Below are 112909 nucleotides of genomic sequence, written 5' to 3' on the forward strand. Positions count from 1 at the left end.
GAGCGCGGCGGGCGGGTGCTCGAGCACTGCCGCGTCGCCGACCTCGCCCCCGGGCGGGTGGTCCTCGAGAACGGCCGCAGCGTCACAGCACGACACGTCATCCGGGCCACCGACGCGTGGACGGCGCGCCTGCCCGGCCAGCGCCGGGTGGTGGCGCCCGTCTACTCGCTCATGGTGGCGACCGAACCGCTGGGCCCCGAGGCCTGGGACACGATCGGTCTCGCCGGGCACGAGGTCTTCAGCGACCACCGGCACGTCATCGTCTACGGGCAGCGCACCGTCGACGACCGGATCGCGTTCGGTGGCAGAGGGGCCCCGTACCACTTCGGTTCCCGCATCCGGCCCGGGTACGACCACGAGGAGCGGGTGTTCGCCGACCTGCGCGCCACCCTCACCGCGATGCTGCCCCAGCTCGAAGGCGTGCGCTTCACCCACGCCTGGGGCGGCCCGCTGGGCATCGCGCGCGACTGGCACCCCTCCGTCGGCCACGACCCCTCGACGGGCCTCGGGTGGGCCGGCGGCTACGTCGGGGACGGTGTCGCCGCCACCAACCTCGCCGGGCGCACCCTGGCCGACCTCGTGCTGGGGCACCGGACCCCGCTGACCGAGCTGCCGTGGGTCGGGCACCGCAGCCGCCGCTGGGAGCCCGAACCGCTGCGCTGGCTCGGTGTCAACGCTGGGCTCCGACTCGCCTCCGCCGCGGACGCCGAGGAGGCGCGCACCGGCCGGCCGGCGCGCCTGGGGCGGGCGCTGTCAGCGCTGACCGGGCACTAGGACACACTGACCGCGTGGCCCTCGACCCCGCAGCCCTGTCCCCCGCCGCGCTCGACTTCCTCACCGAGCGCCACCTGGCGACGCTGACGACGCTGCGCCCCGACGGCTCGCCCCACGTCGTGCCGGTCGGCTTCACCTGGGACGACGAGCGCCGGCTCGTCCGCGTCATCACCAGCGGCGAGTCGCGCAAGGCGCGCAACGCCGCGCTCGGCGGCCGGGCCGTCGTGTGCCAGGTCGAGGGTCGCCACTGGATCGCGCTGGAGGGAGTGGCGACGGTGCGCACCGACGCCGAGTCCGTGGCGGACGCCGTGCAGCGGTACGCCGCCCGCTACCGGACGCCCCGCGAGAACCCGGCCCGCGTCGTGGTCGAGATCGCGGTCGACCGCATCCTCGGCAACGTCTGAGCCCTCGGCCCGGCACCCGCCCTAGAGTCGCCCCATGGAGCCGGAGGAGATCGAGACCCTCACCGACCTCGAGTCGGCCCTCGACTCCGGCGCACCGCTGGCCGGGCTGCGCCTGCAGGACCTCGACCTCACGGCATACGAGGACCGGCTGCTGGCGCGCACGGACGTCGCCGGGCTCGTGGTCCTCGGCGGCCGCCTGTCCCCTGCGCTCAACGCGCACCTCGGCAAGCACCACGCCCTCGTCTTCCCCAGCGACCCCAGGGCGCCCGTCGACCCCTACCGTTCCCGGCTCTACAGCCCGCAGGAGCTGTATGCCGGGCTCGACGACGGCGGGTACGACGCGACCCCGGACGCCCGCGCCTACCGGTGGACCCGGCGCGGGTCGGTGCGCCACGACGCGTTCGTGACGCTGCTGCGCGCGATCCACGACGACTCGATCACCGACGCGCTCACCGAGTTCATCGCCGGTCGGCCGGTCGTCGGCGTCATGGGCGGTCACGCGCTGGGGCGGAGGTCCACCTCCTACGCCCGGGCAGCCGCGTGCGGGCACGCGCTGGCCGCCGCCGGCGTCATGGTCGCCACCGGCGGCGGCCCCGGCGCGATGGAGGCCGCGAACCTCGGCGCCCTGGCCGCGGACTCCGCCGCCCTGCAGGACGCCCTCGACCGGCTCGCGGCCGTCCCGTCCTTCCGTCCCTCGATCACCGACTGGGCCCGGCTGGCGCTGCAGGTGCGTGACGGCCTGCCCCGCCGGGAGACCCCCGCCAGCATCGGCATCCCCACGTGGTTCTACGGCCACGAGCCGCCGAACGTGTTCTGCGACGCCGTCGCCAAGTACTTCTCCAACGCGATCCGCGAGGACGGCCTGCTGGCCCGGTGCACCGCGGGGCTCGTGGTCCTCGAGGGCGCGGCCGGCACGGTGCAGGAGGTCTTCCAGGCCGTGACGCCGCTCTACTACGCGACCGGCGAGGCCGTCCTGCCGCGGCTCGTGCTCGTCGGCCACGAGTACTGGACCGAGACCGTCCCCGTCTGGTCGGCCGTGCAGGCGCTCGGCCGTGGCCGCGGGCTCGGGGCCGCCGTCCACCTCGTCGACACCGTCGAGGAGGCGGCCACCGTCATCCTCGACGGCCTCCCCGGTTCGCTGTATTCGCCCGCCACCACGTGACGGCCGAACACGTCGAACCCGCTGCTGGCGTCGTCGTCGTCAGTCGAACCATCTCGACTGACTCCTCGGCCCTCCGGTCCTCGCTCGCTGGCGCTCGCTGCGATCCTCGGGCTGTCGTCGTCAGTCGAAGACGATCGTGCGGCGGCCCCTCAGCACCACCCGGTGCTCGGCGTGCCAGCGCAGGGCGCGGGCGAACGCCATCGCCTCCAGCTCCTGCCCGACCGACGCCAGCTCGGCCGGGGTCATCCGGTGGTCGACCCGCCGGAAGTCCTGCTCGATGATCGGGCCCTCGTCGAGGTCCTCGGTGACGTAGTGCGCGGTCGCGCCGATCACCTTCACCCCCCGGTCGTGCGCCTGCGTGTAGGGCTTGGCGCCCTTGAAGCTCGGCAGGAGCGAGTGGTGGATGTTGATGATCCGCCCCGGGAAGTCCGCGCACAGCTGCGGCGACAGCACCTGCATGTACCGCGCCAGCGCGATGGTGTCGGCGTCGTGCTCGCGCACGAGGCGGCGCAGCTCCTCCTCGGCCGCCGGCTTGGTCGCGGGCGTGACCGGCACGTGGTGGAACGGCACCCCGTGCCACGCGGCGAGCTCGCGGAAGTCCTCGTGGTTGGACACGATCGCTGGCACCTCGATCGGCAGGGAACCGGTCTGGACGCGGAAGAGCACGTCGTTGAGGCAGTGCCCCTGCCGGCTCACCAGGACCAGCACCCGCGGGCGCCGGGCGAGGTCATGGACCGCGGCCGTCATCGCGAACCGCTCCGCCAGCGGCGCCACGGCCGCCTCCACCTCGGCGACGTCGACGGGCTCCCCCTCGCGGGCGAGGTGCATCCGCAGGTGGAACTCCCCCGACGAGGCGTCGGCGAACTGCTGGCTGTCGACGATCGTCATCGCCAGGTCGAGTGCCACCCCAGTGACGGCGTGGACGATGCCGCGCTGGTCGGGGCAGGAGACCGTGAGGACGAACTCGCGGCCGACGGCGGGACCTGCAGGGACTGGGTGGTGCTGCACGGCCACAGCGTAGGGCGCGCCACCGCCTGGTTGGCCGGGCCGTCCACGCCCGGGGAGGGCTCCCCATTGCCGCCCGTGCGCCACGGTGCGAGGGTTCCCCCAGGCACTCGCAGGGGAGGAGCGGTTCATGCGTACCAACGACGGACACGGCTCGGGTGGGCCCACCGAGCGCTTCCGGGTCGAGCCGGAGGTCGTGCGGGCCATGGGGTCGAAGCTGGTGGACTACGGGACGCAGTGCGGCGAGGCGAGGTCGTATGCCGCCGCCAACCTCAGGCTCGAGGGCGACGGGGGCGCGGTGATGACCAGCTTCATCGGCTGGATCTACGACCTCGACGGCGCCCTGTCGGAGTTCTTCACCGACCTCGAGCGCGTGGTCGGCGACTCCGGGACGGGTCTGCGCCAGGCGGCCAAGCTGTACCAGCAGCTCGACCACGACGCCGCCGTCCGGCTCGACCGCGCGTACTGGAGCCACTGACATGAGGGCGGCCCTCGACGGAGGCGGCGGCGGGTACCCCGCGGCGAACCTCATCACCCCCTACCCCTCGCAGCCCATCGGCAAGGAGTGGGACGCCATCACCGGCTTCGTCGGCAAGATCCCCTCGCTCGGCCACTTCGGCTGGAAGGCGTTCGAGCTCGTGAGCGGGGAGGACATCCCCGCGTACTGGGCGGACAAGCTGGCCGGCAACTGGGACGAGGTGGCGACCTGCGCGGCCGCGGCCCGCAACCTCGGCGACTTCTGCGGCTCGCTGGCCACCGGGATCAGCGGACAGGTCCAGGTCGCGCGCCAGGACTGGACCGGTGAGGCGGCCGAGGCCATGGAGGTCTACTTCGCCGGCCTGACCGCCCAGCTCGACACGATGAAGGACAACCTGCAGTCCCTCGCCGACGACTGCGACACCACGGCCTTCGGCATCCGCCACTGCTACACCGCCGTCGAGAACATCGTCGAGTCGCTCATGGACGCCCTCATCGGCATCTGCATCGCCCTGGCGGCCGCGGCCGCCGGCAGCTGGACCGGCATCGGCGGCCTGCTCGGTGCGGCAGGCGTCGGCGCCGGCGTCACCTTCGCCATCTCGCTCGTCAACGACGCGATCGGGGCGATGGAGACCGCCTTCCAGCTCGCCGACGGCATCATGGCCGTCTTCCCCGCGACGCTGGGCCTGGTCAAGTCGACCCAGGTGGTGCAGATCGCCTCGCGCGGCTACATCAACAACCTGGTGGACGGATGAGCACCGACGACACCACGGACGGCACCGCCGACGGTCCTCCGCCGGTGCTGCCGCACGCCGGGGCGGCCAACCCGGCCCTCGACCGGCTGGTGCGCGAGAACCTTCGCAGGCTCTCTGAGGTCACCGAGGACCCCGGCCTGCGGCGGCGCATGCGCGAGGTCGTCGACGGACGTGCCTCCCTGCGCGAGCTCGCGTTCAGCGGCGACTTCCAGGCCTTCCTTGAACCCCTCGTGGAGTCGGGACTGGAGCACTGGCAGCGGCTGCCCGAGGCCGAGCGGGAGGCGTATGCCGAGCAGGGACTGCACGGGAACCTGCCCGTGATGGACGACGGAACCGCCGGCGACCACGGCGACCGCACGGGCCGTGACGACCGGACCGGTGACGGCCGGACCGGTGACGGCCGGACCGGTGACGGCGTCGGCCGGGACGGCGAGGACCGGGGCGCCCGCGGGCCGGCCGGGACCTGGTGAGGCCGGTCTAGGCGGTCGCCGCCGCGAGTTGGCCGCAGGCCCCGTCGATGTCCTGTCCCCGCGTGTCCCGGATCGTCGTCGGGACGCCGTGGGCGCGCAGCCGCTCGACGAACTGCTGCTCCACCCCGGGGCGGGACGCCGTCCACTTCGACCCGGGCGTCGGGTTGAGCGGGATCGGGTTGACGTGCACCCAGCCGCGGCCGCGCGCGGCGAGCTTCTCGCCGAGCAGGTCGGCGCGCCACGCCTGGTCGTTGATGTCGCGGATCAGCGCGTACTCGATGCTGACGCGGCGGCCGGTCGTCTCGTAGTAGCGGTGGGCGGCGTCGAGGGCCTCGTCGACCTTCCACCGGGTGTTGATCGGCACCAGCTCGTTGCGCAGCTCGTCGTCAGGGGCGTGCAGCGACAGGGCCAGCGTGACGGGGATGCCCTCGCCGGCCAGCTTGTCGATGGCCGGCACGAGCCCCACGGTCGACATCGTGATCCCGCGAGCCGACATGCCCAGCCCCTCCGGGGCCGGGTCGGTCATGCGGCGGATCGCGCCGATCGCGGCCTTGTAGTTGGCCAGCGCCTCACCCATGCCCATGAACACGACGTTCGAGATCCGGGTGGGGCCGGCGACCTCGGCCGGACCGTCCTCGTCGCCCAGCTCGGCCCCCTCGGAGGTGCCCACGCTGGGAGCCAGGTCGCCGCGGCGCAGCTGCCGCGCGGCATACACGACCTGCTCGACGATCTCCGCGACCGACATGTTGCGCGTGAGGCCGGCCTGTCCGGTGGCGCAGAACGGGCAGTTCATGCCGCACCCGGCCTGGCTGGAGATGCAGATGGTGACCCGGCGCGGGTAGCGCATGAGCACCGACTCGACGATCGCGCCGTCGTGCAGACGCCACGCCGACTTGATGGTGGCGCCGTCGTCGGCCGTGCGCTGGACCAGCGGGGTGAGCAGGGGCGGCAGCAGGTCGCGGACGAGGTCGTCGCGGATCGCCTTGGGCAGGTCGGTCATCTCCTCGGGCGACTCCACGAGCCGCTCGAAGTAGTGGGTCGACAGCTGCTTGGCGCGGAAGCCCTTGTGGCCGAGGGCCTCGACGGCCTCCTTGCGCTCGGCCGGCGTGAGGTCGGCCAGGTGGCGCGGCGGCTTGCCCCGGCGGGGCGCCGAGAAGGTCAGCTGACCCGGGCGCGGGCGCTCGGTCGTGGGCTCGGGCAGGTCGGTGGTCACGGGACCGCCACCACGAGGACGGCCCACGCGAGCGGCGCGACGAGCAGGAGGGAGTCGAGGCGGTCCATGATGCCGCCGTGGCCGGGGAGGATGTTGCTCATGTCCTTGATGCCGAGGTCTCGCTTGATGGTGGACTCCGTGAGGTCGCCGACGGTGGCGGCGACGGCGGCGGCGGCCCCCAGCGCAGCACCGGCCCACCAGGGCCCGTCGAGCAGGAGGACGACGGCCACGGCGCCGCCGACCACGCAGGTGAGCACCGAGCCGGCGAAGCCCTCCCACGACTTCTTGGGACTCACCGACGGTGCCATCGGGTGCCGGCCGAAGAGGACGCCGAACGCGTACCCGCCGACGTCGCTCAGCACCGTCACCAGGATGAACACGACGACCCGCTGCGCCCCCTTGTCGGCGGCCAGCAGCAGCCCGGCGAAGCCGGCGAGGAAGCCCGGGTAGACCGCCACCAGGAAGCCGCCCGCGATGTCGCGCACGGCGCCCTGCACGCCGTCGGCGACCCGCCACAGCAGGATGCCGACGCAGGTGAGGCCCAGGGTGACCACGAGCGCCTGGCCGCCGCCGATGTAGGCGGACAGCACCATGCTCACGCCACCCACGAGGGTGGGCACCAGCGGCACGTGGATCGCCGCGCGCGTCAGCGCCCGGCGCAGCTCCCACACGCCCACCGCGATGGCCCCCGCGATGATGACGAGCATCAGCTCCTTGCGGATGACCAGCGACGCGATGATCACCGCGCCCAGACCGACGCCCACCCCGATGGCCGCGGGGAGGTTGCGCCCGGCCCGGGAGGGCCCGGGCGACTTCTCCGAGCGCGATGACCCGGCCGAGCGCGACGACGCGCGGCGCCCCGGCTCGGGCGCCGGCGCGGGGTCGGGACCCCGGCCCGCGTCGCGGCGGGCGCTGCGGGACTCGGGGGTGGTCACGGTCGGCTCCACGTCGGGCGGGTGAGCTCCTCAGACCTCGAGGAGCTCGGCCTCCTTGCCCTTGAGCAGCTCGTCCACGGTGTCGACGTACTTCTTGGTCGTGGCGTCGAGCTCCTTCTCACCGCGGGCGCCGTCGTCCTCACCCACCTCGCCGTCCTTGACGAGCTTGTCGAGCTCGTCCTTGGCCTTGCGGCGGATGTTGCGGATGGAGACCTTGGCCTCCTCGCCCTTGTGGCGCGCCAGCTTGATGTAGTCCCTGCGGCGCTCCTCGGTGAGCTGGGGCAGCACGCAGCGGATGACGTTGCCGTCGTTGCTCGGGTTCACGCCGAGGTCGGAGTCCCGGAGGGTCTTCTCGATCTCGTGCATCGCCGACTTGTCGAACGGCGAGATGAGGATCGTGCGCGCCTCGGGCGTCTGGAACGACGCGAGCTGCTGCAGCGGGGTCGGGGCGCCGTAGTAGTCGACGGTGAGCTTGTTGAACATGCCGGGGGTGGCCCGGCCGGTGCGGATGCCGGCGAAGTCCTCCTTGGCGACCTCGACGGCCTTCTCCATCTTCTCCTCGGCCTCGAGAAGGGTTTCCTCGATCATGTTCCTGCTCCTTGTCGGGTACCGCGCTGGTGGGCGGCGCCTGGATGTGGTCGGTGTGCCAGGGGGCGGGCTCGGCACGTCACCCGGGGGTGACCAGCGTTCCGATCTTCTCACCACGCAGCGCCCGCACGACGTTGCCCTCACCCTCCATGCCGAACACCACCATGGGCAGCTTGTTGTCCATGCAGAGGCTGAAGGCCGCGGCGTCCACGACGCGCAGGCCCCGCTGCAAGGCCTCCTCGTACGTGATCTCGTCGTACTTGGTGGCCTCGGGGTTGGTGCGGGGGTCGGAGTCGTAGACACCGTCGACGCCGTTCTTGCTCATGAGCACGGCGTCGCACTTGATCTCCAGCGCGCGCTGGGCGGAGACGGTGTCGGTGGAGAAGTACGGCATGCCGGCACCGGCACCGAAGATGACCACGCGGCCCTTCTCGAGGTGGCGGATCGCCCGGCGCGGGATGTACGGCTCGGCGACCTGGCCCATCGTGATCGCGGTCTGGACCCGGGTCTCGATGCCCTCCTTCTCGAGGAAGTCCTGCAGGGCCAGACAGTTCATCACCGTGCCGAGCATGCCCATGTAGTCGGCGCGGGTGCGGTCCAGCCCCTGCTGCTGCAGCTCGGCGCCGCGGAAGAAGTTGCCGCCGCCGATGACGACGGCGACCTCGATGCCCTCGCGCACGGACTGGGCGATCTGGCGGGCGACGGCGCGGACGACGTCGGGGGCCAGGCCGATCTTGCCGCCTCCGAACACCTCACCCGAGAGCTTGAGGAGCACCCGGCGGGAGTGCCCCGAGTGCGCGGCGGGTGTGGTCTGCTCGGGCGCAGCGGTCACGGCAGCTCCTTGGGAGTCGTCGGGCGGTCACCGCATGATTCCACACTCGACCGGCCTCAGCCGAACAGCGGGAACCGGGCGGCATCCGCCCCCAGCAGGGCACGCTCCCCCGCGTCGAGCGCCGTGCGCCCCGTGCCCTTGCGCGCGTACGTCGCGTCGTCCCAGCCGACGGGGACCGGGTGGCCGAGGAGCCCGTCGAGGACCTCCCGCAGGCACCGCAGCGGCGCCGAGGGCGCGGGCGGCGCCTCCGGCAGCCGGGCGGCGAGGTCGAGCCGGTGGACCGCGGCCTCCACGACGAGCGTGTGGACGAAGTCGGGCACCGGCAGCACGTGCCCCTGGGTGGCCACGTGCGCGGCAGGGTCGGCGTGCCGCACAGCCGCCAGCGCCCCCTCCACGGTGTCGGCCCAGTGCCGCAGGAGCCCGGCAGGGGTCGCGTACGCCGCCGCGGCCCGCCGCACGTACGCCGCGTGCTCGTCGGCGCCGGGCAGGCCCCGCTGCTGGCCGGCCCAGTAGGTCACCCGGTCGGTGTCGGCAGGCCCCGTCCGGGGGTCCGCTAGGGCGACCAGGGCCCGCTGCGCGTCGAGCATGAGGTGGAAGGACAGGTCGAGGACGTTCCACCCGGGCAGGTCGGTGGGGGTCGCCAGGGCGGCGGCGTCCAGGCTCCCGACCAGGTCGAGCGTCTCCGGCCACGCCTGCGCCAGCACGTCCCCCACGTCCTCCACCCGCGCGAGTCTGGCAGAGTGGCAGCCCACCCACCTGCGAAGGAGCCCTTGGATGAGGTCTGGAATCCTGCCCGGTCACCGCGACGAGTCCGTCCGCCCCCAGGACGACCTGTTCCGGCACGCCAACGGCACCTGGGTCGCCCAGACCGAGATCCCCGGCGACCGCGGCCGGTACGGCACCTTCGACATGCTCCGCGAGCAGTCCGACGAGCGCGTGCGCCGGCTCATCGAGCGTGCGGCAGCCGACACGACCGCCGAGCCGGGCTCGGCGACCCGCAAGGTGGGCGACCTCTACAACTCCTTCATGGACGAGGCCCGCGTCGAGGAGCTCGGCCTCGAGCCGGTCCGCGAGCACCTCGAGCTGATCGGCAAGACCACCGGGACGGACGAGCTGTTCCGCACCATGGGCCGCCTGCAGCGGATCGGCGTCCCCGGCCTGCTCAACATGGGTGTCGCCCCCGACGCCAAGAACCCGGACGAGTACATCGTCTACCTCGGCCAGGGCGGTCTCGGGCTGCCCGACGAGTCGTACTACCGCGAGGAGCGGCACGCGGCCGTCCGCGAGGCGTACCTGCCGTTCGTCGCCAAGCTCCTGTCGATGGCGGGCATCGGCGACGGCTCCACGGGCGAGGGGTCCCCCGCCGCCGCGGTGGTCGCGCTGGAGACCAAGATCGCCAAGCACCACTGGGACAACGTGGCGACCCGTGACGCGGTCAAGACGTACAACCCGTACAACTTCTACGACCTCGAGGAGCTCGCGCCCGACGTCATGTGGGTCGACTGGGCGCGTGGCCTGAGGGCCCGCGACGCCGTCGAGGACGTCATCGTCGGCGAGCCCAGCTTCCTCGAGGGCGTCTCCGTCCTGCTGGACGAGGAGCTGATCGACCACTGGGCGTGGTGGCAGAGCTTCCACCTGCTGCGCTGGGCCGCTCCCCTGCTGAGCAAGGAGTGGGTCGACACCGAGTTCGACTTCACCGGCCGGGTCATCTCCGGGCTGCCGCAGAACCGCGAGCGGTGGAAGCGCGGCGTGTCCCTCGTCGAGGGCGCGATCGGCGAGGCCGTGGGCCAGCTGTATGCCGCGGAGTTCTTCCCGCCGGCCGCCAAGGAGCGGATGCTCGAGCTCGTCGGCAACCTCGTCGAGGCGTTCCGGCGCTCCTTCGAGGGGCTGGACTGGATGGGCCCCGAGACCCGGGCGCAGGCGCTGGAGAAGCTCGCGGCCTTCACCCCGAAGGTGGGCTACCCCGACCGCTGGCGGGACTACTCCTCGCTCGTCATCGACGACGACCTGTTCGGGAACGTGCTCCGGGCGGCGGAGTTCGAGTTCCAGCGCCAGCTCGACAAGCTCGGCGGTCCCATCGACCGCGACGAGTGGCTGATGCTGCCCCAGACGGTCAACGCGTACTACCACCCGCTCATGAACGAGATCGTCTTCCCCGCCGGCATCCTGCAGCCGCCGTTCTTCGACCTCGAGGCCGACGACGCTGTCAACTACGGCGGCATCGGCGCGGTCATCGGGCACGAGATCGGCCACGGCTTCGACGACCAGGGCTCGCGCTACGACGCCAAGGGCGCCCTGCGCGACTGGTGGACCGAGGAGGACCGCAAGCGGTTCGACGAGCGCACCCAGGCGCTCATCGCCCAGTTCGACGAGCTGTCCCCGCTGGCCGCCCCGGACGAGAAGGTCAACGGCGCCCTCACCGTCGGCGAGAACATCGGCGACCTCGGGGGCCTCGCGATCGGCTACGCGGCATACCGCATCGCCACCGAGGGCCAGGACGTGCCGGAGCTCGACGGGTACAACGGGCCCCAGCGGTTCTTCCTCGGCTGGGCACAGGTCTGGTCCGGCAAGGCGCGCCCGGAGGAGGCGAAGCGGCTGCTCGCGGTCGACCCGCACTCCCCCACCGAGGTGCGGGCCAACGCCGTGCGCAACTGCGACGAGTTCCACGAGGCGTTCGGCGTCACCGAGGGCGACGGGATGTGGCTGGCGCCCCAGGACCGGGTGCACATCTTCTGAGGACGGGAGCGCAGCCATGAGCGAGGAGCGCGAGATCCTCACCTGGGAGCTGTTCGGCACGGCGGTCCGCGAGCTGGCGACGGTGGTCGCGGCGGACTACCGGCCGGACATGGTCCTGTCGATCGCCCGCGGCGGCCTCCTCATCGGAGGCGGCCTCGGCTACGCCCTCGGGGTGAAGAACACCTACACGATGAACGTCGAGTTCTACACGGGGGTCGACGAGCGGCTCGAGGTGCCCCGCATCCTGCCGCCGGCGCCCGACTTCGTCGACCTGCACGACGCCCGGATCCTCATCGCCGACGACGTCGCCGACACCGGGCACACGCTCCGGTCCGTGCAGGAGTTCTGCGCCGGCAAGGTGGGCGAGGTGCGCACCGCGGTGATCTACGAGAAGCCGCACTCGGTCGTGAAGTGCGACTACGTCTGGCGGCGGACCGACCGCTGGATCAACTTCCCGTGGAGCGACAAGCCGCCCGTGACCCAGGACGCCGGCGCGGTCCTCGACGCCTGAGTCGGGACGCCGCCCGGGTCAGGACAACGCCCGGCTCAGGACGACGCCGCGGTCACAACCCGGCGTTGCGGAGCATGAACTCCGTCTCGGTGTCACGCCCGCCCTGCGGGTCCGGGGCGTCCGAGGCGGGCTGGGTCGTCACCAGCGCCTCCGGCGGCACCCGGTCGGGCAGCTTCGTGAAGTCCGGCAGCTCGCGGCGCCTGGGCGCCGGCGCGGCCGCCGCGGTGCGTGCGCGCTTCCCCATGACGTGAGTATGCCGCGTGCGCGCCGGTCCCGTGCCGGTCCCGCGGCACACCGGCATACGCAGCGGGGCCCCTCACCGCGGACGGTGAGGGGCCCCGCTGGGGTGTCGCTGTGCGGCGTCAGTTGTTGCCGACGCGGTAGCGCGCGAAGGACGACACGGACGCGCCGGCCTCCTCGAGCACCTTGGCGACGGTCTTCTTGGCGTCCTTGGCGAACGCCTGCTCGAGCAGGACGTTCTCCTTGAAGAAGCCGTTGACGCGACCCTCGACGATCTTCGGGAGGGCGGCCTCGGGCTTGCCCTCCTCCTTCGCGGTGGCCTCGGCGACGCGACGCTCGTTCTCGACCGTCTCGGCCGGGACCTCGTCACGGGTCAGCACGGTGGGGCTGAACGCGGCGATGTGCATCGCGACGTCGCGGATGACGGCCTCGTCACCCTCGCCACCGACCAGGACGCCGATCTGCGCGGGCAGGTCGGGGCTGGTCTTGTGCAGGTAGGACACGACGACCGGGGCCTCGACGCGGGCAACGCGCTTGACCTCGATCTTCTCGCCGATGGTGGCGTTGGCGCCGTCGAGCAGGTCCTGGACGGTCGAGCCGTCCTCGAGGGTGCTCTTGAGCAGCGCGTCGGCGTCGGCCGCGCCAGAGGCGACGGCCTGGGCGAGGACCTGGTCGGCGAGGGCGATGAACTTCTCGCCCTTGGCGACGAAGTCGGTCTCGCACAGGACCTCGACGAGGGTGCCCGCGCCGCCCTCGGCCTTGGCGGTGACCAGGCCGTTGGACGTGGTGCGCCCCTCGCGCTTGGTGACGCCCTTGAGGCCCTTGACGCGCAGGATCTCGGTGGCCTTGTCGCGGTCGCCGTCGGCCTCGTCGAGCGCCTTCTTGACGTCGAGCATGCCGGCGCCGGTGGACTCGCGCAGGGCCTTGATGTCAGCGGCGGTGTAGTTCGCCATGGATGTACTCAGCTCTTTTCGTTCGCTGCGGACGGGTGGGCTCAGGCGTTGGCGGAGTCCGCGTCGGCCGCGGGGGCCTCGGCGGCAGCAGCCTCGGGCGCGTCGGCGGCGGCGGTCTCGCCGGCCTCCGGGGCGACCGTCTCGGCAGCCTGGGCGGCGTCGCCACCGAGGAGCTCGCGCTCCCACTCGGCCAGCGGCTCGTCGCCACCCACGTTGCCGTCGCCCTCACCGGCCGCGGCGGACTTGCCGCCCTGGCTGCGGGCGATGAGCCCGTCGGCGACGGCGTCGGCGATCACACGGGTCAGCAGGGTGACCGAGCGGATGGCGTCGTCGTTGCCGGGGATCTTGTAGTCGACCTCGTCGGGGTCGCAGTTGGTGTCGAGGATCGCGATGACCGGCAGGCCGAGCTTGCGGGCCTCGTCGACGGCCAGGTGCTCCTTCTTGGTGTCCACGATCCACACGGCCGAGGGGACCTTGGCCATGTCGCGGATGCCGCCGAGGGTCTTCTCGAGCTTGTCCTTCTCCCGCTTGAGGATGAGGAGCTCCTTCTTCGTGCGGCCCGAGCCGGCCACGTCGTCGAAGTTGATCTCCTCGAGCTCCTTGAGGCGGGTCAGCCGCTTGGAGATCGTCTGGAAGTTGGTGAGCATGCCACCGAGCCAGCGGTGGTTGACGTACGGCATGCCGACGCGGGTCGCCTGCTCGGCGATCGGCTCCTGCGCCTGCTTCTTGGTGCCGACGAACAGGATCGAGCCACCGTGCGCGACGGTCTCGCGGACGAACTCGTACGCGTTGTTGATGTACGTCAGCGACTGCTGCAGGTCGATGATGTAGATGCCGTTGCGCTCGGTCATGATGAAGCGCTTCATCTTCGGGTTCCAGCGACGGGTCTGGTGCCCGAAGTGGACGCCGCTCTCGAGGAGCTGGCGCATGGTGACGACGGCCATGCCGTGTTCTCCCTTGTGTCGTTGTCAGTTGCGTCGGCGGCCGAGGTCCGGCCACCTGCCTGGCGCCTGCACGCACCCCGCCGGCCTGCTCGGCCGGACTGCCGTGGTGCGCCCCTGATCGGAGGAGACCTCGTCACAGGTGGGAAGACGCGCGAATTCGACCGGCTCACACCGGTCGTGCGTCCATCGTACGGCCTGCGCACCCGCACCTGGAAATCGCGTGCCCGAGCACGGGCCGCGCGGGTAGGGTCGCGTGCTTGTGACCGCCCTGCCCCGCCTCCTCCACCGCGCCACGGAGTGGGCGGTCCCGGCGCGGATGGGGACGGCGTTCCGGTGGAACCTCGCCTCGTCGTGGGTGGGCCAGCTCGGGGACGGCATCGCCCTGGCCGCCGGTCCCCTGCTCGTCGCCTCCCTCACCCGCGACCCCACGCTGATCGCCGCGGCCGCGATGGTCCAGAACGTGCCGACCCTCCTGCTGGGCCTGTATGCCGGTGCCGTCGCCGACCGGGTCGACCGCCGTCGCCTCGTGCTCGGGGCCAACCTCGTGCGCGTCGCCGTCCTCGCGGTGCTCGTGGTCACCATCGTCACGGGGACGGTGTCGATCGGGCTGCTGCTCGGGACGCTGTTCGCGGTCGGTGTGGCCGAGCTGTTCGCCGACACCGGCTGGCGCGCGGTGCTGCCGATGATCGTGCCCAAGGACGACCTCGGCATCGGCAACGCCCGGCAGATGTCCGGGTTCCTCGTGGCCAACCAGTTCGTGGGGCCGGCGGTCGGGGCGAGCCTGTTCGCGCTCGGTTCGGCGGTGCCGTTCGGGGTGCAGGGGGCGGCGCTGCTGCTGGCGGCGGCGCTGTTCGCCAAGGTGCGCCTGCCGCGGGCAGAGGACACCGAGCGGCCGGAGCAGCACATCGGCCACGACATCCTCGACGGCCTGCGGTGGATCGCGGGCAACGCGCCGATCCGCACCCTCACCCTGGTGATCTTCATCTTCAACGTCACCTGGGGAGCCCCGTGGGGCGTGCTTGTCTACTGGGCCCAGGAGCGGCTGCACGTCGGGGCGGTCGGGTTCGGGCTGCTCACGACGTGCTCTGCCATCGGCGGCGTGACCTCGGTGCTGCTCTACGACCGGCTCGAGCGGCGCGTCCCCCTGGCCCGGCTGATGCGGATCTGCCTGTCGCTGGAGGTGCTGACCCACCTGGCGCTCGCGCTCACCACGGTGCCGTGGGTGGCGATGGCGATCATGGTGGTGTTCGGCGGCTACGCGTTCGTGTGGGGGTCGCTGTCGTCGGCGGTGCGGCAGCGGGCGACGCCGAACGAGTACCAGGGGCGGGTCGGGAGCGTCTACTGGGTCGGCCTGATCGTGGGGCTGCTGGTGGGCCAGTTCCTCGGGGGGCAGATCGCCGACCGGTTCGGGGCGGCGGCGCCGTTCTGGTTCGCGTTCGCCGGGGCCGGCCTGACCCTGGTGGTGGTCTGGCGCCAGCTCGACCACATCGCCCACGCCGACGCGGCATAGGCAGTCCGGAAGTCCGTCCCGGAGCCGGCTGCCGCCGGGCACCCGCGGTTGAGCAGTTCCCACCCCTTTCCCACTTCGGGCCACTGAGCCCCCGAGCTCCGCCCCGGGACCGCGGTCAGGTGGCCCCAAGTCGGAAAGGGTCTGCACTTCGGGCCACTGAGCCCCCGAGCTCGGCCCCGGGACCGCGGCTCGGTGGCCCGAAGTCGGGCAAGCAGTGGCACCACGAGGTCCGGGGGGTCACCCTGCGGCAGCGTCGACGGCGGCCTGGACCTCGGGGGCGAGGTGCCCGGCATACCGGCGCTGGAGCTCGGGGATCCGCCAGTCCTCGCCGGTGACCATCTGGCGGCACCGGTAGGTCTCGCAGTGGCACCGCACGAGCATCCCGGGGTCCGTCGTCGTCGTCGCGTAGTCGACGGTCAGCTCCTCCCCCGCAGCCACGTCGCGGAAGGCGACCAGCCGACCGCCGGCCCAGGTGAGCGTGGGGTCGCACGAGTGGTTGAGCAGGTCTGGGTCCACCTCGAGGGCCGCCCCGGCCGGCAGCGGCTGCGTCGTGAACAGCCCACGGCCGGCGATGGCGGACGCACGGCGCTCGACGGGCATGGCGCGAAGCGTACGGGCCGGGAGCCGGTACCGGTCAGAGCCGCTCGAACAGCTCGACGTACTGCACCAGGTGGCGGTCGCCGAGGAAGAGGTCACGCACGCGCTCACGCGCCCCGGTGCCCAGCCGGCGCGCGTACTCCTCGTCGACGAGCAGGTCCCGCACCGCGGCCGCGAAGGCGTCGAGGTCCGTCGGGTCGCGGACGAGCAGGCCGCTGCGCCCGTGCACGACCTGGTCGTTGATGCCGCCGACGGCCGAGGCCACGACCGGGCGCGCCTTCCACATGGGCTCGGTGACGGTGAGCCCGAAGCCCTCCACGAGGCTCTTCTGCACGACGACGGCGGCCCGGCGCTGGAGGGCGTTGACGAGGTGCGCGTTCTCGTCGACGTCGTCCATCGGCAGGCAGACGAGGTGCGCCCGGCGCCGCGCCTCGACGGGCAGGCAGGCCCACGCGGCCCGGCACTCGGCGAGCACCTGCGCGCCCTCGGGGTCGTCCCCCACGCCCGTGACGTCGGGACCGGCGAGCACGAGGTGGGTGTCCAGCGGCAGGTCCTGGAGGTGGTCGGTGAACGATCGCAGCACGCCACCCATGTCCTTGAGGCGGTCCCACCGGCTGACCTGCAGCACGACGCGCGACGCCGCGTCGACCGGGCCCGTGTCGAGGGTCAGGTGGCGGTGCGGGCGCACCGCCCCCCAGGAGCCGTCACGGCGACGGAACCGCAGCGAGCCGTGGTCCTTCGGCGCGAGCACCAGGGCGGCCTGGCGCAGGGTCGCGTCGACGTCGGCCGGCGAGAGCTCCTCGTTCTTGGCGGTGAAGGGGTCGAGCGAGGGCGGGATCACGGTGAGCCGTTCGTCGGGCGCCCAGTCAGGGGCGTACTGGCGCCGGGAGAAGACGAGCGCGTCGACGTCCACGAGGTGGGGACGGAGGAACTCCCAACCGCTGCGGGTCAGGTCGTCCTGGTCGTCCCGGCCGATGTGGCAGCGCCAGACGACGCAGGCGGCCCCTGCCTCTCGCGTGGCGGGCACGAGACCAGCGGTCTGGGGGTCGTGGAGCAGGACGAAGTCGCCCGGCTGCACGAGGGCGCGCAGGCTCTCGGCGTTGGGCGCCAACGCGTCGCGGTAGTGGGCGGCCTCGGCCGGCCCGAGGGGTCCGCCGTCGCCGGGGCTGCCGTGCAGGACGTTGTGCAGCCGCTTGGTGATGGCGAAGAAGTCCGGGTCACCGTCGAGGACGAGCCACCGCGCATCGACCCCGGCCCCGCGGCTGTAGGCGAGCAGGGCGAGCAGCATCTCCGCGACGCCGCCACCGGTCGCCGTGGCGTTGACGTTCCAGAGCGTGTGGCCGGCGAACAGCGACCGGGCGCGCTCGGCCGCCCCCGCAAGCCGTTGTGCCCGCTGGGGGTCGAGCAACGCGCCGAGCCGGTCCAGCGGCACCGGCGCGATCGCCACCTCGCGCACACCTCATGCTGGCACGGCGGCGCCGTGGCGGGAACCGCCAGACGTCCGGGGTGACGAGACCGGCGCGGCGGGAACCCGCGGGCCTCCGGCGTGGCGGGAACCGGCAGGCCTCCGGCGTGACGGGAACCGGCGCGCCCGCAGGGGTGACGGCTAGCCTGCGCAGATGGGTAGTCCGCTGGTCGCGCGCATGCAGGGGTTCGGCTCGACCATCTTCGCGGAGATGACCGCGCTGGCGACGGAGCGCGGTGCGGTGAACCTCGGCCAGGGCTTCCCCGACACCGACGGTCCGCGCGCGATGCTCGACGCCGCCAAGGCCGCGATCGACGCCGGCCGCAACCAGTACCCGCCCGGCCCCGGCGTGCCCGAGCTGCTGGAAGCCGTTGCGGCACACCAGAAACGCTTCTACGGCATGGACCTCGACCCGCGCCGCGAGGTGCTCGTCACCGTCGGCGCGACCGAGGCGATCGCCGCGACGATCCTCGCCCTGTGCGAACCGGGCGACGAGGTCGTGACGTTCGAGCCCTACTACGACTCGTATGCCGCGTCGATCGCCCTCGCGGGCGCGGTGCGGCGGACGTCGGTGCTGCGCTTTCCCGACTTCGCCGTCGACGAGGCGTCGCTGCGCGCGGCCTTCTCCTCGCGGACCCGGCTGGTGCTGCTCAACACGCCGCACAACCCGACCGGCAAGGTGTTCAGCCGCGAGGAGCTCGAGCTCGTCTGTGCCCTCGCGCGCGAGCACGACGCGTGGGTCGTCACCGACGAGGTGTACGAGCACCTCGTGTTCGACGGGGTCGAGCACGTGCCGGTCGCGACGCTGCCGGGCATGTGGGACCGGACGCTGACCATCTCCTCGGCCGGCAAGACGTTCTCGGCGACCGGCTGGAAGGTGGGCTGGGTCAGCGGGCCGGCCGAGGCGGTGGCTGCGGTGCGGGCCGTGAAGCAGTTCCTCACGTTCGTCGGCTCGGGACCGTTCCAGCCGGCCGTCGCCGTGGCGCTGGGCCTCGGCGACGACGTGTATGCCGGGCTGGCCTCGTCGCTGCAGGCCAAGCGGGACCTGCTCGTGGCCGGGCTGCGCGGGGCCGGGTTGGAGGTCTCGGTGCCGGCGGGGACGTACTTCGTCGTGGCCGACGCGGCGCCGCTGGGGGCGGTGGACGCCCTGGAGTTCTGCCGCGAGCTGCCGGGCCGGGCGGGTGTCGTGGGCGTGCCGGTGTCGGTGTTCCACGACGACGTCGACGCCGCGCGGACCTTGGTGCGCTTCGCGTTCTGCAAGCGCGACGAGGTGCTGCAGGAGGCGGTGGGCCGCCTGGGCACCCTGAGGACCTCGGCCGGCTGACCGGTCCGGTTGCGTCCACAGGGTCGTCCCTGCGGCGACGCCGTCCACAGGGTCGTCCCTGCGGCGACGCCGTCCACAGCCTCGGGCGGCGGTCGTGGGACTGCCGGTCCCCACCCACCACGCTGGCCGGATGAACCTCGCGAGCAGCATCGTCCCGGTCGTGGCCTCGGCCCTCGTGGCCGGGGCGGCCGTGACCGGCGCCCGGTCCACGTCTGCACCGTCTCCGGTCGCAGGAGTGCAGGGTTCCGTTGTCGCACCCGGTGCGGTGGCGCCCGCCGCTGGGCCCGCCCCGGTGGAATCGTCCACCTCCACTGGAGCCGTCGGAGGTCCGCGTGCCGCCGCGGCTCCGCGTGGCCGGTGGCAGTGGCCGTTGACCCCACGACCTCCGGTCGCTCGTCCCTACCTCGCGCCCCGGTCGACGTGGGGCGCCGGACACCGTGGTGTGGACCTGGCAGCGGCGAGAGGACAGCCGGTCCATGCCGTCGCGGCCGGAACGGTCACCCATGTCGGCGTCATCGCCGGCCGGCCGACCGTGACGGTGACCCATCCCGGCGGCCTGAGGTCGACCTACGAACCGGTGGACGCCGCAGTCCGACCGGGAGACGCGGTCCGCGCCGGACAGGTCCTCGGGACGCTCGTGGTCGCCGGTTCGCACTGCTCCCCCACCGCGTGCCTCCACCTCGGCGCGCTGCGGGGACGCGAGTACCTCGACCCGATGACGCTGCTCGGGCCCGTCCGGGTCAGGCTGCTGCCGCTCTGGCGCGCCGGGCCCTGACGGACGCACACCGGGCTGGCGGGTTGCCTCGCTGCCGTGCCTGCTGCAAGCCGGCTCAGGCGCCCGTCGGGTAGGGCCAGGGCTTGCAGCCGCCGAGCGAGAGCGTCTGCTGGACCATGACGGGCGCGCGCTCGCCCCGGGCCGGGCAGCTGCGGTGCTGGTGGCCCAACCCGTGACCGACCTCGTGGTTCACCTGGTACACCCGGTAGCGGGCGACGTCGCTGCCGTAGCTGTCGTCGCCGAGTGCCCAGCGCCGGAAGTTCAGGACAGAGCGCTGGCCGTTCCAGCAGGAGACCTGCGAGAGCGTGCGCATGGGGGCGCAGAGCTTGTCGGTGAGGCCCGGGCTGGCGAGCGTGACCCGGATGTCGACGCGGGCGCCGGCAGCAGCCTGTGCGGGGGTGACGTTGACGAAGCGGATGCCGTCGACCTTCTGCCAGCCACGGGGGTCGAGCAGCACGGACTGGACGGTGCGGGCGACGTCGGCCTCCTCGACGTCCAGGCCACCCTCGATCTCGACGGTGTACCGCACCGTGCGGCCAGCGACGTCGTTGGCCACGGCAGGCACTGCGACCACGCGGATCTTCCCGGTGCCGTTCTGGGGAACCCCTGCCGGTCCGCTGGACGTGGCCTGGGTGCTGGGCTCGCCGTCGTCGTTGCCGGGGGCCACGGTGGGCGCAGGCGTGGTGCCGCGCGTCGTGGGGCTGCTGGCCGATGAGGACGGCGCCGCCGTGGGGACCTCCGCCTCGCCTCGACCCACGAGACGCACCGTCACCACCGTGAGCAGGGCGAGGACCAGGGCGCCGGCGAGCGTGCGGCGCAGCCTGACGCGCCGACTCGGGCCACGCCTGCGACGCCGGACGGGGGGCTGCTGCGACTGGTCACCCACGCCGCGTCACCCCTCCCTGCGTCCCGGCGCGCGACGCCCTCCATCGCGCGGCCCGGCGCCATTGTGCTCCGAGCGTGCCACGTGTCGCCTCAGGCGCGCGGGTGGGCCTGGCGGTAGGACTGCTTCAACCGGTCGACCGAGACGTGCGTGTAGATCTGCGTCGTGGCGAGCGAGGCGTGGCCGAGCAGCTCCTGGACGAGGCGCAGGTCCGCACCACCCTCGAGCAGGTGGGTGGCCGCGCTGTGCCGCAGTCCGTGCGGTCCGAGGTCCGGGGCGTCCGGGACGTGGCGCAGCAGCTCGTGCAGCGCCTCGCGCACCTGCCTCGGGTCGGCCCGGCGACCACGCCGGCCCAGGAGCAGAGCGGGACCGCTGGCGGGGGTCACCACCTGCGGCCGTCCGCGGACCAGCCACGCCTCGACGGCCTCCCGCGCGGGGGCGCCGAACGGCACGGTGCGCTCCTTGCCGCCCTTGCCCATGACCCGCGCCACTCCCGCGGCGAGGTCGACGTCGTCGATGTCCAGGGCTGCGAGCTCCCCCACGCGGATCCCGCTCGCGTACAAGAGCTCGAGGGCCGCCCGGTTGCGCAGGTGCATGGGGTCCTCGTCGTCGCTCGCCACGGCGGCGACGTCGAGCAGGGCCGTGGCCTGGGACGGCTTCAGGACCTCCGGGAGGCGCGAGCTGCGGGAGGGCGAGGCCAGCCGCAGGGACGGGTCCGCCGGGATCCGACCGGTACGGGTCGCCCACCCCAGGAAACCCCTGGCCGACGCCGCCCGCCTCGCCACCGTCGAGCGCGCCGCCCCGGACTGCGCCTGGCGAGCCAGCCAGGACCGCAGATCCGTCAGCCGGATCTCGTCCAGGGAGCTGACACCGCGTTCCTCCTCAAGGAACTGCACGAGGTGGCGAAGGTCGCCCAGGTAGGCGCGGATCGTGTGCTCGGACCGGCCCCGCTCGCTGCGCAGGTGCCGCTCGTACGCCGTCACCGCCTCGGCGCTGTGCCCGTCCACCGGCCCACCGTCGCAGGACCGTCGTCCCGGGACAAGCCGCCGCACCGCGGGGCAGCGCCTACTCGGGCGCGGTCGTCGGTGCCTTCCGCCACCCACCGCGCTGTCGCTGGCACAGCCCCTCGAGCTCCAGCACGCCGAGCGCCGCGAGCGCCTGCGCGGCACTGAGCCCGGCCCGCGCCGCGAGCGCGTCGACCCCGAGGGCGCCACGGTGCGGCAGCGCCTCGAGTGCCCGCCGGTGCACCGGGTCGAGCAGGTCGGCGGGGTCGACCGCACCGCGCTTCACCGGGGCCAGCTCACCGACCCGGCCCGCGAGCTCGACCACCTCGCCGACGTCGGTCACCAGCTCGGCACCGTCGCGGATCAGCACGTGGCAGCCGGCCGACGCCGCAGAGGTCACGGGTCCCGGCACGGCGCCGACGACCCGGCGCGCCTCCCGCGCGTGCCGGGCGGTGTTGCCCGACCCCGACCGCAGCCCTGCCTCCACGACCACCGTGCCGCGCGCGAGTGTCGCGATGAGCCGGTTGCGGCTCAGGAAGCGCCAGCGCGTGGGCGCGCTCCCCGGCGGCACCTCGCTCACCACAGCGCCGTCACGGGCGATGCGGTCGAGCAGGCCGGCGTGACCGGCCGGGTAGGCGCGGTCGATGCCACCCGCGAGCACCGCGACCGTGACCCCTCGCGCGACGAGCGCACCCTCGTGGGCCGCCGCATCGATGCCGTACGCCGCGCCGGACACCACGGCGAAGCCGCGCTCGGCCAGGCCCGCCCCGAGCTCGCGGGCCATGTGCAACCCGTAGCCGGTCGCGGCGCGGGCCCCCACCAGGGCGACACTGCGCTCGCCCACGGCCGGAAGGTCGGCCGGCCCGCGCACCCACAGGCACAGGGGCGGCCGGAGGTCCTCGACCCCCGTCGGCCACTCGTCGTCCCCCGGCACGACGACCCGCGCTGAGAGCGCCTCGAGGATCCTCGGCTCGCTGGACAGGTCGAGCTCGGCCAGCCGCGGGTGGAGCCGGCGGGCCAGCTCGCCCTCCGGGTCGAGGCCGTGCAAGGCGCCGAGGGCACCGCCGCCCGCCACGAGCTGGGCGACCACCGGGTCCTCCGGCTCGGACAGGCGCGCCCACGCGACCCGGGCCGTGCGCTCGTCGTCGACCTGTCGCAGGACGCGCTCGAGGTCCCGGCGCACCTCGGCGGGCGAGGAACCGGACCTCGACGCCCCGGCCTGCGTGGGGCGCTGCGCACTCATGCGGCCACCGCGCCCTGGCTGCGGAACGTCAGCGCCTGTCCGAGGTCGTCGCGCCCCGGCCGGGAACGGCCGGCCAGGTCGGCCATCGTCCAGCCGACGCGGAGCACCCGGTCGTACCCGCGCAGGGTGAGGGCGCCACGGTCCAGGGCGCGGTCGATGTCGACGGTCGCCGAGCTCGGGAGCCGCCACGGCGTCCGGCGCAGCCGTGCACCGGGGACGTGGCTGTTGAGCCGCCACGGTGTCGCCGCCCACCTCTCCGCCTGCGCCGCCCGCGCCCGGGCCACACGTTCGGCCACGGCGGCGCTCGGCTCTCCCCCGCCGGTCACCATCGAGGACCGGGTGACGGCCGGCACCTCGACCTGCAGGTCGACACGGTCGAGGAGCGGCCCCGACAGCCGGGCGAGGTAGCCGCGCTTGGCCTTCGGGGAGCAGGAGCAGCCGACGCCCTTGCCGAAGCCGAGCCCGCAGGGGCAGGGGTTGGCCGCCATCACGAGCTGGAAGCGCGCCGGGAACCGGACGGCGGACCGGGCCCTGGCCACGACGACGTGACCGGACTCCAGCGGCTGGCGCAGCGCCTGCAGCGCGCCGACCTTGAACTCGGGCGCCTCGTCGAGGAAGAGCACACCGTGGTGGGCCTGGCTGATCGCGCCGGGGCGCACCACGCCGCTGCCGCCGCCGATCACGGCCGCCTGCGTGGCGCTGTGGTGCGGCGCGACGAACGGCGGCACCCCGGCCAGGTCCAGCTCGGCCGCCGTCACGCCCAGCAGCGAGCGCACGGCCAGGACGTCGATCGACTGCTCGCGCGTCAGCCTCGGCATGATCGTGACGAGCCGCTCGGCGAGCATCGTCTTGCCCGACCCGGGAGGTCCCAGCAGGAACAGGTGGTGACCGCCGGCCGCCGCCAGCTCGAGGGCGCGCCGCGGTTCCTCCTGCCCGACGACGTCGGCGAGGTCCGGCGGGGCCACGGGGCCGCCCGCCTCCTGCGCGGCCGGGACCGCCACACCCACCCGGAGCGGGTCGCCCGGCGAGCACGCGGCATACGCGGCGATGAGGTCGGCGAGGTGTCGTACCGCGTGGACGCGCACGTCGGGCACCAGGGCGGCCTCGGCGGCGTTCGCGACCGGCACGACGACGTCGGTGCAGCCCGCCCGCGCGGCGGCCAGCACCGCCGGCAGCACGCCCCGGACGGTCCGCACGGACCCGTCGAGGCCGAGCTCGCCCAGGTGGACCACGGGCCGCACCACCTCGGCGGGGACCAGGTCCAGCGCCGCCGCGACACTGACCGCGATGGGCAGGTCGAACCCGCTGCCGTTCTTGGGGATGGACGCCGGGGACAGGTTGACGGTGATGCGGTCCTGCTGCAGCGACCGCCCGATGCTCGCCGCGGCCGCCTTGACCCGGCTCGGCGCCTGCGAGCACGCGGTGTCGGGCAGCCCGCTCAGCAGGAACGCCGGCAGGCCGCCGGACAGGTGCGCCTCCACCTCGACCACGGCACCGGTCAGGCCCTCCAGCGTCACCGAGCGGGTGGACCCGAACGTCACGACCCCACCCCCTGCAGGTGGCGCACCCGCGCGGGTCCGGTCGCCGGGCGCAGGATCCCGATGACGTCGATGCGCACCCGGTCGGCGTGCTCGTCGTGAGCCTGCAGCCAAGCCGCCGCGAGTCGCCGCAAGCGCGCGGCCTTGCGGCGGTCCACCGCCTCCACCGGTGCGCCGAAACGCTGGGACCGTCGGGTCTTGACCTCGCAGAACACGAGGCAGTCGCCGTCCCGCGCCACGAGGTCGATCTCACCGTGCGCGCACCGCCAGTTGCGGTCGAGCACGGTCAGGCCGTGCTCCCCCAGGTATCGCGCCGCCAGCTGCTCGCCGTACCTGCCGAGCGCTCGTCGCGGGTCATCCGCTCCGTCCGTCATGCCGCCAGCGTCCTGCCGGCGGAGGACGCGCCGACAGCCCGACCTGAACGCCCTGTGGACGACGCCGACGGTGTCGCCGGCCTGTGGACGAAGGGCCGCGGACGAGCCGCGGAGGAGCTAGAAGCCCTCGCCCTTGGGGAGTTCGAGGTCGGACTTGGCGAGCTCCTCGACGTTGACGTCCTTGAACGTCACGACCCGCACCTGCTTGGCGAACCGGGCCGGACGGTAGATGTCCCACACCCAGGCGTCCTGCATGGTGACGTCGAAGTAGACCTCACCCCCGTCGGAACGGACCTTCACGTCGACGGAGTTGCACAGGTAGAACCGGCGCTCGGTCTCCACGACGTGGCTGAACAGCCCCACGACGTCCCGGTACTCGCGGTAGAGCTGCAGCTCCATCTCGGACTCGTACTTCTCGAGGTCCTCGGCACTCATCTCGCGATCATCTCCGCGCTCGTCTCGGGGGTCGCCCCTGCGGCCGTCCCCGCACCCGTCTCGTCGTCGTCCACCGGCAGTCCAGCCGGGGCCGCACCCTCATTCTCGCCCGCCACCCCGGGCAGTCGCCACGACCGCCGGTGCAGGTCGGTGGCGCCGTACGCCTCGAGCGCCGCGAGGTGCTCCGGCGCGGCATACCCCTTGTTCTCCTCCCACCCGTATGCCGGGTGCTCGGGGGCGGCGGCCACCATCAGGGCGTCGCGCTCCACCTTGGCCAGCACGGAGGCGGCGGCCACGGAGGAGCACTTGAGGTCGGCCTTGATCATCGTGGTCACCGGCGGGGTGACCGGTCCCGACTCGTCGGCGAAGGCGAACAGCCCCACCTCGTCGGGCGCGGTGAGCCAGTCGTGGTTGCCGTCGAGGATGACGAGGTCCGGCACGGTGCCGACGGCCGCGAGGGCGCGCATCCCGGCGAGCCGCAGCGCGGCGATGATCCCGATCTCGTCGATCTCGGCGGGTGAGGCGTGGCCGACCGCGAAGTCGAGGGCCCAGCGCCGGATCTTCGGGACCATCGCGACCCGGGCGGCGGGCGTGAGCAGCTTGGAGTCCTTGACGCCGGTGGGGGCGCTGCGGGACGTCTCGTCGATGAGCACCACGCCCACCGTCACCGGCCCGGCGAGGGCGCCGCGGCCGACCTCGTCCATCCCGGCCAGCACGCGGTGGCCGTCCCGCTGGAGCTGGCGCTCGACGCGCAGGCTGGGCTTGCGGCTGGTGGCGGCCTTGCGGGTCGCCGGCCGGCGTGTGGTGGCCACGTCAGCCACCCGCCCCGCCGTCCACCGTCCCGCCTCCGGTGGTGGGGGCCTCGGTGTCCGTGCCCCCGGTGCCGCCCGAACCCGGGTCGCCGGAGCCGCTGGAGTCGGTCGTCGGGGACGGCACCTTGCGGAAGGTCGAGGAGGGGTTGGACAGCCAGGTCATGTGGTCCAGCGGCCAGACGAGTGCCACCGCCCGGCCCACGATCAGCCGCTCGTCGACCGAGCCGAGGCTGCCGTCGTCGGAGGGGGCGTCGTGGAACCGCGAGTCCGACGAGCCGGAGCGGTTGTCGCCCATGACCCAGACACGCCCCCGCGGGACGGTGATGTCGAAGTTCTGGTCGCTCGGTGCCACGCCCGGCTTGAGGTACGGCTCCTTGACCGGCTGGCCGTTGATCGTCAGGCGGCCGCCCGCGTCGCAGCAGACCACGTGGTCCCCGGGCAGGCCGATGACCCGCTTGATGAGGTGGTTCTCGGCGTCGTCGGGCAGCAGGCCGATGAACATCATGGTGTCCCTGACGAGGGTCACGACCTTGCCGTGCTGCTGCTCGACCGGCGCCTCGACCCAGTTGCCCGGGTCGCCGAACACGATGATGTCGCCCCGGCGCAGGTCGAACGGTCCCGGCGTCAGCTTGCTGACGATGACGCGGTCGTTGACCTGCAGGGTGTTCTCCATCGAGCCCGAGGGGATGTAGAACGCCTGCAGCAGCCAGGTCTTGACCACGAAGGACAGGACGAGCGCCATCCCCACGACGATGGCGAACTCCTTGACCGCCGCCCCCAGCACGGCGAGGCCTCCGGCGGGCGCGTCGGCGTCCTCGTCGTCCCCGTGCCGGCGGTGTCGCCGCGAAGGGGCCGTGGACGCCTCGGCGTCGTCGTGCGCCGGGGTCCCGGCGGCCGGGTCGGTGTCGGCGACCCGGACCGGCTGGGTGTGGGCAGCGGGCAGCACCTCGGTCGCCGGCGGTGGCGTCCACCGCCGCGCGGACTGGCCTGCCGCAGGCACGGACCGGCCGAGGTGACCCGGTTCGGACGGCTGGCCGCCGGCCATCGCGGGCGGCACGGCGGTGTCGGGCGCCGCGTCGCGAGCGGCAGCGTCGTCCGGGACGGTGAGCTCGGGCGCCAGCCACGGCGAGGACCCGTCACGCCCGCTGCCGGCCTGGTCGGGCCGGTCGGTGCGCAGGTCGTGCCGCAGCCACGGCCCGGTCGTCTCGTCGGCCTGGTCCTGGGTACTCGGGTCCGCGTCCGTCGGCCCGGTGCCGCGCTCCCAGCCCAGCCAGCCGTCGCCCTCGCTGCGGCCACCGTGGCGTCCCTCGTCGCGCCCCGCGTCCCGTCCGTCGTTCCGCGCGCCGTCCCCGGCGCTCACCGGGTGCTCCCGCGGGGAACCCGTGCCAGCGAGGAGGGCGCCGGGAAGGTACCCAGTCGCGACAGCGGCCAGTAGGTCGCCACCGCACGGCCGATGACGTCGTCCGTGCTCACGGTGCCACCGCCGGGGTCGCCGAGGTGGGCCCGGGAGTCCGCGCTGTCGCCACGGTGGTCGCCCATGACCCACAGCCGCCCCCGGGGCACGGTGACGTCGAAGGTGAGCTCACTGGGCTTGTCGCCGGGGTAGAGGTACGGCTCCGTCACGGCGACGCCGTTGACCGTGAGCCGCCCGTTGTCGTCGCAGCAGACGACCCTGTCGCCGGGCAGGCCCACGACCCGCTTGACGAAGTCCTGCTCGCCCACGTCGACACCGACGAGCCGGGCGGCGGAGGCGAGGGTGCGACCGATGAGGCCGTCGTCCTGGTGCGGGGTCCGGTCGGCGGCCGCGAAGGTGCTCGTGCCGTCGAAGACGACGACGTCGCCGCGCTGCAGGGAGCTGCCGCCGACGAGCTTGTTGACCAGGATCCGGTCACCGGGCTCGATGGTGGGCTCCATCGACCCCGACGGCACGAAGAAGGACTGGACGAGGAACCCTCGCACCAGCACCATCACGACCAGGGCGATGCCGACGAGCAGCAGCCAGGAGGGGCCACGGGCGGCGCGGCCGGACGACGCCGCCGCGTCAGACGGGGCTGACGCGGCGGCCGGGTCCTGCTGGAGTGGTTCCGGTTCCGGGTTCATCGCAACCGGAGCCTAACCCCCGACTCTGTGCCCACGGAGGGCGGACACGAGGCGGGGAGGGAGTGGGAGATCGCAGCGCCTTACTTGGCGGGCGTGGTCTCGCGCTTCTCCTTGATCTTGGCGGCCTTGCCGCGCAGGTCGCGCAGGTAGTACAGCTTGGCGCGACGGACGTCACCGCGGGTCACGACCTCGATCTTGTCGATGATCGGGGTGTGCAGCGGGAAGGTGCGCTCGACGCCGACGCCGAAGGACACCTTGCGGACGGTGAAGGTCTCGCCCACGCCGCCGCCGTGGCGACGGATGACGACACCCTGGAACACCTGGATGCGGGAGCGGGTGCCCTCGACGACCTTCACGTGCACCTTGACGGTGTCACCGGCGCGGAAGGCGGGGACGTCCTCGCGGAGGGAGGCCTTGTCGAGCTCGTCGAAACGCTGCATGGCGGATTCGCTTTCTTCTCGGCGCCACAGGTCGCCCAGGGTGGTCGGTGGTGCGTGGTGTACGGAGTGCGTCCGGCGTGCGGGAACGGCCACGTGCCGAGTGGTCGGCACTCCCCCTGTGGCAGGGGCCGTGGGTTCCGCGGACGCGAGGAGCCATTCTGCCACGGGCCGGGCCCCCGCCAGAAATCGGCGAGGACCCGGCCCGTGCGCCGGCGCCACGACGCGGTTCCCTCAGCGGGCGCCGGCGGCTCGGCGGGTCAGCCGCAGACGGGGTCGAGGCGGTCCGCCCAGCGGCGCTCGACCGACGCGGCCGCCCGCAGGGTCGCGGCGACCGACCGGCGGACGGGCCGGGCGGCGGCCACGGGGGCCGGGTGCCAGCCGTCGTCGACGACGGGTGCGCCCGGCAGGGCCGAGGTCGCCTCGGACCCGTTGAGGCGGATGGTGGTGAGGGCGAGGTAGTCGCTCATGAGGGGTCTCCTTCCGGGAGGTGGGGGTCAGGGAGTGGCGGGTCCGGTGCTGGACCGCACCACGAGCTCGGTGTCGAGCACCAGGCGGCGCTCGCTGAACGTGGGGTCGAGGAGCATCCGCCCGAGCAGGCGGCCCTTCTCGGCGATGGGCTGGCGGACGGTGGTGAGGCCCACCTGGGCCGCGGCGGGCACGTCGTCGAAGCCGGTGACCGACAGGTCCCGCCCGATGACCAGCCCACGCTGGGTGGCGGCCTCGATGGCGCCGAAGGCCATGACGTCGCTCACCGCCGCGATGGCGGTCGGGCGCTCGCGCCGGTCGAGCAGGAACGCGGCCGACCGCACCCCGGCGTCGTGGGAGTTGTGGCCCGCGTAGACGGCCGTGACGACGGCGTCGTCGCCGAGGGCGTCACGGATGCCACGCAGCCGCGGGCGGCTGTCGACGTACAGGTCGCCCTCGTCCTCGGGCCGCACGACCTCGGGACGCTCGGTGTGGTGCCGGCTGTCGACGATGATGCCGACGCGGCGGTGCCCCAGGTCGGCCAGGTGGCGTCCGACGGCGTACGCCGCGCCGTACTCGTCGATGAGGACGAACCCGTGGCGCTCGTCCCCCGGCCCGATGTCGATCGTCGACACCATCGGCAGCCCGCGCTCGATCGCCACGGTCCGGGCGGGGTGGTCCTCGTCGACGCAGTAGGCGACGACCCCGTCGACGACGGCCTGGCGCATGGTGTCGGCGGCCAGGCGGGCCTCCTCCTCGTCCTGCGGGTCGGCCAGCGACGGCAGCGGGATGAGCAGGAGCCCCGTGCGGTGCTCCTCGGCGACCTCCGCCAGGCCGGCGAGCATGCCGACCGAGTACGGGTCGGAGAAGGCGTAGGACAGCCGCTCGGTGAGCAGCAGCCCGATCGCGCCGGCCCGCTGCGAGCGCAGGCTGCGGGCGGCCGGGTCCGGCCCGGCGTAGCCCAGCCGCTTCGCGGTGTCCAGGACGCGGGTGCGCACCTCGGCGGAGAGCTGGTCGGGCTTGTTGTACGCGTTGGAGACGGTCGAGACGGACACGCCCGCCTCCTGCGCCACCGTCCTCAGGGTCACCCGTCCCATCGCACTCCGCCTCCTGGTCTCTGCATCGTTCTACTAAATCGTTCAAGTAGAACGATACAGAGATCTAATCCCGTGATCAAGCGAGCGACCTCCTCGCGCCTGCCCGAGGCCGTCGGCGCACCCGGCATACGGTGACCCGGTGACCATCAACCCCGGGTGGCCCGTCGCGCTCGCCCTCGTGCTCCTGCTCGCGGTGACCCTCGCCGCCCACCGGGTCAGCAGCTACCAGCTCGAGCGCCCCGTCGTCGTGGCCGCGCTGCGGGCGGTGGCGCAGCTCGCGGTGGCGGCCCTCGTCATCGCGGCGGTCGTGCGCAGCCTCGCCCTGTCGGTGCTGCTGCTCGTCGTCATGTTCGCGATCGGCGTCCTGACCACGACGCGCCGGGTCGGCGCGCCGCAGGCGTGGCCGTGGGCGGCGGCCGCCATGGCCGCCGGTGTGCTGCCCGTGCTCGCGGTGGTCCTCGCCACCGGCACGATCCCGCCCCAGGGCATCGCGGTCATCCCCGTCGGCGGGATCGTCGTCGGCAACGCGATGACGGCGCACACGCTCCTCGGGCGCCGGGCGTTCGCGGCCCTGGAGGAGGAGCACCAGCAGTACGAGGCGTGCCTGAGCCTGGGGCTGCTGCCCGCGCAGGCCATCGAGGAGATCGTCCACCGACGCGCTCCCGAGGCCCTGCTCCCCGGGCTCGACCAGGTCAAGACGACCGGCGTGGTGACGCTGCCGGGCGCCTTCATCGGCGTCATGCTCGGTGGCGGCTCACCGGTGCAGGCGGCGACGGCGCAGGTGCTCGTGCTCTTCGGGATCATGGCGGCGCAGACGGTGACCGTGGGCGTGGGCGAGCGCCTCATCGCCGGCCGCCGCCTCCTGCCACCCGTGCTGGTCGAACGGCTGGTGGACTGAGGTGCCGATGCACGACGACGAGGTCCCCGCCGACGAGGGCACCGTCCGCACGCTCCTCGAGGAGCAGTTCCCGCAGTGGTCGGCCCTGCCGCTGCGCCCCGTGCCCTCCGACGGCACCGTCAACCGCCTCCTGCGCCTCGGCGACGACCTCGTCGTGCGGCTCCCCCTCCAGGCGGGTGACCCGGCCGCCAAGCGCGCGTGGCTCGAGGCGGAGGCGCAGGCGGCCCGCTGGCTCGTCGGGCGCCTTCCGGTCGACACCCCCGAGCCGGTCGCCCTGGGCGAGCCGTCGACGGCCTACCCCCTCCCCTGGGCGGTCTACCGATGGCTGCCGGGGACCGTCGCCACCGCCGTCGACGTCGGCGGCTCGGTTGAGCTCGCGCGCGACCTCGCCGCCGTCGTGGCCGTCCTCTGGGCGACGGACACCGACGGCCGGGTCTTCACCGGCTCGGGACGCGGTGGCGCCCTGTCGGACCACGACGCGTACGTCGCCCGGTCGCTCGAGCACAGCCGCGGACTGGTCGACACCGAGGCGCTGCGGCGCCTGTGGTCCGACCTGCGCAGCACGCCACGCAGCGACGCCGACGCCTGGACGCACGGTGACCTCATGCCCGGCAACCTGCTGGTCCGGGACGGCCGCCTCGGCGCCCTCATCGACGTCGGCGGCGTGGGTCCGGCCGACCCGGCGCTGGACCTGCAGCCGGCGTGGAACCTGCTGACCGGCGAGGCGCGGCGGGCGTTCCGCGAGGCGCTCGCGGTCGGCGACGAGCGCTGGCGCCGCGGCATGGGCTGGGCCCTGGCGCAGGCGGTGGGCTGCCTCTGGTACTACCGAGAGACCAACCCGCCGATGTCGCGGCTCGCCCACCACACGCTCACCGAGCTGCTGGCCGACGGGGCGTCCTGACCGGACGCTGCCGCGCACGAGCCTGCGGGCGCACCCGGGCACACGCAGGATCGACCGTGCGGGTCAGCGCGGCGCACCCCCGCAGGCGGGGTCAGCGGCGGCGCTTGGTGAGGTCGACCGTCCCCGGGAAGGAGCCCTCACCGGGCCGCACCCGGTAGCCCGCCTTGCGGTAGATGCGCAGGTTGCGGTCGCTGCCCGCCCCCGTGTTGAGCCAGTATGCCGTCGCGCCGGCCGGCGCCTGCGCCTCGGCGAAGGCGAGCAGCTCGCGGCCCAGGCCGCGGTGCTGCAGGTCCGGCGCCACCATGAGTCGGCCGATCTGCCAGGTGGTGGGGTCCTGCGGGTCGAGCCGGCCACGGACCGAGGCCACCAGGCGACCGCCCGAGCGGAAGACCCACGTGCGCCAGTGGCCGAGGTCGTCGGCGACCTGCTCCACCGACTCCTCCCCGGCCCCGAACATGCCGTACCGCGCGATCTCGCCGACCCAGCAGGCCCGGGTCAGGACCATGAGCTCGGGGGCGTCCGCCGGGGTCGCGACAGCAAGGTCGAGCTCGGCGAGAGCGCCGGCGGGCTGCGAGGCGTGGAGCAGGTCGGGCCGGCGGGCGGCCGTGCGCTCGAGCCGCTGCTGGTGGCGCCACTGCGCGATAGCCCGGTGGTCGCCTGAGAGCAGCACCGCCGGGACGTCACGGGTGGTGCCCGGGGCGGACTCCCAGGACGCCGGCTTGGTGTAGACGGGGTACTCCAGCAGTCCGTCCTCGTGCGACTCCTCGACCAGGGACTCGGCGTTGCCGATCACCCCCGGCAGCAGCCGCGCCACGGCCTCGGTGACGGCCATGACCGCCACCTCTCCCCCGTTGAGGACGTAGTCGCCGAGGGAGACGACGTCGACCCGCAGCCCGAGGTCCTGCGCCGCGTGCTCGTACACGCGCTCGTCGATGCCCTCGTACCGGCCGCAGGCGAAGGCGAGCCACGGCTCCTGCGCCAGCTCCCGCGCCATCGCCTGGGTGAACGGCGTCCCGCCGGGTCCGGGGACGAGGAGCCGGGGGCGGGCGCCGTCGGGCCGGTCGGCGCCCGACCGCACCACGGCGTCCAGGGCCTCGGCCCACGGCTGGGGCTTCATGACCATGCCGGCGCCACCGCCGTACGGGGTGTCGTCGACGGTGCGGTGCCGGTCGTGCGCGAACTCGCGCAGGTCGTGCACGCGCACGTCGAGCAGCCCGTCGCGCCGCGCCCTGCCGATCAGCGACAGGTCGAGCGGGGCGAGGTACTCGGGGAAGATCGAGACGACGTCGATGCGCATGCCGTCGCGCCGCTCAGCCGTTGAGCTCGAGCAGGCCCGGCGGCGGGTCGAGCACGAGCCGGCCGCCCTCGACGTCGACCTCGGGCACGATCGCCTCGACGAAGGGCACGAGCGCCTCCCCGCCACCGGCGAGCTCGATGACCAGCAGGTCCTGCGCCGGGCCGGTCTCGAGCCCGCTCACCCGCCCGATCGGGGCGCCGTCGGTGCCGACCGCCTCGAGCCCGACCAGGTCCTCCTCGTACCAGGCGTCCTCCTCGTCCTCGGGCTCCTGCTCGTCGATGAGGTCCTGCGCCGCGAGGAACAGCCGGGTGCCACGCAGGCCCTCGGCACCCGTGCGGTCCGGGATCTCCTCGAACCCGAGCAGCCAGATGTCGCGGTGGAGGCGGGAGCTGCGCAACGTGAGCTGGCGGGGCACGCCGGAGCCGGGTGCGGCCTCGGTGAGGAACGTCGTGCCCGGCACGAACCGGCGCTCGGGGTCGTCGGTGTGCACCTGCACGGTGGACTCACCGCGCAGGCCGTGGGGCTTGCCGATGCGGGCGACGAGCAGGGCGTCGGACGGGACGGGCATGTCGGGATCCTCTCAGGGCGCAGGGGCCGGGGACGCGGCGAGGGCCGCCGGGAGCGAGCTCCCGACGGCCCTCGCCGTGGTGGTGCGACCGGTCAGCGCACGCGGTCGGTGTCGACGATGTCGACCCGGACGCCGCGGCCACCCGCAAGGGCGCCCACGACGGTGCGCAGCGCGCTGGCGGTGCGGCCGGACCGGCCGATGACGCGACCGAGGTCGTCGGGGTGCACGCGCACCTCGAGGATCTCGCCACGACGCAGCTCCTTGCGCCGGACGACGACGTCGTCCTTGTGGTCGACGATCCCCTTGACGAGGTGCTCGAGCGCCTCCTCCAGCACGGTCAGGCCTTGTCCGCGTCGGCGTCGGTGCTGTCCGCGGCAGCGGCACCGGAGTCGGTGTCGGCAGCCGGGGCGGCCTCGTCAGCCTTGGCCTCGTCAGCCTGCGGCTCGTCGGCCTTCTTGGCGGCGCGCTTCTTCGGGGTGGTGGCCCCGGACGCGTCGTCCGAGGTCTTGCCCGCAGCGGCGATGGCGGCCTCGTACAGCTCCTTCTTGGAGGGCTTGGCCGGCTTGGTCTTGACGTTGCCCTCCTTGGAGAGCTTGAGCAGGGCGGCGACGGCCTCGGTGGGCTGGGCGCCCTGGCTCAGCCAGTAGTCGGCCCGCTCCATGTCGATCTCGATGACCGAGGGCTCCTCGGTCGGGTGGTACTTGCCGATCTCCTCGATCGCACGACCGTCGCGCTTGGTGCGCGAGTCCATGACGACGACGCGGTAGAACGGGGCGCGGATCTTGCCCATCCGCTTGAGACGAATCTTGACGGCCACGAGTGTGGACCTCTCACTTTCTCGTTGTGAGCACGGCGAGACCGGGTGGGGAACACGCGGGGGGCCGAGGCTCGGGGTAGGCGCGCGGTCGGGGTAGAGGGCCCGAACCGCACGGGTACAGCCGCCCATTCTGCCAGACGGGAGGGGGTGCTCCGGACCACGCGGGCCTGGGAGACCGGGGCGCCCGGGCGCAGAGGTCAGCCTGAGGCGAGCTCCACCACCCGCGACAGCGTCCGTGGCCGAGGGAGGTAGGACCGCAGCGAGAGGTCGACGTCGGCCTCCGCGAGCGCGAGCCCCTCGTCGCCCGTGCGAGGGTCGAGGGCCGCCCGTGCCTGCCGCTCGACGAAGTTCAGCTCGGTGCACAGGACGAGCGCGAGCTCATCGTGGCCCCTGACCTGCCCCGGCCCACCTGCGCTGCGGTATGCCGCGACCGTCGTCCGCACCGCCGCCTCGTCCACCAGGTCGCCGTCGACGTGCCACTGCACGAGCACCTTGGCGAGCTCCCGGCCGGGGTCGACCGGGCCGGCGTCCTCCCAGTCGAGGGCGCGCAGCGACCCGTCTGGTGCCACCAGGACGTTGTCGGGGTGCAGGTCGCGGTGGCCCACCAGCCACGGGCCTGCGCTCGTGCCGGCCCGCGCGACCAGCGCCGCGAGAACCTCCAGGTCCTCGAGGCGGGACGCGAGCACCGGCCCCCACGGGCGGTCCGACGCGCGGGAGGCGAGCTCTGCGAACACCCCCACGTCGGGCGCCGTCGTCCACCACCTGCCCGGTGGCGAGGACGCAGGCGGCGCCGCGCGGTGCAGCGCGGCGAGCAGCGCCCCCACGGCGGCGGGCTCGGACGGCGCCGACGTGGCCCGCACGCCCTCGACCCACCGGGCGACCCGGACGGTGCCCCCGCCGAGCGCGGTGGGCAGCCGCACGGCATACGCACCGGTCGTGGCCCGCAGGTGCACCGGCACCTCGACGCCCCGCGCCGCGAGGTGGTCGAGGAGGGCGGCCTCGGCGCGTACGTCGTCCTCGTCGACCGCCTCGTCCGGCTGCTTGAGGGCGTGTGCCGCGTCGCCGACCGCGAGCCGCGACACCAGGCCGCGGGCGCCGCGAGCCACCGGTTCGCGGTGCAGCGGCCCGGCGCCGAGCGCGTAGGCCTCGCGCACCCACTCCCCCAGCCGGTCCACCGCTGTCTCGCTCACCAGGGGCTGGGCTCGTAGTCCTTGACGAAGCAGCCGTAGAGGTCCTCGCCGGCCTCACCGCGCACGATGGGGTCGTAGACGCGGGCGGCGCCGTCGACCAGGTCGAGGGGCGCGTGCCAGCCCTCGGCGGCGATCCGCAGCTTCTCGTGGTGCGGCCGCTCGTCGGTGATCCAGCCGGTGTCGACGGCGGTCATGAGGATGCGGTCCTTCTCGAACATCTCCCCGGCGCTGGTGCGGGTGAGCATGTTGAGGGCGGCCTTGGCCATGTTGGTGTGCGGGTGGCCCGCCCCCTTGTAGCGGCGGGAGAACTGGCCCTCCATCGCGGACACGTTGACCACGTAGGCCCGGCGCGCCCCGGCCTGGACCGCGGCGCGCATCGCCGGCCGCAGCCGTGACACGAGGATGAAGGGCGCCGTCGCGTTGCACAGCTGCACCTCGAGCAGCTCGAGCGGGTCGACCTCGTCGACGGTGTGCGTCCACGAGTTGGTGCGCTGGGTGTCGGGCAGCAGGCCGCCGGCGTCGACGGCCGTGCCGGCGAGGTGGGCGTCGAGGCTCGCGTGCCCGGCGGTGAGCGCCATCGACGTCATCTGGGCTGCGGAGCGGGCGGCGAGCTCCTGCGCGGCGTGCTCGGTGGACTCCCCCTCGTGGTGGGCGACCTGGTGGTGGCCCAGGGTCCGGACGAGGTTGGCCGGGTGCGCCTCGCTGACCCGGTCGAACGTCACAATCTCGGGCAGCCGGGTGCCGCGCGGCAGGGGCACCTCCTCGTTCTCGACGAGGTGGGAGTACGAGCCGGGGCTGCGGCGCACGGTCTGGGCGGCGTTGTTGACGAGGATGTCGAGCGGCCCGTCGGAGGCGACCTCGTCCGCGAGCGCGACGACCTGGGTGGGGTCGCGCAGGTCGATGCCGACGACCTTGAGCCGGTCGATCCAGTCGGCTGAGTCCTCCTGCGCCGCGAAGCGTCTCGCCGCGTCCCTGGGGAAGCGGGTGGTGATGGTGAGGTGGGCGCCGTCGCGCAGCAGCATGAGCGCGATGTACATGCCGATCTTGGCCCGGCCGCCGGTGAGCAGCGCGCGCTTGCCGGTGAGGTCGGCCCGCTGGTTGCGCTTGGCGTGGCTCATGGCGGCACAGGGCGGGCAGAGCCAGTGGTAGAACGCGTCGACCGTCGTGTAGTCGGCCTTGCAGATGTAGCAGCCGCGCGGCTTCATCAGCTCGCCGACCGTGGTGCCGACGGGCGGGACGGTGAGCAGGATCCCCTTGGTCTCGTCGTCGATGCGCATCGGCGAACCCGTCGCGGTGCGCGCGAGCAGCGCCTCGTCGTGGTCGACCTGTGGCTGCCTGGCCTCGCGGCGACGGGCCTTGCGGATCTGCTTGTACATGCGCCCCGTGGCGCGCTTGACCGTCTGGATGTCCGGGTCGTCGGCGTCGAGCGTCGGCAGCTGGGCCAGGACCCGCAGGGCGGTCGCGAGGTCGTCGGGGTCGATCCGGCCCGCGGTCGAGCCGACGGCCTCTTCGTCCCCGGGCGGGGCCGACCGGTCGTGCGTCGAGGTGGTCATCGGCTCACCCACGCGTCCGGGTCGGCGGCCAGGGCCCGCACGTGCTCGGGCAGCTCGCCGGACAGCACGTCGGCGAGCGAGGTCTCGTCGAGGACCGTGCGCAGGCTCGCGCGGACCGCGACCCACACCGTGGGCAGGTGCTCGGCGACGCCGTCGTACGCCGTCTCGTGCGGCCGCAGCCCGCGCACCTCCGCGAGCGGGCCGTCGACGGCGCGGAACACGTCACCCAGGCAGATGTCACGCGGCTCGCGGGTCAGCGAGTAGCCGCCGCGGGCACCGCGGGTGCTGCGGACCAGGCCTGCCGCCCGCAGGTCGGCCACGATGGCCTCGAGGAACTTGCGCGGGAGCGTCTGCCGGTAGGCCAGCGTCTCGACGCTCACGGGGCCGGCCGCGGTCGTCGCGGCCTCGGCGAGGATGAGCATCGCGCGCACTGCGTACTCCGTGCGCGCCGAGATGTCCACGGGCGCCATTGTGGCGCACCGTGACGGCCGCACCGACCACCGGCCGCACCGCCGGGGCGCGCGCACCCGGCATACCAGCATGCAAGACATAACACGTCGTTACTTGACCCATAAGCGAAAGCGCATTGAAACTCCTACTCGGAAGACCGGATTTCACCTCTCCCCGACAGGACCCCACCGCATGCGCAAGCTCGTCCTCCTCGCCCTCGTCGGCCTCGGCGCCCAGCTCGTCGACGGCAGCCTCGGCATGGCCTACGGGGTCACCTCGACGACGCTCCTGCTCGCCATCGGCACGAACCCCGCCGCCGCCTCTGCCACCGTCCACCTCGCCGAGATCGGCACGACGCTGGCGTCGGGCGCCTCGCACTGGAAGTTCGGCAACGTCAACTGGGGCGTCGTGGCGAAGATCGGCATCCCGGGCGCGGTCGGCGCGTTCGCCGGCGCGACCTTCCTGTCCAGCCTCGACACCTCGGTCGCCGCCCCGGTGATGTCGCTGGTTCTGCTCGCCCTCGGCCTGTACGTGCTCGTGCGGTTCACCGTGCGCGGGCTGCGGACCGACCGGCTCGGGCACCCGCTGCGCAAGCGCTTCCTGGCCCCGCTCGGCCTGTTCGCCGGCTTCGTCGACGCCACTGGCGGCGGCGGCTGGGGGCCGGTCGGCACGCCGGCGATCCTCGCGAGCGGCCGGCTCGAGCCGCGCAAGGTGATCGGCTCCATCGACACCAGCGAGTTCCTCGTCTCCGTGGCGGCGAGCCTGGGCTTCCTGCTGGCCCTCGGGTCCCAGGGCATCAACCTCGGCTGGGTCCTGGCCCTGCTCGCCGGCGGTCTCGTCGCGGCCCCGATCGCCGCCTGGCTGGTGCGGCACATCCCGCCGCGCGTCCTCGGCTCCGCGGTCGGCGGCATCATCGTCATCACGAACTCGCGGACCCTGCTGCGGTCCGACTGGGTGGACGCCTCGGCCGGCACCCGCTGGCTGGCGTATGCCGTGGTCTATGGCGTGTGGGCGGCCGCCGTCGCGTGGTCGGTCCGGCAGCACCGCGCCGAGCGCGACCTCACGGCGCACCGCGCCGCGGACACCGAGCGCGCGCTGGCAGCCGACCCCGCCTGATCGCGGACGCCGCGGTGGCCGCGGTGGCCGCGGTGGCCGCGGTGGCCGCGGTGGCCGCGGTGGCCGCGGACGGCGGACGCCGCGGACGGCCGCTCCGCGAACGGTCAGACGGTGACGCCGCGCAGGACGATGTGCTCGGGGGCCGCGAGCGCGCCGATCTCGACCCGGGGGTCGGCGGCGTAGACGACGAGGTCGGCGTCGGCGCCCTCCTCGAGCCCGGGGCGCCCGAGCCACTCGCGGGCGCCCCACGACACGGCCCACAGCGCCTCCTCCGGGCTGAAGCCGGCCCGCGTGAGCTCGGCAGCCTCCTGCGCGACCAGGCCGTGGCGCAGGGAGCCGCCGGCGTCGGTGCCCACGTAGACCGGGATGCCGGCGTCGCGCGCGGCACCGACCGTGGCGTACCGCCGCTCGTGCAGGGCGAGCATCCGGCGGTGGTAGTCGGGGAACTTCTCCCGCGCGGGCTCGGCGATCTGGGGGAAGGTCGCGATGTTGACGAGGGTCGGCACGATCGCGATGCCCTGGGCGGCGAACTGCGCGATCGTCTCGTCCTCCAGGCCCGTGGCGTGCTCGATGCAGTCGGTCCCGGCCGCGGCGAAGTCGTACAGGGACGCCTCGCCGAAGCAGTGCGCCGTGACGCGGGCACCCTCGTCGTGGGCGGCGGCGATGGCGTCGGTGAGCACGTCCACCGGCCAGCACGGGGTCAGGTCGCCGGCGTCACGGTCGATCCAGTCCCCCACGAGCTTGACCCAGCCGTCGCCGGCCTTGGCCTCGAGCCGGACGCGGTCGACCAGCTCGTCGGGCTCGACCTCCCAGGCGTAGTTGCGGATGTACCGGCGGGTGCGGGCGATGTGACGTCCGGCGCGGATGACCTTGGGCAGGTCGGGACGGTCGTCGATCCAGCGAGTGTCGGCCGGTGAGCCGGCGTCGCGGATGAGCAGGGTCCCGGCGTCGCGGTCCGCGATCGCCTGCGCCTCGGAGGTCTCGTCGTCCACCGCACCGTGGGCGTCGAGCCCCACGTGGCAGTGGGCGTCGACGAGGCCGGGCAGCACCCAGCCGCGCACCGTCTCGACATCGGCACCTGCGGCACCCGGCCGGTCGAACGTCAGGCGTCCCCCGACCACCCAGGCCTCCGGTCGCACCTCCTGCGGCCCGACGAGGATCTCTCCCTGCAGGTGCAGCACCGGTGCGCTCATGCGCCGACCCTAGCGAGCGCCCTCCGCCACGGGCGCGACGAACCGGCGCAGGGCCTCGGTGACGACCTCGGGCGCGTCGGTGTGGACCCAGTGGGAGGCCCCCTTGACCGTCAGCTGCCGCACCCGAGGGAACAGTGCGCGCATCGCCTCGGAGTCCTCCGGCTTCACGTACCCCGACTCCGCGCCCGCGATCCACAGGACCGGCCCTTCGTATGCCGGGACGTCACCGGGTGCGAGCGGCCAGCCCGCGATGCGTGAGCGCGTGCCGGTGTCGGCGTCCGCGGCCACCAGGTCGAGGTTGGCCTGCCAGCGCCAGGAGTCGCCGTGCCGCCGCAGGTTCTGCAGCAGGAACGCCTTGACGCCCGGGTCGGGCTCGCTGAACCGCGCCTCCGCGTCGGCCCGGCTGGTCAGCTCGGCGAGCGGCAGCGACTGCATCTCGCGGATGTAGCCCTCGAACCGCTCCAGCGAGCCGTAGGACTTCGGCGCGATGTCGACGACGACGAGCCGCTCGACGAGGTCGGGGTGGTGCAGGGCGAGCGCCATCGCGGTCTTGCCCCCGAGGGAGTGGCCCACGACCACCCACCGCTCCCCCGGTGCGGTGGCACGCAGGGTCTCGGCGACAGCGGCGGCATACGCCTCGAGGGAGAACTCGCGCGACCACGGCGAACGGCCGTGGTCGGGCAGGTCGACGAGGGTGCACCGGGCGGCGGTGCCGTCCGGGCCGGACAGGGCCTTGGCGATCTGCTGCCAGTTGCGCCCCTGCCCGAACAGGCCGTGCAGGAACGCGACCCGCGGGCCGGCGGTGCCGACCGACAGGGTGTGCAGCGGCGCGGCCGCGCCGCTCACCGGCCGAGGAACTTCTCGAAGCCTGCGGGCAGGTTCGCGGGGTCGAGGTCGGGGGCACCGTTGCCGGCGCCCTGGCCGCCGCCGAACGAGGCGCCGGTCGGGGCCGTCTTCGGGGCGTTGGCCCGCTCGGCCGCCGCGCGTTCCTCGGCGGCCCGCTTGGCGGGGTTGCCGGACTTGGACTTCTTGCGCTGCGGCTGCTGCTTGCCGCGCTTGCCGGGGCCGCCGCCCATGCCCGGCATACCGGGGATGCCGCCGCCACGGGCGAGCTGCTTCATCATCTTCTGCGCCTCGGTGAACCGCTCGAGCAGCGCGTTGACCTCGGAGACCTCGACGCCGGAGCCCTTGGCGATGCGGGCGCGGCGCGAGCCGTTGATCTGCTTGGAGTGGGTGCGCTCGAACGGCGTCATCGAACGGACCATGGCCTCGACCCGGTCGAACTCCTTGGGGTCGAGGTTGTCGAGCTGGGCTTTCATCTGGCCCATGCCCGGCATCATGCCGAGCATCGACTTCAGGCCGCCCATCTTCTTCAGCGCGGCCATCTGGTTGAGGAAGTCGTCGAAGGTGAAGTCCTCCTCGGCGAGGAACTTGCGCTGCATCTCCTCGGCCTGGCTGCGGTCGAACGCCCGCTCCGCCTGCTCGATGAGGGTCAGCACGTCGCCCATGTCGAGGATGCGCGAGGCCATGCGGTCGGGGTGGAAGACCTCGAAGTCCTTCACCTGCTCACCGGTGGAGGCGAACATGATCGGCCGCCCGGTGACGCTGGCCACCGACAGGGCCGCACCACCGCGGGCGTCGCCGTCGAGCTTGGAGAGCACGACACCGGTGAAGTCGACGCCGTCCTGGAACGCCAAGGCGGTCTCGACGGCCGCCTGGCCGATCATCGCGTCGATGACGAAGAGGACCTCGTCGGGCGAGATCGCGGCGCGGATGTCCGCGGCCTGCTGCATGAGGTCGGCGTCGACGGCGAGGCGGCCGGCGGTGTCGACGATGACGACGTCGTGCTGGGCGCGCTTCGCCTGCTCGATGCCGGCACGGGAGACGGCGACCGGGTCGCCGAAGCTGCGGGTGCCCTCGCCGGTCGGGCCGACGGCGTCGTGGCCGCCGACGTTGCCGCGCTCGGGCGCGTAGACCGGGACGCCGGCCCGCTGGCCGACGACCTCGAGCTGGGTCACGGCGTTGGGCCGCTGGAGGTCCGCGGCGACGAGCATCGGGGTGTGGCCCTGGTCCTTGAGCCAGTACGCCAACTTGCCGGCGAGCGTGGTCTTGCCGGCACCCTGCAGGCCCGCGAGCATGATCACGGTGGGCGGGTTCTTGGCGAACCGGATCGTGCGGGTCTGGCCGCCGAGGATCTCGACGAGCTCCTCGTTGACGATCTTGACGACCTGCTGCCCCGGGTTGAGCGCGGCGGAGACCTCGGCGCCGAGGGCGCGCTCACGGACGGCGTGCGTGAACTTCTTGACGACCGGCAGCGAGACGTCGGCGTCGAGCAGCGCGAGGCGGATGTCGCGGATCGTGCTGTTGACGTCGGACTCGGACAGCCGCCCCTTGCCCCGGAGGTTCTTGAAGGTGGCGGTCAGGCGGTCGGACAGGCTGGTGAACACGCGCCCCAGACTAATCGAGCCGCGGGAACCGGCAGACCAACCGGGTCTTTGAGCGATCGCGGCGGCCAGGACCGCCGCGATCGCTCAAAGACTCCTGAACAGCTCGGACGCGGACGGGCCGGGTATGCCGGTGTGCCGGGGATGCGCGTGTGCCGGGATGCGGGTGTGCCGGGTCAGGCGGGGGCGGTGCCGTCGCAGGTGTCGATGATCATGGCCACGGTCCGCGCCACGGTGGCGGGCGCGAGCAGGCGACCACCGAACTCGGTGACGTAGAAGGTGTCCAGGGTCTGGCCGGCATACGTGGCGATGTGGGCCGAGCGCACGGACAGGCCGGCCTTGGCGAACCCGATCCCGAGGTCGTGCAGCAGCCCCGGCCGGTCCTGGGCGCGCACCTCGATCACGGTGGCGTCCTCGGAGGCGTGCGGCACCACCAGGGCGCGCGCCTGCCCTGGCGAGCCGGTCCCCGACTCCCCACTGGGTCGCGCCGCGAACTGGCGGCGACGCTCGAGCAACCCGAGGGGCGCGCGGTCACCGGTGGCCAGCCGTTCGAGGCCGCGCGCGATGCGCTCGGCCTGCGGCGCCTCGCCGCTGGGGCTCTCGACGTGCCACTCGTTCGCCGCGACGCCGTCGACGGTGCGCAGGATCGCGGTCCGGACGACCAGCCCGTGCGCCGCGAGCAGCCCGGCGGTGTCGGCGAACAGCCCCAGCCGGTCGCGGTCGAACACGTCGATGCGGTACGACCCGCCCTGCGGCCGGACGACGACCCGGGGCTCGCCTGCCGCGACCGCCTCGAGGTCGGACGCGTCGACGGTCACGGTCTGCGCCGGTGGCGGCACGCTCCCCTCCTCCCAGCCGCTGCGGGCGGCCTCGGCGAGCTGGCGCAGCAGGGTCGCCCGCCAGTCGGTCCACGCCTGCGGGCCGGCCGCGCTGGCGTCGGCCTCCGTGAGCGCGACGAGCAGGTCGAACACGTCGCGCGACCCGCCCACCGCCGCCCGGGCCGCGGTCACCGTGCCGGGGTCCTGGTGGTCGCGCCGGGTCGCCAGGTCGATGAGCGTCAGGTGCTCACGCACGAGGGTCTCCACGACCTCGACGTCGGATGCCGGGTAGCCCAGGCGCGTCGCCACGGCCCGGGCGATCGGTGCCCCGGTGGCGGAGTGGTCGTGCGCGCCGGGCAGCTTGCCGATGTCGTGCAGCAGCGCGGCGAGCAGCAGCAGGTCGGCGCGACCCACCTGCCGGACCAGGCCGCCCGCGAGGACCACCGTCTCGACCAAGTGGCGGTCGACGGTGTGCCGGTGGACGGCGTTGCGCTGCGGGCGCGAGCGGACGGCCGCCCACTCGGGGATCCAGCGGTCGACGATGCCGGCCTGGTCGAGCCCCTCCCAGACCGCGATGAGGCCCGGGCCGGTCGCCAGCAGGTCGGCGAAGAGGTCCCGGGCGATCTCGGGCCACGGCTCGGGCAGCGTCGGCGCCTGGCCGGCGAGGTTGCCCAGGGTGGTCGGTGCGATGGGGAGGTTGTTGCGGGCGGCGACGACGGCAGCACGCAGGGGCAGCAGCGGCTCGGTCGACAGCGAGCTGCGCGGCCCGAGCACGACCTCGCCGTCGTGCTCGAACATGCCGAACCCGAGCGGGTTGAGCTGCGGCCGGCGCGGCCCGACCCGAAGGGTGCGCGCGCGCTGGGACTGCCCCGCCCGCCGCACGGTGCCGTCGAGGGCGTATGCCACGGTGCGGCCGGCGTTGGCGACGGCCGTGAGCAAGTCGTCGGCGTCGGCGTGGCCGAGGAGGGCGGCGACGGCGTCGTGGTCCTCGCGCCCGAGCCGGTCCCGGCCCCGGCCGGTCACGACGTGGACGGCGTCGCGCACGTCGAGGAGCACCCGGTGCGCCTCGTCCACCCCCTCGTGCGGGCGGTCGGTCAGCCACGCCGCGACCAGGGCACCGAGGACGGTCATGTCGCGCAGGCCGCCGTGGGCCTCCTTGAGGTCCGGCTCGATGCTCTGCGCGAGGTCGCCGTGCCGGGCGTGCCGGGCCCGCAGCGCGTCGAGCAGCTGGGGCAGCCGGCGCCGGGCGTTCGCCCGCCAGTCGTGGGCGACGGTGGAGCGCGCGGCTGCGACGACCTCGGGGTCGCCCGCGACGCAGGTCAGGTCGAGCAGTCCGACGGCCGCGGTGAGGTCGCCCGAGGCGACGGTGCGGCACTGGTTCACCGTGCGGACCGAGTGGTCCAGCTTCACGCCGGCGTCCCACACCGGGTACCAGACGCGGTCGGCGAGGCCGCGCAGGTCCTCCCCGCTGAGGGAGCGCCCGTAGTGCAGGAGCACGAGGTCGAGGTCGCTGAGGGGACCCGCGTCCCCGCGGGCCAGGCTGCCCACGGCCGCGAGGGCGATCCCCTCGGTGGAGCGCCCGTCGAGGGCCTGGGCCCACACCGTTGCGAGCCACTCACGCGTCATGGTGGCGATCGCCTCGCGCCGGGCCGTGCCCGCCCCCAGCGCGTCGAAACCCCGCGCGCCGGCCAGGTCGAGGCGGCGGGCCGCCAGGTCGATCTGCTCCACGCTCATGCTCCTACGGTGCCGTGCCGACGTTTCCGGTTGCCTGCACTGGTGTTACGTCCGTGTTAGGTCGTCCGCCGGTTCGCACACGACACGGGGAGGCGCCCGGGGCTCTCGGGCTCCGGGCACCTCCCCTGCTCGTGGCGGTCCTGCTTCTCCTGGGCGCTACAGGGCGTCGGGGCCCCGCTCGCCGGTGCGGACCCGGATGACGTCGTCGACCGGGACGATCCAGATCTTGCCGTCGCCGATCCGGCCGGTCTGGGCGGCCTTGAGGACCACGTCGGCGACCGAGCCCGCGTCCATGTCGTCGACGAGCACCTCGACCCGCACCTTCGGCACGAAGTCCACGGTGTACTCGGCGCCGCGGTAGACCTCGCTGTGGCCGCGCTGGCGGCCGTAGCCGGACGCCTCGCTGACGGTCATGCCCGAGATGCCGTAGGCCTCCAGGGCCTCCTTCACCTCGTCGAGCTGGTGCGGCTTGATGATGGCGGTGACGAGCTTCATGCGGATGCCCCCTCGTGGGTCTTGGACGTGGCCGGCTGGGAACCGATGGTGGTCCCGCTCCCGAACCTGCCACCAGAGTGCCCGGTGATGTCGTATGCCGACTCGGCGTGCTCGCTGAGGTCGACACCCGAGACCTCGTCGGCCTCGTCGACCCGGAAGCCCATCGTCTTGTGGATGGCCAGGCCGATGACGTAGGTGACCACGAAGGAGAACACGAGCACCGTCGCCGCGCCGAGGAACTGGGCCCACAGCTGGGAGAACCCGCCGCCGTAGAACAGGCCCTCGTTGACGTCGAGGCCGGCCGCACCGGTCGGGCTGCCCTTGGTGGCGAGGAGGCCGATCAGCAGGGTGCCGATGAGGCCGCCGACGAGGTGGACGCCGACGACGTCGAGGCTGTCGTCGAAGCCGAGCTTGAACTTGAGGCCGACCGCGAGGGCGCAGCCGACACCGGCGACGAGCCCGACGACCAGCGCACCGACCGGCGAGACGGTGGCGCAGGCCGGGGTGATCGCGACCAGGCCGGCGACGACACCGGACGCAGCACCGAGGGAGGTCGCGTGGCCGTCGCGGAACTTCTCCGTGACCAGCCAGCCCAGCATGGCGGTGCAGGTGGCGGCGAGGGTGTTGACCCAGACGCCGGCGGCCTGCGTGCCGGCACCGAGCGCCGAGCCCGCGTTGAACCCGAACCAGCCGAACCAGAGGATGCCCGCGCCGATCATGACCAGGGTGAGGTTGTGCGGGCGCATAGGGTCCTTGGCGAAGCCGATCCGCTTGCCGAGGACGATCGCGAGCGCGAGGCCCGCCGCACCGGCGTTGATGTGGATCGCGGTGCCACCGGCGAAGTCGTACGCGGCGGCGCCGCCGAACAACAGGCCGTCCGCCTTGTTGGCGATCCAGCCGCCGGTCTCTGCGGCATACCCGCTGAAGGCGAACACCCAGTGGGCGGCCGGGAAGTAGACCAGGGTCGCCCACACCACGGTGAAGACGGTCCAGGCGGTGAACTTGGCCCGGTCGGCGATCGCACCCGAGACCAGGGCGACCGCGATGATCGCGAACACCACCTGGAAGGCGACGAACGCCGGGGCCGGGATGCCGCCCGCGGCGGCCACGCCCTTGGCGGCGTCGGCGGGGACGAAGCCGTAGATCTGGTCGAGGACGCCCTTGAGGCCGAAGTGGGTGAAGGGGTTGCCCAGCAGGCCCCCGCCCAGGTCCGGCCCGAACGTCTCGCTGTAGCCCCACAGGACCCAGACCGTGCCGACCGTCCCCATCGTGATGAAGCTCATCATCATCATGTTGAGGACGCTCTTGGTCCGGACCATGCCTCCGTAGAAGAGGGCGAGGCCGGGAGTCATGAACAGCACGAGGGCCGCCGCGGCGAGGACCCACGCGGTGTTCCCGCTGTCGGTGAACGGCGTGTCGGCCGCCACGAAGGTAATTGCGCTCATGGCAGGAAACTGTGACCGCCCGCGGTTTCGTGTCGTGCCGGGGTTTGTTACGGCTGTGTTAGCGAAGGGTCACCGGCGTAAGAAGTACGTTTCGCGGCTGGTATGCCGCGGGTCAAGGACTGGTCAGAACGCCGAGACCGGGCCCTGCGAACGCTGCGGCCGGCTCAGCGCGCGCACCACCGCCGTGGCGCCGTGCCGGTCGGCCGCGACCGCCGCGAGCAGGCCCACGACGGGCACCACCGCCCCCTCGGGGAACTGCGGCGTCTGCACCCCGACGCTCGCGGCGAGGTCGTCGGCGTGGACGAGCATCTCCATCATCCGGGTCGTCAGGAAGTCGTCGGTGGTGAGCGACCAGCCCTGCCACGGGATGAAGATCGTGTCCGGGTCCCGCGGCGCGGCGAGCAGCTCGGCCAGCCCGTCGGTGTGGCCGGCCACGGTGGCGAGGACCGCGTCGGGGCCGGCGGTGGCCGCCTCGTCGTCGCGCACGTTCTGCTCGGGGTCGACCTGCCCGGCGCGGGACGCGGCCACCCAGGGCGCCCGGCGGTAGTGCTCGAGGACGGGGATGACCTCGCCGCTGGGCTCGGCAGACAGGCCCCGGGCGACGGTCACGCCCTGGTTGAGCAGGTGGTGCGCCAGCCCTCCCACGCTCATCCCGGCGCAGGCGCTCTCGTGCGCCCAGGCGTCGCGGACGGCTGCCGAGCCGGCGAGCTCGCGGGCGATGGCCACGGACTCCAGGAAGGCGGTGCGGTGCTCGGTGAGGCTCATGCGGCGACCCTACCCACGGGTGCCGACGGCCGACCGCGGCCCACGGCGGCTCGGCGGCTCACCACGGGCCACGGCGCCTCGCCCGGGCGGGCGCGGGCGCCTCGCGTGCTCGGGCCTCAGGAACCGCCCTCGGGTGCGAGCGCCAGGTAGCGCTCCCCCATGGAGGCCAGCTCGTCGTCCTCCACCATCCGGGCGAATCCCACCAGGGCCTGGGCCGGCTCCCGCAGGCCCTCGAACCGGCCGGACTCGACCAGGATGTCGCACAGCAGGATCCGCAGGTCCGGGGGCACCGGCCGTCCGGTGCGCTCGGCGGCGCCGATGGCCTCCTGCAGCAGGACCGTGGCGGTCTCCGGGTCGCCGCCGCGCCACAGCACGAGTGCCTCGAGCTCGGCCAGCGAGATCCGCAGCTCCACGGTCGGGTGCGCGTCGACGAGGGCTCGCGCCCGGGCGAGCGTGTCGTCGGTGCGCGGGTCGTCGACGGCCACCATCGCGCGGACGGCGAGCGTCGCGGCCTCCGCCGCCCAGCCCCCGTCCCCGTCCTGCTCGTAGAAGTGGGACGCCCGCAGCAGCAGGGTCGGCGCCATCTCCTCGGGGGCGACGTGCGCCAGCCCCATCAGCCCGCCGGCGGCGTGCCCGGGCTCGTCCATCGCGAGCAGCTGCTCGACGTACCCCAGCCCGCGCTGCAGGGCCTGCTCGTCACCCACCCCGAGCTCCACGGGCACGAACGCCATCCGGCTGCGGATCTCCTCCAGCATGTCCCCGGCCGCTGCGGCCGCCTCGATGGACTCGGCCAGCACCTGGCCGGCGGCGGGGTGGCCGGCGCCCAGCAGCACCTGCCCGAGCCGGCGGTCCAGCACCGCCCACTGCGACAGCTCCTCGGGCCCCTCGGGCCGCAGGACGCCGCGCGCCTGGGACCACCCGAAGACCAGGTGGTCCATCCGGATGACGTCGTGCGCCTGCGCCGCCTCCAGGAGCGCCCGGTGGTATGCCGTGACGCTGTCGGGCAGGGGCGCCTGCGCCTCCGCGAGCACCGCGGAGGGAAGCTCCTCCGCGCCCGAGGCGTGTCGTGGCGACGCTGCCCCGCCCGCGTGGTCCGCCTCGTCGCGCCCCAGCGCGTCCCGGTCCGGCGCCGTCACGAGCGCTCCCCCACGAGTCGTGCGGGCAGCCGCCCGCGCCAGCGGCCGCCGACCCGGGCCCGCAGCGAGGCGGCATACCGCTCCAGCGGCAGGAAGGCCAGCATCATCACCAGGTGCGGCCAGAACGCGATGGTGATCGCGGCATACGTCATGGCGTGGAAGACGAACCACGCGGCCACCACGCGCCGGCGCCACCGCTCGGACAGCAGGAAGATCACCGGCGAGGTGAGCTCGGCCGTGAAGAGCACCCACTGGAACCAGTGCAGCGTCCACGGCACCTCGAGCAGCCACTGCGCCATGGGGGTCCCGCGGCGCACGACGGCCCGCACCATCGTCGCGGAGTTGACCCACTCCCAGCCGCCGAACCGGACCTTGGCCCACGCGGAGAGGAAGTAGGTGGCGACGGCGGCCAGCTGCACCGCCCGCAGCGCGAAGCCGGCGGCCTCGGAGCGGCGGCGGTCCGACAGGTGCGCCAGGCCCACGGTGGGCAGCAGCGCCAGCGCGACGACGAAGTCGGCCCGGTCGTGGTCGACCTTGCCGTAGGAGAAGGCGACGTACTGGTACCAGGTCCACGCGACCGCCACGGTCCACCCGAGCAGGCGCGGAGCCCTCCCGGTCATCGCCGCGAGCGCGGCCGCCACACAACCCCACTTGAGCACCTGCACGAGCAGCACCGTCGCGGCGGGGAGGTGGAGCGCCTGCCCGACCAGCAGGGGCTCGTACCAGACCGGGTCGGCCCAGCCGTGGTACCAGCCGGAGGTGTGCAGGAGCAGGACGTCGACCACGACGAAGGCGAAGACGAGCAGCCGGAGCACGGCCACCCGTGCCACGGGCATCGGCTCGAACAGCCAGCCCTGCAGCCGGCGCACGGCGCTCACCGCGCGCTCCACTGCGCCAGCACCTCGGTCCGGACCTCGCCGGTGGGCTTGCGGTCGACGACGACGATGAGGCGGCGGACGACACGCAGGGCCGTCCAGGTCGGGGCGTCGGGCCGCAGTCGCGCGTGGCTGGCGGCGAGCGTGCCGAGCCGCGCGGGGTCGGACGTGATCTGCGGGATGCGGCCCTCGACCTCGGCCCGGTTCAGGCCGGTGTTCTCCGGGGTGAGCGGGGCCGGACGCCACTGCCCGGGTTCGGCGGCGGTCTGCACCTCGATGCCGGTCGACCAGACCGACCCCGACGGGGCCTGCGAGGTCGAGAACATCCGCCACGGGGAGAACGGCCACCAGTCGTCGTCGCCGACGAGGGAGCCGGCGCAGAACCCGGCGGCCAGGACCAGGACGACCGCGGTCCGCCACGCCTTCGCGGCGCCGCCCAGCCGCTGCACGGGCTCCTGCTCCCGCACCTCGACCCGCTCGTCCACCCCGGTCGCCACGCGGTCAGGGTAGGCCATGATGGAGGGATGGTCCCGGACCGGAACACCGTGCGGTCACCCCGCTCGAGGGCGGGCTGAGCGCGGCGCGCCATGGACTGGTTCGCCGCCGAGGGCTACCGGGTCTCGCGCCTGCTGTTCCAGCGCGGGCTGGGCGGGCTCTACCTCGTGGCCTTCCTCGCCGCGGCCCTGCAGTTCCGGGCGCTGCTGGGCAGCCGCGGCCTGCTGCCGGTCCCTGCCTTCGTCGCGCGGGTGCCGTTCCGCCGGTCCCCCAGCCTGTTCCACTGGCGGTACTCCGACAGCCTCTTCGCCGGGGTCGCGTGGACCGGCGTGGGGCTCGCCGCGCTGACGGTCGTGGGCGTCACCGAGCGGCTGCCCCTGCCTCTGTCGATGGTGGTGTGGCTCGTCCTGTGGGCGCTGTACCTCTCGATCGTCAACGTGGGCCAGCGCTGGTACGGGTTCGGCTGGGAGTCGCTGCTGCTCGAGATGGGGTTCCTCGCCGTCTTCCTGGGCACCGCGGACACGGCGCCTCCCCTGCCGGTCCTGGTCGCCCTGCGGTGGGTGCTGTTCCGGCTCGAGTTCGGGGCGGGGTTGATCAAGCTGCGCGGCGACCCCTGCTGGCGGGACCTGACCTGCCTGTACTACCACCACGAGACCCAGCCGATGCCCGGGCCGCTGTCGTGGTGGTTCCACCACCTGCCCGCGCCGCTGCACCGGGTCGAGGTGTCGGCGAACCACGTCACCCAGCTCGTCCTGCCGTTCGGGCTGTTCCTGCCGCAGCCCGTCGCAGGCTGGTGCGCCGTCGTGATGGTCGTGACCCAGCTGTGGCTGGTGCTCAGCGGCAACTTCGCCTGGCTCAACTGGAGCGCCATCGTCCTGGGCCTCGCGGTCGTCCCCGACTCGTTCTGGGGGCACGTGCTGCCCCTGCGGCCCGACCCCGGGGCGACGGGCACGCCGGTGTGGTGGGTGGTCGCCTGCCTCGCGCTCGTGGCCCTCGTGGCCGTCCTCAGCCGGCGGCCGGCGCGCAACCTCGTCTCCTCCGAGCAGGCGATGAACGCCTCGTTCGACGTGCTGCACCTGGTCAACACCTACGGCGCGTTCGGGAGCGTGACCCGCACCCGGTACGAGGTCGTCGTCGAGGGCTCAACCGCCCTGGCCGGCTCGCCGTGGCTGGAGTACGAGTTCAAGGGCAAGCCGGGCGCCGTCAGCCGGCTGCCCCGGCAGTGGGCGCCGTACCACCTGCGGCTGGACTGGCTGCTGTGGTTCGCCGCGCTCTCGCCGAGGTATGCCGAGCCGTGGTTCCCCCGGCTGCTCCAGCGGCTGCTCGAGGGCGACCGGGCGACGCTGCGGCTGCTGCGGCACAACCCGTTCCCCGACCAGGCACCGGCCGCCGTCCGGGCCACGCTCTACCGCTACCGCTTCACGACCTGGTCCGAGCGGCGCGGGACCGGTGCCTGGTGGCACCGCGAGGTCGTGAGCCAGTTCGCACCCCCACAGGGCCTCGGCGACCGCCCCCTGCCCTGACCCGCTGGCCCGCACCGGGGTCGGCGGTGACGGCGGCGTCGGCGACGCGGTCAGCGTCGTGGGCGCGGTCAGGGTCGTCGGCGGCGTACCGCCACGACGCCGCCTGCTGCGAGCAGGACGGCCACGAGCGCGGCGGTCGCTGCCGCCACCGTGCCGCGCGACGGTGTCGACGGGACCGCACGCCCCTCCGCGTCCGCCCGACGCGAGGACGGCGCGGTCGCCGTCGGGGACGTCGGTGCGGACGACGGTGCAGACGTCGGTGGGGCCGTCGATGGCGCCGCGCCGGACCCCACCGGGACGTCGACGCGCTGCACCAGGGAGCTGCGTCCCTCCGAGCCGGCGAGCAGTCCGGGCCCGTCCGGGTCCAGCGCGAGGGTCTCGCCCTGTGGCTGCAGCGGCAGCAGGGCCGATGTCCGGACCGCCCAGGTCTGGGGGTCGAGGAGCACCAGCTGTGTGTAGGTCCGCACCGCGAGGGCGGACCCGTCCGCCAGCCAGACCGCGTCGGTCGCGACGGCCGGCCCGGCGCCGACGCGCACCAGCCGGTTCACCCGGGTCCGGCTCGGCTCCTGCGGCAGTGCGTATGCCGTGCCGAATCCCGACTTCGTGACCACGACGACGCGGCCAGTGCGGGGGTCGACGGCCAGCGCCTCGGCGTCGTGCGGGCCGTCGGGGTAGACGAGGTCCCAGGACGACCAGCCCCCGCGGGTGTCCCCGAGGCCGGGCTCGTCGAACCAGTACACCGTCACGTGCCGGCGGGTCCCGCTGTTGTCGCCGATGTCGCCCACCAGCACGCGTCCCTGCGGCGTCACGGCGAGCGCCTCGACGTCCCGCACGGGGGCGCCGAAGGTGTGGACGCCGACGGTTCGCCCGGTCCGGGTGTCGATGGCGAAGATCCGGCCGCTGTCGCCGGAGTCGTTCGCGGTCCAGACCACGTGCGGGTGCCGCACGCTGCGCGCCAGCCCGGAGGACTCGGTCACGCGTGGGTCCTCGATGCGGAAGTCGCGCGCCACCGCCGGCCCGGCGGCATACGCGGCTCCCGTGCCGAGCACCGGCGGCCCACCGGCAGACGCGGTCCCCGCCACGAGCGGGCCCCAGGCCAGCGTGGTCGCCGCAGCGGCGGCCACGCACCGGGGCATCGTCAGCCGACGATGGCGTCGACGAAGGCCTCGGGGTCGAACGGAGCGAGGTCGTCCGGGCCCTCGCCGAGGCCCACGAGCTTCACCGGCACCCCGAGCTTGCGCTGCACCGACACGACGATGCCGCCCTTGGCCGTGCCGTCGAGCTTGGTCAGGACGATGCCGGTCACGTCGACGACCTGAGCGAACACCTCGGCCTGGCGCAGCCCGTTCTGGCCGGTGGTGGCGTCGAGGACGAGCAGGACCTCGTCGATGGGGCTCTGCTTCTCGATGACGCGCTTGACCTTGCCGAGCTCGTCCATGAGCCCGACCTTGTTGTGCAGCCGCCCGGCCGTGTCGACGAGCACGACGTCGGCCTCCATCTCGGTGCCCGCCCTGACCGCGTCGAAGGCGACCGCAGCGGGGTCGGCGCCCTCACGGTCCGAGCGCACGGTCGGCACGCCGACGCGGCTGCCCCAGGTCTCGAGCTGGTCCGCGGCCGCCGCGCGGAAGGTGTCGGCAGCACCGAGGACGACGTCCTTGTCCTCGGCGACGAGGACGCGGGCGAGCTTGCCCACGGTCGTGGTCTTGCCGGTGCCGTTGACGCCCACGACGAGGACGACGGCCGGCCGCTCGGCGACGCGGGAGCTGGCGACGCTGCGGTCCATGGTGGGGTCGACCAGGCGCAGCAGGTCCTCGCGCAGCCAGGCGCGCACGGTGGCCTCGTCGGTGGTGCCCTCGACCTTGACCCGCGAGCGCAGGCGGTCGACGAGCTCGGTGGTCGCCTCGACGCCGAGGTCGGAGCCGATGAGGGTGTCCTCGACCTCCTCCCAGGCCTCCTCGTCGAGGCGGCCGCGGGACAGCAGGGCGAGCAGGCCCTGGCCGAGCGCACTGTTGGAGCGGGCCAGGCGTGCCCTGAGCCGGGTCAGGCGGCCGGCGACCTCGGCCGGGCGCTCGACCGTGGGGGCCGGCGGCGGCTCGACGAGGGTGTCCTCGGGCACCGGGAGGGTGTCGACCGACCCGGCGTCCTGCACGGACCTCTTCGGCGCGTCCCGCGGCGGCTCCGCGTCGTCCCCGACGCCCGGCAGCACGTCGCCCGACGGCTGCGTGCCGCGCGGCGCCTCCTTGCTGCGCCCGCCCCGCCCGCGGGTGAGGCCGACGACACCCCCGACGAGGACGACGAGCAGTACGACCGCGACAGCGATCCATTCCCAGAGCTGATCGATCACGCGCGCCATCCTCTCATCGACGGGCGACCCCGTCCGACGGCCGCCCGGCACGCGCACCGCCCCCGGTCGCTGCTGCGGCCGGGGGCGGTGCGGTCAGTGCTGGACGGGACTGCTCACGGGAGCGGGATGCTCCACATGCCCCGGCCGTGCGTGGCGGCGTACAGGTCGCCGTCGGGTGCCACCTCGAGGTCCATGACCACGGTGGTGGGCAGCCCGGTGCCGAGCACCTGCCAGGACGTCGCACCGGGAGCCCGGTAGAACGTCGTCAGGTCGGTGCCCAGGACGAGCCCGCCGTTGGACAGCCGCTTGACCGAGCTGGCCGGCACGTCGGGCAGGTTGCCGCTGATGTCGGTCCAGTGCTCACCGCCGTCGGTCGTCTCGTAGACGTGGCCGACACCGGCGCCCGGGCCCTCGGTGAACCGGCGCGAGAAGCCGTTGATCGCGGCGTACGCGTGGTTGCCGTTGGCCGGGTCCACGGCCAGGCCCTGGACGAAGCGGTTCGGGAACGAGGAGTCCAGCGTCAGCTGGTGCCACGTGCCGCCGGCGTTGGTGGCGATGCCGCGGGCGAAGCCGGCGTTGTTGCACGGGCCGCACCAGGAGACGTATGCGGCGCCGTTGACCATGGCGACCGCCGTGGCCGAGTGGCCCGCACCCAGGTCGAACTGCTTCTTCATGACGCTGGAGTCACGGGCCTTCCACACGTTCGAGGCCGTCCAGACGTACTCGCCACCGAAGATGGCGTTGTCCGGGTTGGCCCCGTCCAGGCCCATCGGGGCGATGAAGCGCGGGTTCGGGTCGCCCGGGTCGAGCGACCACGACGTCGCCGTGGCAGTGCTCGTGGCACCCGGGTTCTGCGCGCAGTTGTTGGTCACGTAGACCGACAGGTAGACGTACTCCTGCAGCTGGTTGCAGCCGTTGCGCGGGTCGGCCGCGCCGTCACCACCGTCACCACCGAAGTTGGAACCCATCTCCGTGTCGCCGTTGGTGCCGTCGGGGGCCACCTTGCGCAGGTTGGACACGCCGTTGTCCTGCAGGCCGCCGGAGACCACCATGCCCGTGCCGGACGGGTCCTTGCCCACGGACGAGGAGTAGTACTGCAGCGCGCCCAGGGTGCCGTCGCGGGAGACGGAGACCAGGTCGGTGGCGTTGCCGTTGGCGTTGACGGCGCCGTTGACCGGACGCCGGTAGACGCCGCCGTCGTTGCCGAAGAAGACGACGGGCTTGCCGCCGGCCGACCCGACGGTCACCGAGTGCTGGTCAGGGTGACCGGCGAGCGGGCACGTGTTGCTCGCGTCATTGATGCTCCAGCACGGGAACGTGAAGTTCCAGTACGGGGAGACAGCCGACCAGTGCGAACCGGCGTCCTTGGTCTCGAAGACCTCCTCGAGCCCGGCCCAGACGTGGTTGGAGTTCGCGGGGTCGACCTGGAGGAACTGGTTGTACCAGGCCTGCACGCCGACGGCGTAGCCCTTGCGGTCCAGCGCCGAGCCGCTGTTGTGCAGCTGGGCGGAGTCCGCGATCTTGTTCCACGGACCGTTCGGCGAGCCCGTCTTGGAGACGAAGATGCCGGCCAGCGAGGAGGACGAGGCGATCTTGCTCGGCTGCTGCACCATCGCGTAAAGGCGGTCGCCGGTCTTGCTGAAGGCGAACGTCGTGTAGCCCACGTCGTTGGTGTTCGTGATGCCGCCGAGGGTCACCGAGAGCTTGTGCCAGCTCGACGGGCCCTGGGTGAAGTCGTTGGTCTCGTAGAACCCGTTGTAGGTGTCACCCGAGCGCCAGCCGATGGCCGCGACGACGTGCTTGGGGTTCTTCGGGTCGACCGCGATGTCGTTGACGATGTTCTTGTACGCGGCGTTGGTCGCGCCGGACGAGGTGTCGCCCGACCAGTTCGACCCGGCCGGCACGAGCACCTTGCCCGCGTCGTCCTTGATCTCCGGCATCCACGACATGTTGGGCGCGAAGCCGAAGTTCCAGTCCCCTGCTGCCGTGCCGGCCGCGTGGTACCAGATGCCGCGGTTGGTCGCGGCGAAGACGGTCGAGCCGCCAGAGCGGACACGCCCGATCGTGGTCGACTCCAGCTCCTTGCCGCCGACCCGGTCGGACGGGCTGAAGGTGCCCGTGGCCGGGTTGGCCAGCCGGTAGACGCCGGCCCCGACGTAGGACGTGCCGCCGGTGTTCGCCTCGCCCGTGGCGAACCACAGCGAGCCGTCGCTGGTCGCGAGCTGCAGGTCGCCACCGCTCAGGGAGGGCAGCGCGTCGGCGATCCGCGTCCAGGCGCCGCCACCTGTGGACGAGCGCCAGACGCCGCCGTCGGCGCCGGCGGCATACACATGGTTGGCGTTGTCGGCGGCCAGGCCGGTGACGCGGCCCGTGGCGTAGCCGGCACCGCCGGAGGAGTTCGAGTACCAGTCGCGGTAGCGCGGGTCGTCCTCGTTGTAGGGCACCTTGGTGACCTCGTGCCAGGTGCCGCTGGTGCGGGGCATGGACGACAGCTGCGCGAACGCGTTGCCGTAGGCCCCGGGCGCGACGATGCCGGGAGCGGTCCGCGCCTGCGCGAACTGCTCCTCGATGGTCACGGCCTCCTTGGACTCGTTCTGGGCCTCGGTGGGGTTGCCCCCGGCGATCATGAGCGCCTTCTCCATGACGGCGCCGTTGTAGTGGCGGTCGCGCCACTGGTACTTCAGCCAGGCCTCGTTGAGCTCGTGCCGGCCGGCGTAGCCGGCGGTACCGGCTGCGACGACGGCGGCTGCGGCCGCTCCGGCGAGGACCCTGCGCGTTCGGGGTGACAGAGACGTCATCCAAACTCCTCCGGGTGATGATGGGTGGCCCCGGTTCGGGCCTGCCCAAGCATCAGGGCTCATCAGCCGAACGGCCCATGACAAATGTCATGGGCCACGGACGAGATCGCCCCCTCACCAGCGGCGTTTGTCCGCAGAGGTGGCAGTTGGGTGCCAGCGGCTGTGCGCGGGCACCCTCGACTGGCACGATCCGGTCACCGTGCGCCGGGAGGACGGCGGAGCGAGGAGTCGCTGCCGCGGGCCTCAGCCGGCGCGGTGGCGCCCGGTGTCCTCGGGCGTTCCGCTGCTGCCGATGGACCCGACCGAGTCGGTGACCTTGTCCTTGGCGGTGCTGAGCGCGTCGCCGGTCTTCTCCAGGGCGCTCTCGGTCTTCTCCCGGGCCTTGTCCTTGGCCGCGGAGATCAGCTCCTCGCCCTGGGGCGTGAGCAGGTCGCGGCCCTCGCGTCGCGCGGGGATGGCCACCACGGCGACCACGGCAACCGCGAGCGCGACGCAGACGAGCATGCCGATGATGAGGGCGACCATGCCTCAAGAGTGCCCCTGCGCACGGCATACCTCAAATCCACCCGTCCCGGACGGCGTGGCGCGCCCCGTCAGGCGCTCTGGGCAGCCACGTCCCTGATGCGCTGCGACACCACAGTGGTCACACCGTCCCCACGCATCGACACACCGTAGAGGGCGTCGGCGACCTCCATGGTGCGCTTCTGGTGGGTGATGACGATCAGCTGGCTGGAGTCGCGCAGCTCCTCGAACAGGGTGATGAGGCGGCCCAGGTTGGCGTCGTCGAGGGCGGCCTCGACCTCGTCCATGATGTAGAAGGGGCTGGGCCGGGCCTTGAAGATCGAGACGAGCAGCGCCACGGCGACGAGCGAGCGCTCGCCACCGGAGAGCAGCGAGAGCCGCTTGATCTTCTTGCCCGGAGGTCGCGCCTCGACCTCGATGCCGGTCGTGAGCATGTTGGACGGGTCGGTGAGCGTGAGCCGCCCCTCACCGCCGGGGAACAGACGCCCGAAGACCTGCTCGAACTGCGCCGCCGTGTCGTGGTACGCCTCGGTGAAGACCCGCTCCACCCGCTCGTCGACCTCGCGGACGATGTCGAGCAGGTCGCGCTTGGACTTCTTGAGGTCCTCGAGCTGCTCGGTGAGGAACTTGTGCCGCTCCTCCAGCGCCGCGAACTCCTCCAGCGCCAGCGGGTTGACCCGCCCGAGGGCGTTCAGCGCCCGCTCGGCCTTGCGCAGCCGCTTCTCCTGCACGTCACGGACGAACGGCGCCGGCTCGGGCAGGGCGTCCGGGTCGTCGTCGGGGCCGGGCACGTGGGGCACCATCTGGTGCGGGCCGAAGTCCTCCATGAGCACCTCGGGGTCGATCCCGAGCTCCTCGACGGCCTTGGCCTGCATCGCCTCGATCCGCAGCCGCTGCTGGGTGCGGGCCACCTCGTCGCGGTGGACGGTGTCGGTGAGATCGCGCAGCTCGTCCTGCAGGGCGGCGACGGCGCGGCGGACCTCGGCGAGGGCGGAGTCGCGCTCGGTGCGCTCCTGCTCGGCGCGGGTCCGCCGCTCGGCCGCGGTCTCGAGGGCAGTCGTGACGAGCGTGACCGCGTATGCCGCCCCACCCCGGACCGCCTCGGCCACCGTGGCCTCGCGCTTGCGCCGCTCCTGCCGGGCTGCCAGCCGCTGGCGGGCGGCGAGCTCGTTGCGGGCAGCACCCTCGAGGGAGTCGGCGCGGCCCTTGAGGGCCCGGGCCCGCTCCTCCTTGGTGCGCAGCGTCAACCGCAGCTCGGTCTCACCGGTGCGAGCCCGGCTCGCCTCGAGCTCGAGGCGGTCGCGCTCGTCGGTGCTGGGGTCGTCGGCCTCGGTGGGCTCGGCGCCGGCCTCCTCGAGCCGCTCGGTGAGGGCGGCGAGCTCGGCACGGTCGGCCTCGAGGGTCGCCTCCACGTCGGCGATCGCGCGCTCGGTGCGCTCGGACTCCGCGCGGGCGGACCGGACGGTCGCGCCGAGGTGGCCGAGCCGCTCGGCGACCGCCGCCATCTTGGCGTCGGACTCGTGCAGCGCCTCCAGCGCGGCCTCGACCTCCTCGGTCGCGGCCCGGTGGCGCTCCTGCGCGGCCGTGAGGGCGAACCGCGCCTGCTCGCCCCGACGCGTCGCCTCGGCCACGCGGTCGCGGGTCTCGTCGACGGCCGACTGGATCTCGATCAGGCTGGGCGCACTCGAGGAACCGCCGCGGACGAAGCCCGGCGCGAAGACGTCGCCCTCGGCGGTCACGGCGGTGACGCCCTGACCGCGGGAGACGAGCGCGGTGGCCTGGGCCGCGTCGGCCACGAGGGCGACCCGGTCGAGCAGCTGCTCGACCGCCGGACGGACCGTGGCAGGCGCGTCGACGACCTCGCGGGCCCAGACGGCGCCGTCCTCGAGGGCCGGCCAGCTCGACGGGTCGGAGGCGGCGGCGGTCTGCCCGACGAGGAACGCCGCGCGTCCGGCGTCGTCCTGGCGAAGCGTCTGGAGGGCGGCTGCCGCGTTGTCCACGGACTCGACCGCGAGCGCGTCGCCGGCCCAGCCGAGGGCTGCGGCGACGGCGGCTTCGTGGCCACCGCGCACCTGGAGCAGGGAGGCCACGGAGCCGACGATGCCGTGCCGGGAGTCGGCGGCGGCGAGCAGCGTGGCCGCGCCGTCCTTGCGCGAGAGGCTGAGCTCGAGGGCCTCGAGCCGTGCGCTGGCGGTGGTGCGGTCGCGCTCGGCGGTGCGCTCGGCCTCACGCAGCCGCTCGACCTCGGCCTCGACCTCCTCCAGGGCCGCGGCGGCGGTCTCGTAGGTCGAGTCCAGGCCCTCCTCGCCCTCCTCCTCGACGGCGATCGAGGCCTCGAGGGTGGAGAACTCCTTCTCGGCGGCGCGGGCCCGCTCCTGCGACTGCTCGACGACGCCGCGCAGCCGGCCGATCTCGGCCTCCCCGGCCTCGATGCGGCTCTTGCGCGCGCCGACCTGGCCGGCGAGCTTGGCCAGCCCCTCGCGGCGGTCCGCGGCCGCGCGGGCGAGGCGCTGCAGGCGCTGCTGCTCCGCGGCATACGCCCGCTCCAGCTCCTCGCGGGCGGACACGGCGGACTGGAGCGCGTCCTTGGCCTCGCGCACCTCGGCGAGCAGCGACTCCTCCTGGCGGCGGGCCTCGGCGGCCTGCGCGCGCAGCTCCTCGGGGTCGCGGCCGGTGGTCTGCTCGTCGGCGGTGTCCTGGCTGAGCAGGCGCACACGCTCGGCGGCGAGCGACTCGGTCGAGGTGAGCTTGTCGCGCAGCTGCTGCAGGGCGAACCAGCGCTCCTGGGCGCGGGACAGCTCGGGGGCGGCGTCGGCGGCCTGCTGCTCGAGCGTGGCGAGGCGGCTGCGCTGCTCGGCCAGGCCCTCCTCGACCTCCGTGCGCTTGGCGATCAGGGCGGTCTCGTCGGCGACCTCCTGCTCGAGCGTCGAGGTCAGCTGGACGAGGTCGTCGGCCAGCAGGCGCAGGCGGGCGTCGCGGGCATCGGCCTGGATGACCGCGGCCCGGCGGGCTGCCTCGGCCTGGCGGCCCAGCGGCCCGAGCTGACGGCGGATCTCGCCCGTGAGGTCGCTGACCCGGGTGAGGTTGGCCTCCATCGCCTCGAGCTTGCGCAGCGCCTTCTCCTTGCGCTTGCGGTGCTTGAGGACCCCCGCGGCCTCCTCGATGAAGCCGCGTCGCTCCTCGGGCGTCGCGCGCAGGACGGTGTCGAGCTGGCCCTGGCCGACGATGACGTGCATCTCGCGGCCGATGCCGCTGTCGGACAGCAGCTCCTGGACGTCGAGCAGCCGGCAGGAGGTGCCGTTGATGGCGTACTCCGAGCCACCGTTGCGGAACATCGTCCGGCTGATGGTGACCTCGGTGTAGTCGATCGGCAGCGCGCCGTCGGTGTTGTCGATGGTCAGGGCGACCTCGGCGCGGCCCAGCGGCGCGCGGCCGGCGGTCCCGGCGAAGATGACGTCCTCCATCTTGCCGCCGCGCAGGCTCTTGGCTCCCTGCTCCCCCATCACCCACGCGAGCGCGTCGACGACGTTGGACTTGCCGGAGCCGTTGGGGCCGACGATGCAGGTGATGCCCGGCTCGAGCCGCATCGAGGTCGCCGAGGCGAAGGACTTGAAGCCCTTGAGGGTGAGGCTCTTGACGTACACGAGCGGCGTGGCTCCCGGGGAAGGCTGCGGGTGGTCGGACGGGGTCGGATCGGGGGCCACCCTACCCGCGGGCACGACGAGGGCCGTGGACCTTCCGTCGACCTGCGTTGCCTGTGCCTGCTGTGACGCAATTGACGCCGCGTCGGCGCGTTGCGTCCGCCGAAGTCCCAGACCTCGGTTCTCCGGGCCCTGGGATGACCCGAAGTCCCGGACTTCGGAGCGGCAGACCCCGTGGGTGCCGAAGTCCCAGACCTCTGGGACCTCTGGGCGGGACGCAGGTTAGTCGGAGGCGGCGATGGCCTCGTGGTGGTGGATCACCTCGGCGATGACGAAGTTGAGGAACTTCTCGGCGAAGGTCGGGTCGAGTCCCGCCTCGTCGGCCAGGGCGCGCAGCCGCGCGATCTGGCGCTCCTCGCGCGAGGGGTCGGCCGGCGGCATACCGGTGCGCGCCTTGTACTCACCCACCTGCTGGGTGCACTTGAAGCGCTCGGCGAGCAGGTGCACGAGGGCGGCGTCGATGTTGTCGATGCTGGCGCGCAGCCGCACCAGCTCGGCGGGTGTCTCCGGGTCGGTCGGGACGGGTGAGGTCACCCGGCAATCGTAGGCACGGCAGCGCCCACGACGTCCGGCTGTCTCACGTCCTCACGGACGCGGTCGCCCTCACGCACGCGGTCGTTGTCGCGCAGGCGGTCGTTGTCGCGCTGCAACGCCTCGACGAGGTGCTCGAGGTCGCGGACCCTGCGACGCAGCTCGATGGTCTCGAGCACCAGCCGTGGCTCGTTCGCCACGCGGTAGCCCACGAGGGCCTTGGCCATGGTCGACTCCTTCTCCGCAGGCGGCGGGGGTTCGCGAGCTGCGGCCCGGCCCGAGCGGCCCACCCCCCACGGGGCGACCGGGGCCATCTCTCAGGGTGGCAGGCAGTCCGGTGCGGGTCAATGGCGTCCGGTGTGCCCTTTTTGCCCGTGCGTCACTCCTCCACCACACCCGGACCCACGGGGGCCCCCGCGCCGGGGTCACTTCTCGACGAAGCCCTCGACCCCGTCGCGCGCGGCGCCCCAGGTGCACACGCAGGTGTGGACGTCGCCGGGGCGCAGCGCCTGGGACGGCTTCTCCTCCAGCAGGGTCACGAGCTCGCGGATCTTGGGCGGCGGCCCCTGCGCGACGATCTCCACCCGGCCGTCGCCGGCGTTGCGGGCGTGCCCGACCAGTCCCAGCTCCAGCGCGCGCGCCCGGGTCCACCACCGGAAGCCGACGCCCTGGACCCGTCCGTGCACCCAGATGACCGCCCGCGCCGGCTCGTTGTCGTCCATGACTCCAGTTGTACCTCCGCCGGAACCGGCTGTCAGGTGGAAGCCGCCCGGCCCCGGCCGGCCCTCGGCGAGCCACCCTGCGCGGCCCTTACGGCACCTGCCCGACCACCCCTGCCGGGGGCCGCGCGACGGGGCCGCGGCTGGCAGCGCGGGCAGGAGAAGGACGAGCGGTTCATGAACGCCTCGCGCCGGATGGGGGTGCCGCACCGGTCGCACGGCCGCCCCTCCTGGCCGTACGCGTGCAGCGACCGGTCGAAGTAGCCCGAGGCGCCGTTGACGTTGACGTACAGCGCGTCGAAGCTCGTGCCGCCCTGCAGCAGCGCCGCGGCCATGACGTCGCGGGCGTGGTCGAGGATCCCCGACAGGACCGGCTTGCTGAGCGACGAGCAGAGCCGCTCGCCGTGCACCTGGGCGCGCCAGAGGGCCTCGTCGGCGTAGATGTTGCCGATCCCGGCGACGAGGGTCTGGTCGAGCAGGGCGCGCTTGACCGCCACGTCCTTGGCCTTCATCCGGCGCACGACGGCCGCCTGGTCCCAGGCGGGCTCGAAGGGGTCGGGGGCGATGTGCGCGATCGTCTCCGGGACCAGGTCGCCGGTCAGCTCGGCCAGCGCCATGCCGCCGAAGGTCCGCTGGTCGACGAACCGCAGCTCGGGCCCGCCGTCGGTGAAGCGGAAGCGCGCGTGCAGGTGCTTCTCGTCGGGCGCGCCGGGGTCCTCGACCAGGAGCTGACCGCTCATCCCGAGGTGGGCGAGCAGCGCCTGCCGCTCCCCCTCCTGCGTCCGCAGGACGAGCCAGAGGTACTTGCCGCGGCGGCGGGCCGACTCGACGGTGTTGCCCGCGAGCCGCTCGCCGAGGTCGACGGGGCCGGCGAGGTGCCGGCGCGCGACGCGGGTGCCATGGAACGCAGCGGTCTCGATCGTGCGGCCGGCCACGTGGTCGGCCAGGCCACGACGGACCACCTCGACCTCGGGCAGCTCGGGCACGGCGGGAGTATGCCGGGTGCTCGCCTACGTGGGCGAGCCCACCGCGGCGTCGTCCTCGGCCGTGGCGTCACCGTCGCCGGTGTCACGCCTCTTGCCGGTCTCGCGACCGGCGGCGGCGCCGCCGGTGTCAGCGTCGCCGAGGTGGCCGGCGCGCGCGGACAGGGCACGCCAGGCGAGCTCGGCGGCCTTCTGCTCGGCCTCCTTCTTCGAGCGGCCGGTGCCCTCGCCGAGCACCTCGTCACCGACGACGGCGCGGGCGTGGAAGGTCTTCTCGTGGTCCGGGCCCTCCTCCTCGACGCGGTACTCGGGCACCCCGAGCGTCGAGGCGGCAGCCAGCTCCTGCAGGGACGTCTTCCAGTCCAGGCCGGCGCCGAGCGTGGCGGACTGCGCCATGAGCGGGTCGAGCAGGTGGTGCACGAGCGTGGCCGCGGCCTGCATCCCCGAGGACAGGTAGACGGTGCCGATGACGGCCTCCATCGTGTCGGCGAGGATCGAGGCCTTGTCGCGACCGCCGGTCGCCTCCTCGCCACGGCCGAGCAGGACGTGGTCGCCGAGGCCGAGGGTGCGGGCCACGTCGGCGAGCGCCCGCATGTTCACGACCGCCGCGCGCAGCTTGGCCAGCTGGCCCTCCGGCAGGTCGGGGTGCGTGGCGTAGAGCGTGTCCGTGACGACGAGGCCGAGGACCGAGTCACCGAGGAACTCGAGCCGCTCGTTGTTGGGCAGGCCCCCGTTCTCGTACGCGTAGGAGCGGTGCGTGAGGGCACGCAGAAGCAGCGACTCGTCGACGGGGCCGCCGCACACCTCGGCGAGGTGTGTGGCGAAGTCGTCGACGGGCCGCTGCGTCGCGTCGGTCCGCGGCGGTGCCGCCGCGGACCGTGGGGACCTCGCGTTCGTCAGGGAGCTCAGCCCTGGTGCTCGGTGCGCTCGGCCGGCGTGTAGTGACGACCCTTGTAGTAGCCGCAGGACGGGCACGCCTGGTGGGGCTGGGCCGGCGACTTGCACTGGGGGCACGTGGTGAGCGTGGTCGCCGTCGCCTTCCAGTTCGCACGACGCGAACGGGTGTTGGAGCGCGACATCTTCCGCTTCGGGACAGCCACGTCAGTTCCTCTTCTCTTCGGTGTCGGCGGACAGCGCCTGGAGCGCGGACCACCTCGGGTCGATCACTTCGTGGTGGTGGTCCGGGTCGTCCGCCAGGCGTGCTCCGCACTCGGAGCACAGACCCGGACAGTCCTCCCGGCACACCGGCTGGAACGGCAGCGAGGGCACCACTGCGTCCCGGAGCACCGGCTCGAGGTCGAACAGGTCTCCCTCGAGCGTGTACTCCTCGGTCTCGTCGTCGCCGGCCCCCACCTCACGGTGGTGGGCCGCACGGTCGGCGTAGGCGAACAGCTCCTGGAACCGCACGTCCACCGGGACGGCGACGGGGTCCAGGCACCGCACGCAGGCGCCGGTCGCGGTGGCGGTCGCCGAGCCGGTGACCAGCACGCCCTCCACGACGGACTCGAGCCGCAGGTCCAGCTCGACCGGGTCGCCCTGGGGCACCCCGATGACGTCCGTGCCGAGGTCGGCAGGTGCCTCGGCCGTACGCTGGACGAGCTCCATCGAACCGGGTCGCCGACCCAGGCTCTTGGTGTCGAAGACCAAGGGCGAGCGCGGGTCGAGGTGGTTCATGGCTCCAGCAGACGTCGAGGGCTCGGCTCACGCTCCGGACGAGACGCAGACCGACGCACGAGGTTACCGGAGCCCTGCCTGCTCGCCCAAATGCGCCTCGAGGGCACGACCGAGCACGCCCGCCATCGTGCGCACGTAGGTCGCCGTGAGGTGGTCCCCGGCCCGGTGGACGGTGACGTGCCCGATGGCCACGGGACAGCGCTGCGCCGGGCAGATCCAGTCGGTGAGGTCGAGCAGCTCGACCCCCGACGCCGCCGCCGCGGCGCGCTGCACCGGCAGCCCGCTGCCCTCGACCGCAGGCGCCCGGTCGAACGAGCACAGGCTCAGCCGGTGCGGGTGGCGGGCGGTGCAGACGTCGAGGTCGTCCGGGGACAGCGGGCTGTCGCCGAGGACGGCGAGCGGGACGCCGAGGTCGCGCACCTCCGACCAGCGGGCCGCGAGCCCGTCGACGAGCGCGTCGCGGCTGGGGCGCCTGCCGTCCCAGGCGGTGGTGGCGTAGCTCGACGTGAGCAGCAGGTCGGGTGGGTCGGCCCGGAGGCGCTGCATCACCCTGGCGTTCCAGGCGTCGCACTCCTCGTACGGCTCCCCCGCCTGCTGGGCGTTCCCGCGTGCGAACGCGCACGAGGACTTGCCGTAGGTCACGACGTGCCAGCCGTGGCGCGAGGCGAGCACCTGCACGGCCGGCAGCCACTGCATCGCCTTGGAGTCCCCGACGAGGGCGACCGTGCGGGCGCCTGCCGGGTCGCCGAAGTCGCACCGCACGGGCTCGCGGGCCAGGCGGTCGACCTGGCAGTGGTCGACGTCGGCCGCCGGCCGGTCCTTGCCGGCCAGTTGCGGGTCGGGGGTCAGCCACCCCCAGTCGTCGACGGCGAACCGGCTGGGGTCGCTCGTCGGCTCGGCTCCGAGGACCCCGGCACCGAGGGACTCGGGAGCGGGCACGGGTCCGGCCACCGGGGCGGTCCGGAAGGGCGACTGCACCCGCAGGAGCGGCACGGCCGCCAGTGCCCCGGTCAGCGAGAGCGCCAGGCCCAGGACCAGGACGGGACGCGTGCGGGTGGCCAGCACCCTGCTGTGGTGCACGGGCGCCTCGAGGAAGCGGTGGCCTGCCCACGCCGGGAGGAGCGAGGCGGCCACGACCGCGACCCGCACCCGCGGGTCGAGCCCGTCGGCCGCCCAGTCGGCGAGCACCACGGCGGGCCAGTGCCACAGGTAGATCGAGTACGACAGGCCGCCGACCCGGACCATCGGCGCGAGGCCGAGCACACGGACCGGCCCGGCGGGCACGCCCGCCCACCCGGCATACAGGACCGCGGCCGTGCCCAGCGTCGGCACCAGCGTCCACGGGCCGGGGGTGACCGCGTGCGGAGGGAGCCAGAACGCGCTGCCCAGGACGGCGACGAGTCCGACCCAGCCGATGGCGGCCGTCGTGCGCGCACCGGTGGGGGCGACTGGGCTCGCGGCCGGGTCTGCGCCCGGCTCTGCGTCCGGGGCCGGCAGCGTGGCCGGGCCCGGGTCCCGGTCGGCGCGCGCGTGCAGCCAGACCGCGAGGGCGGCACCGACCCCGAGCTCCCAGGCGCGGGTGGTGGTCACGAAGTACGCGCGTGACGGGTCCACTGCCCCGAGCCACACGGCATACGCGAAGGACGGCACCGCGATCGCGGCGAGCAGGCCGCCGACGGCAGCCGGCGAGGGCGCCCGCGGTGAGCGGCGCAGCCGGCGCACCGACCACGCGAGGGCGATGAGCGCGAGCGGCCAGACCACGTAGAACTGCTCCTCGACCGCCAGCGACCAGAAGTGCTGCACGGGCGAGGGCGTGCTGTCGGCGGCGAGGTAGTCGACGGCGCGGTGCGCGAGCACCCAGTTGACGACGTAGAGCGCGGCGCCCGCGACGTCGGTGCCGACCTCGCGGCGCCGCAGCCCGGGGACGACGAGGTATGCCACGGCGGCCGTGACCACGAGCACCAGGATCGCGGCGGGCAGCAGGCGACGGATGCGTCGGCCGACGAACCGGGCCCACGAGATGGTGCCGGTCGAGCCGAGCTCGCGGACGAGGATCCCGGTGATCAGGAAGCCGGAGATGACGAAGAAGACGTCGACGCCGAGGAAGCCGTTCGGGACCGGCAGGCCCGCGTGGTAGGCGAGGACGAGCAGGACGGCGACGGCCCGCAGCCCCTCGATGTCGGGCCGGAAGCCGTGCCCCCGTCGGGGTGCGGCGGTCAGGGCTCGCGCCTGCGCAGCCGGTCGACGAGGGCGTCGCGGACGGGGTCGGGCACCAGGCCGCTGACGTCGCCGCCGTAGCGGACGACCTCCTTGACCAGCGAGCTCGAGACGTGGCCGAACGCCGGGTCGCCGGGCAGGAAGACCGTCTCGACACCGGTGAGGTGCTTGTTCATCAGCGCCATCGGCAGCTCGTAGGCGAAGTCGGTGTCCCCGCGCAGCCCCTTGACGATGGTGGCGGCGTCGACGTCACGGCAGACGTCGACGAGCAGCCGGTCGGCGAAGACCTCGACGCGCACACCCGGGAGGTCGGCGCACGCGTCCGCGAGCAGCTCGCGCCGCTCGTCGGGGGTGAAGACCCCCTGCTTGGCGGGGTTGTGCAGCACGGCGACGACGACCTCGTCCCACAGCGCAGCCGCACGACGGATGACGTCGAGGTGGCCGGCGGTGACGGGGTCGTACGAGCCGGGGCAGACGCACCGGCGCGGGCTGGGGCTGGTCACACCGGAACGCTAGCAGCGGCGGCCGGTCTGGCCGGCCGCCGCTGCGTCGTCGCGGACCCGGCGGCACGCGCTCGCCGGGTCACTCGGTCGTCCTCGCCGAGGCGGTCAGTCGTCCTCGTCGTCCTCGTCGTCGGCGGGCAGCAGCCCCTCGTCGTGGGCGCGCTCGACGATCCGGCGGACGTTGGCCTCGCTGCCGCAGTCCTCGTCGAGGAGCTCGTTGCGGCGCTGGGCCCAGGCGACGCCGAGCTCCTGGCGCACGGTCTCGGACACGTCGGTGCGGGCGGGGTTGAGGATGGTCTGCTCCTCCTCGCCGATGTGGTGGTTGAGCGCGGTGGCCAGGTCCTCGACCGCGTCGTCGAACTTCTGCGTGTCGGTGCCCTTGCACTCCAGCAGCGCGAGCAGCACCTCGTTGCCCTCGGCGTGCTCCTCCTCGCCGTGCTCCGCCTCGTGCTCGTCGATCGCGTCCTTGCGGCGCAGGGTCGTGTAGACCTTCTCCTCCTCGGCCTCGCCGTGGGCGATGAGCACCGCGGACAGGGCGGCCCGGGCGGCCTCGCGGTCGGCGGTGGCGTCGCGCAGCTCGCGCAGCAGGCTCTCGAACAGCCGGTGGTCGTCGAGGATCAGCTCCACCACGTCACCCTCGATCGGGCGCGGGATCTCATATCGCGTCATGGGCCAACCCTCTCCCACCTGCGTCTTCGCCGCCCGCCGGGGACGACCTCCCGCTGGCGTCCCACCCAGCGGACGCCCGGTTTGTCCCCTCGGCCGGGCTGCGACACGGTGGAGAGGTCCTGACCTCCATCGCAAGGAGAGCTCATGCTCACCCTGACCGAGAACGCCAGCACGATCGTCAAGACCCTCGTCGAGCAGAACCTCCCCACCGACGAGGCCGGCCTGCGCTTCAGCCACGAGGGTGCCAACTCCGGCGCGCTGACCGTCACCACCGCCGAGGCCGCCGAGCCCGGTGACGCCGTCGTCGAGCGCGACGGTGCCAAGGTCTTCCTCGACGAGACGGCCGCGGTCGCCCTCGGCGACCAGGTGCTCGACGCCACCGTCGACGAGGCCGGGAGCGTGCAGTTCAGCATCGCCCCCGCCGACGGAGCGGCCCCGCCGACGGTCTGAGCCGCCACCTCTCGCGCACAGAAGGGGCCCGACCGCTGCTGCGGTGGGGCCCCTTCGTCGTGCCTGCGCCAGAGGTGCGTCAGGCGGGGCCACGGTCAGGCGACGCCCTCGGGGTGCCGCGGGCCGGCGAACCAGACCTTGGTCTCGCCGTAACGCCGCTCCCCCTCGGGCTCCCAGTCCGCGGGCCAGCGCGGCTCGGGCGAGCGGGACGAGCGCTCGACGACGACCAGGGCGTCGGGCGCGAGCCAGCCGTGCTCGGCGAGGAGGGCGAGGTCACCGGCCAGCGCCTCCTCGGGAAGGTCGTACGGCGGGTCGCTGAAGACCAGGGTGCAGGGGGTGGACGGCGGCGCCGCCAGCGTGCGGGCCACCGTGGCGTGGCGGACCGACGTGCCCGGTATGCCGAGTGCCGCCACATTGCGCCGTGCGACCGCCGCAGCGGCGCGGTCCGACTCGACGAGGAGCACCGACGCGGCCCCACGGCTGGCCGCCTCGAGGCCGAGGGCACCGGACCCGGCATACAGGTCGAGCACGTGGGCTCCACGCAGGACGTCGAGGTGCTCGAGGCGGGAGAACAGCGCCTCGCGCACCCGGTCGCTCGTGGGGCGGGTGCCCTGGCCCGGCGGGGTGGCGATCCGCTGGCCGCCGGCCCGGCCGCTGATGATGCGCGTCACGGCGGCACCGTAGCGCGCCGGCTGCCCCCGGTCTTCGAGCGATCGCGGCGGTGGGAGCCGCCGCGACCGCTCACGGACCTGGGGCTCAGGACGTGCGCACCTCGCTCTGGCGCTCGAGGGCCTCGAGGAGCATGGCCGCGACCTCGTCCGGGCGCTCGAGCGAGGGCAGGTGGCCGGCCCAGGGCAGCTCGACGTGCTCGGCACCGGGCACCTGCGTGGCCAGGACGGTGGCGACCTCGCCGAAGTGGGCGAGGTCCAGCGCCCCCGAGACGACGAGGGTGGGGGCAGCCAGTCGTGACGGGTCGACCTCCACCCGCTCCGGCTGCGGGCCCGGCTCGAGCGCGTCGGCGGCGAGCTGCACCGCGAAGGACCTGCGCTGCATCTGCGCCACGCGGTCCGCGGTCGCCTCGTCGGCGTCCGGCCCGAGGAAGGTGCGGACGTTGAGCTGCACCGCCCCCTCGACGTCACCGGCCTCGAGCAGCCGGTCCTCCTCGGCGCCGAAGGCCTGCAGCTCCTCGTCGGGGTCCACGCCGCGGTATGCCGGGCAGAGCAGGACGAGGGAGGACACGCGGCCGGGGTGCCGGGTGGCGAGCTCCATGGCGACCCGGCCGCCGTAGGACGACCCCACGACCGCAGCCTCGGCGACGCCGAGCGAGTCGAGCAGCGCGGCGAGGTCGTCGGCGTCGGCATACACCTCACCCGGCAGGGGGCTGTCCCCGAAGCCGCGCAGGTCGGGCCGCACCACCCGGTGGGCGCGGGTCAGCGCGGGCAGGAGTGGCTGCCACATCCGGCGGTCGCAGACCCCGGAGTGCAGCAGGAGGACGGCCGGGCCGTCACCGTCGACGTCATGGGCGAGGATCACGGCGGGGAGCCTAGGCCCGCGGGCGCTGGTCCCACGAACCCATTTCCGCGCGCTCCAGCTCCAGGCACCCAGGTCTGCGCACAGACGAGCGTGTGAGTGCGCAGAGAGCAGATCCGTGCGTAGTGGGACGGAGGTCTGTGCGCCGACGAGCGTGCATGGCCGGGGGGCCGGCTGGGAAGGGGCCGGGTCAGCCGCGCTCGAGGAAGGCGGCCTGCTGCTCGTCCACCTGCTCGGCGACGGCGGCCGCGAGGTCGGGGTGGGCGGCCAGCTCGGGGTCCGCGGCGACGAGCGCGGTGGCGTCCTCGCGGGCCTGGTCGACCAGCGCCTCGTCGCGCAGGATCGACAGCCACTCCAGCGAGTTGCGCCCGCCGGACTGCCGGGCACCGAGCACGTCGCCCTCGCGCCGCTGCTCGAGGTCGAGCCGGGCGAGCTCGAACCCGTCGGTCGTCCCGGCCACCGCCTGCAGGCGGACGAGGGCCGACTCGGCGTCGGTGCTCGTGAACAGCAGGCACAGGCCGGCGTGCTGCCCGCGGCCCACGCGTCCGCGCAGCTGGTGCAGCTGGGAGACCCCGAACCGGTCGGCGTCCATGACCACCATGACCGTGGCGTTGGGCACGTCGACGCCGACCTCGATCACCGTGGTCGAGACGAGCAGGTCGACCTCGCCGCGGTTGAACCGCGCCATCACGGCGTCCTTGGCCTCCGGCGGCATCCGCCCGTGCAGGACCTCGATGGTGAGGCCGGCGAGCGCCGGTGTCTCGCGCAGGGTGGCCTCCACGGCATACACGCTCGCGAGCTCGCGCGGGGCCTCGACGGGGTTGCCCTCCTCGTCGACCTCCTGCGGCAGGAAGGGCTCGTCCTCGACGCCCTTGTCGTCGCCGCCGATCCGCGGGCAGACGACGTAGGCCTGCCGGCCGGCCCGCACCTCTTCGGCGATGCGCTCCCAGGTGCGCTCGACCCAGCGGGCGTTGTCGCCGGGCACGACGTGCGTCGCGATCGGCGAACGGCCGCGCGGGAGCTCGCTCAGGGTCGAGGTCTCGAGGTCGCCGAACACGGTCATGGCGACGGTGCGCGGGATCGGCGTCGCGGTCATCACGAGGACATGGGGCGGCTGGTTCCCCTTCTCCCGCAAGGCATCTCGCTGCTCGACCCCGAATCGGTGCTGCTCGTCGACGACGACGAGGGCGAGGTCGAAGAAGGACACGTTCTGCTGGATGAGCGCGTGCGTGCCGACGACGATCCCGGCGTCGCCGGAGGCCGCGTCGAGCAGTGCCTGCTTGCGCGCAGCGGTCGACTGCGAGCCGGTCAGCAGCGTGACGCGGGTGCCGATGTCGCTGCCGCCGAGCATCCCTCCCTCGGCGAGGTCGCCGAGCATCGCCGTGATCGACCGGTGGTGCTGGGCGGCCAAGACCTCGGTCGGGGCGAGCAGGGCCGCCTGCCCGCCCGCGTCGACGGCGGCCAGCATCGCCCGCAGCGCGATGACGGTCTTGCCGGAGCCGACCTCGCCCAAGAGCAGCCGGTGCATCGGGGTGTCGCGCGCCATCTCCTCGGCGAGCACCTCCCCCACCTCGCGCTGGCCGGCGGTGAGCTCGAACGGCAGCCGCGCGTCGAACGCCGCGAGCAGCCCGCCCTCGCGCGGGCGCCGGGCCAGCGTCTTCTCCTGCGCCTGCCGGTGCCGCCGTTGGGCCAGCACGGTCTGCAGGACCAGCGCCTCCTCGTACCGCAGCCGCTTGCGCGCCCGCTCCACCTCCGGCCAGCCGCTGGGCTGGTGGATGCCGCGCAGCGCCTCCAGCCGCGACGGCAGCCCGCGCGCGGCGGCGAGGTCGGCCGGGACGACGTCGACGACCGAGTCGAGCTGGTCGAAGACGAGGTTGAGGCTGTCGATGACGGTCCAGTTCTGGACCTTGGGCACCTGCAGGTAGATCGGCAGCAGCCGTCGGCGCGCGTCGAGGCCGTCGGAGTCCGGCGGCAGGATCTGGTAGTCGGGGTGGGTGAGCTGCCAGGTCCGGCCGTAGCGGCCCACCTTGCCGGCGAAGATCGCTCGCGCGCCCGGGACGAGGCGGCCCTCGTGCCCGTACGGCTTGAAGAAGGTCACCTCCATGTCGTTGGTGCCGTCGGTGATCGTGGCGGTGAGGATGCGGCCCCGGCGGTTGCGCATCGGGCGCGTGACGGCGTCGCGGACGTCGGCCACCACGACGACGTACTCGCCCTCGTGCAGGCTCGTCAGGTCGGCGTCGAAGCTGGTGTAGCGCCGCGGCCAGAACCGCAGCAGGTCGCCCACGGTGTGCAGGTCGCGGCCGGCGGCCAGCTTGGGGGCCGCGCTCGAGACGACCGAGCGCAGGTTCGTGCTCTCGTCGACCACGCCTACTCGACTCCCAGCAGCAGCGGGTAGTGGGGCTGACCGCCCTCGATCACCTGGACGTCGAGGTCCCGCTGGGCCTGGCGCACCCGCTGGCCCACGGCCTCACCCAGGCCCTCCGGGGCGCCCTCCCCCGTCACCACCGTGACGATCTCGCCGCCGCTGGACAGCAGCCGCGTGAGCACCTCGACCCCCACCGCCTCGAGGTCGTCGCCCACCACGACGACGTCGCCCGACACCGCCCCCAGGACGTCGCCCGGGGCGCACGGGCCGGCACTGGTGAGCGCCTCCTTGCTGGCGACGGCGACCGCGCCGTGCCGGGTCGCCGCGGCCGCGTGGCCCATCTCCGAGGCGTTGCGGGCGGCGCTCGCCGTGGCCTCCCAGACCGCCATCGCGGCCAGCCCCTGCACCGCCGTGCGCGAGCGGACGACGTGGACCTCCACACCGTCGGCCTCCGCCGCCCGGGCGGCCGCGTGCGCCGCCATCTCGGTGTCGCGGTCGTTGGGGAGCATCAGGACCGACGGGGCGCCGGTGGCGCGCACCGCGTCGAGCAGCTGGCCCGCCGAGGCGCGCCGGCCGGGGCCGCTGGCCACCACCACGGCGCCGGCCGCCTCGAACACGGTGGCCAGGCCCGGCCCGGCCGCACACGCGACGACGGCGACGCCCGTGACGTGGCGCTCCCGGCGCGCCGCCTGGTCGGCGAAGTGCGTGACCCGCACCCGGAACGGCCGGCCCGCGTCGATCCCCGCCTCGAGCGCGGCCCCGACGTCGTCGACGTGGACGTGGACGTTCCACAGCTCGGGACCACCGACGACGAGCAGCGAGTCGCCGAGGGCGTCGAGGGTCGTGCGCAGCGTGGCCGCGCGGCCCTCGTCGCTGTCGCGCAGCAGGTACATCACCTCGTATGCCGGTCCGCCCTCGACGAGGTCGCCGTCACCGGTGGACGACCCGCCGTGCGAGCCCACCGGCTCGACCACCCCGCCGTTGCTGCGGGTCCAGTCCTCCCGTCGGCGCAGGGTCTGGTCCTCGGTGAACGGCTCGACCCGCTCGCCGACCTGGGTGGCGTCCTGGTGCACGACCCGGGCGAGGGCCTCGAGCATGAGCACGTACCCCGCGGCCCCGGCGTCCACGACCCCGGCACGGGCGAGGGCCGGGAGCTGCTCGGTCGTCTTGCGGAGCGCGACGGTGGCGGCGTCGAGGGCGGCCTCGGCGACCGCCGCGAGGCCGTCGTCCACCGGCTCGGCTCCCGCCAGGGCCGCCGCGTGCGCGACGGTGAGGATCGTCCCCTCGGCGGGGTGCATGACGCTGGCGCGGGCCCGGTCGCTGGCCCGGGCGAGGCCGTCGGCCATCACGGACGCGTCGGCTGTCTCGACGCCCCGCTCGGCGATCGCCTCGGCGAACCCGCGCACGAGCTGGCTGAGGATGACGCCGGAGTTGCCCCGCGCGGTGAGCAGCATCGCGTGCGCGAGGTCGCCGCACTCCTGCTCGAGCGAGGCCTCGCCGAGGATGCCGGCCCGCTCGTGCTCGGTGCGGACGGCGTCGAGCGCGGCGTCCAGGGTGAGGTAGAGGTTGGTACCCGTGTCGCCGTCGGGGACGGGGAAGACGTTGAGCGCGTCGATCTCGGCACGCCGGGCGGCGAAGGCGGCCCGGGTGAGCACAGCCCACCGCCGGGCATCGGCGGCGGTGAGGGCATCGAGCACGGTGGCAGGCTAACGTCAGGGGCCGTCGGCGAGGCGGCCATCGGCGCCGTTTTGGTCGATGAGCCACCGCTCGGCTACGCTTGACCGGTTCCCGTGAACCTCTCCGTCGCTGGCTCCTGCCCGCGGTGGATCACGGGGCGCCCCGAGTTTGTACGCATCGAACCAGGAGAACACCCGTGGCTGCCAACTGCGACGTCTGCGGCAAGGGACCGGGCTTCGGTCACAACATCTCGCACTCGCACCGCCGCACCAAGCGTCGTTGGAACCCCAACATCCAGCGCGTGAAGGCTCTGGTGGGCGACGCGGGCGTGACCCCGAAGCGTCTCAACGTCTGCACCTCGTGCCTGAAGGCCGGCAAGGTCAAGCGCTGACCCAGCCTCCCGGCACACGCACTCGAAGCCGATCTCCCCACGGGGAGGTCGGCTTCGGTCGTTGACGGGGCCTCGACGCCGGACCACACGGCCGCGACCTGCTCCGGCTTCCCGCGGCTTTGGGGGTGCAGGAGTGACCCATCGGCCACTCCTGCACCCCCAAAGCCCGGGGAGTCCCGTGCCGGGCAGGTCGCTCAGCCGGCGAAGTGGTCCCAGCCGCGGGGCTGCTGGGGCTCACCGTCGAGGGTGACGCCCTCGCCCTCCTCGACCCGGCCCAGCGCCCGCCACCCCGGCGGCAGCTCACCGCCGAACGTCGCGAGCAGGCTGTGCTCCTCCCCACCGGCGAGCACGCACTCGAGCGCCCCGTCGCCGACCACCTCGCGCAGCACGTCCACGTCGGGCGCCAAAAGCGCCGAGTCGAGGGCCACCCGCACCCCGCTGGCCGCTGCCAGCCGGGACCCGTCACGCAGCAGCCCGTCCGACACGTCGAGCATCGCCGTCGCCCCGCTCGCCGCAGCCCGGGGGCCGGCCGCCAGCGGCGTCGTCGGCCGCAGGTGGTGCGCGACGCACTCGGCAGCGGTGCCGCTCCACCCCTCTGCCTCGCGAGTGGCGTGGCCCCGGCCCCCGGCGCCGGCCTCGCCCCGGGCAGCGTCGCCCCGAACAGCCTCGTCCCTGACAGCCCCGGCCCGGAGCAGCTCCAGGCCTGCTGCCGAGCGCCCCAGCGTGCCGCAGACGGCGACCACGTCACCGGGGCGGGCGCCCGAGCGCAGGACGGGGCGGCCCGGCAGGTCCCCCAGCGCCGTTACGGCGACCGCGAGGACCCCCGCGGGCGCGGACGACAGGTCGCCACCTGCCACGGCGACCCCCGCCTCCGCGGCCCGGGCGCCCAGCTCCCGGGCGAAGTCGAGCACCCAGTCCACCTCCACGGCCGGGTCCGCCATGAGTGCGACGAGCACGGCCGTCGGCCGGCCGCCCATCGCGGCGACGTCGGCGAGGTTCTGGGTGAGCGCCTTGGCCGCGACGTCGGCCCCGCTGGACCACTCGTCCACCCAGTCGCGCCCACGGACCATCGTGTCGGTCGTGGCGACCGTCCGGCTCCCCGTGGCGAGGACGGCCGCGTCGTCCCCCGGGCCCACCGGCATACCCGGCCCGCCGGTGAAGAACGGGAAGATCTCGGCCAGCAGGGCACCCTCGGACACCTGCGCGAGCGTGCGCGCCTGGTCGGGCACGGCGTGACCTCCTCGTGACGGGTCCTGGGGAGACGGGTGGGACACGGGCACGGTAGCGTCTGGGTCACCGTGGCGCCCCGCCGCGGCAGGTTCTCTCGGGACGCCTCCGTCCCGGCCAACCAGGAAGAAGAGGTGTCACGTGGTGGTCCAGGCCTACATCCTGATCCAGACCGAGGTCGGCAAGGCGGCGACAGTGGCCGAGGCCATCGCAGGCATCGCCGGTGTGGTGCTGGCCGAGGACGTCACCGGCCCCTACGACGTGATCGCCCGCGTCGAGGCCAACACCGTCGACGAGCTGGGCAAGCTCGTCATCGCCAAGATCCAGGACGTCGCGGGCATCACCCGCACCCTGACCTGCACCGTCGTCCACGTCTGACGTGCGCCGCGCCGCGCGTCGGCGCGCGCTCCTCGCAGCCGCCGGCCTCCTGATCCTCGGGACGGCCGGCGCTGTCGTGTATGCCGTGTGGCCGCGCGGCGTCGACGTGGCCGTCCCCGGCTATGCCGGCACCGGCTGCGACGCCGCCTCCGGGGCGTGGCCGAAGCGCGTGGCCGGGCGCGACCGCGTGGACACCTCCCCGGCGTCCGCCCGGACCCGCGCGTGGGGCGACCCTGCCGTCGTCGCCCGGTGCGGCCTGCCCGCGCTCGGCCCGACGACCGACGAGTGCCTCGACGTCGACGGCGTGGGCTGGGTGGTCGAGCGGCTGTCCGACGGCGCCCGCTTCACGACGTTCGGCACGGACCCTGCGATCGAGGTCCTGGTCCCCAGCGCCTACGCCCCCGAACCGCTCCTCCTGCCTGCGTTCGGCCCCGCCGCGAAGGCCCTGCCCCAGAACGGCCGCCACTGCTCCTGACGGCCCGCCGTCACCCTTCCCTAACTTGTTGCCAGCAGGTGGTCATGCGGGAGCTGGATCGGCGTCCCCGTGACCACCACGTGGCAACACGTGGGCAGCGTTGCCGGTCGGCGACGGGCTAGCGGAGTCCGACGGGGCGCTCGAGCGCGAGCTGGATCAGCTCGTCGATGAGGTCGCGGTAGGACAGGCCGGTCGCCTCCCACATCTGCGGGTACATCGAGTGCGGCGTGAACCCCGGCATCGTGTTGATCTCGTTGACGACGACGTCACCGGCGTCCGTGTAGAAGCAGTCGACCCGGGCCAGCCCCTCGCACCCGAGCGCCTCGAACGCGGCGGCGGCCAGCCGCTGCACCTCCTTGGACACGGTGTCGGGCACGTCCGCCGGGCACGACAGCACGGCCCCGTCGTCGAGGTACTTCGCCTCGAAGTCGTAGAACTCGTGGCCGCCCTCGGCGGTCACCGCGATCTCCCCGACGTGCGAGACCCGCGGCCCGTCGGTGCCGCGTCCCTGGAGCACGGCGCACTCGATCTCGCGGCCGACGATCCCCTGCTCGACGACGACCTTGCGGTCGTGCTGGCGCGCGATCTCGATGGCGCCCTCGAGCGCCTCGGGGTCGGACACCTTGGAGATGCCCATGCTCGACCCGGCGCGGGCCGGCTTCACGAAGACGGGGTACTTCAGCGCCGCCACGGCCTCCATGGCGGCCGCCTTGTCGCGGCGCCACTGCACGTCGGTGACCACCACATACGGCCCGACGGGAAGCCCGGCGCCCGCGAAGAGCACCTTCATGTAGTGCTTGTCCATGCCGGCGGCCGAGGCGAGGACGCCCGACCCGACGTAGCGGATGTCGGCCATCTCGAGCATGCCCTGGATGGTGCCGTCCTCGCCGAACGGCCCGTGCAGCAGCGGGAACACCACGTCGACCTCGCCCAGGTCGCGCGGGATCTCCTGCGCCTCGAACGTGGTCAGGGTGCGGTTGGTCGTGGACAGCGGCACGACGACGCCGGCGCCGCTGTCGTGGGCCACCTCGGGGGTGGCCGTGGCGGTGAGCTCGAGCCGGGAGGGGTCCCCGTCGGAGAGCACCCAGTGGCCCTCACGGGAGATGCCGATCGGGATGACGTCGTACGCGTCGCGGTCGATCGCGCGCATGACGCCCGCGGCCGTGGCGCACGAGACCGCGTGCTCCGAGGAGCGACCGCCGAAGACGATGGCGACGCGCGGCTTGCGGGGCGTGGGCTGGTCGGTGCTCATCGCCGACGAGCGTATCCCGCCCGGTGGCCCGCGCCGTCACCCGCCGCGCCTCACGCCTACGCTGGCCGCGTGACCTCCCACGACCTGCCCGACGTGCCCAAGCCCGCAGCGGACGTCGCCGCCCACGACGACCTGTCCCCGGCCTCGCGCGTGGTGGCGCTCGGGCGCCCGGCTCGCGTCCCGGGTGCCGGCGTGAGCCCTCCGCTGGAGCTCTCCTCGACGTATGCCGCGGGCGGCCCGCAGGGGTACGCCCGGGGCGGCAACCCCACGTGGTCGGCGTTCGAGGAGGCCCTCGGCAGCCTCGAGGGCGGCGATGCGCTGGTCTTCGCATCCGGCATGGCCGCGGTGAGTGCCGCCCTGTCCCTCGCGCCCCACGGCAGCCCCGTCGTCGCCTCGAAGACCGCGTACAACGGCACCGTGGCCTCGCTGCTCGACGCCGAGCGCGACGGTAGCCACGAGGTGCGCTGGGTCGACCTCACCGACACGGCCGCCGTGGTGGCCGCGCTCGACGGCGCGGCCATGGTCTGGCTGGAGTCGCCGAGCAACCCGCTCCTGGAGGTGGCCGACCTGCCCGCCATCGCAGCCGCCGCCCGCGAGCGCGGCGTGCTGTCCGTGTGCGACAACACGTTCGCCACTCCCCTGGGCCAGCAACCGCTGTCCTTCGGCGTCGACGTCGTAGTGCACTCGGTGACCAAGTACCTCAGCGGCCACAGCGACCTCATCCTCGGCGCCACCGTCACCGCCTCCACCGAGGCCGGCACCGCCCTGCACGACCGCCTCGCGCACCACCGCCTCCTCGGCGGCGGCATCGCCGGGCCGATGGAGACGTGGCTCGCCCTGCGGGGGCTGCGCACCCTGCACGTGCGGCTCGAGCGCGCCACCGCGAATGCCGCGGCGCTGGCCGAGCGGCTCCACGGCCACCCGTCCGTGGAGCGGGTCCGCTACCCCGGCTTCGGGGCGATGGTGTCCCTCGAGGTCGTGGGTGGACCCGAGGCCGCCGAGCGCGTCGCCGACGCCGTGCACCTGTGGAGCCACTCGACCAGCCTCGGCGGCGTGGAGTCCCAGGTCGAGCGTCGTCGGCGGCACGTCCTGGAGCCCGAGACCACCCCGGAGAACCTGCTGCGCCTGTCGGTCGGCATCGAGGACGTCGAGGACCTCTGGCGCGACCTCGACCAGGCCCTCCGCCACGCCTGACCCCTGAGCCAGCATGACCCTGGGCCGCATCCGAGCCGGGGTGGCGGGCAGCCCCGCGGAGCCGCCATCCCCACCACGTCATGCCACCTGACCGCGGTCAAGCGCTGCACATGCGCGGCCACGTGGCCCGAAGTGGGGTGCATCTCCCACTTGAGGCCACCTGACCGCGGTCAGGCGCTCTGCCTGCGGGGCCCGGTGGCCCGAAGTGCGGGAGGAGGAGCTCGGGTCAGTCGGTCTCGTTCTTGAGCTCGCGCTGCATGAGCGCGCCGACGACGTCCTTGGGCGAGCGCCCGTCGTGGACCACCGCCGCCACCTGCTCGATGATCGGCACCCGGACGTCGTGCTGGTGCGCGAGCTGCAGGATCGACTCGCAGGACTTCACGCCCTCGGCCGTCTGCTTGGTCACCGCGACGACCTCGGCGACCGACATGCCCTTGCCGAGGTTGACCCCGAACGTGTGGTTGCGCGACAGCGGTGACATGCAGGTGGCGATGAGGTCGCCCACCCCGGCGAGGCCCGCGAACGTCATGACGTCGGCCCCCAGGGCCAGCCCTAGCCGGGTCGTCTCGGCCAGGCCGCGGGTGATGATCGAGGCCTTGGAGTTGTCCCCCATGCCGAGGCCCTCGGCCATGCCGACCGCGAGCGCGATGACGTTCTTGACGGCGCCGCTGATCTCGGTGCCGACGACGTCGGTGTTCGTGTACGGGCGGAAGTAGGGCGGGTTGGAGGCCCGCGCCACCATGTCGGCGACCGACTCGTCGATGCAGGCGACGACGCTGGCGGCAGGCTGCTTCTTGGCGATCTCGGGAGCGAGGTTGGGGCCCGAGACGACGACGATGCGGTCCTGCGGGACGCCGCCGGCCTCGTGGATCACCTCGCTCATCCGCTTGGTCGTGCCGAGCTCGACACCCTTCATCAGCGACACGACGGCCTTGGCGTCCCCGAGGAGGTGCCCCCAGGTCGCGAGGTTGGTCCGCAGCGTCTGGGACGGCACGGCCAGGACGACGATGTCGGCGCCCCGGACGGCCTCCTCGGGGTCCGTGGTCGCGGTCACCGTGGGCGGCAGGACGAGGTCCGGGAGGTAGTCGCGGTTGCAGCCGGCGTTGACCTGGTCGACGGCCTCCTGCCGGCGCCCCCACATCCGCACGGGGGTGCCCCCGTCGGCGAGCACGGCGGCATACGCGGTCCCCCAGCTGCCCGTGCCGAAGACCGCGGCGGTGCTCATCGACCACCCCGCTGGGAACGACGGAAGTTGCCGGTCTCGGGGAGCCCGTGGCTGCGGGAGTCGAAGCGCTCGGTGGGCGCCTGCTCGCCGCGGATCTGCTCGAGCTGGACGGTGAGCGCGGCCATGATCCGCGAGGTCGCCTCGCGCAGCAGGGTCGAGGTCACGGGCTGGTCGTACAGGTCGGACAGGTCGACCGGCGGCCCGGCGGTGACGTGCATGGTCTTGCGCGGCAGCAGCCGCAGCTTCTTGCCGTACGGCGCGAGGAGCTCCTGCGGACCCCACTGGGCGACGGGGATCACGGGGCAGCGGGTGGCGAGGGCGATGCGCGCGGCACCCGTCTTGCCGACCATGGGCCACAGGTCGGGGTCCCGCGTGAGGGTCCCCTCGGGGTACACGCCCACGGCCTTGCCCTCCTGCACCGCGGCCACCGCCGCGCGGAACGCGTCGGCCGCCTTGCCGGTGTTGCGGTAGACCGGGATCTGCTGCGCGGCGCGCAGGATCGCCCCCACGACGGGCACCCGGAAGACGCCCTCCTTGCCGAGGAAGAACGCCGGCCGCCCGTTGTCGAGCATGAAGTGGGCGAAGACCAGTGGGTCGGTGTACGAGAGGTGGTTCGGCGTGGCGACGAAACCGCCCTCCCGCGGGAGGTTCTCGGCACCGTGCCAGTCGCGCCGGGTCAGGACCATGAGCAGCGGCCGCAGGATCGCGACGACGGCTCGGTAGGCGAACGGCAGCGGGTCACGGCTGCGGGGGGCCACGTGCTCTCCATCTCCGGTGGGGGTTGTGCCTGAGCATCCTCGCCGGTCGAGGGGTCGGTGTCGAGCGGCCTCGCCAGCACTGGGACGATCGCCGTGATGACCGCATTCCCGTCCTGGCAGCTCGTCGTCCCCGTCAAGGGTGGCCCCGCGGCCAAGTCCCGCCTGCACCCGCCCGGTGGCGTCGACCGCGTCGAGCTCGCGCTCGCCCTCGCGACCGACTGCCTCACCGCGTGCGTCGCCGGTATGCCGCGTGGCTGCGTCCACGTCGTCACCTCGGACGCGACGGTGGCCGGGGTCGCTTCGGCGCTCGGCGCGCACGTGGTCGCCGACCCGGGCGCAGGCCTCGACGCGGCGGTGCTGGCCGGCCGTGACGCCGCCCTGGCCGACCATCCGGGGGCGGCGGTCGCGGTGCTGCTGGGCGACCTGCCGTCCCTGCGTGCCGAGGACCTGCGGGCCGCACTGCGCACGGCGTCGGCGCACGAGCGTGCGGTGGTGCCCGATGCGGACGGGACCGGCACGGTGTTGCTGACCGCCGTACCGGGCGCGGGCCTGGCCCCGGCCTTCGGGCAGGGCTCGGCGGCGCGGCACGAGGCCGCGGGGCACACGCGCCTCGAGCTGGACCTGCCGCGGCTGCGCCGGGACGTCGACGACGACGCCGCGCTGCGTGCCGCCCTCGCGCTCGGCGTGGGTGCCGCCACGGGAGCCGTGCTCTCCGGGGGTGGCTACGCTGCAGCCATGCAGGCCAGCGTGCACACCTTCGACGAGCAGGACGGGTCGGGCTCGGCCCTGCTCGACGACGGGCGCGAGGTGACCTTCACCGGTGAGGTGTTCGCGGCCAGCGCGCTGCGGCACCTGCGGCCCGGGCAGCGGGTCAGCATCGACCTCGCCGGCGCCGGTGGCCCCGTCAGCCGGCTGTGGATCGTCGGCATCGGCGACGACCAGACCATCGGCTGACCGGTCAGGCGACCTTGGGGCCGCCGACCTCGTAGTGGGCGCCGAGGGCGTCGAGCTTGTCCGAGAACCGCTCGTAGCCGCGGTAGATGAGGTCGATGCCGTGCACGGTCGACTGCCCCTCCGCCGCGAGCGCCGCGATGAGGTAGCTGAAGCCGCCGCGCAGGTCCGGGACCGTGATCTCGGCACCGCGCAAGGGCGTCGGGCCCGAGATGACGGCACTGTGGCGGAAGTTGGCCCGCCCGAACCGGCACGGTGACCCGCCCAGGCACTCGCGGTAGAGCTGGATGACGGCCCCCATCTCCGCGAGCGCCTCGGTGAAGCCGAGCCGGTTCTCGTAGACCGTCTCGTGCACGATCGACAGCCCGGTGGTCTGGGTGAGCGCGACGACGAGGGGCTGCTGCCAGTCGGTCATGAAGCCCGGGTGGACGTCGGTCTCGAGCACGAGCGACTGCAGCGTGTCCCCGGCGTGCCAGAACCGGATGCCCTCGTCGTCGATGTCGAACGCGCCGCCGATCTTCCGGAAGACGTTGAGGAACGGCATCATCGCCTGCTGCTGCGCACCCCGGACGTAGATGTCGCCCTTGGTGGCCAGCGCGGCACAGGCCCACGACCCGGCCTCGATGCGGTCCGGGATGGCCAGGTGGTCGTAGCCACCGAGCCGGTCGACGCCCTCGACCCGGATGACCCGGTCGGTCTCGACGCTGATGATCGCGCCCATCTTCTGCAGCACGGCGATGAGGTCGAGGATCTCCGGCTCCACGGCGGCGTTGCGCAGCTCGGTCACGCCGTTGGCGCGCACGGCCGTGAGCAGCACCTGCTCGGTCGCCCCGACGCTGGGGTACGGCAGCGAGATGCGGGTGCCGTTCAGCCCGTTGGGAGCGGTGAGCCGCAGGCCCTCGGGCCGCTTCTGGACGTCCGCCCCGAACTGCCGGAGCACGTCGAGGTGGTAGTTGATCGGGCGGTCGCCGATGCGGCACCCGCCCAGGTCGGGGATGAAGGCCTCGCCGAGGCGGTGCAGCAGCGGCCCGCACAGCAGCACCGGCACCCGGGAGGTGCCGGCGTGGGCGTCGATGTCCGCGACGTGGGCCTGCTCGACGTTGGTGGGGTCCAGCAGCAGCTCACCGTCGCGGTCGGTCGAGTCGATCTTGACGCCGTGGAGCTCGAGCAGCCCGGAGACGATCTTGACGTCGGAGATCTCCGGGACGCCTCGCAGACGGCACCGGTCCTCCGCCAGCAGGGCGGCGACCATCGCCTTCGAGACCAGGTTCTTGGCACCGCGCACCTCGATGTCACCCACGAGGGGGGCACCGCCGTCGACCCGAAGGAAGTTCGCCATGGCGCAAGCATCCCAAACGACGACGGCGGCCGGCACCCCGAGGGGTGCCGGCCGCCGTTCCGTGCGGAAAGGGGGTCAGGCCTTCTTGGCCGTCCGCTTCGCCGTGGACTTCTTCGCCGCCGCCGACTTCGTGGCGGTGGTCTTCTTCGCCGGCGTCGTCTTCTTGGCCGAGGCGGCCTTGGTGGCGGTCGTCTTCTTGGCCGTCGTTGTCCTGGCCGCCGTCGTCTTCTTCGCCGGGGTCGCCTTCCTGGCCGGGGCGGCCTTGGTGGCGGTCGTCTTCTTGGCGGTGGTGGTCTTGGCCGCCGTGGTCTTCTTCGCCGGGGTCGCCTTCTTCGTCGACGCCGCCTTGGTGGCCGTGGTCTTCCTGGCAGCCGTCGACTTCGTCGCGGTGGTCTTCTTCGCGGCGGTCGACTTCGCGGCCGTCGACTTGGCGGCGGTGGACTTCGTCGCCGTGGCCTTCTTGGCCGGGGTCGCCTTCTTGGCCCCTGCAGCCGCGGCCTTGGTGGCGGTCCCGGCAGCGGCGCGGGCACCGGCGGCGGCCGCCTTCGGCAGCGAGCGCGGGTTCTTGACGACGTCCTTGAACGCCGAGCCGGCGCGGAACTTGGGGACGACCGTCTTCTTGATCTTGACGGTGGCGCCGGTGCGCGGGTTGCGGCCGGTACGCGCCGCGCGCGCCGCCTGCTCGAACGTGCCGAAGCCGGTGATCGCGACACTGCCGCCCTTGGCGACCTCACGGATGATCACGTCGACCACAGCGGTCAGCGCCTCGCTGGCGGCCTTCCGGCTGCCCAGGCGCGACTCGAGCTCCTTGATCAGTTCTGCCTTGTTCACGTCTTCCCCTCCACAGGGTTGGTGACGCCGGACCCCCTTGGCCCGACAGGTTGGGCGGTCGAGCCGCTGCCCGACGTGGGTCTGACGTTAGGGCCGTTGAGGGTCCGAGTCCACCATGTCAAGAGCCTGATCCATTGTGTCGCAACGGATTTCCGGGCCCTCGGAGGTGGGTCCGGGCACTGTGGACGCCCTCGCACCCGGGACGCACGCTGAGGACCGCGTACGCGTACAGCGACCCGAAACCGTTGTGCTGCAACAGTTTCGGCAGGAGGTAGACGCACCTCTGGGCCCGTGGAAGGGCCTTCGGGGCCAGGGAACGGGTACGCCGGAGCAGGCAGGGAGGGACAGCCCGGATTGGCTGCCGCAACACGCCGTGTCGCGGCGCGCCGGACCCCTCAGGCGGAGGTGGTGACCGGCTTGTACGCCGGGCGGCTGGCCTCGAAGTCCGTGATGGACTGCTCGTGGCGCAGGGTGAGGCTGATGTCGTCCAGGCCCTCGAGCAGCCGCCAACGGGTGTAGTCGTCCACCTCGAAGGAGGCGACGATGTCGCCGGCGGTGACGGTGCGCGAGACCAGGTCGACCGTGACGGAGGCGCCCGGCTCGTTCTCGAGGTACTTCCAGATGAGCTCGATGTCGTCCTGGGCCAGCTGGGCGGTGAGCAGGCCCTGCTTGCCGCTGTTGCCGCGGAAGATGTCGGCGAACCTCGAGGACAGCACGACCCGGAAGCCGTAGTTCATCAACGCCCAGACGGCGTGCTCGCGGGAGGAGCCCGTGCCGAAGTCCGGGCCCGCCACGAGCACCGACCCCGCGGCATACGAGTCGTGGTTGAGGACGAACGTCTCGTCCTTGCGCCAGGCGGCGAACAGGCCGTCCTCGAAGCCGGTGCGCGTCACGCGCTTGAGGTAGACGGCAGGGATGATCTGGTCGGTGTCGACGTTGCTGCGGCGCAGCGGGACACCGATGCCGGTGTGGGTGGTGAAGGCCTGCATCAGAGGGTCCCCTCGTTCGCGCCGACGAGCTGGTCGAGGTCGGCCGGGCTGGACAGGGTGCCGCGCAGCGCGGTGGCCGCGGCGACGAGCGGGCTGACCAGGTGGGTGCGACCACCCTTGCCCTGCCGGCCCTCGAAGTTGCGGTTGGAGGTGGAGGCGCTGCGCTCCCCCGGCGCGAGCTGGTCGGGGTTCATGCCCAGGCACATCGAGCACCCGGGCAGGCGCCACTCGGCCCCCGCCTCGGTGAACACCTTGTCCAGGCCCTCCGCCTCGGCCTGGAGGCGCACGCGGGCCGAGCCCGGCACCACGAGCATGCGGACGCCGTCGGCGACCTTGCGGCCCTTGACGACCTCGGCCGCGGCGCGCAGGTCCTCGATGCGGCCGTTGGTGCAGGAGCCCACGAAGACGGTGTCGACCTTGATCTCGCGCAGCGGGGTGCCGGGCGTCAGGCCCATGTACTCCAGCGCGTGCCGGGCCGCTGCCTTGGCGGTGTCGTCACCGAGCGTCTCGGGGTCGGGGACGGCCTCGCCGAGCGGCAGGCCCTGGCCCGGGTTGGTGCCCCACGTGACGAACGGCGTGAGGGTGGAGGCGTCGAGGAAGACCTCGGCGTCGAAGACGGCGTCGTCGTCGGTGCGCAGCTGGTCCCAGTCGGCGACGGCGGCGTCCCAGTCGGCGCCGGTCGGCGCGTGCTCGCGGCCCTTGAGGTAGTCGTAGGTCGTCTCGTCGGGGGCGATCATGCCGGCGCGCGCACCGGCCTCGATCGACATGTTGCAGACCGTCATCCGCGCCTCCATGGACAGCGAGCGGATGGCGCTGCCGCGGTACTCCAGGACGTAGCCCTGGCCACCGCCGGTGCCGATCTTGGCGATCACGGCGAGCACGATGTCCTTGGCGGTGACGCCCGGCTGCAGCTCGCCCTCGACGGTCACGGCCATGGTGCGGAACGGCTTGAGCGGCAGGGTCTGGGTGGCGAGCACGTGCTCGACCTCGGAGGTACCGATGCCGAACGCCAGGGCGCCGAACGCGCCGTGGGTCGAGGTGTGCGAGTCGCCGCAGACGATCGTCATGCCGGGCTGGGTCAGGCCGAGCTGCGGGCCGACGACGTGGACGATGCCCTGCTCGGCGTCACCCATCGGGTGGAGCCGGACCCCGAACTCCTCGCAGTTGCGGCGCAGGGTCTCGACCTGCGTGCGGCTCACCGGGTCGGTGATCGGCCCCGGCGTGGTGGGGACGTTGTGGTCCTCGGTGGCGAGGGTGAGGTCCGGACGGCGCACCGGCCGCCCGGCCAGGCGAAGGCCGTCGAAGGCCTGGGGCGAGGTCACCTCGTGGACGAGGTGGAGGTCGATGTAGAGGAGGTCCGGCTCGCCCTCGGCTCGACGGACGACGTGGGCGTCCCACACCTTCTCGGCCAGCGTTCCCGACACGTTCCCCACTCCTTCGACCATGGCTCCGGCGAGCGCGACGCTGCGCCGTCCACCGAGCGTCGCACCTCCGACACGCAGGTGGATTTGCGTCTCAGGCAATGAGACGTCAATATCAGTGCATGGACAACACCAGTGGAGTCGGCGTTCTCGACAAGGCGGCCATCGTCCTGGGCGCCCTCGAGGCCGGGCCGTCGACCCTCGCCCAGCTGGTCACCGCGACCGGACTGGCCCGCCCCACGGCCCACCGGCTGGCCGTCGCCCTCGAGCACCACCGCCTCGTCACGCGCGACATCCAGGGCCGGTTCGTGCTCGGTCCGCGCCTGGCCGAGCTCGCCGCGGCCGCCGGTGAGGACCGGCTGCTCGCCGCCGCGGGCCCGGTCCTCGGCGCCCTGCGCGACCACACCAACGAGAGCGCGCAGCTGTTCCGCCGCCAGGGCGACCACCGCATCTGCGTCTCGGCGGCCGAGCGCCCCGTGGGCCTGCGCGACTCGATCCCGGTCGGGGCGACCCTGTCGATGCTCGCGGGCTCGGCAGCCCAGGTGCTGCTCGCCTGGGAGGAGCCGGACCGCCTGCACCGCGGCCTGCACGGCGCCAAGTTCACCGCCACGACCCTCTCCGGCGTCCGCCGCCGGGGCTGGGCGCAGAGCGTCGGCGAGCGCGAGGCGGGCGTCGCGTCGGTGTCGGCACCGGTGCGGGGCCCGAGCGGTCGTGTGGTCGCGGCGGTCTCGATCTCCGGCCCGATCGAGCGCCTCTCGCGCCAGCCCGGACGGCTGCACGCGGCGACCGTGATGGCCGGGGCCAACAAGCTCACCGAGGTGCTGGCCCGTCACCACGCCCAGCAGCAGCAGCAGAACAACGCCTGAGGGCCGGCCACGGCCGGCAGCCTGCGACGGCGGGACGTTCGACTCGGGCCGACGACGACGGCGCCGGCCGACGCTGGGAGCATGAGCCAGACCCGCACCTCCAGCCGACCAGACCCCTCCACCCGGGCAGCCGTCTCCAGCCGAGCAGGCACCGCCCGCCGCGCAAGGACTCCCCTCCCCGCGAGGACGTCCCGCGGCCGTGGAGCGCACGGCGGGCAGCCGCCGAGGCGCGAGGGGACGCAGACCACCCGGTACCTCGACGCGTGGCCGACGCGCCGGCTGATGGGGCTGCCGCTGTACCTGTGGCGCCTCGGTCTCGGACCGGTGACCGGCCGCGTGTGGATGGTCGTCACGACCACCGGCCGCAGGACCGGGCGGCCCCGACGCGTGCTGGTCTACCCGCACCGGGTCGGTGACCGCACCTACCTGTGGTGCCCGTACGGCGGCCGGTCGCAGTGGTTCCGCAACCTCACGGCCGACCCCGTCACCACCGTGCAGTACCGCGGTGAGACCCGGGTCGTGCGCGCCGAGCCGCTCACGGACGCCGACGAGGCCATGCAGGTCGTCAGCGCGCTGAGGACCTTCGGCCGCTCCTGGTTCGGCAGCTACCTCGCCTCCCAGGGCCTGCGCGACGACGACGAGGACCTGCGCGCCCACTGGCGCCGGCTGCACCTGCGCCGGCTCGACCCCACCACCGGCCCGGGTCCAGAGCCCCTGCGGGCCGACCGCGCGTGGCGGTGGGCCGTCCCGGCCGCCGCCCTGCTGTCGGGACGCCCCCTGCTGCGCCGGCGCCGCGCGGGCGGGCGACCCGCCGCGGCCGAGGAACCCACCACCGTCGCGCGACCCACCACCGCCGAGGAACCCGCCGCGGCCGAGTGACCGGCAGCCCGGCCGTGGGGACCTAGCCGCGGACGATCCGCTCGCGGGCCGTCTCCCCGCGCCGGCCGACCGGCACGGTCCCGGAGATCGAGGCGAGCCCGAAGGGCGCCGGCCCGGCATACACGCTCTCCGCCGCCGACACGGCATACGTCTCGTGCCAGATGGTGACGGCGGAGGGGTCGACGCGCACCGCGCGGTAGAAGTCCAGCCAGGCCGGCCGGTGCTCGAGCGGCTCGGCGTTGGCGTACGCGTAGATGTCCTCCACGCTGCGCCACCACTGGATCATCGTCGTACCCAGGCCGTGGACGGTCGAGCGGCTGCCGAGGTAGCCGAGCGACTCCGCCTCCCCACGAGCCGCGGCGGCCTTGTTGCGCTCGAGCTCGACGATCATGCGCGGCATCGCACGGACGGCGGTGCCGACGACGCCGACGCGCCACGGCTTGTGCACGCGCAGGCCGATGAGGAAGACCGCGAGCGGCCCTTCGTAGGCGTGGGTGACGCGTTCGACCATGCCGGGCTCCTTGGATAGTGGCGCTGTCCATCAGCGCTCTGCCATATTGGACAGCAGCACTATCCGATGTCAAGACCCCGAGGTGCCCATGCGGATCTCCGAGCTCGCCGAGACGACCGGCGTGCCCGTCCACACGCTGAAGTACTACCTGCGCGAGGGGCTGCTCATGCCCGGCGAGGCCACCAGCCGCACCCGCGCCGAGTACGGCCCCGAGCACGTGGAGCGGGTCCGGCTCGTGCGCGCCCTCGTCGAGCACGGCGGCGTCGGGATCGCCGGCATCTCCGCGATCCTGGCGGCCCTGGCCTCACCCCCGGCCTCGCGCAACGAGCTGCTCGGCATCGCGCACTACGCCCTGCCGACCGCGGGCGAGGACGGACCCGTGAGCGACGACGTCTCGGACCTCGTGGCCGACCTCGGCTGGAGCGTCTCGGCCCAGGCGCCCGCCTCCCGCGCCCTCGGCGTCGCCCTCGCGGCCGCGCGCGACGCCGGGGTCGGCGTGACGGCGGATGCCCTGCGCCGCTACGCGCAGGCCATGGAACAGGTCGCCGCCGTCGACCTGGACGTGGCGCTGGCGACGGACGACCCGGCGACCGCGATGCACACCGTGGTCGTCGGGACGGTCATGCTCGACCCCGTGCTGGTCGCGCTGCGACGCATGGCCCAGGAGTCGGTGAGCACACGCCGCGCATAGGCGGCCGACCGCGGGCAGCGGCCCCGGACCCCGGGAACGCGAAGAGCCCCCGTCCGGAGTGGACGGGGGCTCCTGCTCGCGTAGCCCCGACGGGATTCGAACCCGCGCTACCGCCTTGAGAGGGCGGCGTGCTAGGCCGCTACACAACGGGGCCCTAGCTGGTCTGCCGGTGACACCTCGCGGTGTCGGGCAGCGGAGAGAACCATACCGGCAGGTCGTGGATTTCTCCGAATCGGCGGGGTCTCACGCGGAGCTCCGCCGGAGCTGGGGTACCAGGACTCGAACCTAGACTAACTGAACCAGAATCAGTCGTGCTGCCAATTACACCATACCCCAAGGGGTATCACTCCCAGCGCGCCCGAAGGCCTTCAGGGGGTGAACCGAGGAGCGATACTACCGGGCCGTTCCTCGGCTTCCCAAATCGGCCCCGGTTGCGGACCGATGCGGCCGGGATCGCGCGCGGATCCCCGCACGCCTCAGGCGCGTTCGACCTCGCTCTTCGACTTCAGCACGCGGCTGCCGTCGTCCTGCTCGATGTCGTATGCCGGCTCGTCCTGGCTGGCGTCACGGGTCACCGTCGAGCCCTTGATCGTCCGTGACACGCGCTCGTGGTGGACCTCGGTGACGGTCCCCTCAGCCGTGGAGCTGCCCCACGTCCACCGGACCCTCGACCCCTTGCGGATGGACATCAGGCCCCCTCCCCCGTCGCGGCGTCGACGGTCGTCCCGCTGGCCGCGTCGGCCTCGGCGGCGTCGCGGAGCCGGACCAGCGTGGCCCGGATCCCGTTGCGGTTGCGGGTCGGGAAGCGCAGCAGCTCGACGAACAGGCGCGGCCCCGGCCCGTACATCGAGTAGTCGAAGGACTCGGTGACACGGGTGCGGTCGGCGCCCAGCGGCTCCAGCTCGTAGCGCCACCGGTGGCCGCCGAAGTGCCGCCAGGCGATCCGGCGCCCCTCCTCGAACTCGACGACCCGGTTGGAGATCCGGTAGGGCAGGCCGAACAGGCGCATGCGCGCGCCGAACTCCGACCCGCGCTCGAGCCGCGCCGGCCCCTCGACGACCTCCTGCACCGAGCCCGAGCCGTCGATGCGTGCGTGCTGGCGGGGGTCGGTGAGGATGGCGAAGACGGTCGCGGCGGGGGCTGCCACGTCGATGCTCTCGGTCACGATGCGGGTCATGACCCGACGCTAACCGCAGCACCGCCACCCCGCACCGCGCCGGCGGCGTGAGTCCCACCACGCGGCGGGCCCACGCCGCGGCACGCTCGCACCACCGGGCGTCCCGGTCAGGCGACGTCGGGCGAGGTCAGGCGAGGTCGTCGCGCAGTCGCTGCAGGCGGGCCAGCGTCGACGTGCGGCCGAGGATCTCCATGGACTCGAACAGCGGCGGGCTCACGCGCTGGCCGGACACCGCGGTCCGCAGCGGGCCGAACGCGAACTTCGGCTTGATGCCCAGACCGTCGACCACGGCCGCTCGCAGGGCCGCCTCGATCGCCGCGGCGTTCCACGTCGACTCCGAGCCGAGCACGCCGGACCGCTCGTCGCCGAGCTCGGTCAGGGCCGCGACGGCGGCGTCGAGCACCTGCGGGGCGTCCTCCTTGAGCTGGGCCCGGGCGTCGTCGGCGACCTCGAGGTCAGCGTCGGCGACGAAGAAGGGCCGGACCAGCGGCGCGGCCTCGGTGAGCAGCACCATGCGGGTCTGGATGAGCTCGGTGACCGACCGCAGCCGGGCCAGCTCGCCCAGGGTCGGCTCCGCGCCCAGCACACCGGCGTCGACGAGGTACGGCAGCAGGCGCGAGGCGAGCTCGCCGACCTCGAGGCCGCGCACGTAGACGCCGTTGAGCCAGTCGAGCTTCTTCAGGTCGAAGATCGGGCCGACCGGGTTGACCTTGCGCCAGTCGAAGTCCTTGCTGAACTCCTCGAAGGTGAAGACCTCGACGTCCTCACCCTCGGCGCCCTGTGCCGGCGGGTAGGCGAGCAGCGCGAGGAAGTTCACGAGCGCCTCGGGCAGGTAGCCCTGCTCGCGGAACCAGGTGAGCCGCGCGGCCGGGTTCTTGCGCTTGGAGATCTTGGACTTGTCGGTGTTGCGCAGCAGGGGCATGTGCGCCCACTTCGGCGGCTCCAGCCCCAGCCACCGGTAGAGCAGGATGTGCTTGGGGGTGCTGGAGATCCACTCCTCACCGCGCACGACGTGGGTGATGCCCATCTCGTGGTCGTCGACCACGACGGCGAGGTGGTAGGTCGGGAAGCCGTCGGCCTTGAGGATGACCTGGTCGTCGGGGCGCGGGGCGGAGACCCGTCCGCGGATGAGGTCCTCGAAGTGCAGCTCGACGTCCTCGGGGATGAGCATCCGCACGACGGGCGTCTCGGTGAAGCCGGGCAGCGCCGCCCGCTCCTCGCGCGTCTTGCCGTGGCAGAGACGGTCGTAGCCCGTGGGCTGCTTGGTCTTCTGCTGCACCTCGCGCATCTGCGCCAGCCGCTCGGTGGAGCACCAGCAGTGGTACGCCTTGCCCTCGGCCAGGAGCCGCTCGACGTACGGCCGGTACGTGTCGAGCCGCTCGGACTGGCGGTACGGCGCGTACGGGCCGCCTACGTCCGGCCCCTCGTCCCAGTGCAGCCCGAGCCAGTGCAGCATGTCGAACACCTGCTGCTCGCTGTCCTCGCGGAACCGCGCGCGGTCGGTGTCCTCGATGCGCAGGACGAACTTGCCGCCCTGCTGGCGCGCGAACGCGAGGTTGAACAGGGACATGTACGCGGTGCCCACGTGCGGGTCGCCGGTGGGCGACGGGGCGACGCGCAGGCGCGGGGTCTGGGAGGCGGTGTCAGTCATGGTGCCCCGATTCTAGGGACCGCCGGGACCCGGCTCGTATGCCGTCGAGCCCGGCCGGGTGCGCCCCGGCCGTGCCGACCCGGGTCAGCGGCGGACGAAGGTGTTGGTGAGGGTCCCGATGCCCTCGACCTCGACGTCGACCCGCTGGCCGGGGTCGACGAGGCCCACGCCCGCCGGCGTGCCCGTGAGCATGACGTCACCGGGGAGCAGGGTGAAGGCCGAGCTCGCGTGGGACACCAGGGTCTCCACGTCGAAGATCATGTCTGCCGTGGTGCCGTCCTGGCGGGTCTCGCCGTCGACGCGGCTGACGACGCGCAGGTCGGACACGTCGAGGTCGGTGTTGATCCACGGCCCCAGTGGCTTGGAGGTGTCGAAGCCCTTGGCGCGGCCCCACTGCCCGTCACCACGCTGCCAGTCGCGGGCCGTGACGTCGTTGGCGCAGGTGTAGCCGAAGACGACCTCCTTGACGCGCTCGCGCGGCACGTCCTTGGCGATCCGCCCGATCACGACGGCGAGCTCCGCCTCGTAGGAGATCTCCTTGGCCCCGGCGGGCATCACGACCGGGTCGCCGGGCCCGACGACCGCGGTGTTCGGGACGAGGAACATGAGCGGCTCCTCGGGCACCTCGCCACCCATCTCCCTGGCGTGGTCGGCGTAGTTCTTGCCGATGCCGATGATCTTGCTGCGGGGGATGACCGGCGACAGCAGCCGCACCTCCCCGACCGGGTACCGCTCGCCCGTGGGGACGATCGGCGTGTAGAGGGGGTCGCCCTGGACCTGGACGACGAACTCGCGTCCCGGCTCGCCCTCGACCACGCCGAATGCCGGGTCCTCACCTGTCGTGTACCTCGCGATGCGCACGAGCCGACCCTACCCACGAGGCCGCCGGCACGCCTCGGGTGCCCGAGCGTGCGGCGGGAACGCCCGTCAGCGGGCGCAGAACTCGCGCCGGTAGCGCTGCGGGCTCGTGCCGACGACGGACTGGAAGTGGGTCCGCAGCAGCGAGGCCGACCCGAAGCCACTGTGCGAGGCGACCGCCTCCACCGGCAGGTCGGTCTCCTCGAGCAGCTCGCGGGCGCGCAGCACCCGCTGCTGCACGATCCACTTGTGCGGCGTGGTGCCGGTCTCCGCCACGAACCGCCGCGCGAAGGTCCGCTCGGACATCATCGCCAGCCGGGCGAGGTCCGGGACCGTGTGCGGCTCGTCGAGGTGGTCGCTGATGTGGTCGAGCACCGGCTGGATGCTCGCGGCGTCGACCTGCGGCAGCGGGCTCTCGACGTACTGCCGCTGGCCGCCGTCGCGCTGCGGCGGCACCACCATCCGGCGCGCGATCCGCGTGGCGACGGCCGACCCCAGCTCGCGCCGCACGAGGTGCAGCACGGCGTCGATGCCGGCGGCGGTCCCGGCGCCCGTGACGATCTGGCCGTGGTCGACGTAGAGGACGTCCATCGAGACCTGGGTGCGCGGGAAGCGGCGGGCGAACTCTTCGGCATACCGCCAGTGCGTCACGGCGGTGAGCCCGTCGAGCAGGCCGGTCTCGCCCAGGATGAAGGCGCCCGTGCAGATCGACAGGACCGTGGCGCCGCGGGCGTGGGCGGCCCGGATGACGTCGAGCAGCTCCTGCGGGTAGGAGTCGCGGACCCCGCCGGCCGGCATCACGACGAGGTCGGCCCCGACCGCGTCCTGCCACTGGTGGGTGGGCACGAGCGCCCCACCGCTGGTGGTGGGGACGGGGACTCCCGGGGTCTCCCCGCAGGTCATGAACGTGAAGGGCGGCACGCCGTCGTCAGTGCGGTCGAGGCCGAACACCTCGCAGGCGATGGCGGTCTCGAACATGGCGACGGGGTCGGTGACGAGCGCGGCGATCGTGGACAGGGCCATGACCGGAGTATGGCAGAGAATTGGTCGTTCGCGTCAGTTCTGCCACTCGTGGCAGGATCGGCACGAGCGCACTATTCCTGTCATGACACTTCTCCTGCTCCTGGCCCTGACCACCGCGCTCGTCGCCGGCATCGAGCGGCACCACCGCCGCACCTGGGGCCTGCCCCGGGCACCGCACGGCGCCGACTCCTCGATCGCCTTCAGCGACCTCGACCACGACCTCGACCGCGTCCTGCACGACGCACAGGCCGCGGCCTGAGCACGGCCGGCCTGAGCACGGCCGGCCGGCTCAGAGCTCCGCGATCACCGCGCCGGCCATCACGGCATACCCCGTGTCGTTGGCGTGGAAGTCCAGCCGCGGCGGTGCCATCCAGGTCCACATCAGGATCCGCGCCAGGTTGAGCGGCACCGACCCGATGCCCGGGACCGGCACGAGCGGCGTCCAGCTCGTCGTCGAGAACGCGCCGGCCACGTCGGCCACGTCCGCCCCCTGCGCCGCGGCGGTCGCGGCGATGAGCCCGTCGAACGTCCCGAGGACGACCAGCGACTTCTGCGCCAGCGGCAGGCCGGACGGCCCCTGCAGCGCGTAGATCAGGAACGGGTCGTAGTAGTTGAGGACGACGATGTGGGCCTGCGGCGCGGCGGCGTGCAGCCGCTCCATGATCGTCGGCAGGTTCTGCCGCAGGGTGGCCAGCGCCGGGTCGATGCAGCTGTCCTGCAGGCCGGAGAAGCCGCACTTGGCGATGTCGTTGCCGCCGATGTCGAGGGTGACCAGCCGCGTCGTCAGCCGGTGGGCGTGGAGGAACTCGACCGCCTGGTCGAGCTGGCTGCCCTCCTCGTAGGTGCACCTGCCGCCGTCGATCATCGAGGTCGTCGTCTCGCCCGAGCACGCGAGGTTGACCAGCTTGGTCTTGGGCGCGGTCTGCTGCAGGGCCGCCAGCGTCGGCCCGGCATAGCCCTCGTTCGGGTGGTCGACCCCGAGCTGGTAGCCGGCGGCGAGCGAGTCGCCGAGCGACAGGTACCAGCCGGTGGCCTGCTGCTGCCCGCGGTCCGACGGCGCCGCGGAGGCGGCAGTCGGCGCGACGAGCAGCGCGACGGCTGCGAGGAACGTGACGAGGATGCGACGGCGCATGGGACCTCCCGGGACGTGGTGGCCCCACGCTGCCATCGCGCGGCCGGCAGCGCCATACGTCTCGTTAGGCTTGACAACCGATGACCGGGACCGTGATCGAGCAGCAGGCGTGGCGCGCGCTCGAGGCCGCCCACGCCGAGCGTGCCGACGCCGCCACCGCCGCGCACCGCGCCCGGCGCACCGGCGGGCGCCGCCACCCCGTCGAGGACTTCCTCTTCACCTACTACCCGTTCTCCGCCGGGCGGCTGCGCCGGTGGCACCCGGGTGCGGGCGTGGCCCTCGAGGCCGCGGGCGGCACCGAGCGCGCCGGGTGGCGGCACCACCGGACCGTCGGGGACGCCGTGGAGCTGGACACCGCGGCATACCTCGCGGACCGCGGGCGCACGGTCGACTTCGTCCGCCGGCTGGTGTCGGCGACGGCCGCCCGCCCGGCGCAGCTCGGCTGCTTCGGGCTGCACGAGTGGGCGATGGTCTACCGGCAGCGCGAGGAGGAGGTGCGGCACGCCGGCTGGCCGCTGAGGCTGGGCTCCTCGGGCACCGACGACCTCGTGGAGTCGCTGCGGATCCGCTGCACGCACTTCGACGCGTTCCGCTTCTACACCCCGCCCGCCCGGCCGCTGAACGTGCTGCAGCCGACCCGCGAGTCCCAGGTGGCCCTGGAGCAGCCGGGCTGCCTGCACGCGGGGATGGACCTCTACAAGTGGTGCATGAAGCTGGGGCCCGCCCTCCCCGGCGACCTCACCCTCGACGCGTTCGACCTCGCGCGCGAGATCCGCGAGCTCGACATGCGCGCCTCGCCGTACGACCTGAGTTCGCTGGGGTACGAGCCGGTGCCGGTCGAGACCCCGGCGGGGCGCGCGGAGTATGCCGCGGCGCAGCGGGACTTCGCCGACCGCGGCCAGGTGATCCGTGAGCGGCTCCTCCAGGCGCTGGACCGGTTGGTGCCGGTCAGCCAGACGGGGACTCCGTGAGGACTGCCCTCGAGGGGGCGAGGACGTCCTGGAGACGGCGCAGCAGCGCCTCGTCGACCCCGTCGGAGGCGCCCGCCTCCCGGAGCCCGTCGATCACCTCCAGGACCTGCGCGTCGAGCCAGGGCAGCGGCGGAGCTAGCCCGGCGTCGTCGGCGAAGTCCAGTGTGCTCTCCACGCGCGAGAACAGGCCGGTGAAGGAGCGCTCGTCGCCCCGGCCGGCCTCGAGGGCGTAGGCGAGCGCCGCCAGGAAGTCCACCCGGAAGGCCGCCGGGCCGTCCGGTTCCTCGTCGAGCTGGAGCTCCTCGCTGGCCAGGACCTCGCGGAGCAGGGCATCGCGGACCAGGCCATCGGACCGGCCGTCCCCGACCTCGAGCACGGCCCGGCGCAGCCACTCCCGGCAGACCTCAGCGCGCCGTCGACCGTCCTCGGTGTCGTCGAACCGAAGGACCGGGGCGAGCAGCCACGTGAGCAGCAACCCCAGCACCATCCGCTCGCGGGGCGGCAGGTCCGCCGCCTGCCCCTCCAGACCACTTCCGTCCATCGCCTCCCCCTCGCAGCAGAACTCGGAACGGCTCACCATCACCGGCCCACGCCACCTTGTCAACGGATGAGCGAGGCCACCACATGGGCAGCCGGGGACCGTCGACGAGCGGGGCCGTAGGCTGACCTGCTGTGTCCAAGGTTCTGACGTCCCTCCCTGTCGGTGAACGTGTCGGCATCGCCTTCTCCGGCGGTCTCGACACCTCGGTCGCGGTCGCGTGGATGCGTGAGAAGGGGGCCGTCCCCTGCACGTACACCGCGAACCTCGGCCAGTACGACGAGCCCGAGATCGACACCGTCCCGGGCCGCGCCGGCCAGTACGGCGCCGAGCTCGCGCGCCTCGTCGACTGCCGCTCGGCCCTCGTCGAGGAGGGCCTGTCCGCCATCGCCTGCGGCGCCTTCCACATCCGCAGCGGCGGCCGCACGTACTTCAACACCACTCCCCTGGGCCGCGCGGTCACCGGCACCCTGCTCGTGCGCGCCATGAAGGAGGACGGCGTCGACATCTGGGGCGACGGCTCGACCTTCAAGGGCAACGACATCGAGCGCTTCTACCGCTACGGCCTGCTGGCCAACCCCTCGCTGCGCATCTACAAGCCGTGGCTCGACGCCGACTTCGTGCACGAGCTCGGCGGCCGGCACGAGATGTCCCAGTGGCTCACGGCCCGCGACCTCCCCTACCGCGCGAGCGCCGAGAAGGCGTACTCCACGGACGCCAACATCTGGGGCGCGACCCACGAGGCCAAGACGCTGGAGTACCTCGACGAGTCGATGGAGGTCGTCGACCCGATCATGGGCGTCGCCTTCTGGGACGAGTCGGTGCACATCGCGTCCGAGGACGTGACGGTCCGGTTCGAGCAGGGCCGCCCCGTCGCGATCAACGGCGAGGACTTCGGCGGGGACGCCGTCGCCCTGGTCGACGAGGCCAACAAGGTCGGCGGCCGTCACGGCCTCGGCATGTCCGACCAGATCGAGAACCGCATCATCGAGGCGAAGTCGCGCGGCATCTACGAGGCCCCCGGCCTGGCGCTGCTGCACATCACCTACGAGCGGCTGCTCAACGCGATCCACAACGAGGACACCATCGCGAGCTACCACGCCGAGGGCCGCCGGCTGGGCCGTCTGCTCTACGAGGGCCGCTGGCTCGACCCGCAGTCGCTCATGCTGCGCGAGTCGCTGCAGCGCTGGGTCGCCTCGGCCGTCACGGGCGAGGTCACCCTGCGGCTGCGGCGCGGTGACGACTACTCGATCATCCGCACCGAGGGCCCGGCGTTCTCCTACCACCCCGAGAAGCTCTCGATGGAGCGCACCGAGGACGCGGCCTTCGGCCCCGTCGACCGCATCGGCCAGCTCACCATGCGCAACCTCGACATCGCCGACAGCCGGGCCAAGCTCGAGCTGTATGCCGCGCAGGGCCAGCTCGTGCGCCGTCACCAGGACCTCGTGGGTGACCTCGAGCCCGGCGGCGCGCGTGCCATCTCGGCGAACCCGAGCGCGGCCGACGTCGACGAGCAGGACGACGCCCTCGACCGCGCGGCGATCGAGTCCGGCACCGACTGACCCAACCCTCGCCTTTCGCGCAAAACGGCGGTTGCGCGGCATACCGCGGGTTGTTGTCCCGCGGGTTGCCGCGCAACCGCCGTTTTGCGAATCCCACCGGGCGCGTCCGACGCCCGCTGATGGCTCAGCCGGGGGGTGAGAGCAGGCCTCGCTGGATCGCGATGGACATCGCCTCGAGCTTGCTGTGCGCGCCGAGCTTGGCCGACAGGTTCGAGACGTGGTTGCGGACGGTGTTGACGCTGACGACGAGCTCGGCGGCGATGGCGGCGTTCGACAGGCCGCGCGCCAGCATGGCCAGGACCTCCTCCTCGCGGCGGGTGAGGGTCGGTCCGGGCGCCGGGCTGCGGGTCAGCTTCGGCAGCAGCCGGGCCAGCATCTCCGGGGAGATGGTCGCCTCACCCTGCGCCGCGGCCCGCACGGCGCTGGTCACCTCACCGAGGCTGCGCGTCTTGGAGAGGAACCCGGCCGCGCCCGCCTCCAGCGCACGCACGAGCACGTCGTCCGAGCTCGAGCCGGTCAGGACCAGCACGTTCATGCTGGGCCGCAACGCCTTGAGGCCGGCGATCGCCTCGACCCCGTCCCCGTCCGGCAGCCTCCGGTCGAGGATGAGCACGTCGGGAGCGGCCGACTGCACCCGCGCGCGGGCCTGGGCGATGCTGTTCGCCAGCCCGACGGTCCTCACGTCCGGCTCGTCGTCGAGGACGCGCGCCAGGCTGGCAGCCACCACCTCGTGGTCGTCGACGATCACGACACGGATCGGCTGCCCCACCCCGGCGTCCTGCGCCACCTCGGCCCCTTCGCTCACGACACCACCTCCGCGCCTAGTATCCATGCACTACCGGCCGGGAAGCGCGCGCACCGGCATCGAGCCCCCCATCCGGCGGCAGAATGAATTGCCAACGAAACCCCTCGCCGCGTCAGGAATGTCCGTGTCCCCGCTCCGCGTGCTCGTCGCCGACGACCACCCGCAGATGCTCGCCGCGCTCGTGCACGTCATCGAGTCCGACGGCCGGTTCACCGTGGTCGCCCAGGCCTCCAGCGGGGACGACGCCCTGCGGCTGGCGTCCGAGATCGCCGTCGACGTGGCCCTCCTCGACATCCGTATGCCGGGCGGTGGGGCGGGAGCCGTCGCCGCCGTCGCCGCACTGCCCGGCGCCCCCGTCGTCGTCGCGGTCTCGGCCGACGTCACCGCCAGCACCGTGGCCTCGGTCGTCCGCGCTGGAGCGGTCGGCTACCTCACGAAGGGCCAGATCGGCGAGGCCCTGCCGGACCTGCTGGCCCGGTGCGCGGCCGGTGAGGTCGTCCTCGCGACGGAGACGGCGGCCGGCGCGCTGCGCACCCTGACGCGTCACTGAGCGCGAGCAGCCCGGTGCGCGTCGGCCGCCCGTACGGCGAGCCCTCCCCCTCGGTGCCTACGATGAGCCAGCGACCACCGCGGGTCGGGACCTGGAGGGGACGGGCATGGCAGAGGGCGACTGGCTCGCGATCGACGACGGGGCCGATGTCGGACCCCAGGTCATCTTCGGCATGGACGCCGAGGGGCGGTGCACCCTGTCGGTGGGACCGGGGCTGATGGCGATCGGGCTGGGCCACAACGAGCTCCTCGGCCAGAGCTTCTTCGACGTCTACCGGGACGACCCGCTGGCCACCGAGGCCATCAGCAGGGCGCTGGCCGGCGAGCGCTTCCACGGAGAGCGGGAGTTCCAGGGCAGGCGGCTCGCGCTGCACTTCGAGCCGCTCGTCGACGAGACGGGTCGGCTCACGGGCGCGGTCGGCGTGGCCACGGACGTGACCGAGCAGCGGGCCCGCGAGACGGCGGCGGCGGCCGACCGGCGACGCGTGGAGGACCTGGCGTCCGACCTCAGCCGGTTCAAGGCCCTCGTCGACGCCTCCCCCGACTTCATCGCCATCGCCTCGCTCGACGGCACGGTCGAGTACCTCAACCCCGGTGGGCGGACGCTCATCGGCATGCCCGCCGACACCGACGTGCGCCGGACGACCATCGCCGACTACCTGACCCCGGAGGGCCTGGTCGCCTCCGTCGAGGTCGAGCAGCCCGCCGTCGTCCGCGACGGGCACTGGGAGGGGCAGACGACCCTCAAGAGGTGGCAGTCCGACGCGGCGATCCCCGTCGTCGTGGCCAGCTTCCTCATGCGCGACATCAGCACGGGCGAGCCGTTCGCACTTGCCACCGTGCAGCGCGACATCACCGAGCGGGTCGCCGCGGAGGCCGCCCTGCGTGACCTCGTCGAGCAGCGCTCGGCTCTGCTCACCCGACTCGTGGACGCCCAGGACGCCGAGCGGGCCAGGATCGCCGCGGACGTCCACGACGACCCGGTCCAGGCCTGCGCCGCCGTGGACCTGCGGCTCGGCCTGCTGCGCCGCAGGTTGCGCGAGCACGCGCCGGACCTGCTGCCCGAGCTCGACGGGCTGCAGGAGAGCGTGCGGGGGGCCACGGACCGCCTCCGGGCCCTGCTGTTCGACCTCGAGCCGCCGGACCTGCACGAGGGCGTCACCCCCGCGCTGGCGCGGGCCGTCGAGGAGGTGTTCGAGGGCACCGACGTCATCCGCTCCGTCGACGGCACCGGCGAGCCGGAGATGCCCGAGTCCACCCGGGCCGTCGCCTACCGGATCGCCAAGGAGGCCCTCGTCAACGCCTTCAAGCACGCCCGCGCCCAGCACGTCTCGGTGCTGGTGTCGGGGGTCGACGACGGCCTCCAGGTCCTCGTCGACGACGACGGCGTGGGTCCCGGCGACGGCGTCGAGTCCTCGCTGCCCGGGCACCGGGGCGTGTCCGGCATGCGTGACCGGGCCACCCTGGCGGGCGGCCGGTGCTCGGTGGAGGAGCGCCCCGAGGGCGGCACGCGCGTCTCGCTGTGGCTGCCCGGTACGCACTGATCCCCATGCACTAGGCGAATTGCGACCGCGGCACCGGGCGGCGAGGGTCGCCCGTGCGCGAGGGTAAGGAGTACGCCGACCGGTCCACGTCCCCTGAGGGCCGGTCGGCGCTCCACCGCCCGGCCTCCCCGCAGACGCCTGGGCGTTCCGAGCACCGGCCGGTCCCGGCATACCCCCCCCTGCGCCGAGGACCGGTCGGTGCTCGACTTCGTCCCGGCAGGCAGGCGGATGGCTCCCCACCCGCACGGGCCCCAGGCCCCGGCCCGCGCTACCGGACAGGGACGCCCGCGCGCACCAGGCCGTAGGTGACGCCGTCCACGAGCGCCTGCCACGACGCCTCGATGATGTTGCCGGCCACGCCGATGGTCTCCCAGGAGGTGGACCCGTCGGAGGTCTCGATGAGCACGCGGGTGACCGCGTCGGTGCCGTGCGCCGCGTCGAGGATGCGGACGCGGAAGTCGATCAGCTCGAGCTTGTCGAGCTCGGGGTATGCCGGGACGAGCGCCTGCCGCAGCGCGTGGTCGAGCGCGTTGACGGGGCCGTTGCCCTCGCCGGTCGCGACGACCCGCTGGCCACCGGCCACCACCTTCACCGTGGCCTCGGACAGCGCGTCCTCGCCACCACGGGCGTCGGTGATGACCCGCCAGGACTCGACCTCGAAGAAGTCGTGCGTGGCGCCCTCCACCTCGCGGCGCAGCAGCAGCTCGAACGACGCGTCGGCCGCGTCGAAGGTGTAGCCGCGCAGCTCGAGCTCCTTGACCGTCGCGAGGACGCGGGCCAGCAGCTCCGGGTCGCCCGACAGGTCGTAGCCCAGCTCGCGGCCCTTGAGCTCGATCGAGGCACGGCCGGCCATGTCCGACACGAGCATGCGCATGTCGTTGCCGACGTGCTGCGGGTCGGTGTGCTGGTAGAGGTCGGGGTCGACCTTGATCGCGCTGGCGTGCAGACCGGCCTTGTGCGCGAACGCGCTGGCGCCGACGTAGGGCTGGCGCGAGTAGGGCGGGACATTCGTGATCTCGCTGATCGAGTGCGCGATCCGCGTCGCCTCGCGCAGCCGCTCGGGCTGCAGCAGGGGCAGCCCACGCTTGATCTGCAGGTTGCTCACGACGGTGAGCAGGTCGGCGTTGCCGGTGCGCTCGCCGTACCCGTTGATGGTGCCCTGGACGTGGCTGGCGCCCGCCTCGACGGCCGCCATCGAGTTCGCCACGGCGCACCCGGTGTCGTTGTGGCAGTGGATGCCGACGCGACCCGCGGTGGCGGCGACGGTGTCCCCCACGACATCGGCCACCTGGCCGGGCAGCATGCCGCCGTTGGTGTCGCACAGGGCCACGACCTCGGCGCCCGCCTCGAGCGCGGTGCGCACGACCTCGAGCGCGTAGGCGCGGTCCGCGGCATACCCGTCGAAGAAGTGCTCGGCATCCAGGAACACCCGCCGGCCCTCGCCGGTGAGGAAGGAGACGGTGTCGCGCACCATGGCGAGGTTCTCCTCCAGGGTGGTGCGCAGCGCTGACTCGACGTGGCGCACGTGCGACTTCGCCACGAGGGTGACGACCGGCGCCTGGGAGTCGAGCAGGGCGCAGACCAGCGGGTCGTCGGCAGCCACGCCGCCGGCCCGCCGGGTCGCGCCGAACGCCGCGAGCGTGGCGTTGCGCAGCTGCAGCTCGGTGCGGGCCCGGGCGAAGAACTCCGTGTCCTTGGGGTTCGCGCCCGGCCAGCCGCCCTCGATGAAGCCGACGCCCAGCTCGTCGAGGTGCGCCGCGATGGCGAGCTTGTCGGCGACGGAGAGGTTGAGCCCCTCCTGCTGCGCGCCGTCGCGCAGGGTCGTGTCGTAGACGTGCAGGTCGCTCATCGTGGGTCCTCGGGGCCGTTCTCGCGGGCGGGCCACCGCAGGGTGGCCCGTGACGTCTGTCGTCCTGGTGGTCATTGTCCTCCGCCGTGCCCGACGTCCGGCGGGGGTGGGCCGGGACGTCGCCACAAACGCTGTGCTGCACGAACGGACCGTGCTTCACAAACGAAAAGACCCCCCGGGTGCGGGAGGTCTGCGCGACGGGAGGAGTCTCGTCGCGCTAGTCGATAATCACCGTGGCGGTGGCCACGTGCCAGGACGTCATGCACCCATGGTGACACCCTCGTCCGGCCACTGGTATGCCGCGTCCGGATGGTGGGCGCCGACTCTCCGTCCGAGGGCGGGCCGGCGCTGCTGTGCGTTGCCCCGGGTGGTGGGGCAACGCACAGCACGCGACAAGGGCAGGGGGCTGGGGAACGCCGGGGTGGGCGCCTGCAGGTGGGCGCACCGGGCTGAGCGCACCGGGCTGAGCGCACCGGGCTGAGCGCACCGGGGTGAGCGCACCGGGGCGAGCCCGCCGGGCCCACCGGGCGACTCCCGCTCAGACCAGGCGGGTCATCCAGCCGTGGGTGTCCTCGGTGCGGCCGTACTGGATGTCGAGCAGGCGCGTCCGGATCGTCGAGGTGACCTCGCCGATGTCCTCGCCGCCCCGGCGGTGGTCGCACGAGCCGCCGTCCCAGCGCATCTCGCCCACGGGCGTGATGACCGCGGCCGTCCCACAGGCGAAGATCTCGGCGATCTCCCCCGACGCCGCTCCGTCCTTCCACTCCGAGATCGGCACCCGGCGCTCCTCGACCGTCAGCCCGAGCTCCTTGCCGAGCTCGAGCACCGATGACCGCGTGACGCCCTCGAGGATGGAGCCGGTCAGCTCGGGCGTGACCAGCCGGTTGTCCCGGGTGACGAAGAACAGGTTCATGCCGCCGAGCTCCTCGACGTAGGTGTGCGTCGAGGAGTCGAGGAACACCGCTTGGTCGCACCCGTGCTCGATGCCCTCGAGCTGGCCGGCGAGCGAGGAGGCGTAGTTGCCGCCGCACTTGGCCGCGCCGGTGCCACCCTCCCCCGCCCGGGCGTAGTGCTCCGAGAGCCACAGGGTGACCGGCTTGATGCCGCCGCTGAAGTAGGCGCCTGCCGGCGAGGCGATCACTGAGTAGGTCACCTCGGCGGCCGGGCGCACGCCGAGGAACGCCTCCGAGGCGTACATGAACGGCCGCAGGTACAGGCTCTTCTCGCCGCCGTCGTACGCCGGCACCCAGGCCTGGTCCACCTCGACCAGCGCGCGCAGCGAGGCGAGGAAGTCGTCCTCCGGCAGCTGCGGCAGCGCCATCCGCGTGGAGCTGCGCAGCATCCGCTGGGCGTTGGCCTCCGGGCGGAAGGTCCAGATGGACCCGTCCTCGTGCCGGTAGGCCTTCATGCCCTCGAAGATCTCCTGCGCGTAGTGCAGGACCGCCGCCGACGGCATGAGCGTGATGGGCCCGTATGCCGTGACCCTGCCGTCGTGCCAACCCTCGTCGCGCGTCCACGTGGCCGTGACCATGTGGTCGGTGAAGGTCGTCCCGAAGCCGGGGTTCGCCAGTACGGCCTCGCGCTCCGCGTCCGGCCGCGGGTCGGTGCGGCGGGTGACCTCGAAGGTCAACGGGGCGGCGGTCTGGCTCATGGAGTCCTCCTGCGACGGTGCGGGTTCTCCTGCCGAGGTTACCTGCCCGGCCGGGCGCGTCGGGCAGGAGAGGCGGGCGCCGCCGGGGACCTAGAGCCGGGCGGCGACCGCGTCGCCGACCTCGGTGGTGCTGCGTACCGAGCTGCCCCGCTCGGCGAGGTCCGCCGCCACGGCCGCCTCGACGCGGGCGGCCTCCTCGGGGCGGCCGAGGTGCTCGAGCAGCATGGCGACGGAGAGGATCGTCGCGGTGGGGTCGGCCTTGCCCTGGCCGGCGATGTCGGGGGCCGACCCGTGGACCGGCTCGAACATGCTTGGCGCGGTCCGGTCGGGGTTGATGTTGCCGCTGGCGGCCAGGCCGATGCCGCCGGCGATCGCTGCGGCGATGTCGGTGATGATGTCGCCGAAGAGGTTGTCGGTGACGATGACGTCGAACCGCCCCGGGTCGGTGGCCAGGAAGATGGTGGCCGCGTCGACGTGCTGGTAGGCCGTCTCGACGTCGGGGAACTCCGCCCCGACCTCCTCGACCGTGCGGCGCCACAGGTGCCCCGCGTGGGTGAGCACGTTGTGCTTGTGCACGAGCGTCAGGTGCTTGCGCGGGCGCGCCTGGGCGCGGGCGAACGCGTCGCGGACGACCCGCTCGACGCCGAACCGCGTGTTGACGCTGACCTCGGTGGCGATCTCGTTCGGGGTGCCGGTGCGCAGCGAGCCGCCGTTGCCGGTGTACGGGCCCTCGGTGCCCTCGCGCACGACGACGAAGTCGATGCCGTCGGGGGCGACCCGCTCGACGGCGAGCGGGCTCTGGACGCCCGGGTACAGCTTGGCCGGGCGCAGGTTCACGTAGTGCTCGAGCGCGAACCGCAGCGGCAGCAGGACGCCCCGCTCGAGGACGCCGCTCGGGACCGTCGGGTCCCCGATCGCGCCGAGCAGGATCGCGTCGTGGCCGCGCAGCTCCTCGAGCACCGAGTCGGGCAGCGTCTCGCCGGTGGCGTGCCAGCGACGGGCGCCCAGGTCGTACTCGGTCGTGTGGAACTTGGTTCCGCTGCCGGCCGTGACCGCCTCGAGGACCTTCAGGCCCTCGGCGACGACCTCCGGGCCGATCCCGTCCCCGCCGATGACGGCGAGGGCGACGGTGTCGGACGACGGGGTCGTGGCGGGGTCGGAGCTCATGGGAACCAGCCTAGGGATCGTCTTGGCATGCGATATGTGTGTCTCAGATGACGAACGGCCCCGGATCGCGGGGATCGGGGCCGTTCGTCGAGGGGTGGCTCTCAGGCCACCCCGGGGAGGGTCTCAGTCGTCCGAGTGACCCTGCTCGCGCAGGTCCATCGACTCCTGCAGTGCCTGACGCGCCTTCTGGGCCTCTTCGCTCATCACGATCGCTTCCTTCACGGATCTCCCTGTGCGGACAGGGATTCGGGGTCTTGGGGTTTCGGGGGCCAGCCCTGGGTTCCAGGGGGCCGCTGTCAGCCACGCACGGCGGGATCTCCGCGGCGAGCTGGCTGACTACCGGAACTCGCCGCGGCTGCTAAGAATCACCAGCTGCCGCGCCATGCTTCGAGATTACGTGGACGTCCAACTATCTGGAACCCGTTTCCCAGTGTGTGAGACGCCCGCCGACCCTTGAGACGCCCGTGCCGCTCCCCCACGACGACGTATGCCGTGCGACCCCGGAGAGGGGCCGCACGGCATACGTGGGTGAGGCGTGGGGAGGCGTCAGTCGGCGAGGTCGACGACGGTGACCTCGGCGCCCACCTCGGACGCGATGGCGCCCAGGACGTCGGCGGGGACCTTGGTGTCGACCGTGAGGGTGACCAGGGCCGAGCCGCCCTGCTCCTTGCGCGCCACCTGCATGCCGGCGATGTTGACCTGCGCGTCGCCGAGCAGGCGGCCGACCGTGCCGATGACGCCCGGGCGGTCGACGTAGGTGAAGAACGCGAGGTGGTCGGCCAGCGCGACCTCGAGGTCGAAGCCGTTGACGCCCACGATCTTCTCGATGAGGCGCGGGCCCGTGAGGGTGCCGGACACCGAGACGGTCGAGCCGTCGGCGAGGGTGCCGCGCAGCGTCGTGACGTTGCGGAAGTCGGTGCTCGACGGGTCGGTGAGCAGGCGCACCTCGCAGCCGCGCTGCTCGGCGAGCAGCGGGGCGTTGACGTAGGTCACCGGGTCCTCGGTGACATCGGCGAACAGGCCCTTGAGCGCGGCCAGCTTCCAGATCGACACGTCGTGCTCGGTGATCTCGCCCTGCACGTCGACGTCGAGCTGCACGGGGACGGAGCCGGCGAGCGCGGTGAAGATGCGTCCGAGCTTCTCGACGAGGGCGATGCCGGGGCGGACCTCCTCGGGGACCGCGCCGCCGTCCACGTTGACCGCGTCGGGCACGAGGTCGCCGCCGAGTGCGAGCCGCACCGACTTCGCCACGGCGACGCCGGCCTTCTCCTGCGCCTCGTCGGTCGAGGCGCCGAGGTGCGGGGTCACGACGACCGACTCGAACTCGAACAGCGGGCTCTCGGTGGTCGGCTCGGTCGCGAAGACGTCGATGCCGGCACCGGCGACCCGCCCCTCGCGCAGGGCCTCGGCGAGCGCCTCCTCGTCGACGATGCCGCCACGGGCGGCATTGATGATGCGCACGCTGGGCTTGACCTTGGTGAGCGCCTCCTTGCCGATGAGGCCGAGGGTCTCCGGGCTCTTGGGCAGGTGCACGGTGATGAAGTCGGACTGCTCGAGCAGCTCGTCGAGGCTCACCAGCCGGGCGCCCAGCTGCCCGGCGCGCTGGGCCGAGACGTAGGGGTCGTAGGCGAGGATCTCCATGCCGAAGCCGCGCAGGCGCTCGGCCACGAGCTGGCCGATGCGACCGAAGCCGACCACGCCGACCTTCTTGTCGAGCAGCTCGACGCCGGAGTACTTGCTGCGCTTCCACGCGCCACCCTTGAGGGCCTGGTTCGCGGGGGCGATGTTGCGCGCGGTGGCCAGCAGCAGGCCCACGGCGAGCTCGGCGGCAGACGTGATGTTGGAGGTCGGGGCGTTGACCACCATGACGCCCGCCTGGGTGGCGGCGGGGACGTCGACGTTGTCGAGACCCACACCGGCCCGCGCGATCACCTTGAGGTTCTTCGCCGCGGCGACCGCCTCGGCGTCCATCTTCGTGGCGGAGCGGATGAGGACCGCGTCGGCGTCGGCGAGCGCGGGCAGCAGGGCCTCGCGGGAGGCGCCGTCGACGTGGCGGATCTCGAAGTCGGGCCCGAGGGCGTCGATGGTGGCCGGGGACAGCTCCTCGGCGATGAGGACGATCGGCTTGCTCACGTGGGTTCCTTGAAGGGTTCCGGGGGTGGCTGACGGGGGTCTCGGCACCACGCTGTGCCCGCGGCCAGCATAGGCGCCCTCTCACCATGTGGATGCGGTCGCTCGACATCTGGAACGCACGTCACACCCGAGGACGGACCCGCCCGCTACCGCGGCGCCGTCACACCCGGGGTGCCAGCCGCCGTCGCAGCCGGGTCCCCACCGTGAGGGACACCGCGACGAGGAGCGCCGCGGCGACCAGCCCCGCGGCAGCCCACGGCCACGCGAGGCCACCGACCCACGCACGGAGCACGGCGAACCCCACCGTCGTGTAGAGCGCGGCCCAGGCCAGGGAGCCCACGACCGTCGCCGGTAGGTAGTGGGACAGCGGCATCCGCAGGGACCCGGCCGCGGCGTTGACGGCGGTCTGCAGACCGACGGTCAGGAACGACAGGGCGACGACGGGAGCCCCGAGCCGGCGCACGACGTCCTCGGCGCGCCTCACGACCGGCCGGTCGAGGTGCCCCGCCAACCGGCTGCGTCCCCCGCCGTGACGGATGCCGCGGCCGGCCCAGTAGGTCAGGTGGGACCGCGCCATGCCGCTGGCGAAGAACAGCGCGAACACCGCGGCATACGGCCAACCGTCGACGAGCTCCCTCACGGCGCCCACCCTAGGGGCCGCCCGTGACCGCCCCCGCTCCCCCGCACGCAGAACGGCGGTTGCTCGACGACCCGCGGGTTGGTGTCCCGCGGGAAGCCGAGCAACCGCCGTTTAGCGGAAGGTGTCAGCGGGCGGCACCCTCGGGCCCGCTTCCGCGGCGGCCTCCGGGCCTCGCTCCTTCGTCGCTCGTGTCCGCCCACGCAGAGCGTGGGACCCTTGCCGCCCGTCAGCGGGCCGCGGAGCCCTCGACGTAGTCGGTGTCGGTGTCCTTCACCCACGCCATGAGCTTGCGCAGGTCGCGGCCGGTGGCCTCGATCGGGTGCTGGGCACCCTTCTCGCGCAGCGCCTTGAACTCCGGGGCACCGGCGTCCTGGTCGTCGATGAACCGCTGGGCGAACGCACCGCTCTTGATGTCGGCGAGCACCGCCTTCATGTTCTCCTTGACGTGCTCGTCGATCACGCGGGGGCCCGACACGTAGTCGCCGTACTCGGCCGTGTCCGACACCGACCAGCGCTGCTTGGCGATGCCGCCCTCGACCATGAGGTCGACGATGAGCTTGAGCTCGTGCAGGCACTCGAAGTACGCGACCTCGGGCTGGTAGCCGGCCTCGACCAGGGTCTCGAAGCCGTACATGATCAGCTGGCTCGCGCCACCGCAGAGCACCGACTGCTCACCGAACAGGTCGGTCTCGGTCTCCTCGGTGAACGTCGTCCTGATGCCGCCGGCGCGCAGGCCGCCGATCGCCTTGGCGTAGGACTTCGCGAGGTCCCAGGCCGTGCCGCTGGCGTCCTGCTCGACCGCGAGCAGCACCGGCACGCCTCGGCCATCGACGTACTCGCGGCGCACGAGGTGACCCGGGCCCTTGGGCGCGACCATGACGACGTCCGAGCCGGCCTCGGGCTTGATGTAGCCGAACCGGATGTTGAAGCCGTGGCCGAACAGCAGCGCCGCGCCCTCCTTGAGGTTGGGCTGGATGTCGTTGGCGTACACCGTCCGCTGCACCTGGTCCGGGGTGAGGATGACGACGAGGTCGGCCTCCTTCACGGCGTCGGCGACGGACTTCACGGTGAGGCCCTCGTTCTCGGCCTTCGCCCGGCTCTTGCTGCCCTCGGCCAGGCCGACGCGGACGTCGACGCCCGAGTCGCGCAGGTTGAGCGCGTGGGCGTGGCCCTGGCTGCCGTAGCCGATCACGGCCACCTTCTTGCCCTGGACCACACTCAGGTCAGCGTCGTCGTCGTAGAACATCTCGGCCACGGTGGCCAACTCCTTAGGTTGCGGGTTTCGTTCTGCTGGTTCGGTTTCGGTGCGTCTTCGGTATGCCGTGAGCTCACCACGGCGCGGGGGTCAGGCGGAGCGCAGCGCCCGGTCGGTGATCGAGCGCGAGCCGCGCCCGATGGCCACCATCCCGGACTGCACGAGCTCCTTGACCCCGAACGGCTCGAGCACCTCGAGGAAGGCGGTCAGCTTGTCCCGGTTGCCGGTGACCTCGATCGTGAGCGTGTCGCTCGCGACGTCGACGACCTTGGCGCGGAACAGCTGCACCGTCTCCAGGACGTGGCTGCGGCTGTTGAGGTCGGTGCGGACCTTCACGAGCAGGATCTCGCGCTGGACCGAGGCGTTCGGCTCGAGCTCGACGACCTTGAGCACCTCGACGAGCTTGTTGAGCTGCTTGGTCACCTGCTCCAGCGGGAGGTCCTCGACGTCGACGACGACCGTCATCCGCGAGATCTCGGCGTGCTCGGTCGGGCCCACGGCGAGGGAGTCGATGTTGAAGCCCCGCCGCGAGAACAGCGCCGCGATGCGCGCCAGCACACCGGGCTTGTTCTCGACCAGGACCGACAGCGTGTGCTTGCTCATGCGCGGTTCGCCTCCTGCTGTGCTGCCGCCTGCTCCGCCGCGACCTGGTCGGCCACGGCCTCCTCCGCCGTCGTGTCGTCCTCGCGGTCCCACTGCGGCGCGGTGTCCTTGGCCACCTGGATGGCGTCGTTGCTCACGCCGGCGGGGACCATCGGCCAGACCATCGCGTCACGGTGGACGACGAAGTCGACGACGACCGGGACGTCGTTGATCTCCATGGCCTTGGCGATCGTCGCGTCGATGTCCTCCGGCCGCTCGCACCGCAGGCCGACGCAGCCGTAGGCCTCGGCGAGCTTGACGAAGTCGGGCACGCGGCGGCCGACGGACGTGTGCAGGTCGGTGTTGGAGTACCGCTCGTTGTAGAACAGCGACTGCCACTGCCGGACCATGCCCAGGCTGCTGTTGTTGATGACGGCGACCTTGATCGGGATGTTGTTGATGACGCAGGTCGCGAGCTCCTGGTTGGTCATCTGGAAGCAGCCGTCGCCGTCGATCGCCCAGACGGTGCGCTCGGGCTCGGCGACCTTGGCGCCCATGGCGGCCGGCACGGCATACCCCATCGTGCCGAGGCCACCACTGTTGAGCCAGGCGTTCGGGCGCTCGTACTGCACGAACTGCGCCGCCCACATCTGGTGCTGTCCGACGCCGGCGACGTAGGTGGCCTCCGGCCCCGCGATGGCGCCGATGCGCTCGATGACCTGCTGCGGCGCGACGGTCTCCTCACCCTCGGGCGTGGTGTAGCCGAGCGGGAAGGTCGCCTTCCAGCCCGCGGTCTGCTCGCGCCAGGCGGCGTAGTCGCCCTCCTTGCCGGCCTGGTGGTCGGCCGTCACGGCGGCGGTCAGCTCGGTCAGCACCTCGCGCACGTCACCGACGATCGGGACGTCGGCGACGCGGTTCTTGGAGATCTCGGCCGGGTCGATGTCGGCGTGGATCACCTTGGCCTCGGGGGCGAAGGTCGACAACAGGCCCGTGACCCGGTCGTCGAACCGCGCGCCGAGGGTGATGAGCAGGTCCGACTTCTGCAGGGCGGTGACCGCCGCGACCGAGCCGTGCATGCCCGGCATGCCGAGGTGCAGGGGGTGGCTGTCGGGCACCGCGCCCCGCGCCATGAGCGTGGTCACGACGGGGATCTGCGTGAGCTCGACGAACGCCCGCAGCTCCTCCGACGCGTGCCCGCGGACGACACCGCCCCCGACGTAGAGGACCGGGCGCTTGGCCTCGGCGACGAGCCGGGCCGCCTCGCGGATCTGCTTGTTGTGCGGGCGGGCGACGGGCCGGTAGCCCGGCAGGTCGAACTTCGGCGGCCACGAGAAGACGGTCCGCGCCTGCAGGGCGTCCTTGGAGATGTCGACCAGGACCGGGCCGGGACGCCCGGTCGAGGCGATGTGGAAGGCCTCGGCGACCACGCGCGGGATCTCGGCCGCATCGGTCACGAGGTAGTTGTGCTTGGTGATCGGCATCGTGATGCCGCGGATGTCGGCCTCCTGGAAGGCGTCCGTCCCGATCGCGCTCGAGCTGACCTGGCCGGTGATCGCCACCATCGGGACCGAGTCCATGTAGGCGTCGGCGATGGCGGTGACGAGGTTGGTCGCGCCGGGGCCCGAGGTCGCCATGCAGACACCGACCCTGCCGGTGGCGCTGGCGTAGCCCTCGGCCGCGTGGCCCGCGCCCTGCTCGTGGCGCACGAGGATGTGGCGCACCTTCGTGGAGTCCAGCAGCGGGTCGTATGCCGGGAGGATCGCGCCGCCGGGGATGCCGAAGACGGTGTCGACGCCCACGGCCTCGAGCGAGAGCACGAGGCTCTGGGCACCCGTGACCTGGGTGGGGGTCTTGGCGCGGGCCTGCTGCGCCACCTGGCTCGGGCTGGGCGCCGGCGTCGGTGCCGTTCTCGCGTCGCTCACGTCGATCTCACTGCTTTCGCTTCTCGCTGGGTCGGGCCACACCGTGTCGGTTCACAAAAAATGCC

The 112909-nt window shown here is 73.3% G+C and carries 114 protein-coding genes and 2 tRNA genes (1 of these 116 only partly in view); 29 read left to right on the forward strand and 87 right to left on the reverse strand.

Features of this window, described 5'->3' with window-relative positions:
- The 3 genes in view from RKE38_RS12560 to RKE38_RS12570 are tightly spaced (at most 34 nt apart) and all read left to right on the forward strand, a layout consistent with a single transcriptional unit that may run on beyond the window.
- On the forward strand, nucleotides 1–774 hold the 3' portion of the coding sequence (locus tag RKE38_RS12560; protein ID WP_316007829.1) for an FAD-dependent oxidoreductase. It extends 681 nt beyond the left edge of the window; 774 of the gene's 1455 nt are visible here — the last part of the coding sequence; its start codon lies off the left edge, out of view; it ends in the stop codon at nucleotides 772–774.
- 14 nt (nucleotides 775–788) lie between these two features.
- Nucleotides 789–1178: a PPOX class F420-dependent oxidoreductase gene (locus tag RKE38_RS12565; protein ID WP_316007830.1), complete on the forward strand. Its 390-nt coding sequence runs from the start codon at nucleotides 789–791 to the stop codon at nucleotides 1176–1178.
- Nucleotides 1179–1212: 34 nt separating this feature from the next.
- A complete protein-coding gene (locus tag RKE38_RS12570; RefSeq protein ID WP_316007831.1) occupies nucleotides 1213–2340 on the forward strand; it encodes a Rossmann fold nucleotide-binding protein in 1128 nt (375 codons plus the stop codon).
- 120 nt (nucleotides 2341–2460) lie between these two features.
- On the opposite strand, the gene purU is transcribed toward RKE38_RS12570, so the two are convergent.
- Nucleotides 2461–3348: a formyltetrahydrofolate deformylase gene (gene purU, locus RKE38_RS12575; RefSeq protein WP_316007832.1), complete on the reverse strand. Its 888-nt coding sequence runs from the start codon at nucleotides 3346–3348 to the stop codon at nucleotides 2461–2463.
- 127 nt (nucleotides 3349–3475) lie between these two features.
- Between purU and RKE38_RS12580 the strand changes: the two genes are divergently transcribed.
- The 3 genes from RKE38_RS12580 to RKE38_RS12590 are packed head-to-tail and all read left to right on the forward strand — an operon-like array spanning nucleotide 3476 to nucleotide 5047.
- A complete protein-coding gene (locus RKE38_RS12580) occupies nucleotides 3476–3823 on the forward strand; it encodes a type VII secretion target (RefSeq protein ID WP_316007833.1) in 348 nt (115 codons plus the stop codon).
- A 1-nt stretch (nucleotide 3824) separates the two neighbouring features.
- Nucleotides 3825–4577: a hypothetical protein gene (locus tag RKE38_RS12585; RefSeq protein WP_316007834.1), complete on the forward strand. Its 753-nt coding sequence runs from the start codon at nucleotides 3825–3827 to the stop codon at nucleotides 4575–4577.
- Entirely contained in the window at nucleotides 4574–5047 is a 474-nt protein-coding gene (locus RKE38_RS12590) for a hypothetical protein (protein ID WP_316007835.1), read from the forward strand. Before RKE38_RS12585 ends, RKE38_RS12590 begins: the two co-directional genes overlap by 4 nt.
- Nucleotides 5048–5054: 7 nt before the next feature.
- On the opposite strand, the gene rlmN is transcribed toward RKE38_RS12590, so the two are convergent.
- The 5 genes from rlmN to RKE38_RS12615 all read right to left on the reverse strand — a co-directional run bounded on the left by rlmN (nucleotide 5055) and on the right by RKE38_RS12615 (nucleotide 9337).
- The gene (rlmN, locus tag RKE38_RS12595) at nucleotides 5055–6260 is read right to left on the reverse strand and encodes a 23S rRNA (adenine(2503)-C(2))-methyltransferase RlmN (protein ID WP_316007836.1); all 1206 of its coding nucleotides are present in this window, start codon (nucleotides 6258–6260) and stop codon (nucleotides 5055–5057) included.
- On the reverse strand, nucleotides 6257–7195 hold the full coding sequence (locus RKE38_RS12600) for a phosphatidate cytidylyltransferase (RefSeq protein WP_316007837.1): 939 nt from the start codon (nucleotides 7193–7195) through the stop codon (nucleotides 6257–6259). Before RKE38_RS12600 ends, rlmN begins: the two co-directional genes overlap by 4 nt.
- Nucleotides 7196–7225: 30 nt before the next feature.
- Nucleotides 7226–7783: a ribosome recycling factor gene (gene frr, locus RKE38_RS12605; RefSeq protein ID WP_316007838.1), complete on the reverse strand. Its 558-nt coding sequence runs from the start codon at nucleotides 7781–7783 to the stop codon at nucleotides 7226–7228.
- Between the two features lie 79 nt (nucleotides 7784–7862).
- Nucleotides 7863–8615 (reverse strand): UMP kinase, encoded by a 753-nt coding sequence (gene pyrH, locus RKE38_RS12610; protein WP_316007839.1) that lies wholly within the window; start codon nucleotides 8613–8615, stop codon nucleotides 7863–7865.
- Nucleotides 8616–8671: 56 nt separating this feature from the next.
- Nucleotides 8672–9337, reverse strand: a complete 666-nt coding sequence (locus RKE38_RS12615) for a maleylpyruvate isomerase N-terminal domain-containing protein (protein WP_316007840.1) — start codon at nucleotides 9335–9337, stop codon at nucleotides 8672–8674.
- A gap of 52 nt (nucleotides 9338–9389) precedes the next feature.
- On the opposite strand from RKE38_RS12615, the gene RKE38_RS12620 reads away from it, so the two are divergent.
- Nucleotides 9390–11351 (forward strand): M13 family metallopeptidase, encoded by a 1962-nt coding sequence (locus RKE38_RS12620; protein WP_316007841.1) that lies wholly within the window; start codon nucleotides 9390–9392, stop codon nucleotides 11349–11351.
- A gap of 16 nt (nucleotides 11352–11367) precedes the next feature.
- Nucleotides 11368–11862, forward strand: coding sequence for a phosphoribosyltransferase (locus RKE38_RS12625; protein ID WP_316007842.1), 495 nt, complete (start codon nucleotides 11368–11370; stop codon nucleotides 11860–11862).
- A gap of 52 nt (nucleotides 11863–11914) precedes the next feature.
- Here RKE38_RS12625 and RKE38_RS12630 read toward each other — a convergent pair whose 3' ends face one another.
- The 3 genes from RKE38_RS12630 to rpsB all read right to left on the reverse strand — a co-directional run bounded on the left by RKE38_RS12630 (nucleotide 11915) and on the right by rpsB (nucleotide 13999).
- Entirely contained in the window at nucleotides 11915–12106 is a 192-nt protein-coding gene (locus RKE38_RS12630) for a heme biosynthesis protein HemY (protein WP_316007843.1), read from the reverse strand.
- Nucleotides 12107–12224: 118 nt separating this feature from the next.
- Entirely contained in the window at nucleotides 12225–13055 is an 831-nt protein-coding gene (gene tsf, locus RKE38_RS12635) for a translation elongation factor Ts (protein ID WP_316007844.1), read from the reverse strand.
- Nucleotides 13056–13096: 41 nt separating this feature from the next.
- The gene (gene rpsB / locus RKE38_RS12640) at nucleotides 13097–13999 is read right to left on the reverse strand and encodes a 30S ribosomal protein S2 (protein ID WP_316007845.1); all 903 of its coding nucleotides are present in this window, start codon (nucleotides 13997–13999) and stop codon (nucleotides 13097–13099) included.
- 259 nt (nucleotides 14000–14258) lie between these two features.
- Between rpsB and RKE38_RS12645 the strand changes: the two genes are divergently transcribed.
- Entirely contained in the window at nucleotides 14259–15509 is a 1251-nt protein-coding gene (locus tag RKE38_RS12645) for an MFS transporter (protein ID WP_316007846.1), read from the forward strand.
- 237 nt (nucleotides 15510–15746) lie between these two features.
- On the opposite strand, the gene RKE38_RS12650 is transcribed toward RKE38_RS12645, so the two are convergent.
- Together RKE38_RS12650 and RKE38_RS12655 are read right to left on the reverse strand one after the other, a co-directional pair.
- On the reverse strand, nucleotides 15747–16109 hold the full coding sequence (locus RKE38_RS12650; RefSeq protein ID WP_316007847.1) for an SET domain-containing protein: 363 nt from the start codon (nucleotides 16107–16109) through the stop codon (nucleotides 15747–15749).
- Between the two features lie 34 nt (nucleotides 16110–16143).
- Entirely contained in the window at nucleotides 16144–17562 is a 1419-nt protein-coding gene (locus RKE38_RS12655) for a glycosyltransferase (RefSeq protein WP_316007848.1), read from the reverse strand.
- Nucleotides 17563–17725: 163 nt separating this feature from the next.
- Between RKE38_RS12655 and RKE38_RS12660 the strand changes: the two genes are divergently transcribed.
- Together RKE38_RS12660 and RKE38_RS12665 are read left to right on the forward strand one after the other, a co-directional pair.
- Nucleotides 17726–18895 (forward strand): pyridoxal phosphate-dependent aminotransferase, encoded by a 1170-nt coding sequence (locus RKE38_RS12660; RefSeq protein ID WP_316007849.1) that lies wholly within the window; start codon nucleotides 17726–17728, stop codon nucleotides 18893–18895.
- Between the two features lie 442 nt (nucleotides 18896–19337).
- Entirely contained in the window at nucleotides 19338–19670 is a 333-nt protein-coding gene (locus tag RKE38_RS12665; protein ID WP_316007850.1) for a M23 family metallopeptidase, read from the forward strand.
- 55 nt (nucleotides 19671–19725) lie between these two features.
- On the opposite strand, the gene RKE38_RS12670 is transcribed toward RKE38_RS12665, so the two are convergent.
- From RKE38_RS12670 to RKE38_RS12725, 12 genes are all read right to left on the reverse strand, one after another.
- Nucleotides 19726–20556: a DUF3152 domain-containing protein gene (locus RKE38_RS12670; protein ID WP_316007851.1), complete on the reverse strand. Its 831-nt coding sequence runs from the start codon at nucleotides 20554–20556 to the stop codon at nucleotides 19726–19728.
- Nucleotides 20557–20645: 89 nt separating this feature from the next.
- Nucleotides 20646–21560: a tyrosine recombinase XerC gene (locus tag RKE38_RS12675; RefSeq protein ID WP_316007852.1), complete on the reverse strand. Its 915-nt coding sequence runs from the start codon at nucleotides 21558–21560 to the stop codon at nucleotides 20646–20648.
- 58 nt (nucleotides 21561–21618) lie between these two features.
- Nucleotides 21619–22800 (reverse strand): DNA-processing protein DprA, encoded by a 1182-nt coding sequence (gene dprA / locus RKE38_RS12680; protein WP_316007853.1) that lies wholly within the window; start codon nucleotides 22798–22800, stop codon nucleotides 21619–21621.
- Nucleotides 22797–24341 (reverse strand): YifB family Mg chelatase-like AAA ATPase, encoded by a 1545-nt coding sequence (locus RKE38_RS12685; RefSeq protein WP_316007854.1) that lies wholly within the window; start codon nucleotides 24339–24341, stop codon nucleotides 22797–22799. The genes dprA and RKE38_RS12685 overlap by 4 nt, the downstream gene beginning before the upstream one ends.
- Nucleotides 24338–24712, reverse strand: a complete 375-nt coding sequence (locus RKE38_RS12690; RefSeq protein ID WP_316007855.1) for a YraN family protein — start codon at nucleotides 24710–24712, stop codon at nucleotides 24338–24340. The genes RKE38_RS12685 and RKE38_RS12690 overlap by 4 nt, the downstream gene beginning before the upstream one ends.
- 117 nt (nucleotides 24713–24829) lie before the next feature.
- Nucleotides 24830–25147, reverse strand: a complete 318-nt coding sequence (locus tag RKE38_RS12695; protein WP_310155408.1) for a DUF2469 domain-containing protein — start codon at nucleotides 25145–25147, stop codon at nucleotides 24830–24832.
- A complete protein-coding gene (locus tag RKE38_RS12700) occupies nucleotides 25144–25959 on the reverse strand; it encodes a ribonuclease HII (protein WP_316007856.1) in 816 nt (271 codons plus the stop codon). Before RKE38_RS12700 ends, RKE38_RS12695 begins: the two co-directional genes overlap by 4 nt.
- 1 nt (nucleotide 25960) lies before the next feature.
- Nucleotides 25961–27319, reverse strand: coding sequence for a signal peptidase I (gene lepB / locus RKE38_RS12705; RefSeq protein WP_316007857.1), 1359 nt, complete (start codon nucleotides 27317–27319; stop codon nucleotides 25961–25963).
- Nucleotides 27316–28059: a signal peptidase I gene (lepB, locus tag RKE38_RS12710; protein WP_316007858.1), complete on the reverse strand. Its 744-nt coding sequence runs from the start codon at nucleotides 28057–28059 to the stop codon at nucleotides 27316–27318. The genes lepB (RKE38_RS12705) and lepB (RKE38_RS12710) overlap by 4 nt, the downstream gene beginning before the upstream one ends.
- A gap of 80 nt (nucleotides 28060–28139) precedes the next feature.
- Entirely contained in the window at nucleotides 28140–28499 is a 360-nt protein-coding gene (gene rplS / locus RKE38_RS12715; RefSeq protein ID WP_310155398.1) for a 50S ribosomal protein L19, read from the reverse strand.
- Between the two features lie 257 nt (nucleotides 28500–28756).
- On the reverse strand, nucleotides 28757–28966 hold the full coding sequence (locus tag RKE38_RS12720; protein ID WP_316007859.1) for a hypothetical protein: 210 nt from the start codon (nucleotides 28964–28966) through the stop codon (nucleotides 28757–28759).
- A 27-nt stretch (nucleotides 28967–28993) separates the two neighbouring features.
- Nucleotides 28994–30061, reverse strand: a complete 1068-nt coding sequence (locus RKE38_RS12725) for a LacI family DNA-binding transcriptional regulator (protein WP_316007860.1) — start codon at nucleotides 30059–30061, stop codon at nucleotides 28994–28996.
- Between the two features lie 139 nt (nucleotides 30062–30200).
- Here RKE38_RS12725 and RKE38_RS12730 point away from each other — a divergent pair, with 139 nt between their 5' ends.
- Entirely contained in the window at nucleotides 30201–30959 is a 759-nt protein-coding gene (locus RKE38_RS12730; protein WP_316007861.1) for an ABC transporter permease, read from the forward strand.
- Nucleotides 30960–30966: 7 nt separating this feature from the next.
- On the forward strand, nucleotides 30967–31860 hold the full coding sequence (locus tag RKE38_RS12735) for an aminoglycoside phosphotransferase family protein (RefSeq protein ID WP_316007862.1): 894 nt from the start codon (nucleotides 30967–30969) through the stop codon (nucleotides 31858–31860).
- Nucleotides 31861–31951: 91 nt separating this feature from the next.
- On the opposite strand, the gene trmD is transcribed toward RKE38_RS12735, so the two are convergent.
- The 7 genes from trmD to RKE38_RS12770 all read right to left on the reverse strand — a co-directional run bounded on the left by trmD (nucleotide 31952) and on the right by RKE38_RS12770 (nucleotide 37755).
- The gene (gene trmD / locus RKE38_RS12740) at nucleotides 31952–33157 is read right to left on the reverse strand and encodes a tRNA (guanosine(37)-N1)-methyltransferase TrmD (RefSeq protein WP_316007863.1); all 1206 of its coding nucleotides are present in this window, start codon (nucleotides 33155–33157) and stop codon (nucleotides 31952–31954) included.
- Nucleotides 33158–33170: 13 nt separating this feature from the next.
- Complete coding sequence (gene rimM, locus RKE38_RS12745; RefSeq protein ID WP_316007864.1) at nucleotides 33171–33725, reverse strand: ribosome maturation factor RimM; 555 nt, start codon at nucleotides 33723–33725, stop codon at nucleotides 33171–33173.
- 92 nt (nucleotides 33726–33817) lie between these two features.
- The gene (locus tag RKE38_RS12750; RefSeq protein WP_310155379.1) at nucleotides 33818–34060 is read right to left on the reverse strand and encodes an RNA-binding protein; all 243 of its coding nucleotides are present in this window, start codon (nucleotides 34058–34060) and stop codon (nucleotides 33818–33820) included.
- A gap of 2 nt (nucleotides 34061–34062) precedes the next feature.
- Nucleotides 34063–34542: a 30S ribosomal protein S16 gene (gene rpsP, locus RKE38_RS12755; protein ID WP_316007865.1), complete on the reverse strand. Its 480-nt coding sequence runs from the start codon at nucleotides 34540–34542 to the stop codon at nucleotides 34063–34065.
- 197 nt (nucleotides 34543–34739) lie between these two features.
- Nucleotides 34740–35732 (reverse strand): aminoglycoside phosphotransferase family protein, encoded by a 993-nt coding sequence (locus RKE38_RS12760; RefSeq protein ID WP_316007866.1) that lies wholly within the window; start codon nucleotides 35730–35732, stop codon nucleotides 34740–34742.
- Nucleotides 35729–37285, reverse strand: a complete 1557-nt coding sequence (locus RKE38_RS12765; protein WP_316007867.1) for an SDR family NAD(P)-dependent oxidoreductase — start codon at nucleotides 37283–37285, stop codon at nucleotides 35729–35731. Before RKE38_RS12765 ends, RKE38_RS12760 begins: the two co-directional genes overlap by 4 nt.
- Nucleotides 37282–37755, reverse strand: coding sequence for an Rrf2 family transcriptional regulator (locus RKE38_RS12770; protein ID WP_316007868.1), 474 nt, complete (start codon nucleotides 37753–37755; stop codon nucleotides 37282–37284). Before RKE38_RS12770 ends, RKE38_RS12765 begins: the two co-directional genes overlap by 4 nt.
- Nucleotides 37756–37927: 172 nt before the next feature.
- On the opposite strand from RKE38_RS12770, the gene RKE38_RS12775 reads away from it, so the two are divergent.
- Nucleotides 37928–38851: a sulfite exporter TauE/SafE family protein gene (locus RKE38_RS12775; RefSeq protein ID WP_316007869.1), complete on the forward strand. Its 924-nt coding sequence runs from the start codon at nucleotides 37928–37930 to the stop codon at nucleotides 38849–38851.
- Nucleotides 38852–38955: 104 nt separating this feature from the next.
- On the opposite strand, the gene RKE38_RS12780 is transcribed toward RKE38_RS12775, so the two are convergent.
- The 10 genes from RKE38_RS12780 to RKE38_RS12825 form a co-directional block, all read right to left on the reverse strand.
- Complete coding sequence (locus RKE38_RS12780; RefSeq protein ID WP_316007870.1) at nucleotides 38956–40044, reverse strand: amidohydrolase family protein; 1089 nt, start codon at nucleotides 40042–40044, stop codon at nucleotides 38956–38958.
- A gap of 9 nt (nucleotides 40045–40053) precedes the next feature.
- Complete coding sequence (locus RKE38_RS12785) at nucleotides 40054–40890, reverse strand: alpha/beta fold hydrolase (protein WP_316007871.1); 837 nt, start codon at nucleotides 40888–40890, stop codon at nucleotides 40054–40056.
- Entirely contained in the window at nucleotides 40887–42491 is a 1605-nt protein-coding gene (ffh, locus tag RKE38_RS12790; protein ID WP_316007872.1) for a signal recognition particle protein, read from the reverse strand. Before ffh ends, RKE38_RS12785 begins: the two co-directional genes overlap by 4 nt.
- 173 nt (nucleotides 42492–42664) lie before the next feature.
- Nucleotides 42665–45040: a [protein-PII] uridylyltransferase gene (locus RKE38_RS12795; protein WP_316007873.1), complete on the reverse strand. Its 2376-nt coding sequence runs from the start codon at nucleotides 45038–45040 to the stop codon at nucleotides 42665–42667.
- 156 nt (nucleotides 45041–45196) lie between these two features.
- Nucleotides 45197–45535, reverse strand: a complete 339-nt coding sequence (locus RKE38_RS12800; RefSeq protein WP_316007874.1) for a P-II family nitrogen regulator — start codon at nucleotides 45533–45535, stop codon at nucleotides 45197–45199.
- Complete coding sequence (locus RKE38_RS12805) at nucleotides 45532–46980, reverse strand: ammonium transporter (RefSeq protein WP_316007875.1); 1449 nt, start codon at nucleotides 46978–46980, stop codon at nucleotides 45532–45534. The genes RKE38_RS12800 and RKE38_RS12805 overlap by 4 nt, the downstream gene beginning before the upstream one ends.
- Before the next feature lie 123 nt (nucleotides 46981–47103).
- Nucleotides 47104–47745 carry a maleylpyruvate isomerase N-terminal domain-containing protein gene (locus RKE38_RS12810; RefSeq protein WP_316007876.1) on the reverse strand — a complete coding sequence of 214 codons (642 nt, stop codon included), beginning with the start codon at nucleotides 47743–47745 and terminating at the stop codon, nucleotides 47104–47106.
- A gap of 116 nt (nucleotides 47746–47861) precedes the next feature.
- A complete protein-coding gene (locus RKE38_RS12815) occupies nucleotides 47862–48881 on the reverse strand; it encodes a hypothetical protein (RefSeq protein WP_316007877.1) in 1020 nt (339 codons plus the stop codon).
- Nucleotides 48878–49759 (reverse strand): hypothetical protein, encoded by an 882-nt coding sequence (locus RKE38_RS12820; RefSeq protein ID WP_316007878.1) that lies wholly within the window; start codon nucleotides 49757–49759, stop codon nucleotides 48878–48880. The genes RKE38_RS12815 and RKE38_RS12820 overlap by 4 nt, the downstream gene beginning before the upstream one ends.
- Nucleotides 49756–50253: a hypothetical protein gene (locus RKE38_RS12825; protein WP_316007879.1), complete on the reverse strand. Its 498-nt coding sequence runs from the start codon at nucleotides 50251–50253 to the stop codon at nucleotides 49756–49758. The genes RKE38_RS12820 and RKE38_RS12825 overlap by 4 nt, the downstream gene beginning before the upstream one ends.
- A gap of 90 nt (nucleotides 50254–50343) precedes the next feature.
- On the opposite strand from RKE38_RS12825, the gene RKE38_RS12830 reads away from it, so the two are divergent.
- Entirely contained in the window at nucleotides 50344–51774 is a 1431-nt protein-coding gene (locus tag RKE38_RS12830; protein ID WP_316007880.1) for a lipase maturation factor family protein, read from the forward strand.
- A gap of 68 nt (nucleotides 51775–51842) precedes the next feature.
- On the opposite strand, the gene RKE38_RS12835 is transcribed toward RKE38_RS12830, so the two are convergent.
- From RKE38_RS12835 to RKE38_RS12905, 15 genes are all read right to left on the reverse strand, one after another.
- Entirely contained in the window at nucleotides 51843–52898 is a 1056-nt protein-coding gene (locus tag RKE38_RS12835) for a hypothetical protein (protein ID WP_316007881.1), read from the reverse strand.
- Between the two features lie 14 nt (nucleotides 52899–52912).
- Entirely contained in the window at nucleotides 52913–54127 is a 1215-nt protein-coding gene (gene ftsY, locus RKE38_RS12840; protein ID WP_316007882.1) for a signal recognition particle-docking protein FtsY, read from the reverse strand.
- A 104-nt stretch (nucleotides 54128–54231) separates the two neighbouring features.
- Nucleotides 54232–56916, reverse strand: coding sequence for a hypothetical protein (locus RKE38_RS12845; RefSeq protein WP_316007883.1), 2685 nt, complete (start codon nucleotides 56914–56916; stop codon nucleotides 54232–54234).
- Between the two features lie 243 nt (nucleotides 56917–57159).
- On the reverse strand, nucleotides 57160–57441 hold the full coding sequence (locus tag RKE38_RS12850; protein WP_316007884.1) for a hypothetical protein: 282 nt from the start codon (nucleotides 57439–57441) through the stop codon (nucleotides 57160–57162).
- Nucleotides 57442–57509: 68 nt separating this feature from the next.
- Nucleotides 57510–61082 (reverse strand): chromosome segregation protein SMC, encoded by a 3573-nt coding sequence (gene smc, locus RKE38_RS12855; protein WP_316007885.1) that lies wholly within the window; start codon nucleotides 61080–61082, stop codon nucleotides 57510–57512.
- 279 nt (nucleotides 61083–61361) lie between these two features.
- On the reverse strand, nucleotides 61362–61673 hold the full coding sequence (locus RKE38_RS12860; RefSeq protein WP_316007886.1) for a chorismate mutase: 312 nt from the start codon (nucleotides 61671–61673) through the stop codon (nucleotides 61362–61364).
- A complete protein-coding gene (locus RKE38_RS12865; RefSeq protein ID WP_316007887.1) occupies nucleotides 61670–61897 on the reverse strand; it encodes a hypothetical protein in 228 nt (75 codons plus the stop codon). Before RKE38_RS12865 ends, RKE38_RS12860 begins: the two co-directional genes overlap by 4 nt.
- A 198-nt stretch (nucleotides 61898–62095) precedes the next feature.
- Nucleotides 62096–62392, reverse strand: a complete 297-nt coding sequence (locus tag RKE38_RS12870; protein WP_316007888.1) for an acylphosphatase — start codon at nucleotides 62390–62392, stop codon at nucleotides 62096–62098.
- A 32-nt stretch (nucleotides 62393–62424) separates the two neighbouring features.
- Nucleotides 62425–63375: a bifunctional DNA-formamidopyrimidine glycosylase/DNA-(apurinic or apyrimidinic site) lyase gene (gene mutM, locus RKE38_RS12875; protein WP_316007889.1), complete on the reverse strand. Its 951-nt coding sequence runs from the start codon at nucleotides 63373–63375 to the stop codon at nucleotides 62425–62427.
- 24 nt (nucleotides 63376–63399) lie between these two features.
- Nucleotides 63400–64176 (reverse strand): ribonuclease III, encoded by a 777-nt coding sequence (gene rnc / locus RKE38_RS12880; RefSeq protein WP_316007890.1) that lies wholly within the window; start codon nucleotides 64174–64176, stop codon nucleotides 63400–63402.
- 101 nt (nucleotides 64177–64277) lie between these two features.
- Nucleotides 64278–64472: a 50S ribosomal protein L32 gene (gene rpmF / locus RKE38_RS12885; protein WP_316007891.1), complete on the reverse strand. Its 195-nt coding sequence runs from the start codon at nucleotides 64470–64472 to the stop codon at nucleotides 64278–64280.
- A 1-nt stretch (nucleotide 64473) separates the two neighbouring features.
- Nucleotides 64474–65046, reverse strand: a complete 573-nt coding sequence (locus RKE38_RS12890; protein WP_316007892.1) for a YceD family protein — start codon at nucleotides 65044–65046, stop codon at nucleotides 64474–64476.
- A 63-nt stretch (nucleotides 65047–65109) separates the two neighbouring features.
- Nucleotides 65110–67266 (reverse strand): acyltransferase family protein, encoded by a 2157-nt coding sequence (locus RKE38_RS12895; RefSeq protein ID WP_316007967.1) that lies wholly within the window; start codon nucleotides 67264–67266, stop codon nucleotides 65110–65112.
- Nucleotides 67263–67766, reverse strand: coding sequence for a pantetheine-phosphate adenylyltransferase (gene coaD / locus RKE38_RS12900; RefSeq protein WP_316007893.1), 504 nt, complete (start codon nucleotides 67764–67766; stop codon nucleotides 67263–67265). The genes RKE38_RS12895 and coaD overlap by 4 nt, the downstream gene beginning before the upstream one ends.
- Before the next feature lie 105 nt (nucleotides 67767–67871).
- On the reverse strand, nucleotides 67872–68435 hold the full coding sequence (locus tag RKE38_RS12905) for a hemerythrin domain-containing protein (RefSeq protein WP_316007894.1): 564 nt from the start codon (nucleotides 68433–68435) through the stop codon (nucleotides 67872–67874).
- Nucleotides 68436–68579: 144 nt separating this feature from the next.
- On the opposite strand from RKE38_RS12905, the gene RKE38_RS12910 reads away from it, so the two are divergent.
- Complete coding sequence (locus tag RKE38_RS12910) at nucleotides 68580–68885, forward strand: hypothetical protein (protein ID WP_316007895.1); 306 nt, start codon at nucleotides 68580–68582, stop codon at nucleotides 68883–68885.
- Between the two features lie 95 nt (nucleotides 68886–68980).
- Here RKE38_RS12910 and rsmD read toward each other — a convergent pair whose 3' ends face one another.
- From rsmD to RKE38_RS12930, 4 genes are all read right to left on the reverse strand, one after another.
- Entirely contained in the window at nucleotides 68981–69556 is a 576-nt protein-coding gene (rsmD, locus tag RKE38_RS12915; protein ID WP_316007896.1) for a 16S rRNA (guanine(966)-N(2))-methyltransferase RsmD, read from the reverse strand.
- Nucleotides 69557–69641: 85 nt separating this feature from the next.
- Nucleotides 69642–70418 (reverse strand): alpha/beta fold hydrolase, encoded by a 777-nt coding sequence (locus tag RKE38_RS12920; protein WP_316007897.1) that lies wholly within the window; start codon nucleotides 70416–70418, stop codon nucleotides 69642–69644.
- A gap of 187 nt (nucleotides 70419–70605) precedes the next feature.
- Entirely contained in the window at nucleotides 70606–72780 is a 2175-nt protein-coding gene (locus tag RKE38_RS12925; protein WP_316007898.1) for an ATP-dependent DNA helicase RecG, read from the reverse strand.
- A gap of 2 nt (nucleotides 72781–72782) precedes the next feature.
- Entirely contained in the window at nucleotides 72783–74477 is a 1695-nt protein-coding gene (locus tag RKE38_RS12930) for a DAK2 domain-containing protein (RefSeq protein WP_316007899.1), read from the reverse strand.
- Nucleotides 74478–74653: 176 nt separating this feature from the next.
- On the opposite strand from RKE38_RS12930, the gene rpmB reads away from it, so the two are divergent.
- A complete protein-coding gene (rpmB, locus tag RKE38_RS12935) occupies nucleotides 74654–74848 on the forward strand; it encodes a 50S ribosomal protein L28 (protein WP_056922510.1) in 195 nt (64 codons plus the stop codon).
- A 194-nt stretch (nucleotides 74849–75042) separates the two neighbouring features.
- Here rpmB and thiL read toward each other — a convergent pair whose 3' ends face one another.
- Entirely contained in the window at nucleotides 75043–76077 is a 1035-nt protein-coding gene (gene thiL / locus RKE38_RS12940; protein ID WP_316007900.1) for a thiamine-phosphate kinase, read from the reverse strand.
- A 142-nt stretch (nucleotides 76078–76219) separates the two neighbouring features.
- On the opposite strand from thiL, the gene RKE38_RS12945 reads away from it, so the two are divergent.
- Together RKE38_RS12945 and RKE38_RS12950 are read left to right on the forward strand one after the other, a co-directional pair.
- On the forward strand, nucleotides 76220–76453 hold the full coding sequence (locus RKE38_RS12945; protein WP_310155252.1) for an Lrp/AsnC family transcriptional regulator: 234 nt from the start codon (nucleotides 76220–76222) through the stop codon (nucleotides 76451–76453).
- Between the two features lies 1 nt (nucleotide 76454).
- Nucleotides 76455–76928 carry a DUF3515 family protein gene (locus RKE38_RS12950; RefSeq protein ID WP_316007901.1) on the forward strand — a complete coding sequence of 158 codons (474 nt, stop codon included), beginning with the start codon at nucleotides 76455–76457 and terminating at the stop codon, nucleotides 76926–76928.
- A 118-nt stretch (nucleotides 76929–77046) separates the two neighbouring features.
- Here the strand turns inward: RKE38_RS12950 and RKE38_RS12955 are convergent, their stop codons facing one another.
- Complete coding sequence (locus RKE38_RS12955) at nucleotides 77047–78180, reverse strand: D-alanine--D-alanine ligase family protein (RefSeq protein ID WP_316007902.1); 1134 nt, start codon at nucleotides 78178–78180, stop codon at nucleotides 77047–77049.
- Nucleotides 78181–78249: 69 nt separating this feature from the next.
- On the opposite strand from RKE38_RS12955, the gene RKE38_RS12960 reads away from it, so the two are divergent.
- Nucleotides 78250–79374, forward strand: coding sequence for a trans-sulfuration enzyme family protein (locus RKE38_RS12960; protein ID WP_410055461.1), 1125 nt, complete (start codon nucleotides 78250–78252; stop codon nucleotides 79372–79374).
- Between the two features lie 226 nt (nucleotides 79375–79600).
- Here RKE38_RS12960 and RKE38_RS12965 read toward each other — a convergent pair whose 3' ends face one another.
- Complete coding sequence (locus RKE38_RS12965) at nucleotides 79601–80599, reverse strand: NAD(P)H-dependent glycerol-3-phosphate dehydrogenase (RefSeq protein ID WP_316007903.1); 999 nt, start codon at nucleotides 80597–80599, stop codon at nucleotides 79601–79603.
- Nucleotides 80596–81357 (reverse strand): lysophospholipid acyltransferase family protein, encoded by a 762-nt coding sequence (locus tag RKE38_RS12970; RefSeq protein ID WP_316007904.1) that lies wholly within the window; start codon nucleotides 81355–81357, stop codon nucleotides 80596–80598. The genes RKE38_RS12965 and RKE38_RS12970 overlap by 4 nt, the downstream gene beginning before the upstream one ends.
- Before the next feature lie 96 nt (nucleotides 81358–81453).
- On the opposite strand from RKE38_RS12970, the gene cofC reads away from it, so the two are divergent.
- Nucleotides 81454–82311 (forward strand): 2-phospho-L-lactate guanylyltransferase, encoded by an 858-nt coding sequence (gene cofC / locus RKE38_RS12975; RefSeq protein ID WP_316007905.1) that lies wholly within the window; start codon nucleotides 81454–81456, stop codon nucleotides 82309–82311.
- 4 nt (nucleotides 82312–82315) lie between these two features.
- On the opposite strand, the gene murA is transcribed toward cofC, so the two are convergent.
- The 4 genes from murA to leuC all read right to left on the reverse strand — a co-directional run bounded on the left by murA (nucleotide 82316) and on the right by leuC (nucleotide 86891).
- On the reverse strand, nucleotides 82316–83647 hold the full coding sequence (gene murA, locus RKE38_RS12980) for a UDP-N-acetylglucosamine 1-carboxyvinyltransferase (RefSeq protein WP_316007906.1): 1332 nt from the start codon (nucleotides 83645–83647) through the stop codon (nucleotides 82316–82318).
- A gap of 75 nt (nucleotides 83648–83722) precedes the next feature.
- Nucleotides 83723–84478, reverse strand: coding sequence for an HU family DNA-binding protein (locus tag RKE38_RS12985; protein ID WP_316007907.1), 756 nt, complete (start codon nucleotides 84476–84478; stop codon nucleotides 83723–83725).
- Nucleotides 84479–84873: 395 nt separating this feature from the next.
- Nucleotides 84874–85467: a 3-isopropylmalate dehydratase small subunit gene (leuD, locus tag RKE38_RS12990; protein ID WP_316007908.1), complete on the reverse strand. Its 594-nt coding sequence runs from the start codon at nucleotides 85465–85467 to the stop codon at nucleotides 84874–84876.
- A complete protein-coding gene (leuC, locus tag RKE38_RS12995; RefSeq protein WP_316007909.1) occupies nucleotides 85467–86891 on the reverse strand; it encodes a 3-isopropylmalate dehydratase large subunit in 1425 nt (474 codons plus the stop codon). Before leuC ends, leuD begins: the two co-directional genes overlap by 1 nt.
- Before the next feature lie 119 nt (nucleotides 86892–87010).
- Here leuC and RKE38_RS13000 point away from each other — a divergent pair, with 119 nt between their 5' ends.
- Entirely contained in the window at nucleotides 87011–87754 is a 744-nt protein-coding gene (locus tag RKE38_RS13000; RefSeq protein ID WP_310155224.1) for an IclR family transcriptional regulator, read from the forward strand.
- Nucleotides 87755–87835: 81 nt separating this feature from the next.
- Nucleotides 87836–88633: a nitroreductase family deazaflavin-dependent oxidoreductase gene (locus tag RKE38_RS13005; RefSeq protein ID WP_316007910.1), complete on the forward strand. Its 798-nt coding sequence runs from the start codon at nucleotides 87836–87838 to the stop codon at nucleotides 88631–88633.
- 22 nt (nucleotides 88634–88655) lie between these two features.
- Here RKE38_RS13005 and RKE38_RS13010 read toward each other — a convergent pair whose 3' ends face one another.
- Entirely contained in the window at nucleotides 88656–89144 is a 489-nt protein-coding gene (locus RKE38_RS13010) for a monooxygenase family protein (RefSeq protein WP_316007911.1), read from the reverse strand.
- Between the two features lie 88 nt (nucleotides 89145–89232).
- Between RKE38_RS13010 and RKE38_RS13015 the strand changes: the two genes are divergently transcribed.
- Nucleotides 89233–89835 carry a MerR family transcriptional regulator gene (locus tag RKE38_RS13015; RefSeq protein ID WP_316007912.1) on the forward strand — a complete coding sequence of 201 codons (603 nt, stop codon included), beginning with the start codon at nucleotides 89233–89235 and terminating at the stop codon, nucleotides 89833–89835.
- Between the two features lie 81 nt (nucleotides 89836–89916).
- On the opposite strand, the gene RKE38_RS13020 is transcribed toward RKE38_RS13015, so the two are convergent.
- The 7 genes from RKE38_RS13020 to RKE38_RS13050 form a co-directional block, all read right to left on the reverse strand.
- A tRNA-Glu gene (locus RKE38_RS13020) sits at nucleotides 89917–89989 on the reverse strand.
- Nucleotides 89990–90099: 110 nt separating this feature from the next.
- Nucleotides 90100–90171 (reverse strand) — tRNA-Gln (locus tag RKE38_RS13025).
- Between the two features lie 140 nt (nucleotides 90172–90311).
- A complete protein-coding gene (locus tag RKE38_RS13030) occupies nucleotides 90312–90524 on the reverse strand; it encodes a DUF2945 domain-containing protein (RefSeq protein ID WP_316007913.1) in 213 nt (70 codons plus the stop codon).
- Nucleotides 90524–91012, reverse strand: coding sequence for an SRPBCC family protein (locus RKE38_RS13035; protein WP_316007914.1), 489 nt, complete (start codon nucleotides 91010–91012; stop codon nucleotides 90524–90526). The genes RKE38_RS13030 and RKE38_RS13035 overlap by 1 nt, the downstream gene beginning before the upstream one ends.
- Before the next feature lie 127 nt (nucleotides 91013–91139).
- A complete protein-coding gene (gene gltX / locus RKE38_RS13040; RefSeq protein WP_316007915.1) occupies nucleotides 91140–92663 on the reverse strand; it encodes a glutamate--tRNA ligase in 1524 nt (507 codons plus the stop codon).
- Nucleotides 92664–92747: 84 nt separating this feature from the next.
- On the reverse strand, nucleotides 92748–93524 hold the full coding sequence (locus RKE38_RS13045; protein WP_316007916.1) for a fumarylacetoacetate hydrolase family protein: 777 nt from the start codon (nucleotides 93522–93524) through the stop codon (nucleotides 92748–92750).
- Between the two features lie 66 nt (nucleotides 93525–93590).
- On the reverse strand, nucleotides 93591–94544 hold the full coding sequence (locus tag RKE38_RS13050) for a GlxA family transcriptional regulator (RefSeq protein WP_316007917.1): 954 nt from the start codon (nucleotides 94542–94544) through the stop codon (nucleotides 93591–93593).
- 82 nt (nucleotides 94545–94626) lie between these two features.
- Between RKE38_RS13050 and RKE38_RS13055 the strand changes: the two genes are divergently transcribed.
- Entirely contained in the window at nucleotides 94627–94803 is a 177-nt protein-coding gene (locus tag RKE38_RS13055) for a hypothetical protein (protein WP_310155198.1), read from the forward strand.
- Nucleotides 94804–94833: 30 nt separating this feature from the next.
- Here RKE38_RS13055 and RKE38_RS13060 read toward each other — a convergent pair whose 3' ends face one another.
- Nucleotides 94834–95676, reverse strand: coding sequence for a GDSL-type esterase/lipase family protein (locus tag RKE38_RS13060; RefSeq protein WP_316007918.1), 843 nt, complete (start codon nucleotides 95674–95676; stop codon nucleotides 94834–94836).
- 80 nt (nucleotides 95677–95756) lie between these two features.
- Here RKE38_RS13060 and RKE38_RS13065 point away from each other — a divergent pair, with 80 nt between their 5' ends.
- Nucleotides 95757–96647 (forward strand): 3-methyladenine DNA glycosylase, encoded by an 891-nt coding sequence (locus RKE38_RS13065; RefSeq protein WP_316007919.1) that lies wholly within the window; start codon nucleotides 95757–95759, stop codon nucleotides 96645–96647.
- Here RKE38_RS13065 and RKE38_RS13070 read toward each other — a convergent pair.
- The gene (locus RKE38_RS13070) at nucleotides 96625–97188 is read right to left on the reverse strand and encodes a hypothetical protein (RefSeq protein WP_316007920.1); all 564 of its coding nucleotides are present in this window, start codon (nucleotides 97186–97188) and stop codon (nucleotides 96625–96627) included. The genes RKE38_RS13065 and RKE38_RS13070 overlap by 23 nt on opposite strands.
- 131 nt (nucleotides 97189–97319) lie before the next feature.
- Here RKE38_RS13070 and argG point away from each other — a divergent pair, with 131 nt between their 5' ends.
- Nucleotides 97320–98747 (forward strand): argininosuccinate synthase, encoded by a 1428-nt coding sequence (gene argG / locus RKE38_RS13075; protein WP_316007921.1) that lies wholly within the window; start codon nucleotides 97320–97322, stop codon nucleotides 98745–98747.
- Nucleotides 98748–98871: 124 nt separating this feature from the next.
- Here the strand turns inward: argG and RKE38_RS13080 are convergent, their stop codons facing one another.
- A complete protein-coding gene (locus RKE38_RS13080; RefSeq protein WP_316007922.1) occupies nucleotides 98872–99552 on the reverse strand; it encodes a response regulator transcription factor in 681 nt (226 codons plus the stop codon).
- Between the two features lie 124 nt (nucleotides 99553–99676).
- Here RKE38_RS13080 and RKE38_RS13085 point away from each other — a divergent pair, with 124 nt between their 5' ends.
- Both RKE38_RS13085 and RKE38_RS13090 read left to right on the forward strand, forming a co-directional pair.
- The gene (locus RKE38_RS13085) at nucleotides 99677–100102 is read left to right on the forward strand and encodes a response regulator (RefSeq protein ID WP_316007923.1); all 426 of its coding nucleotides are present in this window, start codon (nucleotides 99677–99679) and stop codon (nucleotides 100100–100102) included.
- A 106-nt stretch (nucleotides 100103–100208) separates the two neighbouring features.
- On the forward strand, nucleotides 100209–101645 hold the full coding sequence (locus RKE38_RS13090; RefSeq protein WP_316007924.1) for a PAS domain-containing protein: 1437 nt from the start codon (nucleotides 100209–100211) through the stop codon (nucleotides 101643–101645).
- Between the two features lie 268 nt (nucleotides 101646–101913).
- Here the strand turns inward: RKE38_RS13090 and cimA are convergent, their stop codons facing one another.
- From cimA to RKE38_RS13135, 9 genes are all read right to left on the reverse strand, one after another.
- Entirely contained in the window at nucleotides 101914–103494 is a 1581-nt protein-coding gene (gene cimA, locus RKE38_RS13095) for a citramalate synthase (RefSeq protein WP_316007925.1), read from the reverse strand.
- A gap of 538 nt (nucleotides 103495–104032) precedes the next feature.
- Nucleotides 104033–105145 carry a branched-chain amino acid aminotransferase gene (locus tag RKE38_RS13100; protein WP_316007926.1) on the reverse strand — a complete coding sequence of 371 codons (1113 nt, stop codon included), beginning with the start codon at nucleotides 105143–105145 and terminating at the stop codon, nucleotides 104033–104035.
- Nucleotides 105146–105235: 90 nt separating this feature from the next.
- Entirely contained in the window at nucleotides 105236–106312 is a 1077-nt protein-coding gene (locus tag RKE38_RS13105) for a 3-isopropylmalate dehydrogenase (protein WP_316007927.1), read from the reverse strand.
- 123 nt (nucleotides 106313–106435) lie between these two features.
- Nucleotides 106436–106534, reverse strand: coding sequence for a 3-isopropylmalate dehydrogenase (locus RKE38_RS13110; RefSeq protein ID WP_316007928.1), 99 nt, complete (start codon nucleotides 106532–106534; stop codon nucleotides 106436–106438).
- Between the two features lie 324 nt (nucleotides 106535–106858).
- The gene (gene serA / locus RKE38_RS13115; protein WP_316007929.1) at nucleotides 106859–108445 is read right to left on the reverse strand and encodes a phosphoglycerate dehydrogenase; all 1587 of its coding nucleotides are present in this window, start codon (nucleotides 108443–108445) and stop codon (nucleotides 106859–106861) included.
- Nucleotides 108446–108605: 160 nt separating this feature from the next.
- Nucleotides 108606–109085 carry a DedA family protein gene (locus tag RKE38_RS13120; protein ID WP_316007930.1) on the reverse strand — a complete coding sequence of 160 codons (480 nt, stop codon included), beginning with the start codon at nucleotides 109083–109085 and terminating at the stop codon, nucleotides 108606–108608.
- A 226-nt stretch (nucleotides 109086–109311) separates the two neighbouring features.
- Nucleotides 109312–110340: a ketol-acid reductoisomerase gene (gene ilvC, locus RKE38_RS13125; RefSeq protein ID WP_316007931.1), complete on the reverse strand. Its 1029-nt coding sequence runs from the start codon at nucleotides 110338–110340 to the stop codon at nucleotides 109312–109314.
- A 90-nt stretch (nucleotides 110341–110430) separates the two neighbouring features.
- Nucleotides 110431–110943: an acetolactate synthase small subunit gene (gene ilvN / locus RKE38_RS13130; RefSeq protein WP_316007932.1), complete on the reverse strand. Its 513-nt coding sequence runs from the start codon at nucleotides 110941–110943 to the stop codon at nucleotides 110431–110433.
- A complete protein-coding gene (locus RKE38_RS13135) occupies nucleotides 110940–112796 on the reverse strand; it encodes an acetolactate synthase large subunit (protein ID WP_410055464.1) in 1857 nt (618 codons plus the stop codon). Before RKE38_RS13135 ends, ilvN begins: the two co-directional genes overlap by 4 nt.
- Between the last annotated feature and the right edge of the window lie 113 nt (nucleotides 112797–112909).

The sequence above is a fragment of the Phycicoccus sp. M110.8 genome, assembly GCF_032464895.1.
Lineage (GTDB): Bacteria > Actinomycetota > Actinomycetes > Actinomycetales > Dermatophilaceae > Pedococcus.

Coding starts and splice junctions, on each gene's coding strand:
- RKE38_RS12845 (WP_316007883.1), bottom strand. CDS start 56,916: ATGACGTCTCTGTCACCCCGAACGCGCAGGGTCCTCGCCGGAGCGGCC.
- RKE38_RS13055 (WP_310155198.1), top strand. CDS start 94,627: ATGACACTTCTCCTGCTCCTGGCCCTGACCACCGCGCTCGTCGCCGGC.
- RKE38_RS12775 (WP_316007869.1), top strand. CDS start 37,928: ATGCGCAAGCTCGTCCTCCTCGCCCTCGTCGGCCTCGGCGCCCAGCTC.
- RKE38_RS13005 (WP_316007910.1), top strand. CDS start 87,836: ATGAGCCAGACCCGCACCTCCAGCCGACCAGACCCCTCCACCCGGGCA.
- RKE38_RS13000 (WP_310155224.1), top strand. CDS start 87,011: ATGGACAACACCAGTGGAGTCGGCGTTCTCGACAAGGCGGCCATCGTC.
- RKE38_RS12965 (WP_316007903.1), bottom strand. CDS start 80,599: ATGAGCACCGCCGCGGTCTTCGGCACGGGCAGCTGGGGGACCGCGTAT.
- RKE38_RS12580 (WP_316007833.1), top strand. CDS start 3,476: ATGCGTACCAACGACGGACACGGCTCGGGTGGGCCCACCGAGCGCTTC.
- RKE38_RS12695 (WP_310155408.1), bottom strand. CDS start 25,147: ATGAGTGCCGAGGACCTCGAGAAGTACGAGTCCGAGATGGAGCTGCAG.
- cimA (WP_316007925.1), bottom strand. CDS start 103,494: ATGAGCGACCTGCACGTCTACGACACGACCCTGCGCGACGGCGCGCAG.
- lepB (WP_316007858.1), bottom strand. CDS start 28,059: ATGAACCCGGAACCGGAACCACTCCAGCAGGACCCGGCCGCCGCGTCA.
- RKE38_RS13060 (WP_316007918.1), bottom strand. CDS start 95,676: ATGCGCCGTCGCATCCTCGTCACGTTCCTCGCAGCCGTCGCGCTGCTC.
- RKE38_RS12805 (WP_316007875.1), bottom strand. CDS start 46,980: ATGAGCGCAATTACCTTCGTGGCGGCCGACACGCCGTTCACCGACAGC.
- RKE38_RS12770 (WP_316007868.1), bottom strand. CDS start 37,755: ATGGCGCCCGTGGACATCTCGGCGCGCACGGAGTACGCAGTGCGCGCG.
- RKE38_RS12800 (WP_316007874.1), bottom strand. CDS start 45,535: ATGAAGCTCGTCACCGCCATCATCAAGCCGCACCAGCTCGACGAGGTG.
- RKE38_RS12810 (WP_316007876.1), bottom strand. CDS start 47,745: ATGAGCCTCACCGAGCACCGCACCGCCTTCCTGGAGTCCGTGGCCATC.
- RKE38_RS12725 (WP_316007860.1), bottom strand. CDS start 30,061: ATGGGACGGGTGACCCTGAGGACGGTGGCGCAGGAGGCGGGCGTGTCC.
- RKE38_RS13030 (WP_316007913.1), bottom strand. CDS start 90,524: ATGTCCATCCGCAAGGGGTCGAGGGTCCGGTGGACGTGGGGCAGCTCC.
- RKE38_RS12735 (WP_316007862.1), top strand. CDS start 30,967: ATGCACGACGACGAGGTCCCCGCCGACGAGGGCACCGTCCGCACGCTC.
- RKE38_RS12865 (WP_316007887.1), bottom strand. CDS start 61,897: ATGGCCAAGGCCCTCGTGGGCTACCGCGTGGCGAACGAGCCACGGCTG.
- RKE38_RS12870 (WP_316007888.1), bottom strand. CDS start 62,392: ATGGACGACAACGAGCCGGCGCGGGCGGTCATCTGGGTGCACGGACGG.
- RKE38_RS13070 (WP_316007920.1), bottom strand. CDS start 97,188: ATGGACGGAAGTGGTCTGGAGGGGCAGGCGGCGGACCTGCCGCCCCGC.
- RKE38_RS12625 (WP_316007842.1), top strand. CDS start 11,368: ATGAGCGAGGAGCGCGAGATCCTCACCTGGGAGCTGTTCGGCACGGCG.
- leuD (WP_316007908.1), bottom strand. CDS start 85,467: ATGCAGGCCTTCACCACCCACACCGGCATCGGTGTCCCGCTGCGCCGC.
- RKE38_RS12910 (WP_316007895.1), top strand. CDS start 68,580: ATGCTCACCCTGACCGAGAACGCCAGCACGATCGTCAAGACCCTCGTC.
- RKE38_RS12765 (WP_316007867.1), bottom strand. CDS start 37,285: ATGACCACCTCGACGCACGACCGGTCGGCCCCGCCCGGGGACGAAGAG.
- RKE38_RS13065 (WP_316007919.1), top strand. CDS start 95,757: ATGACCGGGACCGTGATCGAGCAGCAGGCGTGGCGCGCGCTCGAGGCC.
- RKE38_RS13015 (WP_316007912.1), top strand. CDS start 89,233: ATGCGGATCTCCGAGCTCGCCGAGACGACCGGCGTGCCCGTCCACACG.
- RKE38_RS12955 (WP_316007902.1), bottom strand. CDS start 78,180: ATGAGCACCGACCAGCCCACGCCCCGCAAGCCGCGCGTCGCCATCGTC.
- rimM (WP_316007864.1), bottom strand. CDS start 33,725: ATGCCCGTCCCGTCCGACGCCCTGCTCGTCGCCCGCATCGGCAAGCCC.
- ilvN (WP_316007932.1), bottom strand. CDS start 110,943: ATGAGCAAGCACACGCTGTCGGTCCTGGTCGAGAACAAGCCCGGTGTG.
- RKE38_RS12830 (WP_316007880.1), top strand. CDS start 50,344: ATGGACTGGTTCGCCGCCGAGGGCTACCGGGTCTCGCGCCTGCTGTTC.
- RKE38_RS12590 (WP_316007835.1), top strand. CDS start 4,574: ATGAGCACCGACGACACCACGGACGGCACCGCCGACGGTCCTCCGCCG.
- tsf (WP_316007844.1), bottom strand. CDS start 13,055: ATGGCGAACTACACCGCCGCTGACATCAAGGCCCTGCGCGAGTCCACC.
- murA (WP_316007906.1), bottom strand. CDS start 83,647: ATGGCGAACTTCCTTCGGGTCGACGGCGGTGCCCCCCTCGTGGGTGAC.
- dprA (WP_316007853.1), bottom strand. CDS start 22,800: ATGAGTGCGCAGCGCCCCACGCAGGCCGGGGCGTCGAGGTCCGGTTCC.
- rplS (WP_310155398.1), bottom strand. CDS start 28,499: ATGCAGCGTTTCGACGAGCTCGACAAGGCCTCCCTCCGCGAGGACGTC.
- gltX (WP_316007915.1), bottom strand. CDS start 92,663: ATGACTGACACCGCCTCCCAGACCCCGCGCCTGCGCGTCGCCCCGTCG.
- RKE38_RS13035 (WP_316007914.1), bottom strand. CDS start 91,012: ATGACCCGCATCGTGACCGAGAGCATCGACGTGGCAGCCCCCGCCGCG.
- RKE38_RS13100 (WP_316007926.1), bottom strand. CDS start 105,145: ATGAGCCAGACCGCCGCCCCGTTGACCTTCGAGGTCACCCGCCGCACC.
- ftsY (WP_316007882.1), bottom strand. CDS start 54,127: ATGGCGCGCGTGATCGATCAGCTCTGGGAATGGATCGCTGTCGCGGTC.
- RKE38_RS13105 (WP_316007927.1), bottom strand. CDS start 106,312: ATGAGCTCCGACCCCGCCACGACCCCGTCGTCCGACACCGTCGCCCTC.
- RKE38_RS12620 (WP_316007841.1), top strand. CDS start 9,390: ATGAGGTCTGGAATCCTGCCCGGTCACCGCGACGAGTCCGTCCGCCCC.
- rpsB (WP_316007845.1), bottom strand. CDS start 13,999: ATGGCCGTCGTCACCATGCGCCAGCTCCTCGAGAGCGGCGTCCACTTC.
- RKE38_RS12795 (WP_316007873.1), bottom strand. CDS start 45,040: ATGAGCGTGGAGCAGATCGACCTGGCGGCCCGCCGCCTCGACCTGGCC.
- RKE38_RS12905 (WP_316007894.1), bottom strand. CDS start 68,435: ATGACGCGATATGAGATCCCGCGCCCGATCGAGGGTGACGTGGTGGAG.
- RKE38_RS13050 (WP_316007917.1), bottom strand. CDS start 94,544: ATGGCCCTGTCCACGATCGCCGCGCTCGTCACCGACCCCGTCGCCATG.
- frr (WP_316007838.1), bottom strand. CDS start 7,783: ATGATCGAGGAAACCCTTCTCGAGGCCGAGGAGAAGATGGAGAAGGCC.
- RKE38_RS12890 (WP_316007892.1), bottom strand. CDS start 65,046: ATGAACCACCTCGACCCGCGCTCGCCCTTGGTCTTCGACACCAAGAGC.
- RKE38_RS12780 (WP_316007870.1), bottom strand. CDS start 40,044: ATGAGCGCACCGGTGCTGCACCTGCAGGGAGAGATCCTCGTCGGGCCG.
- RKE38_RS12850 (WP_316007884.1), bottom strand. CDS start 57,441: ATGGTCGCCCTCATCATCGGCATGCTCGTCTGCGTCGCGCTCGCGGTT.
- RKE38_RS12660 (WP_316007849.1), top strand. CDS start 17,726: ATGGGTAGTCCGCTGGTCGCGCGCATGCAGGGGTTCGGCTCGACCATC.
- RKE38_RS12650 (WP_316007847.1), bottom strand. CDS start 16,109: ATGCCCGTCGAGCGCCGTGCGTCCGCCATCGCCGGCCGTGGGCTGTTC.
- trmD (WP_316007863.1), bottom strand. CDS start 33,157: ATGCGCATCGACGTCGTCTCGATCTTCCCCGAGTACCTCGCCCCGCTC.
- RKE38_RS12690 (WP_316007855.1), bottom strand. CDS start 24,712: ATGACGGACGGAGCGGATGACCCGCGACGAGCGCTCGGCAGGTACGGC.
- RKE38_RS12585 (WP_316007834.1), top strand. CDS start 3,825: ATGAGGGCGGCCCTCGACGGAGGCGGCGGCGGGTACCCCGCGGCGAAC.
- RKE38_RS13090 (WP_316007924.1), top strand. CDS start 100,209: ATGGCAGAGGGCGACTGGCTCGCGATCGACGACGGGGCCGATGTCGGA.
- RKE38_RS12570 (WP_316007831.1), top strand. CDS start 1,213: ATGGAGCCGGAGGAGATCGAGACCCTCACCGACCTCGAGTCGGCCCTC.
- RKE38_RS12630 (WP_316007843.1), bottom strand. CDS start 12,106: ATGGGGAAGCGCGCACGCACCGCGGCGGCCGCGCCGGCGCCCAGGCGC.
- RKE38_RS12720 (WP_316007859.1), bottom strand. CDS start 28,966: ATGAGCGACTACCTCGCCCTCACCACCATCCGCCTCAACGGGTCCGAG.
- RKE38_RS13010 (WP_316007911.1), bottom strand. CDS start 89,144: ATGGTCGAACGCGTCACCCACGCCTACGAAGGGCCGCTCGCGGTCTTC.
- cofC (WP_316007905.1), top strand. CDS start 81,454: ATGACCGCATTCCCGTCCTGGCAGCTCGTCGTCCCCGTCAAGGGTGGC.